Source organism: Halobellus litoreus, from assembly GCF_024464595.1.
GTDB lineage: Archaea > Halobacteriota > Halobacteria > Halobacteriales > Haloferacaceae > Haloquadratum > Haloquadratum litoreum.
In genome coordinates this window covers 1-115343 of the sequence record NZ_JANHAW010000001.1, presented here as the reverse complement: position 1 = coordinate 115343, position 115343 = coordinate 1, and the positions used below count along the sequence as shown (strand labels likewise).

Annotated in this window: 103 protein-coding genes, 1 tRNA gene and 2 pseudogenes (1 of these 106 running past the window's edge); 54 read left to right on the top strand and 52 right to left on the bottom strand. The window is 63.8% G+C overall.

Translation table 11 applies throughout. The features are described from left to right. Positions 1-274, bottom strand: the start of a protein-coding gene (locus tag NO360_RS00530) for a 2,5-diamino-6-(ribosylamino)-4(3H)-pyrimidinone 5'-phosphate reductase (RefSeq protein ID WP_256305428.1). Its footprint begins 407 nt before the window's first position; 274 of the gene's 681 nt are visible here — the first part of the coding sequence; it begins with the start codon at positions 272-274; its stop codon lies beyond the left edge, outside the window. A 137-nt stretch (positions 275-411) separates the two neighbouring features. On the opposite strand from NO360_RS00530, the gene NO360_RS00525 reads away from it, so the two are divergent. Next, complete coding sequence (locus NO360_RS00525; protein ID WP_256307060.1) at positions 412-1437, top strand: glycosyltransferase family 4 protein; 1026 nt, start codon at positions 412-414, stop codon at positions 1435-1437. A 138-nt stretch (positions 1438-1575) separates the two neighbouring features. Here the strand turns inward: NO360_RS00525 and NO360_RS00520 are convergent, their stop codons facing one another. Continuing rightward, on the bottom strand, positions 1576-1980 hold the full coding sequence (locus tag NO360_RS00520; protein WP_256305427.1) for a DUF7510 family protein: 405 nt from the start codon (positions 1978-1980) through the stop codon (positions 1576-1578). Positions 1981-2245: 265 nt separating this feature from the next. Here NO360_RS00520 and NO360_RS00515 point away from each other — a divergent pair, with 265 nt between their 5' ends. Together NO360_RS00515 and NO360_RS00510 are read left to right on the top strand one after the other, a co-directional pair. Further along, positions 2246-3004 (top strand): GNAT family N-acetyltransferase, encoded by a 759-nt coding sequence (locus NO360_RS00515; protein WP_256305426.1) that lies wholly within the window; start codon positions 2246-2248, stop codon positions 3002-3004. 239 nt (positions 3005-3243) lie between these two features. Then, positions 3244-3444, top strand: coding sequence for a hypothetical protein (locus NO360_RS00510; RefSeq protein WP_256305425.1), 201 nt, complete (start codon positions 3244-3246; stop codon positions 3442-3444). Positions 3445-3729: 285 nt separating this feature from the next. Here the strand turns inward: NO360_RS00510 and acs are convergent, their stop codons facing one another. Continuing rightward, positions 3730-5712, bottom strand: a complete 1983-nt coding sequence (gene acs / locus NO360_RS00505; protein ID WP_256305424.1) for an acetate--CoA ligase — start codon at positions 5710-5712, stop codon at positions 3730-3732. A 171-nt stretch (positions 5713-5883) separates the two neighbouring features. Here acs and NO360_RS00500 point away from each other — a divergent pair, with 171 nt between their 5' ends. From NO360_RS00500 to NO360_RS00485, 4 genes are read left to right on the top strand one after another with little or no spacing between them, the layout of a single operon-like run. Next, positions 5884-6510 (top strand): nitrous oxide reductase accessory protein NosL, encoded by a 627-nt coding sequence (locus NO360_RS00500; RefSeq protein WP_256305423.1) that lies wholly within the window; start codon positions 5884-5886, stop codon positions 6508-6510. Further along, a complete protein-coding gene (locus tag NO360_RS00495; protein ID WP_345780172.1) occupies positions 6510-8612 on the top strand; it encodes a NosD domain-containing protein in 2103 nt (700 codons plus the stop codon). Before NO360_RS00500 ends, NO360_RS00495 begins: the two co-directional genes overlap by 1 nt. Next, positions 8609-9499 carry an ABC transporter ATP-binding protein gene (locus NO360_RS00490; RefSeq protein ID WP_345780171.1) on the top strand — a complete coding sequence of 297 codons (891 nt, stop codon included), beginning with the start codon at positions 8609-8611 and terminating at the stop codon, positions 9497-9499. The genes NO360_RS00495 and NO360_RS00490 overlap by 4 nt, the downstream gene beginning before the upstream one ends. Next, complete coding sequence (locus NO360_RS00485; protein ID WP_256305422.1) at positions 9492-10412, top strand: ABC transporter permease; 921 nt, start codon at positions 9492-9494, stop codon at positions 10410-10412. Before NO360_RS00490 ends, NO360_RS00485 begins: the two co-directional genes overlap by 8 nt. A gap of 4 nt (positions 10413-10416) precedes the next feature. Here NO360_RS00485 and NO360_RS00480 read toward each other — a convergent pair whose 3' ends face one another. Then, positions 10417-11061 (bottom strand): FAD-dependent oxidoreductase, encoded by a 645-nt coding sequence (locus NO360_RS00480; protein ID WP_256305421.1) that lies wholly within the window; start codon positions 11059-11061, stop codon positions 10417-10419. A 297-nt stretch (positions 11062-11358) separates the two neighbouring features. On the opposite strand from NO360_RS00480, the gene NO360_RS00475 reads away from it, so the two are divergent. Then, positions 11359-13113: a 2-oxoacid:acceptor oxidoreductase subunit alpha gene (locus NO360_RS00475; RefSeq protein ID WP_256305420.1), complete on the top strand. Its 1755-nt coding sequence runs from the start codon at positions 11359-11361 to the stop codon at positions 13111-13113. Beyond that, complete coding sequence (locus NO360_RS00470) at positions 13110-13973, top strand: 2-oxoacid:ferredoxin oxidoreductase subunit beta (RefSeq protein ID WP_256305419.1); 864 nt, start codon at positions 13110-13112, stop codon at positions 13971-13973. Before NO360_RS00475 ends, NO360_RS00470 begins: the two co-directional genes overlap by 4 nt. Before the next feature lie 39 nt (positions 13974-14012). Here NO360_RS00470 and NO360_RS00465 read toward each other — a convergent pair whose 3' ends face one another. Then, positions 14013-16175: a methyl-accepting chemotaxis protein gene (locus tag NO360_RS00465; protein WP_256305418.1), complete on the bottom strand. Its 2163-nt coding sequence runs from the start codon at positions 16173-16175 to the stop codon at positions 14013-14015. Between the two features lie 450 nt (positions 16176-16625). Between NO360_RS00465 and NO360_RS00460 the strand changes: the two genes are divergently transcribed. From NO360_RS00460 to NO360_RS00450, 3 genes are all read left to right on the top strand, one after another. Continuing rightward, positions 16626-17861 carry a digeranylgeranylglycerophospholipid reductase gene (locus NO360_RS00460; RefSeq protein WP_256305417.1) on the top strand — a complete coding sequence of 412 codons (1236 nt, stop codon included), beginning with the start codon at positions 16626-16628 and terminating at the stop codon, positions 17859-17861. Positions 17862-17956: 95 nt separating this feature from the next. Further along, entirely contained in the window at positions 17957-18739 is a 783-nt protein-coding gene (locus NO360_RS00455; RefSeq protein ID WP_256307059.1) for an aldo/keto reductase, read from the top strand. An 88-nt stretch (positions 18740-18827) separates the two neighbouring features. Beyond that, positions 18828-19022: a DUF7333 family protein gene (locus NO360_RS00450; protein WP_256305416.1), complete on the top strand. Its 195-nt coding sequence runs from the start codon at positions 18828-18830 to the stop codon at positions 19020-19022. A gap of 17 nt (positions 19023-19039) precedes the next feature. On the opposite strand, the gene NO360_RS00445 is transcribed toward NO360_RS00450, so the two are convergent. After that, positions 19040-20146: a DUF373 family protein gene (locus NO360_RS00445; protein ID WP_256305415.1), complete on the bottom strand. Its 1107-nt coding sequence runs from the start codon at positions 20144-20146 to the stop codon at positions 19040-19042. 142 nt (positions 20147-20288) lie between these two features. Continuing rightward, positions 20289-21212 carry a coiled-coil protein gene (locus NO360_RS00440; protein ID WP_256305414.1) on the bottom strand — a complete coding sequence of 308 codons (924 nt, stop codon included), beginning with the start codon at positions 21210-21212 and terminating at the stop codon, positions 20289-20291. A 351-nt stretch (positions 21213-21563) separates the two neighbouring features. Between NO360_RS00440 and NO360_RS00435 the strand changes: the two genes are divergently transcribed. From NO360_RS00435 to NO360_RS00420, 4 genes and pseudogenes are all read left to right on the top strand, one after another. Then, complete coding sequence (locus tag NO360_RS00435; protein WP_256305413.1) at positions 21564-22013, top strand: DUF371 domain-containing protein; 450 nt, start codon at positions 21564-21566, stop codon at positions 22011-22013. 110 nt (positions 22014-22123) lie between these two features. After that, positions 22124-22717: pseudogene (locus NO360_RS00430) on the top strand (endonuclease III domain-containing protein); the annotation flags it as partial. Positions 22718-22782: 65 nt separating this feature from the next. Next, a complete protein-coding gene (locus NO360_RS00425) occupies positions 22783-23346 on the top strand; it encodes a hypothetical protein (RefSeq protein WP_256305412.1) in 564 nt (187 codons plus the stop codon). 43 nt (positions 23347-23389) lie between these two features. Then, complete coding sequence (locus NO360_RS00420; protein WP_256305411.1) at positions 23390-23545, top strand: hypothetical protein; 156 nt, start codon at positions 23390-23392, stop codon at positions 23543-23545. A 513-nt stretch (positions 23546-24058) separates the two neighbouring features. On the opposite strand, the gene NO360_RS00415 is transcribed toward NO360_RS00420, so the two are convergent. From NO360_RS00415 to NO360_RS00405, 3 genes are all read right to left on the bottom strand, one after another. Beyond that, positions 24059-25039 (bottom strand): hypothetical protein, encoded by a 981-nt coding sequence (locus tag NO360_RS00415; protein ID WP_256305410.1) that lies wholly within the window; start codon positions 25037-25039, stop codon positions 24059-24061. Positions 25040-25306: 267 nt separating this feature from the next. Beyond that, positions 25307-25483 (bottom strand): hypothetical protein, encoded by a 177-nt coding sequence (locus NO360_RS00410; protein ID WP_256305409.1) that lies wholly within the window; start codon positions 25481-25483, stop codon positions 25307-25309. Further along, the gene (locus NO360_RS00405) at positions 25480-25794 is read right to left on the bottom strand and encodes a hypothetical protein (protein WP_256305408.1); all 315 of its coding nucleotides are present in this window, start codon (positions 25792-25794) and stop codon (positions 25480-25482) included. Before NO360_RS00405 ends, NO360_RS00410 begins: the two co-directional genes overlap by 4 nt. 366 nt (positions 25795-26160) lie before the next feature. Here NO360_RS00405 and NO360_RS00400 point away from each other — a divergent pair, with 366 nt between their 5' ends. The 4 genes from NO360_RS00400 to NO360_RS00385 all read left to right on the top strand — a co-directional run bounded on the left by NO360_RS00400 (position 26161) and on the right by NO360_RS00385 (position 27957). Next, positions 26161-26334: a hypothetical protein gene (locus tag NO360_RS00400; protein ID WP_256305407.1), complete on the top strand. Its 174-nt coding sequence runs from the start codon at positions 26161-26163 to the stop codon at positions 26332-26334. Positions 26335-26503: 169 nt separating this feature from the next. Beyond that, positions 26504-26941 (top strand): hypothetical protein, encoded by a 438-nt coding sequence (locus NO360_RS00395; protein ID WP_256305406.1) that lies wholly within the window; start codon positions 26504-26506, stop codon positions 26939-26941. 78 nt (positions 26942-27019) lie between these two features. Next, complete coding sequence (locus NO360_RS00390; protein WP_256305405.1) at positions 27020-27352, top strand: hypothetical protein; 333 nt, start codon at positions 27020-27022, stop codon at positions 27350-27352. Next, positions 27349-27957, top strand: coding sequence for a hypothetical protein (locus NO360_RS00385; protein WP_256305404.1), 609 nt, complete (start codon positions 27349-27351; stop codon positions 27955-27957). Before NO360_RS00390 ends, NO360_RS00385 begins: the two co-directional genes overlap by 4 nt. A gap of 3 nt (positions 27958-27960) precedes the next feature. Here the strand turns inward: NO360_RS00385 and NO360_RS00380 are convergent, their stop codons facing one another. After that, a complete protein-coding gene (locus NO360_RS00380) occupies positions 27961-28560 on the bottom strand; it encodes a hypothetical protein (RefSeq protein ID WP_256305403.1) in 600 nt (199 codons plus the stop codon). Positions 28561-29211: 651 nt separating this feature from the next. Here NO360_RS00380 and NO360_RS00375 point away from each other — a divergent pair. The 6 genes from NO360_RS00375 (at position 29212) to NO360_RS00350 (ending at position 35437) form a co-directional block, all read left to right on the top strand. After that, on the top strand, positions 29212-29406 hold the full coding sequence (locus NO360_RS00375; RefSeq protein WP_256305402.1) for a hypothetical protein: 195 nt from the start codon (positions 29212-29214) through the stop codon (positions 29404-29406). A 20-nt stretch (positions 29407-29426) separates the two neighbouring features. Then, complete coding sequence (locus NO360_RS00370; RefSeq protein ID WP_256305401.1) at positions 29427-31409, top strand: Env/VP5 family phage fusion protein; 1983 nt, start codon at positions 29427-29429, stop codon at positions 31407-31409. Between the two features lie 57 nt (positions 31410-31466). Further along, on the top strand, positions 31467-32819 hold the full coding sequence (locus NO360_RS00365; protein ID WP_256305400.1) for a PKD domain-containing protein: 1353 nt from the start codon (positions 31467-31469) through the stop codon (positions 32817-32819). A 65-nt stretch (positions 32820-32884) separates the two neighbouring features. Next, a complete protein-coding gene (locus NO360_RS00360) occupies positions 32885-33421 on the top strand; it encodes a DUF8063 family protein (protein ID WP_256305399.1) in 537 nt (178 codons plus the stop codon). Between the two features lies 1 nt (position 33422). Further along, positions 33423-34295 carry a hypothetical protein gene (locus tag NO360_RS00355; protein ID WP_256305398.1) on the top strand — a complete coding sequence of 291 codons (873 nt, stop codon included), beginning with the start codon at positions 33423-33425 and terminating at the stop codon, positions 34293-34295. Beyond that, positions 34292-35437, top strand: coding sequence for a type IV secretory system conjugative DNA transfer family protein (locus NO360_RS00350; RefSeq protein WP_256305397.1), 1146 nt, complete (start codon positions 34292-34294; stop codon positions 35435-35437). The genes NO360_RS00355 and NO360_RS00350 overlap by 4 nt, the downstream gene beginning before the upstream one ends. A gap of 67 nt (positions 35438-35504) precedes the next feature. Here the strand turns inward: NO360_RS00350 and NO360_RS00345 are convergent, their stop codons facing one another. The 4 genes from NO360_RS00345 to NO360_RS00330 form a co-directional block, all read right to left on the bottom strand. Beyond that, positions 35505-35828, bottom strand: coding sequence for a hypothetical protein (locus NO360_RS00345; protein WP_256305396.1), 324 nt, complete (start codon positions 35826-35828; stop codon positions 35505-35507). 50 nt (positions 35829-35878) lie between these two features. Beyond that, positions 35879-36712 (bottom strand): DUF6414 family protein, encoded by an 834-nt coding sequence (locus NO360_RS00340; RefSeq protein ID WP_256305395.1) that lies wholly within the window; start codon positions 36710-36712, stop codon positions 35879-35881. A gap of 628 nt (positions 36713-37340) precedes the next feature. Next, positions 37341-38321: a hypothetical protein gene (locus tag NO360_RS00335; protein WP_256305394.1), complete on the bottom strand. Its 981-nt coding sequence runs from the start codon at positions 38319-38321 to the stop codon at positions 37341-37343. A 67-nt stretch (positions 38322-38388) separates the two neighbouring features. Continuing rightward, on the bottom strand, positions 38389-39117 hold the full coding sequence (locus NO360_RS00330) for a recombinase family protein (protein ID WP_256305393.1): 729 nt from the start codon (positions 39115-39117) through the stop codon (positions 38389-38391). Positions 39118-39404: 287 nt separating this feature from the next. Between NO360_RS00330 and NO360_RS00325 the strand changes: the two genes are divergently transcribed. After that, positions 39405-39881, top strand: coding sequence for a hypothetical protein (locus tag NO360_RS00325; RefSeq protein ID WP_256305392.1), 477 nt, complete (start codon positions 39405-39407; stop codon positions 39879-39881). Positions 39882-40102: 221 nt separating this feature from the next. Here NO360_RS00325 and NO360_RS00320 read toward each other — a convergent pair whose 3' ends face one another. The 6 genes from NO360_RS00320 to NO360_RS00295 all read right to left on the bottom strand — a co-directional run bounded on the left by NO360_RS00320 (position 40103) and on the right by NO360_RS00295 (position 43677). Further along, entirely contained in the window at positions 40103-40321 is a 219-nt protein-coding gene (locus NO360_RS00320; RefSeq protein WP_256305391.1) for a hypothetical protein, read from the bottom strand. Between the two features lie 57 nt (positions 40322-40378). Beyond that, positions 40379-40570: a hypothetical protein gene (locus NO360_RS00315; RefSeq protein ID WP_256305390.1), complete on the bottom strand. Its 192-nt coding sequence runs from the start codon at positions 40568-40570 to the stop codon at positions 40379-40381. 99 nt (positions 40571-40669) lie between these two features. Further along, positions 40670-41770, bottom strand: a complete 1101-nt coding sequence (locus tag NO360_RS00310; protein ID WP_256305389.1) for a DNA-methyltransferase — start codon at positions 41768-41770, stop codon at positions 40670-40672. Between the two features lie 48 nt (positions 41771-41818). Beyond that, positions 41819-42448 carry an MjaI family restriction endonuclease gene (locus tag NO360_RS00305; protein ID WP_256305388.1) on the bottom strand — a complete coding sequence of 210 codons (630 nt, stop codon included), beginning with the start codon at positions 42446-42448 and terminating at the stop codon, positions 41819-41821. Between the two features lie 101 nt (positions 42449-42549). After that, positions 42550-42954, bottom strand: coding sequence for a hypothetical protein (locus NO360_RS00300; RefSeq protein ID WP_256305387.1), 405 nt, complete (start codon positions 42952-42954; stop codon positions 42550-42552). Positions 42955-42966: 12 nt separating this feature from the next. Continuing rightward, a complete protein-coding gene (locus tag NO360_RS00295) occupies positions 42967-43677 on the bottom strand; it encodes a hypothetical protein (RefSeq protein ID WP_256305386.1) in 711 nt (236 codons plus the stop codon). 573 nt (positions 43678-44250) lie between these two features. Between NO360_RS00295 and NO360_RS00290 the strand changes: the two genes are divergently transcribed. Together NO360_RS00290 and NO360_RS00285 are read left to right on the top strand one after the other, a co-directional pair. Beyond that, positions 44251-44388, top strand: coding sequence for a hypothetical protein (locus tag NO360_RS00290; protein ID WP_256305385.1), 138 nt, complete (start codon positions 44251-44253; stop codon positions 44386-44388). Next, positions 44372-44569 carry a hypothetical protein gene (locus NO360_RS00285; protein WP_256305384.1) on the top strand — a complete coding sequence of 66 codons (198 nt, stop codon included), beginning with the start codon at positions 44372-44374 and terminating at the stop codon, positions 44567-44569. The genes NO360_RS00290 and NO360_RS00285 overlap by 17 nt, the downstream gene beginning before the upstream one ends. A 325-nt stretch (positions 44570-44894) precedes the next feature. Here the strand turns inward: NO360_RS00285 and NO360_RS00280 are convergent, their stop codons facing one another. Both NO360_RS00280 and NO360_RS00275 read right to left on the bottom strand, forming a co-directional pair. Further along, complete coding sequence (locus NO360_RS00280; RefSeq protein WP_256305383.1) at positions 44895-45263, bottom strand: hypothetical protein; 369 nt, start codon at positions 45261-45263, stop codon at positions 44895-44897. Positions 45264-45309: 46 nt separating this feature from the next. Beyond that, positions 45310-46335: a tyrosine-type recombinase/integrase gene (locus NO360_RS00275; RefSeq protein ID WP_256305382.1), complete on the bottom strand. Its 1026-nt coding sequence runs from the start codon at positions 46333-46335 to the stop codon at positions 45310-45312. Positions 46336-46374: 39 nt separating this feature from the next. On the opposite strand from NO360_RS00275, the pseudogene NO360_RS00270 reads away from it, so the two are divergent. Beyond that, a pseudogene (locus NO360_RS00270) lies at positions 46375-46671 on the top strand (endonuclease III domain-containing protein); the annotation flags it as partial. A 90-nt stretch (positions 46672-46761) separates the two neighbouring features. After that, positions 46762-47244 carry a preprotein translocase subunit SecD family protein gene (locus tag NO360_RS00265; RefSeq protein WP_256305381.1) on the top strand — a complete coding sequence of 161 codons (483 nt, stop codon included), beginning with the start codon at positions 46762-46764 and terminating at the stop codon, positions 47242-47244. A 51-nt stretch (positions 47245-47295) separates the two neighbouring features. Here NO360_RS00265 and NO360_RS00260 read toward each other — a convergent pair whose 3' ends face one another. Beyond that, positions 47296-47790, bottom strand: coding sequence for a VOC family protein (locus NO360_RS00260; RefSeq protein ID WP_256305380.1), 495 nt, complete (start codon positions 47788-47790; stop codon positions 47296-47298). 165 nt (positions 47791-47955) lie between these two features. Between NO360_RS00260 and NO360_RS00255 the strand changes: the two genes are divergently transcribed. Genes NO360_RS00255 through NO360_RS00245 form a run of 3 tightly spaced genes read left to right on the top strand, consistent with a single transcriptional unit; the run spans position 47956 to position 50950 of the window. Next, a complete protein-coding gene (locus NO360_RS00255; protein WP_256305379.1) occupies positions 47956-49146 on the top strand; it encodes a COG1361 family protein in 1191 nt (396 codons plus the stop codon). Beyond that, positions 49143-49808 (top strand): ABC transporter ATP-binding protein, encoded by a 666-nt coding sequence (locus NO360_RS00250; protein ID WP_256307058.1) that lies wholly within the window; start codon positions 49143-49145, stop codon positions 49806-49808. The genes NO360_RS00255 and NO360_RS00250 overlap by 4 nt, the downstream gene beginning before the upstream one ends. Then, on the top strand, positions 49805-50950 hold the full coding sequence (locus NO360_RS00245; RefSeq protein WP_256305378.1) for an ABC transporter permease: 1146 nt from the start codon (positions 49805-49807) through the stop codon (positions 50948-50950). The genes NO360_RS00250 and NO360_RS00245 overlap by 4 nt, the downstream gene beginning before the upstream one ends. A 22-nt stretch (positions 50951-50972) precedes the next feature. Here the strand turns inward: NO360_RS00245 and NO360_RS00240 are convergent, their stop codons facing one another. From NO360_RS00240 to NO360_RS00230, 3 genes are all read right to left on the bottom strand, one after another. Continuing rightward, positions 50973-51458 (bottom strand): DUF7332 family protein, encoded by a 486-nt coding sequence (locus tag NO360_RS00240; RefSeq protein ID WP_256305377.1) that lies wholly within the window; start codon positions 51456-51458, stop codon positions 50973-50975. Positions 51459-51616: 158 nt separating this feature from the next. Next, the gene (locus NO360_RS00235; RefSeq protein ID WP_256305376.1) at positions 51617-52015 is read right to left on the bottom strand and encodes a methylglyoxal synthase; all 399 of its coding nucleotides are present in this window, start codon (positions 52013-52015) and stop codon (positions 51617-51619) included. Between the two features lie 79 nt (positions 52016-52094). After that, the gene (locus NO360_RS00230; RefSeq protein ID WP_256305375.1) at positions 52095-54011 is read right to left on the bottom strand and encodes a beta-CASP ribonuclease aCPSF1; all 1917 of its coding nucleotides are present in this window, start codon (positions 54009-54011) and stop codon (positions 52095-52097) included. Between the two features lie 293 nt (positions 54012-54304). On the opposite strand from NO360_RS00230, the gene NO360_RS00225 reads away from it, so the two are divergent. After that, positions 54305-54787, top strand: a complete 483-nt coding sequence (locus tag NO360_RS00225; protein ID WP_256307057.1) for a DUF7984 family protein — start codon at positions 54305-54307, stop codon at positions 54785-54787. On the opposite strand, the gene NO360_RS00220 is transcribed toward NO360_RS00225, so the two are convergent. Then, positions 54774-55331 carry an HTH domain-containing protein gene (locus NO360_RS00220; protein WP_256305374.1) on the bottom strand — a complete coding sequence of 186 codons (558 nt, stop codon included), beginning with the start codon at positions 55329-55331 and terminating at the stop codon, positions 54774-54776. The genes NO360_RS00225 and NO360_RS00220 overlap by 14 nt on opposite strands. Before the next feature lie 145 nt (positions 55332-55476). On the opposite strand from NO360_RS00220, the gene proS reads away from it, so the two are divergent. The 4 genes from proS to NO360_RS00200 all read left to right on the top strand — a co-directional run bounded on the left by proS (position 55477) and on the right by NO360_RS00200 (position 59163). After that, on the top strand, positions 55477-56943 hold the full coding sequence (proS, locus tag NO360_RS00215; protein WP_256305373.1) for a proline--tRNA ligase: 1467 nt from the start codon (positions 55477-55479) through the stop codon (positions 56941-56943). A 158-nt stretch (positions 56944-57101) separates the two neighbouring features. After that, positions 57102-57917, top strand: a complete 816-nt coding sequence (gene dacZ, locus NO360_RS00210) for a diadenylate cyclase (protein WP_256305372.1) — start codon at positions 57102-57104, stop codon at positions 57915-57917. Continuing rightward, a complete protein-coding gene (locus tag NO360_RS00205; RefSeq protein WP_256305371.1) occupies positions 57917-58792 on the top strand; it encodes a mechanosensitive ion channel domain-containing protein in 876 nt (291 codons plus the stop codon). The genes dacZ and NO360_RS00205 overlap by 1 nt, the downstream gene beginning before the upstream one ends. A gap of 8 nt (positions 58793-58800) precedes the next feature. Continuing rightward, positions 58801-59163, top strand: coding sequence for a DUF7534 family protein (locus NO360_RS00200; protein ID WP_256305370.1), 363 nt, complete (start codon positions 58801-58803; stop codon positions 59161-59163). 27 nt (positions 59164-59190) lie between these two features. Here NO360_RS00200 and NO360_RS00195 read toward each other — a convergent pair whose 3' ends face one another. Both NO360_RS00195 and purD read right to left on the bottom strand, forming a co-directional pair. After that, entirely contained in the window at positions 59191-59661 is a 471-nt protein-coding gene (locus NO360_RS00195) for an acyltransferase (protein ID WP_256307056.1), read from the bottom strand. A 238-nt stretch (positions 59662-59899) separates the two neighbouring features. After that, positions 59900-61198: a phosphoribosylamine--glycine ligase gene (gene purD / locus NO360_RS00190; RefSeq protein ID WP_256305369.1), complete on the bottom strand. Its 1299-nt coding sequence runs from the start codon at positions 61196-61198 to the stop codon at positions 59900-59902. Between the two features lie 158 nt (positions 61199-61356). On the opposite strand from purD, the gene NO360_RS00185 reads away from it, so the two are divergent. Further along, the gene (locus NO360_RS00185; protein WP_256305368.1) at positions 61357-63627 is read left to right on the top strand and encodes a thioredoxin domain-containing protein; all 2271 of its coding nucleotides are present in this window, start codon (positions 61357-61359) and stop codon (positions 63625-63627) included. A 196-nt stretch (positions 63628-63823) separates the two neighbouring features. On the opposite strand, the gene NO360_RS00180 is transcribed toward NO360_RS00185, so the two are convergent. Next, positions 63824-64216: a thioredoxin family protein gene (locus NO360_RS00180; protein ID WP_256305367.1), complete on the bottom strand. Its 393-nt coding sequence runs from the start codon at positions 64214-64216 to the stop codon at positions 63824-63826. Positions 64217-64344: 128 nt separating this feature from the next. Between NO360_RS00180 and NO360_RS00175 the strand changes: the two genes are divergently transcribed. Further along, positions 64345-65358, top strand: coding sequence for a PLP-dependent cysteine synthase family protein (locus NO360_RS00175; protein ID WP_256305366.1), 1014 nt, complete (start codon positions 64345-64347; stop codon positions 65356-65358). 383 nt (positions 65359-65741) lie between these two features. Here the strand turns inward: NO360_RS00175 and NO360_RS00170 are convergent, their stop codons facing one another. Next, on the bottom strand, positions 65742-66365 hold the full coding sequence (locus tag NO360_RS00170; protein WP_256305365.1) for a GIY-YIG nuclease family protein: 624 nt from the start codon (positions 66363-66365) through the stop codon (positions 65742-65744). Further along, complete coding sequence (locus tag NO360_RS00165) at positions 66362-66790, bottom strand: DCC1-like thiol-disulfide oxidoreductase family protein (RefSeq protein ID WP_256305364.1); 429 nt, start codon at positions 66788-66790, stop codon at positions 66362-66364. The genes NO360_RS00170 and NO360_RS00165 overlap by 4 nt, the downstream gene beginning before the upstream one ends. Before the next feature lie 132 nt (positions 66791-66922). On the opposite strand from NO360_RS00165, the gene NO360_RS00160 reads away from it, so the two are divergent. Then, the gene (locus NO360_RS00160; protein WP_256307055.1) at positions 66923-69286 is read left to right on the top strand and encodes a DEAD/DEAH box helicase; all 2364 of its coding nucleotides are present in this window, start codon (positions 66923-66925) and stop codon (positions 69284-69286) included. A gap of 207 nt (positions 69287-69493) precedes the next feature. On the opposite strand, the gene NO360_RS00155 is transcribed toward NO360_RS00160, so the two are convergent. Beyond that, positions 69494-69976: an HPP family protein gene (locus tag NO360_RS00155; RefSeq protein WP_256305363.1), complete on the bottom strand. Its 483-nt coding sequence runs from the start codon at positions 69974-69976 to the stop codon at positions 69494-69496. 105 nt (positions 69977-70081) lie between these two features. On the opposite strand from NO360_RS00155, the gene NO360_RS00150 reads away from it, so the two are divergent. The 5 genes from NO360_RS00150 to NO360_RS00130 are packed head-to-tail and all read left to right on the top strand — an operon-like array spanning position 70082 to position 77537. Continuing rightward, positions 70082-71254, top strand: a complete 1173-nt coding sequence (locus tag NO360_RS00150) for an alpha-1 4-glucan-protein synthase (RefSeq protein WP_256305362.1) — start codon at positions 70082-70084, stop codon at positions 71252-71254. Positions 71255-71299: 45 nt separating this feature from the next. Further along, complete coding sequence (locus NO360_RS00145; protein WP_256305361.1) at positions 71300-72481, top strand: extracellular solute-binding protein; 1182 nt, start codon at positions 71300-71302, stop codon at positions 72479-72481. A 24-nt stretch (positions 72482-72505) separates the two neighbouring features. Next, a complete protein-coding gene (locus NO360_RS00140; protein WP_256305360.1) occupies positions 72506-74119 on the top strand; it encodes an ABC transporter permease in 1614 nt (537 codons plus the stop codon). Next, positions 74109-75329 (top strand): ABC transporter ATP-binding protein, encoded by a 1221-nt coding sequence (locus tag NO360_RS00135; RefSeq protein ID WP_256305359.1) that lies wholly within the window; start codon positions 74109-74111, stop codon positions 75327-75329. Before NO360_RS00140 ends, NO360_RS00135 begins: the two co-directional genes overlap by 11 nt. 3 nt (positions 75330-75332) lie before the next feature. Continuing rightward, positions 75333-77537, top strand: coding sequence for a DUF7846 domain-containing protein (locus tag NO360_RS00130; RefSeq protein ID WP_256305358.1), 2205 nt, complete (start codon positions 75333-75335; stop codon positions 77535-77537). Positions 77538-77591: 54 nt separating this feature from the next. On the opposite strand, the gene NO360_RS00125 is transcribed toward NO360_RS00130, so the two are convergent. The 3 genes from NO360_RS00125 to malA all read right to left on the bottom strand — a co-directional run bounded on the left by NO360_RS00125 (position 77592) and on the right by malA (position 82486). Continuing rightward, positions 77592-77843, bottom strand: coding sequence for a transposase (locus NO360_RS00125; RefSeq protein WP_256305357.1), 252 nt, complete (start codon positions 77841-77843; stop codon positions 77592-77594). Positions 77844-77937: 94 nt separating this feature from the next. Next, positions 77938-80391 (bottom strand): glucosylglycerol hydrolase, encoded by a 2454-nt coding sequence (gghA, locus tag NO360_RS00120; protein WP_256305356.1) that lies wholly within the window; start codon positions 80389-80391, stop codon positions 77938-77940. 61 nt (positions 80392-80452) lie between these two features. After that, a complete protein-coding gene (gene malA / locus NO360_RS00115) occupies positions 80453-82486 on the bottom strand; it encodes an alpha-amylase MalA (RefSeq protein WP_256305355.1) in 2034 nt (677 codons plus the stop codon). Between the two features lie 135 nt (positions 82487-82621). Between malA and NO360_RS00110 the strand changes: the two genes are divergently transcribed. The 3 genes from NO360_RS00110 (at position 82622) to NO360_RS00100 (ending at position 90813) form a co-directional block, all read left to right on the top strand. Beyond that, on the top strand, positions 82622-87172 hold the full coding sequence (locus tag NO360_RS00110; RefSeq protein ID WP_256305354.1) for a DUF7997 domain-containing protein: 4551 nt from the start codon (positions 82622-82624) through the stop codon (positions 87170-87172). Between the two features lie 417 nt (positions 87173-87589). After that, entirely contained in the window at positions 87590-88069 is a 480-nt protein-coding gene (locus NO360_RS00105; RefSeq protein ID WP_256305353.1) for an SRPBCC family protein, read from the top strand. A gap of 80 nt (positions 88070-88149) precedes the next feature. Continuing rightward, on the top strand, positions 88150-90813 hold the full coding sequence (locus NO360_RS00100) for an outer membrane protein assembly factor BamB family protein (protein ID WP_256305352.1): 2664 nt from the start codon (positions 88150-88152) through the stop codon (positions 90811-90813). Between the two features lie 147 nt (positions 90814-90960). On the opposite strand, the gene NO360_RS00095 is transcribed toward NO360_RS00100, so the two are convergent. Next, complete coding sequence (locus NO360_RS00095) at positions 90961-91548, bottom strand: FAD-dependent oxidoreductase (RefSeq protein ID WP_256305351.1); 588 nt, start codon at positions 91546-91548, stop codon at positions 90961-90963. A 126-nt stretch (positions 91549-91674) separates the two neighbouring features. Between NO360_RS00095 and NO360_RS00090 the strand changes: the two genes are divergently transcribed. After that, positions 91675-93345, top strand: coding sequence for an aldehyde dehydrogenase family protein (locus NO360_RS00090; RefSeq protein WP_256305350.1), 1671 nt, complete (start codon positions 91675-91677; stop codon positions 93343-93345). A gap of 48 nt (positions 93346-93393) precedes the next feature. On the opposite strand, the gene cutA is transcribed toward NO360_RS00090, so the two are convergent. Then, entirely contained in the window at positions 93394-93699 is a 306-nt protein-coding gene (gene cutA, locus NO360_RS00085) for a divalent-cation tolerance protein CutA (RefSeq protein WP_256305349.1), read from the bottom strand. A gap of 226 nt (positions 93700-93925) precedes the next feature. Between cutA and NO360_RS00080 the strand changes: the two genes are divergently transcribed. Continuing rightward, positions 93926-94645: an SDR family NAD(P)-dependent oxidoreductase gene (locus NO360_RS00080; protein ID WP_256305348.1), complete on the top strand. Its 720-nt coding sequence runs from the start codon at positions 93926-93928 to the stop codon at positions 94643-94645. A 526-nt stretch (positions 94646-95171) separates the two neighbouring features. Further along, a complete protein-coding gene (locus NO360_RS00075) occupies positions 95172-95549 on the top strand; it encodes a hypothetical protein (RefSeq protein ID WP_256305347.1) in 378 nt (125 codons plus the stop codon). A gap of 690 nt (positions 95550-96239) precedes the next feature. Here NO360_RS00075 and NO360_RS00070 read toward each other — a convergent pair. From NO360_RS00070 to NO360_RS00060, 3 genes are all read right to left on the bottom strand, one after another. Then, positions 96240-96313 (bottom strand) — tRNA-Tyr (locus tag NO360_RS00070). A gap of 82 nt (positions 96314-96395) precedes the next feature. Beyond that, positions 96396-98795 (bottom strand): type I restriction endonuclease subunit M, encoded by a 2400-nt coding sequence (locus NO360_RS00065; protein ID WP_256305346.1) that lies wholly within the window; start codon positions 98793-98795, stop codon positions 96396-96398. Positions 98796-98804: 9 nt separating this feature from the next. Further along, positions 98805-100901, bottom strand: a complete 2097-nt coding sequence (locus NO360_RS00060) for a DEAD/DEAH box helicase (protein ID WP_256305345.1) — start codon at positions 100899-100901, stop codon at positions 98805-98807. 1212 nt (positions 100902-102113) lie between these two features. Here NO360_RS00060 and NO360_RS00055 point away from each other — a divergent pair. After that, positions 102114-103316 carry a Cdc6/Cdc18 family protein gene (locus tag NO360_RS00055; RefSeq protein ID WP_256305344.1) on the top strand — a complete coding sequence of 401 codons (1203 nt, stop codon included), beginning with the start codon at positions 102114-102116 and terminating at the stop codon, positions 103314-103316. Positions 103317-103431: 115 nt separating this feature from the next. Here the strand turns inward: NO360_RS00055 and NO360_RS00050 are convergent, their stop codons facing one another. The 10 genes from NO360_RS00050 to NO360_RS00005 all read right to left on the bottom strand — a co-directional run bounded on the left by NO360_RS00050 (position 103432) and on the right by NO360_RS00005 (position 114649). Continuing rightward, entirely contained in the window at positions 103432-104241 is an 810-nt protein-coding gene (locus tag NO360_RS00050; RefSeq protein WP_256305343.1) for an HAD-IIA family hydrolase, read from the bottom strand. A gap of 187 nt (positions 104242-104428) precedes the next feature. Beyond that, positions 104429-105772 carry a hypothetical protein gene (locus NO360_RS00045; RefSeq protein WP_256305342.1) on the bottom strand — a complete coding sequence of 448 codons (1344 nt, stop codon included), beginning with the start codon at positions 105770-105772 and terminating at the stop codon, positions 104429-104431. Between the two features lie 281 nt (positions 105773-106053). Then, positions 106054-107085, bottom strand: coding sequence for an ABC transporter ATP-binding protein (locus NO360_RS00040; protein ID WP_256305341.1), 1032 nt, complete (start codon positions 107083-107085; stop codon positions 106054-106056). A gap of 3 nt (positions 107086-107088) precedes the next feature. Then, the gene (locus tag NO360_RS00035; protein WP_256305340.1) at positions 107089-107922 is read right to left on the bottom strand and encodes an ABC transporter permease; all 834 of its coding nucleotides are present in this window, start codon (positions 107920-107922) and stop codon (positions 107089-107091) included. Further along, a complete protein-coding gene (locus tag NO360_RS00030; protein ID WP_256305339.1) occupies positions 107922-108845 on the bottom strand; it encodes an ABC transporter permease in 924 nt (307 codons plus the stop codon). The genes NO360_RS00035 and NO360_RS00030 overlap by 1 nt, the downstream gene beginning before the upstream one ends. A gap of 3 nt (positions 108846-108848) precedes the next feature. Then, on the bottom strand, positions 108849-109997 hold the full coding sequence (locus tag NO360_RS00025) for an extracellular solute-binding protein (RefSeq protein WP_390282269.1): 1149 nt from the start codon (positions 109995-109997) through the stop codon (positions 108849-108851). Between the two features lie 399 nt (positions 109998-110396). Next, positions 110397-111962 (bottom strand): FGGY family carbohydrate kinase, encoded by a 1566-nt coding sequence (locus NO360_RS00020; protein ID WP_256305337.1) that lies wholly within the window; start codon positions 111960-111962, stop codon positions 110397-110399. Next, complete coding sequence (locus NO360_RS00015) at positions 111962-113110, bottom strand: Cdc6/Cdc18 family protein (protein WP_256305336.1); 1149 nt, start codon at positions 113108-113110, stop codon at positions 111962-111964. The genes NO360_RS00020 and NO360_RS00015 overlap by 1 nt, the downstream gene beginning before the upstream one ends. A gap of 135 nt (positions 113111-113245) precedes the next feature. Next, a complete protein-coding gene (locus NO360_RS00010; RefSeq protein WP_256305335.1) occupies positions 113246-114022 on the bottom strand; it encodes a helix-turn-helix transcriptional regulator in 777 nt (258 codons plus the stop codon). A gap of 66 nt (positions 114023-114088) precedes the next feature. After that, a complete protein-coding gene (locus NO360_RS00005; RefSeq protein ID WP_089769931.1) occupies positions 114089-114649 on the bottom strand; it encodes a TATA-box-binding protein in 561 nt (186 codons plus the stop codon). Positions 114650-115343: the final 694 nt, after the last annotated feature.

The window sequence follows — 115343 nt, the reverse complement described above, 5'->3', positions numbered from 1 at the left end:
CGAGCGGGGTGCGGCCGCTGGAATCGACGACGACGCGGGCGGGGTTCCTCGGGTCGCCGCGGGCCTCGCGCTCTTGGCGACGGCTCGGGTCGTCGAGCGTCAGGTGCGGGTCGTCGGCGAGCACCGTCCCGACGCCGACCAGCACGGCGTCGCTCGTCGCGCGGAGCCGGTCGACCCGCGCGAAATCGTCGGAGCCACTGATCTCGACCTGTTCGCGCCGACGCGTCGACAGCTTTCCGTCCGCGCTCGCGGCGGCGTTGACGACCACGTGCATAGTGCGGTGTTCGCGCGGAGGTGTCAAGCGGATTTCGGTGTGACACGCCCACGAAGAGAGGAACTATGACGGAAATACGGATAGAACTTATGTACACGAACCTGGTCTATCGAACCACGATGTCGCCGAAAGTCCTAATGCTCGGGTGGGGGTTTCCGCCGAACGTGAGCGGCGGGCTCGACACCCACGTCGGGGAACTGTTCGACGGAATGCGGGACCGGGGCCTCGACGTCGAGCTCGTGCTCCCGGCCGAGTACGCGCCCGCGGATCGAGACGGGATCATCGGCGTGCCGACGGGCGACGGTGACATCATCACCCGCGTCGGTCGGATGAGTTCGACGTTCGCCGAACGAGCCGAGGACGCCGACGTTATCCACACACACGACTGGTTCGGCTACGGTCCCGGGTCGCGCGCGAAGTCGAACACGGACGTCGAGTGGGTGACCACGTTCCACTCGCTGTCGGCGGATCGCAACATCGACCCGCCGAAGCGAGAGGTCGAAACCGAGCGGCGGCTCGCCGACCGCGCGGACCATCTCATCGCGGTCAGCGAACTCACCGCGGGCGACGTGAAAGAGCAGTACGGCGGCGACTGTGAGGTGATCTACAACGGCTTCTCGGAGTGTGAGACGACCGGACGGGACTACAAAGCGGAACTCGGCATCGACGGCGAGATGCTGTTCTTCGTCGGCCGTCACACCGACCAGAAGGGCATCGCACACCTCGTGTACGCGATGGAGAAACTCCGGCGCGACGACGTCACGCTCGTGATGGGCGGCTCGGGGCATCTGACCGACCAACTGAAGCGCTTCGCGGAACTGCTCGACGTCGACGACAGCATCGAATGGGTCGGGTACGTGCCCGAGGAGGAACTCGGCGACTACTACGCCTCGGCGGACCTGTTCGTCTCGCCCTCGCTGGCCGAGCCCTTCGGGATCACGATCACGGAGGCGCTCTCGGCGGGGACGCGGGTCGTCGCCACGAGGAGCGGCGTCAACGAGGTGCTCTCGGACGACTGCGTCGTCGAGGTGACGCCGGACTCGACGTCGATAGCCACGGGGATCGAGCGGGGACTCGCGCTCGACGGCGCCCCGGAGTACGACCCCATCACGTGGGACGAAGTCGTCGACGAGACGATCTCGTTCTACGAGCGGGTCGTCTGATACTGATTACGCTCGCTTTATCCCGCCGAGCGTCACCGCCGACGGCGCTCGGCGGTACGAGACGAGAGTAAGTATGATGAAGCGTCGACGCCGCACGGAGGGGAGGAACGCACCGGCGAATCCCACACCCCGTGAAATTCATCGCAAGACGCGAACGTCGGTCACCGGTTCGGGGTGTCGGATCCGGTAGCCGTCGGCCGTCGGGACCAGGCCCTCGCTCGGCAGACTCTGTCTGGCCGCTTGATACGGGCTGTCGCTCTCGGCGCCCTGGTACGGACTCTCCCGCTGTGTTCCGCGGTACGGGCTCTCGTCGTGGGCCGCCTGATACGGGCTGTCGGTCTTCGGTTCGGCCTCCCGCTGGAAGTCCTCCGGCGGGAGGTAGATCCGCTCGCCCGACGCCGAACGGACGATCACGGCGGTGTCGCGGTCGCCGCGCATCGTGATCACGGTCGCCCCGTCCTCGACGTTCACCGAGAAGTTCACCCGCTGGGCCGCCTCTTCGGGCTCCCGTTCGGCTGTCTCGGTGTTCTCGTTGGTCCCCATACGTCATCATTATTCGGAGTTCACTTATAGGGAGTGCAAGCCGACAGCCACAACCCCGTAGCAGACCCAATCGGAGGGAGTCTGCCACCGCCGTGGTCCCACGCCGTCGGCCTGCCAGTTGGATTGGGACCGACTCCACCGACGGCCGTCGATCGACAGCCGGTGTGACGGTCGGACACAAATACGCCGATTCGAAGCTAGTCCTTATTGGGAACCAGTATATACGGCCCCCGAACGTCAAGTAGTGGGACGACGAATTGGGGGTATGGACGTCCGAGACGCAACGACTGGAGACATCGCCGAGATTCGAAGAGTCGCGACCGAGTCGCTCAGCGCCTCGTACGGGCACGCCATCGACGAGGAGACGATCACGGCGGCCGTCGACAAATGGTACAGCACCGATCGATTGACCGAGGCGCTCGCCGACGAGCGGGAGGTCTTCGTCCTCGCCGTCGAAGACGGTTCCGTCGTGGGATTCGCCCAGAGCGAGATCGCGGACGGGAGAGAGCGGGTAGGCTATCTTGACTGGCTCCACGTCGTCCCCGAACACCGCGGCGGCGGTATCGGGTCGCAACTGCTCGCGCGGCTCAGACAGGAACTCGTCGCGTCCGGCGTCGACCGACTCGAAGGCCGCGTCCTCACCGAGAACGAAGAGGGCGTCGCATTCTACGACGAACAAGGGTTCAGCGAGGTCGGCGAACGGACCGTCGATATCCGAGGCGAAACGTTCTCCGAGCGGGTGTACACCACGTTCCTCGACGACGAAGAGGAGACCGAGACCGGACTCAGCCGCCGACAGACCGACGACGGGACGACCGTCTACGTCGCCTACGACGAGTCGATGCGGGGCTCGGACGCGCCGTTCTTCGCCGTCTACCTCGACGAGGAACGGACGGAGCGATACGGGTGGCTGTGCGGTGCCGACGAGAGCTTCGACATCGCGATCGACACGATGGAGCGACTGGAGTGCAACGACTGCGGGAACCGGCGGAAACCCGTCCGCTGGGACGCCGCGTATCTGTAAAACCCACCTTTTTGCGCGGTGGGTTTCCTCGCTCGCTGCGCTCGCTGTGGGAACCCACTCGCTATGTCGCCCGTCCTTACGCACCATTTAGTGTGGCTGAAAATCTCGCTCGGCTCACGGCCGTTCGGTACAGGTTGTGCGATAATGTGCCGTTATTATGGCTCCCCCGCCGAGCGCTGTTGTCGTAAAGAACACTCGAATGCGAAAGGACAAACGTCTCTCTCCCGTACCATCAGGTAATGAGCGAATCAAAAGACACCGATATGAAACCAAAAATATCAGTTGCGGTCGTAGACAAGACGCACGCGAACGAAATCCCCGACAACATCGACTCTGAACTATATACGACAACGAGACCAGAGTCGTCGCTGGTCGAGTTTACGGCTGACCCTGACGGCGAGTTGGCAGAGGCACTCAGACGGAACGGCTACGACGCGTGAACTAGTAGCGCTCCGCTCGATTATCACGCATAGTATACTGAGCGGCTGACTCACCGAAAATGGTCGTGCGGTCGACGGCCTCGAACAGTCGACCCATCTTAGTTTCCAAGAGATGTACCGCGAGCGAGGTCGGAGGCCGAGCGAGCGGCATTTTTTCCTCCGCCGTGAGACGCGAAGCGTCTCACGAGCCTTGCTTCGCTTCGCTCAGCAAGACAGGTTTTTCCGCGGTGAGTTCCCGCAGCGAGCGCAGCGAGCGAGGAAGCCCACCGCGGAAAAAGTGGGTGTCTAGTGTTGCACTTTCCCCTGAATCTCCGTCACGATGTCGGGATTCCGGAGCGTCGTCGTGTCGCCGAGTTCCTCGCCGTTGGCGATCTCTTCGAGCAGGCGACGCATAATCTTTCCAGACCGCGTCTTCGGCAGTTCGGGCGTGAAGATCACCTGTTCGGGACGGGCGATCGGGCCGATGGCGTCCTCGACGCCCGCGATGATCGCGTCACGCATCTCGTCGGTCCCGTCCTGACCCTCCTCGAGGATGACGTAGGCGTAGACTGCCTCGCCCTTCACTTCGTGCTCGCCGCCGACGACCGCCGCTTCGGCGACGCCCTCGACGCCGACGATGGCCGACTCGATCTCCATCGTGCCCAGGCGGTGCCCTGAGACGTTGAGCACGTCGTCGACGCGGCCCAGGATGGTGATGTAGCCGTCGTCGTCGATCTTCGCGCCGTCCTCCGGGAAGTACACCCACTCGTCGGCGTCGGGATCGGAGTACTCTCGCCAGTACTCGTCGACGAACCGCTCGTCGTTCTGATACAGCGTCCGCAACATCCCCGGCCACGGCTTCTCGACGGTGAGATAGCCCGCGCGGCCGGCCTCGACTTCCTCACCAGCGGTGTCGACGACCGTGGCGTCGATTCCCGGGAGCGGCGGCCCGGCGGACCCGGGCTTCATCGTGCCGACGCCGGGCAGCGTCGTCACCATCATTCCGCCAGTTTCGGTCTGCCACCAGGTGTCGACGATCGGGCACTGCTCGTCGCCGATGTGCTGGTAGTACCACTTCCACGCGCGGGGGTTGATCGGCTCGCCGACCGTCCCGAGGAGTCGGAGACTGGAGAGGTCGTGTCGCTCGGGGTACTTCGAGCCCCACTTCATGAAGGCGCGGATCGCCGTCGGCGCGGTGTAGAACACGTCGACGGCGTACTTCTCGACGATCTCCCAGAGGCGATCCCGCTCGGGGAAGTCGGGCGTCCCCTCGTACATCACCGTCGTGGTCCCGAGCGACAGCGGCCCGTAGACGATGTAGGAGTGCCCCGTGATCCAGCCGATGTCCGCCGAGCACCAGTAGGTGTCTTCGGGTTCCAGATCGAGGACGGCGTGGGAAGTCCACGTCGTATACGCGAGGTAGCCGCCCGTCGTGTGTTTCACGCCCTTCGGTTCGCCGGTCGTCCCCGATGTGTACATCAGGAAGAGCATGTCCTCCGCGTCGCGTTCGACGGGATCGACGCGGGCGCCCTGGTGCTCTGCCATCAGGTCGTCCCAGTCGTGCTGGTTGCCTTTCAGGTCGTGTCCGAAGCCGTCGTCGCCGAGGCGGTCGACGACGACCGTCGCGTCGACGCCGTGGTCGACGCCGTCGAGCCCTTCGTTCGCCTTCGCGAGATGGTCGAGAGCGTCGCCGCGGCGGTAGTAGCCGTCGCACGTTACCAGATACCGGGAGTCGGCGGAGTTCATCCGCGTCGCGAGCGCGTCGGCCGAGAACCCCGCGAAGACGACGGAGTGCGGTGCGCCGATGCGGGCGCAGGCGAGCATCGCGATCGGGAGCTCCGGGACCATCGGCATATAGAGCGTCACGACGTCGTCCTCCTCGACGCCGAGGTCACGCAGGCTCGCCGCGAACTCGTTGACTTCGCGATAAAGATCCTGATACGTGTAGGTCCGCGTCTCGCCGTGTTCGCCCTCCCACTTGATCGCGACGCGGTTCTTGTCGCCGCTCTCGACGTGTCGGTCCACGCAGTTGTACGAGGCGTTCAGCGTCCCGTCGGCGAACCACTCGTAGAACGGTCCGTTCGACTCGTCGAGCACCTGGCTGTACTCGGTCTCCCAGTCGAGCAGATCCGCCGCGCGCGTCCACGAGCGGGGCCAGTCCTCCTCGAACTCCTCGTAGATCGACTCGTCGGAGACGTTCGCCTGCTCGACGAACTCCTCGCTCGGCTCGAAGGTCTCCTGTTCCACCAGTCGCGCCTCGAGTTCTCCGTCTCCTTCTCCGTCAGTCATATTCGTCCTTATTATTCGAACACCGGATGATAAATCTGTGCGACTGCGTCCCGTTCGCCGGAAGTAATCGAACGACTGCAGCGGCCTCCCGCAGATACAAACGGTTGCGCTGGATCTCAGTCGGCAGGAACGGCCCGGGTCGTTTTTACCGGCAGTGCCCTAGTGTCGTGTATGGATAGCGAACGACCGGGGAACGCCGACGAGTCCACGGAAGCGCGACCGATCGGTCGTCGGCCCGTGTTGCTCGCGGGCACCGGAATGCTCGTGGGATCGCTGAGCGGCTGCCTGGGCGGCAATGGAGGGGGCGGAGACGGAAGCGACGACGCCCCCGCGGCGATTACGATCCCCGAAGACGCCACCTGCGACGTCTGCGGGATGACGATCCGACAGCATCCGGGTCCGAGCGCGGAGATCTTCTACGCCGACCAGGAACCCGAGGGCCACGAGAACCCGGCTCGCTTCGACAGCACTTGGGAGGCGTATCAGTACGAGTTCGAACGCGACGAGGAGGGCTGGGAAGACGTCGCCTTCTACGTCACCGACTACTCCGCAGTCGACTACGAGACGTTCGAAGACGGCGGCGACACGCTGATCACGAGACACTACGAGGCGTCGTCGTTCGCGCCCGTGACGGACGTGACGTTCGTCGTCGACTCCGACGTCAAGGGGACGATGGGACGTGATCTGATCGGGTTCGGGGACGAGGCCGACGCCGAGTCCTTCCAGTCGGAGTTCGGCGGCTCGCTCACCGGTCACGACGGCGTCACGCCCGAAGTGGTCGCCGGTCTCGGGATGTGATGGCGCTCCTCTCGCCGACCGGCACCCGTTGGCTGACCGTGTTCGTGAGCCTCGCGCTGGTCGCCGCGAGTCTCTCGTTCCTGCTGACGCCCGCCAGCGGCGAGTCGCTGCGCCCCGTCGATTTCGCGGACACGGTGAATATGGGCGGGACCGGCGTCGACGCCCGCCGCGCCGACGACGAGGGGTTCGTCCTCCCGCGGGTCGAGGTGTTCTACTCGGGCTATCGGTACGTCGTCGGCTACGTGGGCATCGAGACGGCCGTGAGCGAACTCGGCGATTCGGGCGCCCGGCGACAGTTCGGCGACCCGCTGGCGGTGTACGTCTCCGACTTCTCGACGATCGAACCGACCCTGACCGACGAGGGGTTCGTCGTCCCCGAACGCGGGCGGGCCGTCGGCTGGACGCCCGCCGACACCGCGTTCTACGTCGTCGGCAGCGACGCCGCGATTCCCTCGGGAACCGTGACGGTCGCCTTTTCCGACCGGGCTGACGCCGAGGACTTCGCCGCGGCGCACGGGGGCGAGGTCGTCGACTGGGAGTCGTTGCAATCCCGGGTCGGGGACCCGCTCCCGGAGAAACTGGCGGGGTTCGAGGCGAGCGTCGCTGACCGGCACGCCTGGGCGAACGACACCGTCGCGGACGTCGAAGCCCACCGGCAGCGACCCGTGAGCGTTGTCGTCGGTGCCGACGCCGCGTCCCTCGCCGAGCGAGCACCGACAGACGGGTCGGTCCCGCTCGACGTTCCACGAGACGCCGCGAGCGAACCGACGGTGTCGGCGGCGCTTGACGCCGCACCGTCGAACACGACCGTCTACGTTCCACCGGGCACCTACGATGTCGACCGCGTGGTGGTGAACCGCTCGGTCACGCTCGCCGGTGCCGGTGCCGAGACGGTGCTCCGCGGCGACGGCAACCGCAGCGTGCTCTACGTCCGAGCGGACGAGGCGGCCGTCTCCAACCTCCGGATCGAGGGCGTCGGCGACGTCGGGAGCCGCGGCCGCGACCTCCGGAACGACTCGGCGGATTGGGACACGACAGTCCAGTTGGCCTACGGCTACGGCGACGCGGGCGTCGTTCTCGACGGCGCGGCCGGCGCGTCGGTCTCGAACGTCGCGGTCGACACGCCCGCGAGCGGCGTCGTCGTCCGCGAGAGCCCCGACTCCGTGATCCGGAACGTGTCTGTCGAGGGGGCCGAGACGGCCCGCGAGGGATTTATGGGCGTCGTGCTCATCGGCGCGGCGAGCGTCGTGGAGGACTCGACGTTCCTGGGCGGTCGCGACGGCGTCTACACCCACCGCGCGGACGGCAGCGTCGTCCGCGACAACGAGGCGGAACCGGGCCGGTACGGGGTCCACGAGATGTACACTTCCGAGTCGCTCGTCGCGAACAACACCGTCAGGAACGGACAGGCGGGCGTCATCGTGATGACGCGCCCGACTGGCAACGCCGTCGTCGGCAACGACGTCCGCGGGAGTACGTACGGCGTCGTCCCCGCCGGCAGCGACTCCTACTACGCGCGGAACGTGGTCGTCGACAACGAGTACGGCCTCCAGGTCGCCGGGGACCGTAACGCGTTCGTCGACAACGTCGTCCTCGAAAACGAGGTCGGCGCGCGAGCGAACGACATCCTGCCGTCGAACTGGGTACTCAGAAACGACTTCCTGCGCAACGAGCGCGCGGTCGAGTCGCGGATCGGGCCGCTGCGGACGTGGTCCCACGGCGGCGTCGGCAACCACTGGGGTGCGCTCCCCATCGCCGACGGCGACGACGACGGCGTCTACGACCGGCCGTACCGACCGACGGGGTCGGTCGACTCGCGGCTCGGAACCGTCTCGGGCGCGACCGCGCTGGCGCAGTCGCCGGCCGTAGCGACGCTGCGCCGCGTGCAGGACGCCGTCTCCGGACTCCGGCAGTCGGGCGTCGTCGACACCGACGCGCGGACGCGGCCGTTCCACCCCGCGGTGATCGACGACGCGCTGTCCGACGGAGCGGCCGACCTATCGGAGCGCGACGTCGAGTCGATGGCCGCCGAGGCGGATCCGCCCGACAACGCGACCGCTCGCCGGACCGCGAGCGGGACCGCCGGAGGTGACGCGTCGTGAGCGAGGACGCGCCAGCGATAGCCCTGCGGGCGCGGTCGATCGAACAATCCTTCGGCGACGTCGAGGTGCTCTCGGGCGTGTCGCTGTCGGTCGAGCGCGGCGAGGTGGCGGCGATCGTCGGCCCCAACGGCTCCGGGAAGTCGACGCTGCTCAACGTCCTCGCCGGGATCGCCGCCTCGGACGACGGGTCGGTGTCGATACCGCGGGGGAGAGGCGGCGCTCGGAGCGTGGGATATCTGCCTCAGCGGCCGGCCTTCCGCGAGGGGTTCTCCGCGCGCGACACCCTCGGCTTCTACGCGCAGTTGCTCGACGGCGTCGACGACGACGACGTCGCCGCGACCCTCGACCGCGTCGGCCTCGGCGAGGTGGCGGACCGGTCTGTCGGGTCGCTCTCGGGGGGAATGACCCGACTGCTCGGGCTCGGCGAGGCGGTCCTCGGCGACCCCGCGGTCCTGATTCTCGACGAACCCGGCAGCGGTCTCGACCCGGCGATGGTCGAACGGCTGTTCGACGTCGTGGGCGACCTCGCGGCCGACGGCACGGCGGTCGTGGTGGCTTCCCACGAGCTCCCGGCGGTCGAGACGCACGCGGACACGGTCCACGTGCTGGACGGGGGGACCTTCGCCGCGAGCGGGTCGCCAGCGGAGTTGCTGGCGGAGACGGGCGCCAATTCGCTCTCGGCGGCGTTCCTCCGCATCGTACGAGCACGGGCCGGCGAACCGACCGTGCGTGCGGGCGTCGGGGGAGCGAGTGTCGTGTCCGAACCTGGCGTCGATGGGTCCGGTGCAGACGTCGAGGGGTCCGGGACGGAGGTCGACGAGTCCGGGACGGAGGTCGACGAGTCCGAGACGGACGCGGGCGAAGCGGAGGTGACCGTCGATGAGTGAGTCCGACGGGGTCGGCGAGGGGACTCGATCGGGGGGCCGCGCGCGAGTCGCAGCCGTCGTTGCGGACCTGTTCGTGATCGCCACGCGGGAGCTCCGAACGATCGTGAGAACGCCGGCGCTGCTGGCGCTGGCGGCCGCCTTCGCGGTGAGCGTCGTCGGGGTCGCGTGGGCCGGGACCGGCGGCGGCGGCGGGTTCGTCCCGCTGACGCTCGACCTGCTGACGTTCGTCGAGGTGCTCGTGCCGCTCCTGGCTATCGCGTTCGGTTACCGATCGATCCTCGGCGACAGACAGACGGGAGAGTTGGACGTGCTGCGCACCTACGACGTGGAGCGACTCTCGTACGTCTTCGGCGTCTACCTCGGTCGCGCGCTCGCACTCGTCGGCCTCGTGGTGGGGACGCTCCTGGTTGTGGGGCTGTTCGTCCCGCTTCTCACTGCCGACATCCCGACGTTTCTGGCGATCAACGCCGCGGCCGACTCGGGGGTTCGCTACCTCCGGTTCGTCGTGCTCTCGGCGGCCTTCACCCTCGTCGTCCTCGCGGCGGTCGTCGGCATCTCCGCGGCGACGCGCACCGTCCGAACGGCGCTGGCGCTGGCGGCCGCGCTGGCGCTCGCGCTCGTCGTCGGCATCGACACGGCGCTCGTCGCCGGCCTCGCGAGCGGGGTCGTCCCCGAAGACGGACTCGCGGTGCTGCTGGCGCTGAGCCCGAACAGCGCTTTTCGGGGACTGGTCCTCTCCAGTGCGGTCGGCGTCGTCGGCGGCGCGGACGTCGCTGCGGGCAACCCGTTGCTGAACGCGCTCGGACTCCTCGTCTGGTGGGCCGGGAGCCTCTCCGTCGCGGTCTGGCGCGTCTGGCCCGCGGTGGCCCCGATCGCGAGCGATCCGTCGGTTTCCGATGACGCCGGAGGCTGACCGGTCACCCGAAGTTCTCGACCTTCGCGTCGTCGGGACCGAGCCCCGCGGCGTCGAGGGCGCTCGTCGCGTCGTTGACGAAGTCGGCGAAACCGTAGACGAACACCTGCTCGTCGGCCGCGCGCGTGAGCGCGGCAGCGACGGCGTCGTCGAGGCTTTCGCCCTCGGCCACGACGTCGACCGCCGCGCCCGAATCACGGAGGGCAGCCAGTCGGTCCTCGTGAGCGGGAGCGTCCGTGCGGTAGACGATTGCGGCCTCGTTGCCGTCGGCGACGGCCGCCTCGGCGATGCCGACCGCGGGGCCGATCCCCGGGCCGCCGGCGAGGACGACGACGCGCGATTCACCCTCGTAGTAACTCTCCCCGAACGGCCCGGAAATATCGAGTTCGCCGCCCGCTTCGAGGTCGATCAGGAACCGGCTGAAGGGCCCCGCTTCCTCGGGGTCGACGCCCACGGTGACCTCGAAGGTGTCGTCGACGCCGGGCGACGAGAGCGTGTAGAACCGCGCGTACCCGTCGCCGTCGATCGTGGTAGAGAGCTTCACGAACTGTCCGGGTTCGGCGTCGAACCCCTCGGGCGACTCCAACTCGAGTGCGACCGTCTCCGGCCCGACGTCACGGACCGCGCTGACGGCGACTGTCGCGTCCATACCACGGGGTTGGGGACCCCCGGAGAAGGACTTTGCCTTCCGGAGACGCCCACCCCCGGGCGCTCGTGGCTCGTTCGACGATCGGGGAATTCGAGACTCCTGCCGCCGTGTCCGGCTCTCGAATCTGCGATGACTGTTTGGTCATTTATAAGTGCAATATTTGCTGTTCGTTAGCCAGTCGTGCCGATATTTCCGTGTTTTTATTCACATTCGTGGGTTTTTGAGAATACTGAACCGTTCCTTTTTTCAATGGCTTTCAGAAGGCTTTTCTTCGGTCCAGAGGTACCTCTTAGCCACATGCCTGCGGACTTCAATTGGGCCATCGGCGGCGAAGCCGGCGATGGCATCGACTCGACGGGGAAAATCTTCGCCCAGGCGCTCTCCCGAGCCGGGCGGCACGTGTTCACGTCGAAGGACTTCGCCTCGCGGATCCGCGGCGGATACACAGCGTACAAGGTCCGGACGGCGGTCGATCCGGTCCAGAGCGTCGTCGATCGCCTCGACGTGCTCATCGCGCTGACCCCGCGCACGATCGAGGAGAACCTCGACGAACTCCACGAGGGGTCGGTCATCATCTTCGACGGCGAGCGGACCACGATGGAGAACGTCGAGATACCCGAGGGAATGATCGGCCTGGACGTGCCGCTGAAGCGGCTCGCCGAGGAGGCCGGCGGCGCGATTATGCGCAACGTCGTCGCCCTGGGTGCGGCGTGTGAGGTGTCGGACTTCCCCATCGAGAACCTCGACAGCGCACTGGAGAAGCGCTTCGCCTCGAAGGGGCAGTCGCTCGTCGACAACAACAAGGAGGCCGCGCGGGCCGGCCGCGAGTACGTCGCCGAGGAGTACGACCACGAGTTCGACTACGAACTCGAAACGACTGACTCCGATTACGTGCTGCTCAACGGCGACGAGGCCATCGGGATGGGCGCCATCGCCGCCGGCTGTAAGTTCTACGCCGGCTACCCGATCACGCCCGCGACGGACGTGATGGAGTATCTCACGGGACGCATCGAGCAGTTCGGCGGCCACGTCGTCCAGGCCGAGGACGAGCTGTCGGCGATCAACATCGCGCTCGGCGCGGCCCGCGCGGGTGCGCGGTCGATGACCGCGACGTCGGGGCCGGGCATCGATCTGATGGCCGAGACCTTCGGCCTCGTCGCCACGAGCGAGACGCCGCTCGTCGTCGTCGACGTGATGCGTTCGGGTCCCTCGACGGGGATGCCGACCAAGCAGGAACAGGGCGACCTGAATATGATGCTGTACGGCGGCCACGGGGAAATTCCGCGGTTCGTGCTCGGGCCGACTTCCATCTCGGAGTGCTTCTGGAAGACCGTCGAAGCGTTCAATCTCGCCGAGAAGTACCAGACGCCGGTCTACATCGCCGCGGACCTCGCGATGGCGGTCACCGAACAGACGTTCCCCCCGGAGGCCTTCGATATGGACGCCGTCGAGATCGACCGCGGCAAGGTCGTCGACGAGGCGTCGATCGACGAGTGGCAGAACGAGAAGGGACAGTTCAAGCCCCACGCGCTCACGGAGGACGGCGTCTCGCCGCGGGCGTTCCCCGGCACGGACGGCGGCGTCCATATGTCCACGGGCCTCGAACACGACGAACTCGGGCGGCGGACCGAAGACACCGAGATGCGCGTCGAACAGGTCGACAAGCGCACCCGGAAGGTCGAGACGGCGCGGGAGACGGAGGACTTCTCGCCGCGGGAGTTCGGCGACGACGACTCGGAAAACCTCGTCATCTCGTGGGGGTCGAACGAGGGCGCGATGACGGAGGCGATCCAGTTCCTCGACGAGGAGGGAATCGACGTGCGATTCCTCTCGGTGCCGTATCTCTTCCCGCGGCCGGATCTCACCGAGGAGGTCGAGGCCGCCGAGAACGTCGTCGTCGTCGAGTGTAACGCCACCGGGCAGTTCGCCGACGTCGTCGAACACGACACGCTCTCGCGGGTCGACCGCGTCAACAAGTACGACGGCGTGCGGTTCAAGGCCGACGAACTCGCAGAAGAGATCAAGACCGCCCTCCAGGAGGCAGACCAATGAGCTCCGACGTTCGATTCACGGATTTCAAATCAGACAAGCAACCGACGTGGTGTCCCGGCTGCGGCGACTTCGGGACGATGAACGGGATGATGAAAGCGCTGGCGAACACGGGCAACGACCCCGACAACACGTTCGTCGTGGCCGGGATCGGCTGTTCCGGCAAGATCGGGACGTACATGCGCTCCTACGCCCTCCACGGCGTGCACGGTCGCGCGCTCCCCGTCGGGACGGGCGTCAAACTCGCGAACCCCGACCTGGAAGTGATGGTCGCCGGCGGCGACGGCGACGGCTACTCCATCGGTGCCGGTCACTTCGTCCACGCCGTCCGACGCAACGTCGATATGACGTACGTCGTGATGGACAACCGCATCTACGGGCTCACGAAGGGGCAGGCGTCTCCCACGTCGCGCTCGGACTTCGAGACGTCGACGACGCCCGAGGGGCCGCAGCAGCCCCCGGTCAACCCGCTCGCGCTGGCGCTCGCCTCGGGCGCGACGTTCATCGCGCAGTCGTTCTCGACGGACGCCCAGCGACACGCCGAAATCGTCCAGGAGGCCATCGAGCACGACGGCTTCGGGTTCGTGAACGTCTTCAGCCCCTGCGTCACGTTCAACGACGTCGACACCTACGACTACTTCCGCGACAACCTCGTCGACGTCGCAGAAGAGGGCCACGACCCGACGGACTACGACGCCGCGAAGGACAAGATCCTCGACGCCAGCAAGGAGTATCAGGGCGTCATCTGGCAGAGCGAGAAGTCGATCCCGTACGGCGAGAAACACGGCCTCGACACCGATATGTCCGAGGTCGACGAGGGGGCGCCCGAGGGCGCGATGGACCTCGTCCGCGAGTTCTACTAGGCCTGTTCGACCGAGAACGGCCACTGCGACGGACGATTGCTACTCCGTCGTCTCCCACGTGAACGACGAGGGGTCCGGGGAAGCTGTGTCCGACGCCGAGGAATCGGGACGGCCGCCGTCCGCCTGCACGGTCGAGGCCTCGCTACCCACTTCTGTCGACAGTTCGGAGGCGTTCGCACCTATCCCATCCGAAGAGTCGGTGTCGATGTCGAACGCCGAGACCTGATCGTGCAGCGATTCGGCCAACTGGGAGAGTTGTTGAATGTTCTCTGTGGCCTCCGACAGCGACGCGGCCTGCTCTTCCGTTGCGGCGGACACGTTGCTCGCCTCTGCAGCGGTCTCCTCACTCACGCCAGAGACCTCGTCAACCATCGCCACCACCTCCTCGGAGGAAGCGGCCTGATCGTCCGTGGCGTCGCTGATCTCCCTGATGCCGCTTTCAGCCTGTTCGACGGCGACCGCGATGTCGTCGAACGTCTCGATTGCGTCTTCGATGGTCCCCGCGCCACGCTCGACCCGTTCGCTCATCGTCTCCATCTCGTCGGCCGTCTCGGCAGTCATTTCCTGGACGTCGTTGATACTGCTCTCGATCTCGTTCGTCGCACGGGCCGCCTCCTCGGCGAGTCCTTTTATTTCGTTCGCGACGACCGCGAATCCCTCGCCCGCTTCCCCGGCGCGTGCGGCCTCGATCGAGGCGTTGAGCGCGAGCAGATTGGTCCGTTCCGCTATCTCGGTGATCATCTCCGTGACTTCCCCGATCTCCTCCATCTCGTCGTCGAGCGATTCGACGCGAGTGGCTGCCTCGGCCGCGCTCTCTTCGATCGACCGGATCTCCTGCGTCGCCTCCGCCGCGTGTTCCTGTCCCGTTTCGCTTCGCTCGACCGCCGTCGAGGCAGTCGAGGCGACTTCCTCCGCCGACGACGCGATCTCCTCGACGGTCGCGGACATATCGTTCATTTCGCCGGCGACCTCCTGGAGGTTCTCGCTCTGCGTCTCGGCGCCCTGTGAGATTTCCTCGACCGAGCCCGCCACTTCCTCGCTCGCCTGTTTGATCTCTTCGGCGCTGCTCGAGACCTCCCCGCTGGAGGTGGCAACCTGTTCCGCGATCCGCTGGATGTCGCCGATACTCCTGTGTAGCTGGTCGATACCTTCGTCGAGGTTCCGTAGGACGTCGCCGTAGTCACCAGGGCGGTCCGTGTCGATATCCTGGTCGAGTCGGCCGTCGCTGAGTTCGTCGCTGGCGTGTCGGATCTCAGCGAAACTCCCGGTGAGTTCGTCGGTTCCGCCGTCGATGCGGCGCATAATGGTTCCGTACGTGCCCGGGAAGTCGGTGTCGACGTCCTGCTGGAGCTCGCCGGATTCGAGGTTCTCGCTGACGGCATCGAGTTCGGCGAAGACCTCGCGGAGGTTCGTCTGGAGGTCCCTGAACGCGTCGACCATCCGGCCGATCTCGTCGTTTTCGGCGTAGTCATCGATCTCGGTGTCCAGACCGCCCTCGCTGGCGGCGATGGCGGCCTCCGAGAGTTCTGAGACGGGTTTCGTGATCCGTCTGGCGACGAAGAGACCGATCAGGATGGCGAGGACGAAAGCGCCGACCGTCAGGCCGATGATCTCTAACTGGCTCGTCTGCGTCGTGCTGTCCGCGATGGCGACCTGTTGGTCCATATCGGCCTGTGCCGACTCTTCGATCGAGTGGGTCTTCTCCTCCATCTCGACTCTCAGCGTCTCCATCTCGGCAGCTTTCTGCTCGGCGAGATCGAAGTTCGCGGCCGCTTGCGCGTCGAAGAATTCCTGGCCGAGTTGTCTGTACTCGTCGTGTTGGGATTGTAGCTCGGCGAATTGTTCTTCCTGCTCCGCGCTCAGGTGGGTCGACTCCAGTCGAGCGGCCTCCTCGTCGAAGCGTGTCGCGGCCTGCTCGAACTGCTCCCGCCCGTCGGGCTCGCCGAGCTGTGCCGCCTGAACCGCGGCTTGCTCTTGTTCGATGGCGACGGTCATACCGGCCGAGGCGGCCATCTTTTCCCCGTCCTGGGCGATGATGTGCGCTTCCTCGTCTACTGTCGACACGGCGTCGTATCCGATGAACCCCGTAACGGCGACGAGCGCCGCCACGAGGACGAACGCGACGACCAGTTTCGGACCGATGTCGAATCGATCGATCGTGATCCGATCAGCGATACTTGTTACCATTCCGACGAGACTCATATTGATTCCCCTGCAACCCCCGACGGAAAAATATACACTTGTGATTATCAGACTTGAAATGAAGACGACGCAATTTGATCAAGACGGACGAGGCTATCGGTCACATAGCAGTTAGTTTTGATCCGGTCCGGAAACATCGGGAGTACGTCAGTCCGAGCTGACGATATGGTCGGCGAAAGCGGGGATCGCAGGCGATCTCGATCGCGATAACGCCACGTTCATCGAGTTGTTGTCCACGACGGTATTCCGCCCTTTCGTGGGCGTCAGGAATGTTCCGGCGCGTTTTTTACCCGCGCCTTAGTTTACGAGTAATAACAATGACTGCGGACGCCGTGACGACCGGCAACAGACGCGTGCGGGCAGAACAGCGCTCGCCGCGCGGCGGCGTTCGCGCGACCACCGCACCGACACGCCGGTGCGCGCAGTCAGCGGACACCACGGGAGTACGTTATGTCTGAGAACTACGACGTCGTCATCGCCGGCGCAGGGCCGGCCGGAGCACAGTGCGCGCGGGACCTCGCGCAGCGCGAGTACGACGTGCTCGTGCTGGAAGCCGAACCCGAAGACGGGTTCCCGCGGCAATCGAACAAGTCCACAGCGGGGACGTTCGCGTCGATGACGGGCGCGTTCGGGATTCCAGACGATGTCGTGATGAACTACACCGACGAGGTCGTTCTGGAGTCTCCCAACGAGCACTTCGTCCAGCATCAGCCCGGCGCGGTCCTCGAGTTCGCAGATTTCAAGCGGTGGCTGGTCGCGGCGGGACGCGAGCACGGCGCGGAGTACCGCTTCGACGCGCGGGTGAACAACCCCATCACGGAAGACGGGGAGGTGGTCGGCGTCCAGTACGCCGGCGACGAGGAGGTGTACGCCGACATCGTCGTGGACGCCACGGGGCCGGCGGCACCGCTCGCGAAGAAACTCGATGTCTGCGGCCTCGAACGCAAGAACCAGGCGGTCGGCATCGAGTGGGAGATGGAGGGCGTCGCCGTCGACCACCCCGAGTTCGCGGACCTCACCGACGCGATGATGCTACGTCTCGACCACGAGTACGCGCCCGGCGGCTACTCGTGGATCTTCCACACGGGCGGCGACACCGCGAAGGTCGGCCTGTGTTACATTCAGAACGAGAGCTACCAGGAGTACGGGGACACCTCGAAGAGCATCGACGACCACCTCAACCACTGGCTTGAGACCGACCCGCGCTTCGCGGACGCCGAGCGCATCGCGGACAAACAGCAGCACCGGGGGAGCGCGCACATCCAGATGCCGGACGGCCTCAGCACGGACAGTTTCATGGCCATCGGCGACACCGTGCCGACCATCGACCCGCTGTGGGGCGAGGGCATCCACAAGTGTATGGAGTCCGCCCGCGCCGCCGCCATCACGGCGGACCGCTGCCTGATGGGGTCGCAGAGAGACACGTCCGCGGACGCGATGGCCATCTACGACGACCTGTGGCACGCCCGCGTCGCGCCGGATATGCGCACTCGGTTGACGATGACCCAGTTGCTGTACCTCGCACCGAACGACCGCTACGACCGCCTGATGAGCGATCTGAACGCGATGGGCGTGGAGACGCTCAGCGACGCCAACGACGGCAGCATCCGCGGCCTCTCGAAACTCGTCCATCTCGACGACGTGCCGTTGCTCGCGCGCTTCGCGAAACATCGGCTCGCCGACTGACGCGGTCGCCCGCCATCCGAACGCCTAACCGAGCGGCGGACCTTCACTCTCCTATGAGTCATCACGAACAGCGACGCGCACCGCTCGCGAACGGAATGCCGATGCTCGGCCTCGGCACGTGGCAGAATGACGCTCCCGACGCGTGCGCGGAGGCCGTCGAGACAGCGCTCGACGCTGGCTATCGCCACGTCGACACTGCACAGGCGTACGGCAACGAGGCGCACGTCGGCCGCGGAATCGCCGCCGCCGACGTCGACCGCGAGGAGGTGTTCGTCGCGACGAAGGTATGGATCGACAACCTCGCGTACGACGACGTGCTCGCGACGACCGAGGAGAGCCTCGAACGGCTCGGCGTCGACTACGTAGATCTGCTGTACGTCCACTGGCCGTCGCGGGCGTACGATCCCGAGGAGACCTTCCGCGCGTTCGACGAACTCGTCGACGAGGGGACAGTGAAACGGATCGGGATCAGCAACTTCCTCCCCGAGCAGGTCGACGAGGCGATCGACCGGGCGAACGCGCCGATCTTCGCGAATCAGGTGGAAATGCACCCGCTGCTCCAACAGGAGGAACTCCGCGAGCACTGCGCCGAGCGCGACGTCGAACTCGTGGCGTACTCGCCGCTGGCTCGCGGAAAGATCTTCGAGATCCCCGAGTTGACCGACGTCGCGGAGAAACACGACGTCAGCGCGGCGCAAGTGTCGCTGGCGTGGCTCCGCGAGAAGGGTGTGACCGCGATTCCGAAAGCAGCGACCGAGGCGCACATCCGCGACAACTGGGAGTCGTTGACGGTCGACCTCGACGACGAGGACGTCGCGGCGATCGACGCCATCGACCGGACCGACCGGCAGATCGACCCCGGATTCGCGCCCTGGTAACCGGGGCAATTCGGGGTCGGCCCGGCGGTTTCAACGGGGAAAGAATCGGGGGAACCGATTTGTCTCCGCGGCCCGAAGGCCGCAGTGTATGGAGTTCAATCTCCCGACGACGGCCGGTGCGCTCATCGCACTGGTGGTACTCGGAACGGGCGTCTTGATCGCCGCCGGCGTGATGGCGACGAGCACTGTGCTGATGATGGTGACGCCGGCGATGCTCGTCTTCGGAGTCATCTGTCTCGCACTGGGCGTGAAACACGGCGAGTACCGCGTCGGCAGGTCCTGAAGCCGGGCTTCTTCGAGCTACTGTGCCACGTCGTCGATCGACTCGCCGCTGACGCTCGCGGCGACCCGCACGCCGACGACGCTGACGACGATCCCGGCGACGATGAACCCCGCGAGCCGCTGCTGGGGCGTCACCACGTACCCCCATAGTTGCGGGTCGGTGAGGACGGCTTCCCGCTGGAGGAACCACCCGGCGAACCCGCGAACGACGAGTCCGAGCGCGACGACGCCGAAGGGGAGGTTCAGGTACGGCGTGCTGATCCCGTCGGTGCCGATGAGTTCGTCGAGCAACCGCCCCGCGCTCGCGGTGAGCGCGGCGAGTGCGAGCCACGGGACGGCGTTGTACGTGAACTGCATCGTCCGAACGACGACGGACTCCGGCCCCATCTGCGGCGAGAGCGAGAGCGCCCCGAGAAAGATGCCGACCAGTCCGAGGCCGAGGCTGACCGCGTACGTGACGACCGAGACCCGCCCGGAGTACAACGCCGCCCGGATCCGCTCGGGGGCCTCAGAGAGGTACTGGTCGATCGCGAGTCCCTTGTACAGGAGCACGGCACCCAGGAGCGCCGCTAGCCCCGCCAGCGCCACCGCCGGCGGGAACTGGGTGAGGAGGATCGGCAGGAGGAGCAGTGTCGCACCGAGGGGAACCAGGATCGTCGTCCGCAACTCCTCGTCGGCGAGGAACTGTTTGAGCAGGTAGTACGTCGACTCGATGTCGTGTGCCTGCCGGACGACTACCCGGTCCACCGAGTCGATCCGCACGCGGCTCTCGATGACGGGGACCACGCGCTCGTCGTTCGCGGAGTCGAGGACGAGCACGGCCGAGTCCGGGTCGTACGTCTCCACGAGCGAGTCCACCTGGGCCGACAGCGAGCGGTCCGCGCCGACGAGGGAGTCGCCGCCGCCCGAGACCACGGCCAAGACCGTCTCCTCGCGCTCGTCGCGCAGATCCCGGGCCACCCGTAGCGACTCCAACAGACAGTTGACGCTCGAATCCTCCGGATCGGCCAGCCCGACGTCGGTGACGAGCGACTGGACGGCCTCCCAGCCGACGACCGGCATCTCGATCCCCGCCGTGCGACCGACGTCGTTCGAACGGTCCACACAGAGGACGAGCGTGGTCACGGTCGTGAGAAAGGTTGACTCGGTTAAAGAACTCCCGGTCGATCGGCTCGGCGGCAGGTTCGGGGGACACGTAGCCGACGCTCGTCCGGTGAAAAATCCGAAAAGACAGCAATCGACCGCAGTCGCCGAGGGTCGGTCCGGCTTAGAGCAGCCCCGTCTTCTGGAGCTTCATCAGGTCCTCGGTGTCGAGGGTCTCGCCTTCCTTGAACTTCTGGTAGATCTCTTCGGCCTCCTCCTTGGCGGCCTCGCGCTCCTCTTCGCGCTCGTCCTCGCGCTCCTGCTCTTCCTGCTTGTCGAGCTCGCGGAGCCGCTTCTGGACGCGGACGAAGTCCTCGTGGTGCTGGTCGGCGGCCTCCTGGGCCTCGACGAAGAGCTCGTGCATCGCGTCGGCCTCGTCGCGGATGTCGTCGGCCTCGCGGTAGGCCTCGATCATCTGGTTGTGGTGTTCCTGGGCCTTGTCGGCGAGCTCCGTCACCTTCTGGTGGTGCTGGGACGCCTCCGATCGGACCTCTTCGGCCTCCTCGATGAGCTCCTCGAGTTCGCCGCTGTCCTCGACCTTGTCCTTCTTCTGACTGAGCTCTTCGCGCTTGTCCTCGATCTTCTCGATGAGTTCACGCTCGTCCTCCGTCGAGAGGACTTCGGTCTGCTGGCGGAACTCGAGCTGTTCGATCTCCTCTTCGAGCTCCTCGATGTTCTTGCCGTCGTCGAGCTCGAGGTCCTCTTTCATCTCCTCGACCTTGTCGAAGAGCTCGTTGGCCTTCGCGTTGAGCTCGTTCCGGCTCTCTTTGTGTTCCTGGACCTTCTCGTTGAGCTCGTCGCGCTTCTCGCGGTGCTCCTGGGCCTCGTCGACCTTCTCGCGTGTCTTGGCGTTCAGGTCGTCGCGCTTGGAGGCGCGCTCCGAGGCCATCTGGTTCAGTTCGTTTCGTCGGTCTCGAAGCTGGCCGGCAACTTTGATGAGTTGGCCCTTCGAGCCGTTTTCGAGCTTCTCGTCGGTAAGCTCGATGTTGTCTGCGTCTTTGAGTGCCTGTACGTCGTATTCGGTAAGAACGTCTTGCTGCGTCACCATACGTAATCAATCCTCGATACCATCACCGCTCCGGACCGTGGCGGCCGCTCGTCGATCGCTGTCAACCGTGGATAAGAATTCCCGATCATTCTGCGTGCTGTGCCGCCGGAACGCCGGAGGCGTTCTGGTACCTGTTAGTTGAGCGCTACTGTACATAAATCTACCGGAGCAGTGAGCGGCTGTAAATCACTCGCACACACCTCCTACGACCCGTGTGAGCGTTTCACAGCCTCCTGAGAATGTATATAAATATAGTGGTACAAGCTCACACGCTCGGCGGCTCCGGTTCACCGTGTGTGCCTCGGCGTCGAAACCGAGCGAGACTTACCGGGCCGCCGCGGACGACCGGGTATGCGAGAGTGCGAAGTCGTTCACGCGCGCGGGCACGAGAACGTGTCGGCCGAACACGTGAGCACGTTCGAGGTAACGACTGACGACTGGCTCACCCCCGCCGGCGACTGCATCCTCGCGGTCGACGCGGACCGGGCGCCAGCCGACTTCGACGCCTCGTTCGTCGATGCCTGCCGGAACCCCGACGCGACGATCACGGCGTCGGTCTCGGTGACGGAGGCGGACGGCGAGACGCACACGGCGACGATCACCGGTCGCGGTCATCCGGACCTCTCCTTCGAGAACGAGCGGAGCCACGTGGGCCGGACCAGCGAGTACGTCGACGACCGGACGGTGCTCGTCGGTGCCGACGCGGCCGCGGCGGACCTGGATCGCGACCTCGTCGAGGCGCTCGCCGACGGCGCGTCGGTGCGGTTCGAGTTGGTCGTCGAGACGGACTCGGCGGAGTGAGTCGACGCGCCGTCGGCGATGGTGATCGGCCTCGGGTAGGACGCCGAGGACCGGCCGGTGCGAGGCGCCTCGGCCGACGGGTTTTTTCGCTCACCGACGGAGAGTCGTGTATGGCCGAGGAACCGACGGAGAACATCAGCGGCGGCGACGACGGGAGCGTCGCCGCGGCCTTCGAGGCCGGCGAAGCGGGGACGCGCGCCGAGGCGGTCGTCGACGAACTCGGCGACCTGTACTGGCAGAAGACCTACGGCGGCAAGGACGCCTTCGAGTCGCTGGTGCGGACGATCCTCTCGCAGAACACGAGCGACGTCGCCAGCCAGCCCGCCCACGACTCGCTGATGGAACGGTACGGCTCGGAGGGGGCCGCCAGCGACGCCGCGGCCGAGGAAGGGGCGGGGAATGGCGCCCACGGCGCGGACGACCACGACCTCGCGGCCGCCCTGGCCGAGGCCGAGCAGGCCGAACTCGCCGAGACCATCTCCTCGGCGGGACTGTACAACCAGAAATCCGGGATGATCATCGGCGCGGCCGAGCGCGTCCGCGAGGAGTACGGCGGCCGGGAGGGCTTCGACGAGTTCGTCCGAACGGAGGACCCGAGTGCGGTCCGCGAGGCGCTCCTTGACATCCACGGCGTCGGGCCGAAGACCGCCGACTGCGTCCTCCTCTTCGCCGGCGGCCGCGACGGCGTCTTCCCATCAGACACCGAATAAGACGATAGCAATACGATAGCATAAGTTGATGTCCTCCCGCCGCGCACCGACACACACCCATGAGCGAACGCGTCCAAATCCCACTCCGCGTCTCTCCCTCGAAAAAAGAAGAATGGGCTCGCTATCAGGAAGAGCTCGGCTTCGGCTCACGAGAAGCCATGATACGACGCTCCGTCGAATACTTCCATGCGACACAGACGGGCTCTGGCGACGACGAACTCGCCGACGAAGTCAGCACCCAACTCGACAGCCTCAACCAGAAACTCGTCAACCTCCAAGCCGAAGTCAGCGAAATGCATGCCGACCAACTCGACCGCGAAGACATCCCCGACATCGCCGAAGAAATCGACTACGTCCTAAGCGAAAGCAAAGTCCTCGACACCTTCGCCGAGTTCAAAGAAGGACAAGAACTCGTAGACGGCCTCGACGACAGCCTCGCCGCCAAAGGAGCACTCCCCGACGACGAAGACCGACGACGACAAAACCGAGCCCTCGCCATCGAATACATCCTAACAGGCTTCTCACTCGCCACCAAAGCCATGCGCGACCCAGTAGAACGCGGCCGATTCGAAGACCTATACGAAGAACTCCACGAAGAATTAACCAGCCTCCCCGACCACTAAACAAACTCTCCACCTTATCAGCGCTCTAACCCCTCCAGTTCGCATGGAGCGCCAATGCCTACTCCAGAATGATGGAACCACCGTCCTCGTCAGCGGAAGCCCAGACGACGAACTCTCAGAAGTCGTCCAAGCCGCACACTGCGAGTGGCAATGGCTCCGCGACAAACAACGCGTCACCGCCTTCGCCGAACACCGATGACCGAAGACGAACAACCCCACGACCCCATCAACCGAGAAAACCAAACAAGCCCCGAATTAGGCTGCTGCGACAACTGCGGACGAGAGCTCAAAGACGAAGATACTGTAATCGAAGCCCACTGGCACCTATACGACGGAAGCGACCAAAGCGACGCCAACGGATGGACCCAATGGTGCGCCGATTGCATCCCACCGGGTATCCCCAAACCCCGATGAAAATGGCCTGCGCACTCTGCGACAAGACCATACACAGCGATATCGAATACGTAGACTTAGTCCTCACACACTACTTCGACAACAAACGCGTCAACCAAAAACGAACGTACCTCTGCCCCGAATGCGCCCGAGACGAATACGAGAGACTAGGACTCGGCTCATGAAGACCCGTACACCTTAGCAATCACCGCGACAATACGGACACAACTACGTTCCGCACCGTAGGTCGAGCAGGAGCGAGTCAGCTACGCTGACGAGCAGGACTCTAGAAAATCAACGAGAAAAACGCAGTACGGCTCTACTCTCCAACGACCGATAGTACCTCCTCAACACACCACTCCATCATATCCCCGTCGGCTCGGACAGTTTCCATGCTATCTACAAGAAACTGTACTGGGCTAACATCATCCTCAACCTCGTGTGACGACTCATAGTCCATGAGACGGACCCCCATCTCACAGAACGCATTTTTAGTCCGCTGCTGCTGAGTCTTATTGATACCCATCTCCACAGGGCTGAGGCCGTACGCAATTGCAGCATTCATGTCCTGCAACATAGAGGTCTCATCGATATAATACGCGTCTGTACGCGGCATCATCTCAACGTCTGCCTGAGTATACGCGGCTAGGCCACCACCGTACGTATCCTCATATTTCCAGTCAGAGAGGCCTTCACCCCTCTGACGAGAATTATTATACTCATCCTCGATATCCTGCTGTACCCGGTCGCGCACCCACGAGTCTATCCCCATCAACGGAGACTCTACGAGTTCGAACGTAGCCTCCTTAGCGACGTTTCGAGCTCCATTTCGACTGAGCTTCAAATGCTTCTGGACGAAGTCCGTAATCTCACCCTGCGTCCAACTCGCCTGCCCAGTACCCCGGAGCGCAGCGACCACAATCGCAGCCCGGTCAATCCCGCGAGCACCCTTGAGCACACTCAAGTCGTGCGCCTCCGGGTCAATAGCCTCGCCTTCGCGAGCGAGGTCTTCGAGTTCCGCGACTGGCCCGTCACTCGACTTTGTAGCCACAGGCTTGCTTGTGTGTGTGCTGGCAGAGCCACTACGAGACGATTTTTCTACCGTCGCCTCGTGGATTTCCTTGATAAGCTCTAACATACCTTCTCCCCGGTACATAGCAACGAGCTCGTCGACCACCTGACCCTGCTTACGACGGCTTCCATGGCGTTCTAACGCCATTTCTTCGAGGGCCTCAGCGGTCTCCTCAAGCACCGAGATGTTCTTCTGCTGTCTCCGTTCTTGGCTGTCTGTCTTAGACATATCACTCAGTTCACACACAGTGAGTAAAGGTTTTGCTACAGTGAGTGTAGTGGAGAGAATACTCCATAGTATAGTTTTTGTAGAAAATTTAAGTTGTTTGTGTGTCTGTAGACGCACCAACCAACACCGCCGATACCACCTAACTCGCTAAAGTCCAGAATTCGAGGGTTTCAGGGGAAATTTGTCTTCGAGCCACCTATCCTCTGAGCGCCCCTATACCACTCTCTCCGCACACACACAATTTAGCTGATTCAGAAAACAGTCCGCTTACTCGCTCCGGTAAATCTCGTGGAGGCCAACTCTACGCCCTTCGATTTCAGACAGTTCGTCGAGCAAGTGCTCGATTTGTACGTCGAGTTTGACTAAGTCCCAGTTACGGTAGTCGGGACGCTTGTCGAGCATGTACACGAGTTCGTTCCGGATAGTCCGGGCTCGGTCGCTCATTGCTCATCACCTGAGACTTCGAGGAGTGCTTCCTCATACTCGTCGTAGCTCATGTCCGGGTCAATCGGGTATACAGAGTGCTTCGGTTCAACTCCAATCGAGGAGAGGCGCTCGGTTAGTGTGTAGCCCATGTAGTAGGTGTGGGCGTTTGCTTGGACGCGAGTGACGAGCTCGTGGTCTTCCATTGCATGGAGGACGCTGCGAGCGCAGTCGTCGCTGTAGTCGCCGGTCAGGTTCGTTACGCGGGCGTACCCCTTGTCTAGGAGTTCCATCATGATGTCGATGGTTGCCCGACTTGATGCTGTATGCATACGCGTTCCTTCTCTGGTGACGTATAAAGGTATTGCCCTATTTGGGCTTGTAGACCCAAGTAAGGGATACACCAATATACCCCTGCCGAGTACAGGTAGGTGAACAAAGATGTTCAAAGCACAGACACCAAAGAAATTGGTAGTACAGGACAGCGGCTTACTCGTCGCTGGAGATGACTGCGTAATCTGGCAATCCGCCGGTGGCGAGCAATGAGTAAGCGATACTGCAAATACTGTGGCTCGGATAATGTCCAGTACGCTGCTGAAGAGAACTTTGCTGACGAAATTGGAGTAGTCGGCTGGTACTTTTGCGGGGCATCTGACTGCGGGAAAATCGAGGCTGTAGAAGGTGGTTGGTGATTCGCGATGAAAGACTTCGAGCAAATCTACGAAGAGATTGAGACTATCATCGACCGCTGGTCGGACGACCTGTGCGTAGAGTGCGGTTCAGAGGATGTCGAGTATTATGTACCGAACATCCATCCGAACTCGTTCTTCGCGTACTTCCTCTTCTGTGAGGAGTGTGGTGATGGGCTATGAGTTCCGAACTCTTGTGTAGTGAGTGTAACTCGCTCAAGTTCGAGAGTAAGATGGGTCTGGTTTGCATCTCCTGCTTCGAACCACCTGCAGACGGTAGTTGGTACCCGTTAGACGAAGAAATGAATTCTGAGGCGAATGAGGAGCCTCTCCGTTCAAAATGGTGGTGGTGATGAGTGAACCACTCATCTGCGGACACTGTGACGTACCTGTCCTGATGCAGGCTCACCCCGACCCATCGTATGATTGGCACTGTGAGTGCCCTGAGTGCGGTGAATGGGACGGAGATATGATGTACGAAGAGGGCGACCAAGCCGCGAAGCGGTACTTCGCAGAACTACGCGAGAAGGTGGCCGCCTACAAGCGCTTCTACCATGACGAACTCACTCGCTCAGAAGCCCTCGACATTATCGGCGAAGACAACTGGGAAGAAGTCTCCCGGGTAGCTGCTACAGAGCTGATTACTGAGTTCAATCAATCCGATTCGAATCGGCTCGTTTCCTGCTCCGTCTGTGACTCTACGCATTACTGGTCGGAAGACGAGTGCGTAGACCGCGAGGTAACGTCACTGTGGTCCGAGTGGTATTACTCGGCAGGTGGTCGCCGATGACTGGCGTTGAGGCCAGCGCGGCCTTAATCGCCGTCAACGTACTGATGGCGACGGTCTACGTATACTGGGTGATGACCGATGAACTGTGAAAAGTGCGGCCGGGGAGCAGTCGAAGTCATCCGGGAGCGTCGCTTCCTGCTCTTCAACGAGGAAGACCCCGTCTACGAGTACGGCTTTTGCAGCAAGCACTGGCCTGACAGCGACGAGGGCGTCCGCGAGTTGATGCGCGACATCTGCTCGGGCGAGTTCGACCACGAATGCAGATACGAGATGCTACGAGAATCTGTTGAGCAGCGTCCTGCGATTTACCTCGAAACCCCGGTCTCGCTCGATTACGAGTGGCTGTCGGACGATGAACGCGAGGACTTGCAGGAATTAGCGCGGGAGGTGCTAGCCGGTGATTCGGAATGACTTGGACACTCCAAGTTGAGACCGGCGAGAATCCGGTCTGGTTAGTCGGCATCACCGATGAGATGGTCAAAGCCGCAGCGAGCAATACAGAGCGCGACATGGTCATCGACGAGAGTCGGTCGCTCTCTCAGAAGGAACGCGAGGCTATCCGCGGAAACCTCGGCGAACTCGTCGTTCAAGAACTGCTCGTGCAGGGACGAGACGCTGACCGGTGGGAGTATGAAGATGGGTTCGAAACCGACCTCGTCCGCGATGGAGACCTCCGATTAGACGTTAAGACGCGCGACCTCGCATCGGGCTTCGGCGCTCTCCTATGCCGTCGACGCTTCCGTCATAAGGAGTGTGGCGGAGCGATTACGAGTGACGGGTTTAATCGCTGCGTTGAGTGCGGTGAGTACAGTCCCGAAGCTGAGCGCGAAGACCTGCACAGCCACATGTATCTCTTGGTCAACATCGACCCGGGACTCGAATTCGCGTATGTAATCGGAGTCGCTTCGAAGCCGAAGGTCGAGGAGGCTGTCTGGCTCGATTGGTTGCCGGACCCGGCGCACGAGGTCTCGCCTGACGAGCTCGACGACGCATCTCGGCTCCTCGGGTGGGCTTGAGACTCAGACGTTTTCTAAATCGAAGCCATAGACGACTTCCAGCAATCTAACCACACTTCGCTCGGAGCGAGAAACTTGCGCTCTGAGGTCCTGTGGCTCGAAATTCGCGAAGAACCACCGAGTGATGTCATGAACGGTTTCATTCCGCTCATCCCGCGTTTGATGGATTTCACCCTTGAACCCGTCGTCAATTACACCTCCCCTGTGGAGGTAGTCAATACACATTTTAGCTGACCAACCGATTTCACTCTCGTCCCCCACTATCTTCCGCTTCATTGTTTCAGTCGTGGCATCCTCACTGATGATGTGAGCCACAACAGCCTCCCTTAGAAGGTATTCCTGAGTCTGGCCCACGAAGGTGAAGAACAGATGAACGTCGTCTTTCTGGTCTCCATCCCACTCGGTAACAGGATGGCTTTCGACCTCGTCTATCTTCTCGCGGACCTGCTCAGATAGGTGATTCAGTTCAATGAGAATCTTGCTCGTCAACATTGCGCCACCTCTCTCCCTTGAACTTTTGAGCCCCCGTCCAGCTTCGATGATGTCCTCTACGACAGGGTCCTCCGGGAGGGCCTCTTTGAGCTCCGCATCGTCTGGTACCATATGGTCCACAGGGTCGAAACCCTCGATAATGGGTTGTAAATAGTCAGACACTCTATATCGGTCAGAGTCTGAACACTTAATGTTCGTGTTGGATTGCGCTGTTTCTGGCTTGATGCGCCACTCGGAACACCCCTCATTTTGAATGAGTATCCGTCGATATCCTGCGTTTCATCCCTTCTAAGAGACCCTTACAGCGGAAACCCGCGGTACGAGCAGTCAATATCTTGAACCCCGCGTTTCCGCTGTAAATCCTTGTTCATCTGGGAACTCAGTGGTTGTACTGCCCTCTTACAGAGGAAATGTACGGTTCGACACCCCTCGTTTTGAATGAGCTTCTCGGGTCAACCACACCCCTCGTTTGGAATGAGCTTTGGGCGAGACAATACCTTTGCAGTCGGTCTTCGATTGTCAGAGTGCGAGTCGCCCAACGCTTACGATTACGAGATTCATCGGGCTAAGCTCGCATGTATCGCCTCTCAATCAACCGCTTCGTCGGTGCTCTGTGTGTGCCCCGGTTTTCGTGAAAAGCTCCCGGGGCGCGTATCTACTGTGTGAGCGAGTAGCTCGCTTCGGGGCAACACCAATGCAATTCGTCCTCTTTTATACGACTACACTATCCTCCGCAACAAAAGGGGGTGGTAAAATAGAACAATGAATGCAATTGTCAAAATCCTTGGTAACGCTTCGGCAGTCGTCGGAGCTGGTATCTTCGGTGTGAACAACGTTCTTCGGCTCGACCTCCTCGCAGGAGTCGACGACACAGGTCTTGCTACGCTCGGTCTCGTGGGAATGGCTGGTACGGCTGCAGCCGCTTATGGCATCTACGAAGCAGCCAACGAACTCTAAACACCCGGGTGAATCGATTTATGAGTAACACTAAAACAATCGGACGGACTGCCCTCTCAGTTCTCATCGTAGTGATGGTCGTGAGTGCGATTTTCGCCCCGTACGGCGGATTCGTAACCTCTGCCACCGCACAAGAGGATTCAGACGGTAGCCTCGACGTTTGTGACCCGTCTAAGTTGTCCTCATGGGCAATCTTCGTCGGCACAGGCGGAGGTAGCGGGGTCTATTGTGTCGTATCCGGACTGCTCGACAGTCCAGATGAAGCGAGCAATAGCGTCGAACTCGAAGAGGCAGCATACGTCCAACATGGCTCACTTGCTGAGACGGTTAGCCAGATGCGCGGAGATGTTAACGCTCACTCTGACGAGTGGCAGATTATCGCTTTCAGCGATGGTGAGCAAGAGATTTTCGAGGCCCGGTACAACGACGAATCAAAGTCCGTTGCTCGGGGTTCGGCGCGTCTCGCAGGTAACGACGCGTACGCCTCCGAATACACTGTCCTCTACGAGGGACACAACGAAGTGTGGGAAGAGACGTACACTTGGGGTCGAGCAACGACGACTGATGCCGATGCGAACACTATCATCAGTGTTCGCCTCGCCGCAATCGGTCAGGCATCTGGGTCTACGCTCTCATCCGCTACAGTTGAGTTCGGCGAGAATTCGACGCTTGAGTACGGAAATGTCTCGCTCCCGAACGGGGAAGAGGTAGAGGTCGTCACTCGCATCAATGATGTGACGGTATCCGGGTACGACTCGGAACCATCTAACTACGAGTACGCTGACCTGCGTATCCTTGACCCGGACGGTGGCGAGAAGACCGTCGCGGTCGAGTTCTACAACGCATCTGACGAGGTCGTAGAGACATACGACGCTAACGACCAAATCGAGATTGTCGGCAACGACCCGAATGGTGGTACTGACACCATCAGTATCGTTGACGGGCAAGCAGACAATTACTGGCTCGCGCAGGCAATCACCGAGCTTGAATCGGACCGGACTGCGATGCTCTCGGACGTAGATACTCGTGTCGACGAAATCTACACCGAAGTAGCAGCAGGTGAGATTCCGCCATCGGAATACTACGGCCCCCGCGAATTCTACATGGACTACGGTAGTGCCATGGACTCCTCGGTGGCTGCACAGCTCTACTTCCACCAGACGGTGGGATACGATGCTGCACCTGATATGAGGATGTTCGTCAACGACTCTGGAACAGAGTATGAGGGAGGTGTCCTCGTCGACGACTCAGAGACGGCACCTCTCGTCTACGACGAGACGCCTAACCCCCTGAGTTCGAATGGAGACGTATCGCTGGATTCGCACTCGCACAAGGGCGTACTGACGTTCGACGAGGCCAATGAGACGAGCATTATGTTCGTCGACAACAGCGACTACGACACCAGCAACATCTCTATCGACCTAATCAACGTCGACAACGAGACCGTCAACAGAGACGGCTCTAACATCACTGCAACCTTCGCTGAGAAGGATATGCAGGACGAAGAGTTTGTCATCTTCAAGGCGGTCCACGACGACGGAACAACCGTTATTGATTCTGGTACGTACGTCTTGTTCCGCGACGAGACTACGACCGAGATTCGTGGCTTTGTCGTCGGTGAGACTTACTCCGGGTACTCGATGCTCTACCTGACTGGCTCGGGAGAAATCGAAGACCGACAGCTCTCGAACTCGTGGACGCTGGAACGGAACCTTGACGCGGACTTCAACGACAAGGCGGTAGCGGTCACTCACGAGGGCGTAGATACGTCCTTTACGGGTACTTCGGCGAAGGACCGCATCGAACAGCAGCAGACTATCCGAGATGCTATTGGCGAGCGAGAAGACATCACGACCACTCCTGCTGGAGGTGGCAATGGTGATGGTATCAGCTCGTGGATGGCTGGCCTCGGCGGTTTCGCGCTCGGCGTAGTCGCAGTGATGGGCGTCTTCTTCGTCCTCCTCGTCCTGTACCTCGTCGGCCGCATCACGAGCGTCGCATAGACTTCGAACAACCTCTCTCAGGAGGTGATAAACTGACAACTCAAACAACAATAAAAAATGAATACACGAATTAGAAACGCAATTGAAACAATCGGAACACCTCTAATGGTGCTCCTACTGGTGTTTAGCCTCGCTACGCCAGTAAGTGCTATTGGAGCAGTTAGTATCGTGGATAGCGGTATTGATGCTAACGGACAATACGTAATCCTCGAAAACGGCGATACTGCAAGCCATACTGTGGACTCTATTACAGTAGATGGTACGTCGACGACTGTAACGACTAGTATTGACATCGCAGCAGGCGACACTGCTAAAGTATACCTAGGGTCTGGTACTGACGACGCTACAGCAGGCGTTTACTACCTCGGATTGGCTGACTCTGCGTATGACCGCCACGAAGAGGATATGACCATTACTCTGGCTGACGGGTCGAGCTCTAGCAACACTGTCCTTTGGTGGGCTGACGCTGGAACTGACCAGACTGTAACCGCTGGTGATACGGTTAGTGTATCGGCTTACGATGCATATACTGGTGTTACTATTACGGGTTACAGTTGGGACTTCGACGGCGATGGAGTCGAGGACGCTACTGGGGCTACTGCGACGTACTCCTATGCTACTGCTGGGACGTACACAGTTGACCTTACTGTTACATCAGACCGCACAGGCTCACAAACGGACTCTATGACGGTGACGGTCGAGGAGGCTAACACTGCTCCTGTCGCTGACGCTGGTGCTGACCAGTCTGCGGTAGTTGGTGATACTGTATCGTTTGACGGCTCTGCCAGCTCAGACGCTGATGGAGACGCTCTTACGTACTCGTGGGACTTTGACGGTGATGGAGTCGAGGACGCTACTGGAGCGACGCCTACGTACTCCTACGCTGCTGCTGGCTCGTACACAGTCACCCTGACTGTTAGCGACGGGACGGCGACGGCGACGGACTCGATGACGGTGACTGTTGGCGAGGCCAACAATCCGCCTGTTATCGACTCTGGGCTGGACCCAGCTACCAACATTACTGCGACGGTCAACGAGTCGGTCTCGTTCGACGCCAGCAACTCTACGGATGCTGATGGAGACTCGCTGACGTACAGCTGGGACTTCGACGGCGACGGAACGACCGACTCGACGAACGCTACTGCAACGTACACCTACGACACAGCAGGGACGTACAACGCGTCACTGACCGTCTCTGACGGTACGGACTCGGTTAGCGAGACGTACACTGTCGTAGTTGAGGAATCGACTGACGACGGTACTACGACGACAACCGAGGAACCGACGACTGAAGAACCAGTCGGCGGTGGCTCCGGCTCTGACGGCCTAAGCACTGAGAGCATCCTCGCAATCATCGGCTCGTTCCTGTTCCTAGTTGCAGTCGGTGTCGCAGTGAAACGCATCGCGTAGACGCTCCGAACATCCTTTTTCGCGGTACAGCAAAGCACTCTGACTGAGTTGTATTCACATATAGCATGAGTAAATTAATTGCCAATCTCATCCTCTGCCTGCTGGTCGTCACAGCAGCTGTACCAACGGGGGTGATTGCACAGGAATCGACACCTGAAAACGAGGAACCAGAAGAAGAGCCGACCGAGTACGAGCTCGTCATCTCTGACTCTCTCAGAGTTATCGACGCCAAGTGGGTCGGTGAGAAGACATTCGTCGCCCGCGTCGAAGCTGACCGCGCTGGCGCGACCATTACCATCGTCGACGCTGGCCGGTCAAGCGACGGGACATTCGTAGACCTCCGACCACAGACCTACGATATCTCTCGTGACGGAGTAACTGAGATTCGCTATACCGTAGCCGAAGACCGCGCTGTAACGCTCAACGCGGATGGAGGAGTCTGGCTATTCGCTGATGACTCTGGAGGAGTAGACGTACTCCCGGAGGGTGACTGGACTCTCGTCGCACTGCTCGTGAGCTCGGTGATGGCGTTCTTCCTCATCCTCGTATTCGCACTCCTCATCGGAACGCTGCGCAAGAACAAGACTGAGACACTCGCATAACATGACAGACAACACATCGCGGACAAACACAGTTGTACAGACCGGCAAGAGCATCGTATCAGCAATCGGACGCGGTATCCGTTGGGTAGTTGTGCTTGCTCCGATAGTTGGGACAGCAATCCTCTGGGTCTACGGATTCCTCGTCATAATTGGAATCAACGTTTGGGCACTCTCTGAGCTCACAGTATTCGGGGTGGAACCGTTCTTTCTCCTGACCGAGGAGCACAAGCCGTACATCCAGATTGCATGGGTCTCGATTACCATTTCGACGCTCCCTGCCCTCGTCGTCGCCGCGAAGTTGCTCAGCAAGGATGTGCGCTACCTGCGCGCCGTCGACCCAAAGACGGGCCGAACAGGTGTATGGGCACTTCCTCCGCAGCGATTCAAGCAGCTGACTGTGGTTGACGACAACGATAACGAGGTTGGTGTTGACGGTCTCCACAAAATCGAGTTCTCGGACGGAAAAATCGGGTACGAAGCGGATGAGTACGACGACTCCACACTAACTGCGAAGTCCTCGTGGTACGTCGGTTTAGAACCGAGCGAAGTCCGAACCCAGAAGAGTGCTATCGACGATATTCGTGGAGAGTTCCTCCTGCTCGTGAATGCTGCACTCGACACAATCGCTGGGAAGTCACGAGCCGCTCGGGAGGCAGGCGCAGCCGAAATCAACGAGTCCATCCGTCGACGCGAGCTCGCGACTACTCAAACCGAAGGGACGCCAGCGACGCCCCTACAGGATTACCTCGAAGACGGATACGACCGTCTCCAGCGGGTTGAAGGACAGCGTACCCGGGACACTCCCCGCGACGCCGAACTCAGACAACGGTTCGAAGATGCAGACGAAGGAGGTGACTCCGGTGACGAACAATGAGCACCAGTGAACCAGATGTCGATTCTCGACCTGTTGAAGCCGAGTTCCGCGAGTACGCTCTGGGTAGGCTCCCGAAGCAACGACACCACGACGTATACGAATGGGCAGGTCTCGTCCGAGACCCTGTCGTAGCCGCTCATCTCGCCTTTGCTGAGGCGAACTACAGGCCATCCGGAGACATGCCTGATGAGTTCATCAAGACCGTCTACTGCCAAGAGATTCTCAAGCGATACGGGACAATCTCCGCAACGGTCGCGTTGGAGACGCGTAACACGAGCCATCTGAGTTTCTTCTCGGGTCTCGTGAGCTACCAGACCGACGTATCAGGCATCCAGACGCTGATGAGCATCCAGCAGATGATTCGCGACATCCCCGTCTTCATCGCCTACATCTATGGGCTTATGGGGAGCGGGAAGACGGACTTCGCGTTCTTGCTACTGGAGATATTCATCAGCATCTACGGAAGGGAGAACATTGTCCTCGCCGCCAACATCGAGAGCGACGAACTCGACCGCACCATCACTCACTACAGCGAGCTCATCGAGATTCTGAGCGACCGCCGAGCTCGGATGCGAGCCGGGGAGGAGGTTGAGCCGATAGTGATGATTATCGACGAGGCAGCCCAGATTTTCACCGGGTCTGGCTCTGACCAGCAGAAGGCTAAGCACCTCGCTAAGCTGCTCAAACTTGCTCGAAAGGCGAACGCGAATATGCTGCTCATCGGGCAGGACGGCAAAGACATCGGACCATCACTCCGGACCCTGTGCACAGCGTTCGTCCACAAAGAGTCGCAGAAAAAAGCGGTATTCTACCACGACGTAGTAGACCGGAAAGGCGTTGGTAAGATTATGGGGCTCTCAGGCGTCCCTGCTACGTCGTTCGAGGACTGGTCGACGTACGACGAGGGAGAGTTCGTCTTCGACCCAGACGCAGCCGGTGAGGACGGCGAGAACGTCACTCAGGCTGAACTGGACGAGCTGATGGAGGAACACAAGCGCGAGATGATTGCGTTGCTCGCTTGGTCGACTGACTTGACCAACAGCGAGATTGCTGACTTGTACGATGTCTCCAGCAAGACTGTGACTCGACACAAGCAGCGATACGAGGAGAAGTACGAGCCAATTTTCGGAGACGACGAGTGAGCCGGCCTCGCGCGCATACGCGAGCGCCCGCATTTGGCGGGGGTGGGTGTCTGTCTGTCCGTCTGTATTAGATAGGCGGGAAGAACCAGTTCATCACGAGATTCGTCGCAATCCACAGGAAGCCCGCGACAACAACGAACACCCGGATATCGAACTCGAATCCACTCGCGGCCATCGACCCACCCACTACAGAGACGACGGCATCCACCATCATCGCCAACTCATTTGATGGAGCGACCGAATACACAAGCGCGACGGCGAACCGCTCGAACGTATTAATCGCTGCAGTAAGGGACGAAGCATCGCGAATCGCTGGGAAGACAAGCAAGAAGAATAGTGCAATTGCTAGTGCTCCTCCTGCTTCGAAGCCGTCCTCCAGCGTACTACTCATCCTTTAGATATTGTTTTAAAGATTGAAAAGTCCTTGGCCAGACCAAGAGATTATGAGAAAATTGCGATAGGTGTTATCAAAATATCGGGTGACTCGATATAGAACATCGATTCATCCGCGTTCCCATCGTAGAACTGACTCATGTCGCTAGCCATCTTCTTCATTCGTCGCTTTCGGTCCCGGCGCTCACTTCGGTCACGAGTCCCCATCTCGTCAAATATCGACAGGTGATGCTCTTTCTCGCTGCCTTCAAAGAGATGCTCAATCCGTCCGAATACGGTATATTCCTTATACTTACTCGGGAACCCGCTTTCAATACCCGTCATATCTTCTGACAATAGACGGAAGACATATCGGCCATCAACCTCGCCCTCCATACTCATATCATAATAACCACGAGCATCGTCCAACTCAGCTTGGAACGCCTCGATACCAATGTCTTCCTCTGAGAAGTCTACCCAGTTCTCGATATCTATCTGGTACTTGTCGATAATGCGCATCATCTTAGCAATCGGTGACTCACGAATGGTCCCAGTCACCGTTACGAAATCGCCGTCGCTCAACTGAGCGCGTTCTTTCCGGGAGAGTTCTTTTAAATCAGTGACCCCTACGTCATCATCAAGCAATCCGAAGAAAACAGCGAGTTGGCCCACCGGTGTGCTTTGGATAGTACGCGCGACTTCATCAGATTCGCCAGAACTCTTCTCTCTGTTATACTTGAGGACTTTGTAGATATTTAGCCCGCCTCCACTTGTCTTAGACTCGTCCTCTGTATGCGTCTCAACGAGTTCAGCAATCTGTCCTTCATTTACAAACTGTAGTCGTTGTTCAACACGAGCTTCGTCGATATACACGAAGTCGGGTAAATCCCCAAATCCAATCATACGTCACTGGAAGGATATCTCACATATAGTTCCTAGCCTACCTGACTCCAGTTACCCCCCGTAAAATCAGTGTAGGTCAGCCTCATTCCATCATCTCCTCGTACGTCGCGCGACGGTTCTTGATGCGTCTTGGAAACCTGATTATCTAACTAATTACTTTGATAATTATCTGTGCCAATACTTCTCTAATTCATTCCCTCGCCTTTCGCGTAGGCGCGCATTGGCTGGATAGGGAGGAAGAGAGTTACGGTCGAATGAATGTTACCGCATTGCGGTTCAGGAATGCAGTCCATAGCACAGACATCATGAACGCATTCACCCCAATCGTCAAAAACGGCCCCGGAGCATGAACGAAAGAGAGTCCGAACTGAATTGTAGCGACGAGAGCAACCACAACGAGTGTTGAAGCAAGAGGCATCTCTGCACCTGCTGGCCGTTCCGTAACATTCGGACTCTTCCTTTCGGTATTGATATACAACCATAATCTGACTGCAACGAAACCCGCTACAACACCACCTACTGTAGCGAGTATTGTCTCAGTGTTGAACACCAACTCCCACGACATCAAGACTAACTCGTATCGGCTCAGGGATAAAACCAGACTCGTCAGCTCACTCCCAGCTCTCGTTCAGAACTGGTAGAAGATGAGTAAGTAGACTGATAGAGTATACACCGCTATCATCGCGAACCAACGCTTGTTTGTCGTCACAAACTGCTCATAGTCCATCGTACCGAACGCGATGTACGACAGCGCTACCATATGCTTACTTAGCCGCATGATGAGCATCACGAGGACGATAGTACCGAACGTCGCAAACACAAGTGAGATGAGCCCAGCCATGAGTGCGAGCAACGGGAGCACCACGACCGCCGACACTCCAAATGCAAACCAGAGACCTCTCGAATCAGTGAGACTGTTACCTTCCCGACTCATCTCGATATAGCTCCTCAACTCATCCATCGCCTCATCGTCTCTCTCAGGAATCGAGTCCTTCAGCAGGTGGAACGCCACCTGTCCGAACGTAATGCGAATCAAAGTTAGCCTTAACAGCCCGACTGCGGCTTTGAGTCGAGCCCACTGAGAAGGATGCTGGAATGTTGCTTCCGCCACCTCCTCAACGTCATCCATCTGAATGTCTATCTGCTGTTCGAGTGCCAACCGCTTGACGTAGTATAGCGTTCCCCAACTGAACCGGTACTTTTGGAATATCAGCTCGAACCCGAGGATGTAGACGAGCACCCCAAGTACAACGATAACAGCGGTAGCTCCAACCGCGCTGGAATCTGTGACGGGCTGGATGAACTCAATTCCTAGGAACTTGAACACCTGAACCACTCCGAGAATAGCGAAGAGTTCTACGGGACGCACCGTTAGGTCTAGGAGCCGGTCAAAGTGCTCGATGCGGTCAGTGAAGACAAGATATCTGAGAATAGGGATACCGATGAGTGCGGCCATGAGCCACATGAGAATCGCCCCCTGAATCCCAGTTGGAGAGGTCTGGTCGACGGCGAACGCGAGAGCAGGTCCAAAAGCAATCTCAGCGACTAACTGCTGGGTTCGAGTACGTTGAAAGACGATGTCTGCTATAGAATCCCCATCACCGCTCATCTATGAATCAACGAGTGTCTAATACCCTGATAAGTCCTCGGTCAGACCCCGAGTTTCCTCTGTAAAATCACTGTGCGTCTGCTTCTTCCATCATCTCCTCGTACATTTCCCGGCGGCCATTGATGCGGCTGATAGACCCGAGGGAGACACCGGTGTCCTCGTGAATATCGCGATAGCTCACCCCCTCATTCAGCAAGTTCAATACAGCGGCAACCACCTCGAACTTCTCTCCGGGAACGAGCCGAGTCTTATCCTCGCTAAACTTTGTGCCGAGGGGCGGGCGTCCCTGATAGTACCCGTTTTTAACCCGCTCAGTAACCTTCTCACGAGCTTTCTCAATTTCCTCTCGCTTCCCAGAGTCATCTGTAGCAGCGCGCATTGACTCCATCACGACTGCATACGGGTCTTCGAGGTTCACTTCACCCTCACGAGACGCATGAAGTGAGACGTTGGTGCGGCGAAGGTCGAGAACGAACTGCATTCGCTCGTCAAAGTCACGACCGAGCCGAGAGCGGTCTCGGACGACTACGGCACCTACCTTACCATCCCGCATAAGCTCGCGCACCTTTGCGTACTCCGGACGTTCGGTATCGAAGCCGGAGGAGCCCTCTCCGTCATCGTAGATTCGGAGAAGCTCAAGCCCCCGGTGTTCACAGTATTCCTCAATGGCCTCCTTCTGGTCCGCGATACTCGTGTCGCTGGACTGCGAGAGACGAGTGTAGCCGACTGCCTTACTCGTCATCATCACCACCGTCACGAGAGACGACGCGAGCGGAGAATCGGTCTCCAGATTCAACGTTCCACTCGACTTCAGCTCCGGCGAGATTCATGGCGTCGGCAAGACCGCGAGGGATGGTCACCTGATACTGCCCGTTCTTGTTTTGAGAGACCGTCGTGGTCGATTTTCGTGGCATGCTACTAACAACGTTAGAAGGCAGCTTAGCTTTAACGTTAATACGGGTTGTTCCAGAAATGCAGGTATCTGGAACACCTATCACAAATCTCATCAGGAATCAAATTCGGTCGGTTAAGGACAGAATCCAGAGATTCATCTAATAGGATGTGATGTGTTTTCGATAGAAAATGGCTCAGATTGATATTCCGACTGCAGTGCTTGCAGTTCTTGTCAGTGTAACTCTCAGTCCAGTCATCAATCTGCTGACAGACGGGCTCAAGGGATTTGTCAGGCGAACCCTCGAACAAAAAGACCGGATGGCTAACTGGAATCATGAGACCGTCGAACTCGCTAAAGAGGCTAAGATAATTTGGGCAACCCAGTACCAAGAACAAGACACAAGTTCCTTTGACCGACGACGCACTTGGTCAAGAAACGTCCAAAACCGAATTCGTCAAACGAAAAGCCGTCTCCTGAACCATGCCCAGAGTGCCCCACCCGGTGCTGATGAGGAAGTCGAGCAAAGTCTAATGGAACTAATTGCTGCTTGTGAAGGTCTCTCTGAATCGGACCATGGTAGAGGTAGTAAGGATGAATTCGAGAAGGCCGGTAAGCGGGTAAAGGAGAACGCTGAGGAGGTTATCAGAGTCACTCCTCACAACTAACGTACTTACCAGAGGAGTGGGCCGTCTGTGTCTGGCTTTGAGGCATAGTCCGATACCTCACTCCACTACCTCAACAACAATCCGAAGTTTAGCCCCACACCCCGTCCATTCATCATCTCGACACCAACCCTTGCAGATACCTTCACTCTGTTCGAATTCGTGGGAATCAGTGTGCTCACCGCAATCCGGGCAGTTCACACCCCACTCCCAACCCCCGACACTCATCGAATCACCCGGTAACCCCCGTAAAACACTAAGACGACGGCGAACCCAACACCAGTCCACAACATCATCGCTTCAGGGTTCGCCGAGGAGACCTCAAGCGCAGACGGAATCAACGACGGAACCGTCTCCTCAACAACGACAGACAACGTCGCACCAACAATCTGTACGGCGAAGCCAAACAATACTAGCAGGCCGATTGATTTCAACAACCCCATAAGAAAAATAACGCAGACAGATTGCAAAGGTGTACGCTCGACAAGGGATATCTGACGCTACAACTTCCTCCTCACCTTCTCCGGCAAATCACCTTCCGAGTTATACTTCTTCCCCGTATCATCAAACAGCGTCCCACACTCAGAACACCTCACGAAGTAGGTGAACGAAGCCGCATTCCCGATAACATTCTCTGCAAACGCATCTCCTTGTTCATGTTCAATACCACAGACCGGGCAGTCTAAGGCCATCCGAACCTGTTAGCGAGACTACTAGATAAACCCATATGAGGATTTCTCGACAAAACGAGTAGGATAGAACCAAGCCCTTCCAAGCTCTACATCTGAAATTCAGAAGTCAGACAGCGAAGCGACCTCGCCAGACTGCTTCTCCTCAATCTGAATGTCCGTCCCCTCCACAGGCTCGTGAGATACAACATATCCCTCATCCGTTTCCTCTACCTCAGAAGCAGAGAAGAACTGCATCGGCTTTTCCTGCTTCGTCGTCACCGGGAAATCATAATTATCAGCATTATACTTGAACTCCTTCCCATCCGCCAAACGCTCCTCAACGAACGACTTGTGCTCATCCAACCGCTGCTTAATCACCTCGCGCGAATACTTCGGCACCTCCTCAACCCGCTCCTCGAATAACTGAACGAACTCCTCATCCAGCTCGTACCCAATAGAATTCCGACCAGCAACCATCGCCGCGAACGAGGTCGTACCAGTCCCCCAGAATGGGTCCAGAACCGTATCCCCATACACAGAGTACATATTAATGAGACGGTACGGAATCTCGAACGGATAGGCCGCAGACCTCTCGCGCAACTCACTCTGACCGAGCGACTGGAACTCTCCCTTAATATCCATCCAAACGTCGGAGAACCACTGATTCCGCTCCTCCCAGAAATACGCCGAGTTATAACGGCGCTCTGAACCCGGCTCGAAACTCCGGCTATCCTTCCCATTACGGAATACGAGAATATACTCGTGTTCAAGCGTCACATACGCGTTTGGCGGGAGCATCCCCGACCCCATGAACTTCGCTCCGGAATTAACAGGTTTGCGCCACAGGAGCTCGGGTAATGGCTCGAAACCGAGGTCTTCGAACGCATTGATGATGCGCGAATGATTCTGGAAGACACGAAAACTCCCGTCTACTTTCCGAGTTGCGTCACCAATATTGATACAAGCAATTCCTCCGTCAACAAGCACTCGACTAACCTCTTCCCAGACCTTCTCCAACTCCTCGTGCATCCCCGCGAATGCAGCTTGCCCGTCACCGTTCTTGAGATGCTCTTCCACCTCCGAATTCAAATCCGAAAAGAGCTCGTCCCACATCTCAATCATCGGGTACGGCGGGGACGTAACCACCAACTCAACAGAATCGTCATCTACCTTAGACAGTGAGCGAGAATCCCCAGTCACGATACGATGAGTTGTTTCCATTAAGTACCGATAGCCCGCGATACCCCCTTAACTTTTCGTAACCCCTTCTCAACCCAGCACTTCGTCAAGCTCCTCCAAATCCAGCTTCAACGCATCAGTCGTTGAATAATCCTCATAATACACAATCGGAGCCTGAATATCCTCCTGCAACCGACTCTTCTGCTTATACGTAACCGGCTTCACCGACACCGGCTGGTCACCAAGATACCCGTCAATACCCTTCGACTCATCCTCAGCCGTACCAAGCTCATACGGTACACCATACTCCTCAGACAACTTCTTCAAAACCGCTTCCTCAGTACGTCCAAGCCCATTATACGTCTTATAGAGTACGAGGTCTTTCACCCACCGATTCACCATCTCCCGGTCAATCTCCTCCGCCGCCTCCCGCATCTTTACAACCATCTCAAACACCTTATCCGTCGCTTCCTCAATACTCTCTTCCCCATCATACTCATCAAAATAAAACCGCTTCCAATCCTCAAAATCACCATTCGGATACTCTTGCTTGTACTCCTCTATAATCTCATTCAACTGACCAACAGTAGCAGGTCGGGTCCCCTGTGAATTCTGGTTGGCCGTATTCATAATCTGCGTCGTGTACTTCGGGAACTCCGGGTCAATCTCCGCAACTAACTCCTCTCGCTCTTCCTCAGAAATACGAATCGTTCTTGGCATATTTGGTAACCGTTCACCTCAGGCAGATAATACTACTGATGGCTGACCAACGATGACTGGACTGGAAAAGAATCGCGCCTCGCACCACAACCGGCAAACCGCTACTCGTCTGCGGTTCCGTCTCGAAGTCGTCCCTTCACCACCTCAGACTCATCCTCTTCATAATCATAATGAGTCTCACACTCCGAACACTTCCAGAGCGTAACTCTATGATTTATTCCGAGTAGACTCTCCCGCGTCTGTTTCAGCTGAGCGTCGCACTTAGGGCAATACGGGCGGTCTTCAACCGATACCTCTTCGCTTGACCCCCGGTGTTTCTCGATACGATACCTCCAGTCCTTATCACCTTCTCCGATGACACCGCGCGTTACAGACTCGTTGAAGTCCTCGATTTTCTCGGATGCAAAGCTCTTGAGTGGGCTGTATTTGCTCCTGAGAAAGCGTCCGAGGACGATTGAGCCCGCAAGGATGCCGATGACGAGAGAAACTTGTTGCAGAGTCAGCATTGGCTGGTGGTCCTACTCTTCCGCGCGTTCCTTCAAGTCCAGAGCCCACTCGCGAAGCTTCACGAGCTGCTCCTTATTGAAGTACGACGGCGGACCACCACCCGGGTCGAACCCGGCCTCAGCACCGAACCACTCCACAATCTCCTCATTCGTCATCTCACTCGACTCCTTGACGTTGCACTCCGGACACACCGTCAAGAAGCCAGTCGGCTCCTCATCCTCGATACGGTACTCGCGGTCGTCTAACGGCTCACCACACTGAGTCTCCTCAGCGTCCTCGTCTTCGATGTAGTGGAACTCGCTCTCGCCGACGAACCACAGACACTTGTACTCCATCTCGTCACTTGTGTCCGTAGAGGTCGTCGACGTTGAAGAGGACGACGAACTACCACCGTCGTCCGGCTCGCGTTCCACGAGCTCAATCCACCACTCAATCTCATCACCCGGGGCGAGGTCGAGCTCTCGACGCTTCCCCAGAGGGAGCGTTACCGAGCGACCGTTCGAGTGTATCTTCCGCTCTGCAACGACGGACCGACCGTTTGACTCCGCGAGGATTCGAATCAGACTACCGGGCTTCCCGTTGATAGCGCTGACATCACCGTCCTTCAGCGTCAGCGTCCCGTTCAACCCGTCCGATACGTCTTTCTTGTCCTCCTCCCGAAGCGACGAAGTACCCGCGTAATGCATGTACTCCTTCCTCGGGCCGTCGTCTTCACCGCTCATTTTATTAGAGTAGGTTTCTAACGTACTCATGGCTCTAGCAGTGTAGGAGCCTGTGGGCGCATCCCGATTGGACCCGGAGCGCCCACAGCACTGTACTGAACTCCTACACCCATGTTTGTGTTGCGCGGGATGATAAAACCCCGGGGTTGATTGTATCCGAAGAAGTTTGACCCAAACTCTCCCGCAGAATTGGCCCGAATAGACCCCGAACACAAACCCCGAAAATCGCAATACAACGAGCGAATTTTTCTCCGCGTCACTCCCTCCGACGAAGCACCTTAGCACTCCGCCCGAGACTTAATATCATGGACAAATCCCATGATAAAATCTACACAGACGGAGCCCACATCTACGACGCAGACCCCGACGACGACCGCTTCGCATACTGCCGAGACTGCAGCGTAAAAGTCAGCACCCGCGAAATCGACGAGAACCTCCATCGACACCGCTGCAAAGGTGACCGCCGATGACTGAATTTGACGAGTTAACTGAGCGGATTTCAATCGCATTCGGGTTCAAACTCGAAGAAGTGCTGGAAGATGCAGCCATTGAAGACGACGAAGGTGACCGCCGATGAGAGACGAGAAAGCGTTTGAAGGTATTCTCGAAGGTATTGAGAATGCTCACGACGGCGACTTTGCGACCCGAGAAGAGGTGATGGAAGCATTCCTCGCACTCGAAGATAACGAAGGTGATGGAGGTGACACCTGAACGCGCCCGGAAAAGCCTCAAAGGCCAACTCCACGAATGCGAAGACCGAATCGCCATCTACCGCGACCTCCTCGCCGACGCACCCGACATCAAAACCAAATGGGCCATCAAAGACGCGATAGAAGCCATGCGCGAACACCGCGTCACAATCGAACAAGCCCTCGACGACCACTCCCACTAATTCTCACCGCTTCAAACCTGCACCAAAATAACCCCTTTATTACCAAATATGCACTATCTCAAACCGGAGTTGAAAACCATTGACGCTCAGAGACGAGTGCTGGACCACAGCCCTCGAACAAATCGTCCGCACCGGCAAATTCAAGATTGGAGACCTACCCTTCAAAGAGTCGGAACGCCACACAGTCCGCCGATGCCTCCGCGAAATGCAAGCGTACGACTGGCTCTCACGAGACAGCCCACACAGCTCGATATGGCGCGCTGGTCCGAAGGCAGAAATGCTCATGAACCTCAGCGAAGAAAAACTCGAACTCGCCCGCTCGTAACTACTCCTCGTGGAGCCCGAACTCGTTCAACGGCCCCACCTTCACTTCTGACGACTGGCTCGGATTGATATTCAGATACTTCTCCGACACCGTAGCCCGCACATCAGTCGCGTACACCCACCGCGTCCGCGAAGAACGCTCCTCGAACTCCCTGACTAAGCGTACGAGCTCATCCCAACACTCGTCGCTGCATGAGCCCTTGAACGCGCTGAAGTACCGTAGCTCGCCATCCCCGTCCTTGAACGAGACCTTAGCGAGCGTCCAATCATCCCCTTCATTGAGATACGCGTTCTCCGGGGCGAAGACGACCGTCGACGACCGACCCACGAGCGACCGCGCCGGGACATTATTGAGGTCCTCGTAATTCATGCTCTACAGGACGTAGAGCGACTGCATTGGTGCTCTCCTACATTAATCAATCAGGGAAACACGAATCAAACGTATTCCGCGTCGTCGTCTCCCGAAACTGCAGATACTGACGAACCGTCTCCAACGTCGAATGCCCCATAATCTGCCTAAGAGTCTCCAAATCCATCGCAGGCGACCCCGATAACTCCCGACCCCGGACACTGTGAACAGCGAACGAGTGACGAAGAGCCTTCGGCGTCACCCGATTCACCATCACCCCATCAGCCCGCTCCAACGAATCCTCCTGCACATCCGCCGCGTCCGCCGCCTGCCGAACAATACTGTTGACTTGGCGAGAGCTGATTTCTTTCGAGTTGTACCCCGGGAACAGTCGAATAGACTCCGAAGCCGTCACCAACGAATCTCGCCCCCCTCGATTCAACCACTCGCGCATCTTCTGTCGCGTCTTCCTCGTGAAGAACACCGTCTTCTCATAATTCGGCGCGTCCGTATCCTTCACCTTCGAATTCTGCACCGTAATCGAACGAGTCGACAAGTCAACCCGGCGCGTCTGCATCCGCGCCACCTCCGACGGCCGGCACCCTGTATTATACAAGATACGAACAATGAGCTCGTTACGCAGCGGAGTCATCGGGTGCTCAGCAGCCCCCTCAATCAATTTATGAATCATCGGGATAGGCAACCAGTGAATCTCCAAATCTCGCTGATGAGCCGTCTCCGTCCCCCCACGAGTCCAACTCAAAATCCAACCATCATCCTCCCACCCAAGGTCTTCGTCAACATGGTCGTTCAGGTAGTTTCTGACCATGTACCACCGCTGCCGAGTCGTCGAATGCGCATGATTTCCATAATCCTCATCTACGAGAAAATAGCTGAAGTCCTCAAGAGCGACGTTATCTATTTGCTCCACTCCCTCAAACCCGTAGACATACATGAACGCGTCAAACTCCTCCAACGCAATACGAGCCTGTTTAGCGTTATTCTCACTATTCCGCTGCTTCCGACGGCGCAACCAGAGCTCACCATCCGGAAACTCGTGGACCGTCTTCAACGTCGACCACCGGCCACTCATAAGGTATCCACACTCAATGATAGCATAATGGTATCGGATGGTGCCGTCTTTCCGGTGGACACACACGTCCACCGGATCGCCCGTCGGATGGGCCTCGCGCCCGCGGACGCCGACCACGAGACGGTCCGCGAGCACCTCGAAGCCGACGTGCCGGGCGAGAAGTGCGGCTTCGGTCACACGGCGATGATCCAGTTCGGTCGAGAGTACTGCACGGCGCGTAAACCGGCCTGTCTCGACGGGCCGGAAGCGTGCCCGCTGTACGATCTGTGCGACCGCGTCGGCGTCGACGAGGTCGGCGAGTCGGTCGTCGATCCCGCCGAGTCAGCGACCAACTGACCGCAGCTTCGCCGACGTCCGTCGCGACGACGCCGAAGCACGTCCCCGGAGCCGGCAGATTTACTACATTTCCCGGGCCGGATACGAAGTATGCAACGTCGCCACTGGCTGTTCTTTCTGCTTACGGGTGCTACGTCCGGGTGTCTGCGGCTCACGGACACGGGGTCCGAGCAAGGTGGGACGGCGTCCGGCGAGGACGGTGGCACGACGGCCGACGGGGGACTGGAGATCCGGTATGCCGACGACGACGGCACCCTCCAAACGGTCGTCGAGAGCGACGGAATCGCCAGCGCGGAGGACCCGCGCGAGCAGGGCGATATGTACGCCGTCCAGATTCGTCTCACCACCGAGGCGGCGGAACGACTGGTGGACGCGCTCCGGGAGGTCGGTGCGTTCGAGGCGCCGCGAGACCACCCGATCTTCGTCTACTTCAGCGGACGAGAGGTCCAGAGCTTCCAACTCTCCAGAGGGCTCATCGAAGCGATGCGCAACGGGAGCTTTCAGCAGGATCCCGGGTTCACGCTGCAGACCGACGACCGGAGCTTCGCCCGGGAGATAAGCAACAGTCAGTAGGATCGGCGTCAGCGCGGAGCGGAGGCCGCACGCCGCAGCGGGTGGCCGGTCTCACTCGTTCAGATAGATCGGTGCCGGCTCCTCGCCCGCCTCCGGCCACTCGATGTCGGTCCGTTTCACCAGGTTGCGCACGAGCGACTCGTCGAGGGCGTCGGCGTCGGGCGCGTTGATCTCGACCAAGTTCCCGGCCGGATCGCGAACGTACCACTGGACCGCCCCCGAGGGGAGGACGTAGACCGGCGGATCGGGGTCCGCGCTGGCCTCGATCTGCGGAAGTGCTTCCGCCTCCGCGCGGTCGTGGTCGCGGATCGACTGATAGACCGTCTCGAAGTCGTCGACGTGGAGCGCGTGGTGGTTGAACGCGGGCGGGTCGTCGTCGCGCTCGACGAGGTGCAACTGAAACTCGCCGCACTGCAGCCACTGGATCCGCTCGTCGAAGGCCGGCGTCGGAATCCGCTTCATCCCGAAGACCGACTCGTAGAAGTCGACCGACTCCTCGAGGTCGTCTGCGACGATACTGACGTGGGTGTAGCGGGGCTCGACCATACCGCGATCACCCACGGCGCCGGGCGACAAAGTCGTTCGCGTTCTTCTCCCAGTCACACGGCCGTCGGCGACGGTCCGAGACCTCTCGGTACTCGCGCCGTCGCAGTCGTCGGTATTATCGCTGTCGACGCTATCGTTTAGTGTCGCCGACGTATACGGGAGGCTGTGAACTGGTCCCCCACGACTCGAACGTTCGTCGCCCTCCTCGTCCTCCTGAGCGGTATGGGTGCGGTCGGAACGACCGCGACGGCGGCGAACCCGGCAGTACAGCTCTCCTCGGTGTCTATCTCACCGGAGGATCCGAACACCGACGAACGCGTCACCATCGACGCGACGATTTCGAACCTGGAGAACAGCGACACGACCGTCGAGGTCCGCGACATCTACGTCCGTCGGACCGGTACCACCGACGAGTACGCCCGCATCGAGGACGTCGGGTCGATCGCACCGGGTGGGTCGCTGTCGGTGCCGCTCTCGACGTCGTTCGATACCGCGGGCGAGAAACGGCTCACCGTCACCGTCGTCGTTCAGGACGACGACGACGAGTACCACCGCTACACGTATCCGGTGTACGTCGACGTGACCGACCCGAACGTGCGAGCGGAACTGTCCTCGCAGACGGACGCGAACGCGGAGACGACGTCGGTCACGCTGACGAACTTCGGCAACGCGGACCTCTCCGACGTCGAGATCACCGCCAGGGTCGGCGGCGAGGTCCTGGAGCGGAACTTCCTGTTCGACGTTCCGCCAGACGCGAACCGGACGACGACGTTCGACACCTCGGACGTCGGAGCGGAGACGGTCCGATTCACCGCCGCCTACAGCGCCGCCGGCGAGGATCACGAGAAGACCATCTCGGTGGACATAGACGATCAGAGCGAGATTCCCGGCGAGATCCGCCTCACAGCCATCGAAGCCACACGGACAGGATCCGGCGTGACGATAGAAGGCGACGCCGCGAACCTCGGCGGAACCGACGCGGACTCGGTGCTCGTGAGCGTCGGCGAGGGCGACGGCGTGCGTCCGACGCCGCCCTCCGCGGAGTACTTCATCGGCGCGATCGACGCCAGCGAGTTCGCGACGTTCGAGTTGACGGCCGAGGCCGAGCAGAACGCCTCGGCGGTCCCCGTCGAGATCACGTACATCGTCGACAACGAACGCGTTACGACGACACAGCGGGTTTCACTCGCCGACGCCGACTCGATGGCGGCCGGCGGCGACCGGGCAGCGAGCAGCAGTGGCCGACAGCCCGGTGGCGGTTCCGACGGCTCCGGGGGGCTCCCGCTGACGGCCATCGGCGTCGGCGCGGTCGTCGTCCTCGCGATCGGCGTCGGCGGCTACCTGTGGCGCAGATGACGGTCGTCGAACTCGAAGACGCGGTGAAGCGGTACCAGAGCGGCCGGGAGACCATCGAGGCGCTGAAGGGCGTCGACTTCCGGGCCGAGCGCGGCGAGATGGTCACGGTGATCGGCCCCTCCGGATCGGGGAAGAGCACGATGCTCAACCTCGTCGGCCTGCTCGACACTCCCACGGAGGGGACCGTCAGGGTCGACGGCCGCGACGTGACGGACTTCACCGAGGACGAACTCACCGAGGAGCGCCGCTCCGGGATCGGGTTCGTCTTCCAGGCGTTTCACCTGCTGCCGATGCTCACCGCGACCGAGAACGTCGAACTCCCGTCGATGTGGGACACCACCCGCGACCGCCGCGAGCGGGCGGTGGACCTCCTGCAGCGGGTCGGTCTCGGCGACAGGCTCGACCACACGCCGAATCAGCTCTCGGGTGGCCAGCAGCAGCGCGTCGCCATCGCGCGGGCGCTCATCAACGAACCGAAGGTCCTGCTGGCGGACGAACCGACGGGCAACCTCGATCAGGACACCGGCCGGACGATCCTCGACGAACTGACGCGGCTCAAAGAGGAGGAGCGGATCGCCATCGTGGCGGTGACGCACGACGAGCAACTCCTCGACTACGCCGACCGGGTCGTCCGCCTCGTCGACGGGGTGATCCAGGAGTGAGCGTCACCGATCTGCTGTGGCGGTTCCCCAGCGTGCAGATGGCCTGGCGGAACCTCGGCCGCAACCGGGTCCGGACGGCGCTCGCGGCGCTCGGCATCATCATCGGCGTGGTCGCCATCTCCTCGCTCGGGATCGCGGGCGTCGCGCTCCAGCAACAGGCGACGACGGACCTCGGCAGTCTCACGAACGAGGTGTCGATCTCCGCTGGCCCCGACAGTTCGGCCGACGGCGTGACCGACGAGCAGGTCGAGGAGATCCGAAGCCTCACGGGCGACGCGACCGTCGTCCCGCAGAAATCGAACCGAACGACGCTCTCGGCCCGTGACGGCGGGGAGGCGTTCGTGAGTGTGACCGCGCTGCGGCAGGCGAGCGCGTTGTACACCGTCTCGTCCGGGGACAGTCCCGACCGGCTGGAGTCCGGGGCGCTGCTCACCAACAGCACGGCCGCGCAGCTCGGAATCGAACTCGGCGACCCCGTCGAGTACGAGGGGCGGCTCTACCGCGTCCGCGGGCTCATCGAGTCCTCGGGCGGCTTCGGGGGCGGCGGGAGCGAACTCGTGGTGCCGCTGTCGGCGCTCTCAGAGCAGGAGCACTACGACACGGTCACGGTCGTCGCCGCCGACGGCGACGAGGCCCAGTCGATCGCCGACCGCCTCGAAGCCCGGTTCAACGAGGGCGACGAGGAGGTGTTGAGCGTCACCAGTTTCGCGGGCGTTCAGGAGAACATCGACTCGTTCCTGAACACGCTCAACCTCGCGCTGCTGGGCATCGGGTCCATCTCGCTCGTCGTCGCCAGCGTCGCGATCCTCAACGTGATGCTGATGAGCACGATCGAGCGCCGCGGCGAGATCGGCGTCCTCCGCGCCGTGGGAATCAGGCGCGGCGAAGTCCTCCGAATGATACTCGCCGAAGCCGCGTTCCTCGGCGTCGTCGGCGGCGTCGTCGGCGCGGTGGTTTCGCTCGGGGTCGGTCTCGTCGTGTTCCAGGTCCTGTCGGGAGACCCGCTGCTCGTCTTCGGGTGGCCGAGCGTCCGGTACCTCCTGATCGGGTTCGGGTTCGCCGTGGTGGCGAGCGTGTTGAGCGGCCTCTACCCCGCCTGGAAGGCAGCGAACGATCCGCCCGTCGAGGCGCTCAGGGGGTGAGGGCGGCGACGTCCGAGCCGGATCAGCAGCCCCGGGTTTCGACCCCGGAGACCGGGCCGCCGGTCGGTTCGTACGTCGAGTCGCCGATCGAGTCGGAGAACATCGGGAGCGACAGCCGGTAGTCGAAGAGGATCGCGAAGGAGTTCCAGACGGCGGCCGTCGAGTCGTCGTCCGGGACGCCCTCGAAGAGGACGCCCGTCCGGAGTTCGATCACGTCGCTGTCGACCGCGACGCCCTGGGCTTCCAACCCGATCGCGCTCGGCGGCGACGGGTTCGTGAACAGCGAGGTGTGGACGGTCACGTCGATGTGCGGGTTGCCGTCCCCGATCGTGAGGTCGTATCCGCCGTCGGGAAAGCAGCGCCGCTCCTGAGCAGCGCCGCCGGCGTCGCTGCCGCCGGTCTCGCCAGACTGCGCCGACGCCGGGGGAACGCCGGCGACGACGACAGCACAGACCAGCGCGACGGCGAGGAGGCGAGTGATGTCGGTCGACCCGGAGCGACGGTCCATAGTGACCCGTTGCGTGGTCACCGGATTAAGTCCCGCGACACAGTTTTCAGCGCTGATATTTCGCGAGTGACGCCGTCCTCGCGACTCAGCCGCGACTAGAGAGGGCCACGGTCGTCGAAGCCGTACCGAGACTGCGGCCGCTCCTCGCTGGCGCGGGCTTATCCGGACTCCGGCCGCTCCTCGCCGTCGAGAACGCGCACGAGTTCGTCGAGAACGGCGTCGGCGCTGGCGAGGTTCGTCGCCAGCGGGATCGAATGCACGTCGCAGAGGCGCAACAGCGCGCTGATGTCCGGTTCGTGCGGTTGCGCCGTCAGCGGATCGCGGAGGAAGACGACCCCGTCGCAGTTGCCGTCGGCGATCTCTGCGCCGATCTGCATGTCGCCGCCGATCGGTCCCGACTGTTTGCGCTCGATGTCGAGGCCCGTCGCCTCCTGCAGTCGCTTGCCGGTCGTCCCCGTCGCCATCAGCTCGAACCGTTCGAGGTCGTCGAGACGGCTCTCCGCGAACTCGATGATGTCGGGCTTCTTCTCGTCGTGCGCGATCAGCGCGAGGCGCATACGGGGACTGTCGTCGCACTCGGATAAGAAGGTTCGTCGGCATCCCGCTCGCGACCGAGGACGGCTGTGCCCCCGTCCGTCACCGGAACCGGAACGTTTCGAGGTTCTTCGGCGTGAACGTCCGCAGGTGGTAGTCGTGGTACAGGCCGGAGGAGAGGTCCTGAACGGCGCGTTCGTCGCCGTCGACGCAGAGAATCTTCTCGGGACGGGGGTTCATCGTCTTCACGAAGTTTTCGAGCCCCTGGCGGTCGGCGTGACCGGAGAAGCCGTCGAACGTGTCCACGTCCGCCTCCAGTTGGACCGTCTCCGAGCGCCCGACGCCGTCGTCGATCGGGACCTCAGTCAGCCCGTTCTGGAGCCGTCGACCGAGGGTGCCCTGCGCCTGGTAGTCGACGAAGACGAGCCGAGAGTCCGGGTCTGGACCGACGTGGCGGAGCCACGACAGGATCGGTCCGCCGGTAACCATTCCGGATGGCGAGAGGACGATGGCGGGGTCGCCATCGGCGACGTCCCGGCGTTCCTCGTCGCCGCCGTCGACGTGGTTGAACGCCCCGGCGAGGAACGGGTTGTCCTCCTCCCCGAAGATGCGGTCGTTGAGGTCGGACCGGAGGTACTCGGGGTAGGTCGTGTGGACCGCCGTCGCCTCCCAGATCATCCCGTCGAGGTGGACGGGCATACGGGGTATCTTCCCCGCTCGCATCGCCTCCTCGAGGACGAGCATCAACTCTTGGGCGCGGCCGACTGCCGCGGTCGGGACGAGGACGGTGCCGCCGCGGTCGTGCGTCTCGTTGATCGCCTCGATCAGTTTGCGCTCGGAGTCCTCCTGATCGGTCTGGTAGTCGTTCCGGCCGCCGTACGTCGACTCCAGGACGAGCGTCTCGACGCGGGGGAAGTCGTTGACCGCGCCGTCGAACAGCCTCGTCTCCCCGTAGTGGATGTCGCCGGAGAACGCCACGTTGTAGAGCCCGTCGCCGATGTGGAAGTGCGCGATGGCGCTGCCGAGGACGTGTCCGGCGTTGTGGAGCGTCAACTTGACGTCGGGTGCGATGTCGGTGACGTCGCCGTACTCGATGGGGATGGTGTGTTTGATCGCCTCGCGGACCATCTCCGGGTCGTACGGCGGGGTCCGACCCGCTTTGGTCTCCACGTCGAGGTGGTCGAGTTGGAGCAGCCCCATCAGGTCCCGCGTCGGTTCGGTCGTGTAGATCGGGCCGTCGTAGCCGTGTTTGTAGAGCAGCGGGACGAGCGCGGAGTGATCGAGGTGCGCGTGCGTGAGAACGATCGCATCGAACGAGTTCGCCCCGGCACCGAGCGCTTCGGGAATCTGCATATACGGTGATTCACCGGACCCCAGCTTCTCGCCGCAGTCGACCAGAATCCTGGTCTCGGCCGTCGAGAGGATGAACGACGAGCGGCCGACCTCGCGACAGGAGCCGAGCATCGTGATCCGGACCCACTGTTCGTTGGCGAGTTCCTCCCGGTGGATCTGTCGGCCGACGCGTTCGAGGATCTGTCGTCGGTCCTCGCGCTCCTGTCTGAGGAAGTTGCGGACGTTCGATACCGTCGAGGACTCGATCGGCGGCGTCCGGACGACCTGGGGCGTCCATCCGACTTCCCGGGTGATCTCTCGGAGCGTCGCCCCGTTTCGGCCGATGACCATTCCGGGCTTGTCGGCCTGGATGACGACCTCGCCGGTGTCCTCGTGGAAGTCGAGGTCGGTGACGCCGGCCTCCTCGGGGAGGACGTCGATGACTCGGTCTCTGGCCCGCTCCGGCGGCGACAGCGCGACGGGATCGGGTCGGACAGTGATCCGCTTGCGGAGTTTCCCCGCGAGGTCGCGGATCAGGTCGCCGTTTCGGGCGAACCGCTTCGGATCGCGCGTGTAGATGACCAGTTCCGGGCCTTCGTATGTGACGTCCGTCACCGAGATGTCGGCCGGCAACTCCGCCTTGATCTCTGCTTTCAACTCCTCGAGTTGCGTGTCTACTGAACTCATAACTGAGAGCGTTCCGTCGTGATCGCCGACGACAGCTGATTGGTCGGGGTACCCGACCTCCGCAGCGAACCCGGCAGGACGAACACTCCGTCGACGCGGGGAGACGGCGATGTCAGGTGAGAGCGCATAGGACGAACGTAGTGCGTAGTGTACGACTATGTCTGCGGTCCTGGCTGCTGAGAGGCAGGGAGAACCCGCTTGGAGCGAAGTAGTCCCGCCTCTGTATAAAAGCCTTCGCAAAACCGAAACCCCGGCGCGACCTGCGTTGCGATATGGGTATCACGAGCGACGGTATCGAGATCACGCCGAACCGCGTCGCGAGCGAGGCCGAGTGGGTGGCAGACCGGGCCGAGGAGATCGTTCCGGTCATCAACGAGACGCGAGCGCGCCTGGGCGAGTTGTTCGAGACCGACGTCGCCCGCGTGTCGGCCGCGGCGTACCGCGAGGAGGTCGCGACGGTCTTCGCCGACGGCGACGTCGCCGTCAACGCCGCCGCGTACGTCGCGCTGCTCCGGAGTCTCGACGTCGAAGGCGACTACCCGGGCTTCGTCGTCGACGAGGTGCTGGGCCGGGAGCTCGCCGCGACCGTCGCGGGCGGGACGCCGCTGTCACTGCTCGCGCAGGCGACGTTTCACGTCGCAGACGTGGCGACGCACAGCGAGGGCGGTGCCGGAATCGACGACCTCGACGCGGCGTTGGCGGCGGGGTTTCAGACCCGGCTCCCCGGGTGGGAGTGGCGCGAGACGGAGAGCCCGTTCGCGGTCACTCCGGAGTGAGGTCCGAGTCCGCTTGGGACCCTCCCCGCTCGGCGATCTGCTTCAGGCGCTCGGTGAGACAGCCCGTTCGCTCGTCCGCGAGCGTGACGTTGGTTATGCTCCCGTCTTCGAACTCCACGAGCGCGGCCCGCGGAATCCGCGCTGCATCGGTTCGAGGACCGAGTCGGCCTCGTCCCGCGATGCGCGGGTGGTACGCGGGCGATCCCTCCGATTCCAGTTTCGCATCCCGACCCGTGTATCGACGGAGCCGTTCGAGGGTCGCTCGCGGTCCCTCGTCGTCGCGGCTTCCCTCGGCGGTGTCGACGTATCGATCCCAAGTTTTCACGGCGACGGCGTCGATATGCTCACACTCGGCCAGCGTGCGAAGGCGTTCTTCGACTCGTGCGAACTCGTTCAGTCCACCGGTTTTAACGGGCTTGCGCCACAGTTCGATCCGGGTTTCGGACGGCGCGTCGTCTCCACTGTCGCGCGCACCCGCCGTTGTGCCGCCACCGCCGTCGGCCCGCTCCAGTTCGGCTCGGACGTTTGTGCGGCGTGTTAACATAGTACTCTCACCCAACGCTATCTACGTCGCCTACTGTCAACTAGCTTGCGCTAACTGGTCGGCTGACACCGATTACTCTCGTTACGGGACAGAACCGTCACCAGTTCAGGGAGATTTAAGACCGCCCTGGGGCTCGAAATACGTAATGAGCGACGAGCAGGAACTCGGCATCACCGAGTCGAAAGAGTACAACACCGGCGAGTGGTACGCCGAAGTGGTCCAGAAAGCCGACCTCGCGAACTACGCGCCCGAGGGGATGAGCGGCTTCATCGTCACCCGACCCCGGGCGTACGAGCTCTGGGAGCGAATCCAGGGCCATCTCGACGGCCTGTTCAAGGACACGGGCGTCCAGAACGCCTACTTCCCGATGTTCATCCCCGAGAGTTACCTCGAACAGGAGAAGGACATCGTCGAGGGATTCGACCCCGAGGTCGCGTGGGTCGACCGCGCCGGCCAAGAGGAGTTAGAAGAGCCGTTGGCGGTCCGACCGACCTCGGAGTCGATCATCACGCCCTACATCTCCCGGTGGGTGCGAAGCCACCGGGACCTCCCCCTGCGAGTGAATCAGTGGGTCTCGGTCGTCCGCTGGGAGGCGACGGAGACGAAGCCGTTCTTCCGGACGAAGGAGTTCCTCTGGCAGGAGGGCCACACCGCGCACGCGACGCGTGACGACGCGTGGGCGGAGACGATGCGCCGTCTCGACCAGTACGAGGACACCTACGAGGACCTGCTCGCGATGCCCGTCCTGCGCGGCGCGAAGCCCGAACACGACAAGTTCCCCGGCGCGGACACGACGACGACCGTCGAGGCGCTGATGCCCGACGGCAAGTCCGTTCAGGGGGCGACCTCACACTACCTCGGGACCTCCTTCGCGGAGGCGTTCGACATCACTTATACCGACGAGGACGAGGACGAACAGATCGCTCACACCACCTCCTGGGGCCTCTCTTGGCGGGCCATCGGCGCGCTCATTATGACGCACTCGGACGATCAGGGCCTCGTGTTGCCGCCGGCGATCGCCCCCGAGCAGATCGTCGTCGTCCCGATCTGGCAGGCCGACACGAAAGAAGACGTCCTGGAGTACGCCGAGGGAATCACCGAGGACCTCGAAGAGGCGGGGATCCGCGTCGAACTCGACGACCGCGACGAGCGCAACCCCGGCTTCAAGTTCAACGAGTGGGAGCTGAAGGGCGTCCCCGTTCGGATGGAGATCGGCCCCAACGAGGCCGACGACGGGACCGTCACGCTCGTGCACCGCCCCGACGGCGAGTCGACGGAGGTCGACCGCGAGGACATCGCCGAGACCGTCGAGTCGCACTTCGACGAGGTCTACGCGAAACTGTACGCCGCCGCCGAGGAAAACCTCGAATCGAACGTCCGCGAGGCCGACTCTCGCGCCGACATCCTGGGAACGATCGGTCAGCACGGTGGCTACGTGAAAGCGCCGTGGTGCGGCGACGAGGACTGCGAGACCGAGATCAAAGACCAGATCGCCGCCGAGATCGTGATGGTCCCGCTCGACGACGAGGAGGCGGAGATCCACCACGACGCCGACTGTGCGATCTGCGACGGCGACGCGGTCGAGACCGCGTACTTCGCGAAGTCGTACTGAGCGGCCGAAACGCCGGACGGCCGCCGTCGCGGGGGTGCAGGATCCGCCGCGATCACGTCGGACCGCAGCGTCAGACGGTTGTCAGCCGAGTGCAAGACTGATATCGCTGGCGAGAACGTCCCACAACGCTTTACAGCGCTGGAAGTGTAGACACGCTAATGTCGGCGCTATCGGACCTGCTGGGAGATGTCGTGTCGGACATCGAGAGCGTGTTTCTCTTCTCGCCGAGCAGTTCCCACTACGAGCGGTTCGCCGACGCCGATATCGACGAGCAGTTGGTCGTCGTCGCGCCCGCGAACGCCGTCGACGCCGAGACGTACGTGGAACTGCCGCTGGAGTTCGACAACGTCCGCGACCGGATCAGATTCGGGGTCGAAGGGGCGCTCGAACAGGACCTCGTCGAGGAGGGCGACGTGGTCGCCTGCAGCGTGCGGATCTTCGACGGCGACCCCGACGGCGTGGTCCGCGTGCGGGTCGAAGAGGCGATGCGATCCGGCATCTACGACCTGTTCGCGAACTCCCGGGCGGATCCGAGCGTCATTCGGGACGTCTTCGAGGTGGCGATCGAACTGGGAAAGAAGGGCCAGAAGGGCAAGCCCGTCGGCGCGCTGTTCGTCGTCGGCGACGCCGGAAAGGTGATGAACAAGTCTCGACCGCTGTCGTACAACCCCTTCGAGAAGTCCCACGTCCACGTCGGCGACCCCATCGTGAACGTGATGCTCAAGGAGTTCTCCCGGCTGGACGGCGCGTTCGTCATCAGCGACTCGGGGAAGATCGTCAGCGCCTACCGCTACCTCGAACCCGCCGCCGAGGGCGTCGACATCCCGAAAGGGCTCGGCGCGCGCCACATGGCGGGCGCGGCGATCACCCGTGATACGAACGCGACGGCCATCGTCCTCTCGGAGTCTGACGGCCTCGTCAGAGCCTTCAAGGGCGGACAGATCATTCTGGAGATCGATCCGGAGGAGTACTGATGCCGGGATCGCTGACGGGAACGGCGGTGACGAGCCGAGCGCACGGACCGGCGAGCGTCGGTCTCGGAGCGGAGAGCGCGGCGGCGTTGCAGATCGACCTGGACCGCTTCGCCGAACTCTTCGCCGCGGTGCCGCAGTGGGTCTGGGCCGCCCTGATCGTCGTCGTCGTGGGCGTCGTCGCCGCGATGGTCCTCGGAACGCTGACGAAGCGCCTCCTGGTCCGGGTCGGGGTCCCGGGCGCGATCGAGGGAACGGCCTTCGAGCGGACCGCACGGGAGTTCGAAACCTCGACGGTCGAGGTGCTCGGCACGCTAGTGCGGTTTTTCGTGCTCGGAGTCACCTTCCTCGCCGTGCTGTCGGTCGCCCACGTCACGGTCGCAGCGAGTTTCTGGGCCGGGACGGTCGGGTTCCTCCCGCAACTGTTCTTCGCGGTCGTCATCCTCATCGTCGGCGTCGTCGTCGGCGACAAGGTCCATATCGTCGTCAGTGAGCGACTCACCGGAATCAAGCTCCCGCAGATCGGGGTGTTCCCCCGACTCGCGAAGTTCACCGTCTTCTACGTGGCCGTCCTGATCGCGCTGTCGCAACTGGGGGTCGCCACGCTGGCGCTCGTCGTGCTGCTCGCCGTGTACCTCTTCGCGCTCGTGCTCCTCGCGGCAATCGCGCTCTCGGACCTGCTGAAATCCGGGGCCGCGGGGTCGTATCTCCTGTTGAATCAGCCCTACGCGATCGGCGACGAGATCGAGATCGGCGAGAAGCGCGGCATCGTCCAGGAGGTGAACCTCTTCGTGACGCACGTCGAGAACGACGGCGAGGAGTTCATCGTCCCGAACAGCACCGTCTTCGAGGAAGGCATCGTCCGCATCCGGGAGTGAACCGGGTGATGTCGCCCGTCTCGCTGCTCCCGTTTTCCCTTCCGCTGCAGGGGACACCCGTCTCGCAGTTCCCGCTCTACGTCCTGTTCGGCGTCGGCTTCCTCGTCACGAGCCTCGTCGTGTCGCTGGCACTGATTCGGTCGGCCCTCCGCCGCCGGGGCGACGAAGAGACGGCGCAGAGCAAGCGCGAGCGGGCGTTTCGTGCGGTCGCCGCGGCACACGCCCTGGCGGCCGCGGGGGCGGTGTTCGGACCGCCGGACCCGCTGACGCAACTCCGCTATCTCGCCGGCGGACTCGTCGTCGCCTACCCGTTGGCGTACGCGTTCGTCTACCGCGAAGGGGTCGAGCGCCTCAGAGAGCGTCTCTCCTGAGCCGCGTGATCGAGTGAGAAGGGCGGCTCACTCATCGGCGTCGCCCGCAGCGTCGTCGTCTCCCATCGGGCGCGCTGGCACGCCGGCGACGGTCGCGTTCGGAGGTACGTCGCGCGTGACGAGCGAGTTCGCCGCCACCTGCGCGCCCGCGCCGATGTGCACGCCGGGGAGGATCACCGCCTTCGCGCCGATCATCGCGCGCTCGCCGACGACGACCTCGCCCGTGCGGTACTCGTCCTGTAAGAACTCGTGACAGAGGATGACGGCGTCGTAGCCGACGACGGCGTGGTCGCCGAGCGTGATCAGTTCCGGCCAGAACACGTCCGGCGTGGCCTCCAGCCCCCAGGAGACGCCCTCGCCGACGGTCACGCCCAGTCGGCGCAGGGCCCAGTTCCGGACCCGCAGCGAGGGGGCGACGCGCGCGACCCACACGAGGAGGTAGTTGAGCGCGACCCGCCAGACCGGCTTCACGTCGGTCCAGCGCCGCAGGGAGTTCATCGGCCCCGGCGTCGGGTGACGTTCGACGCGGCCGTGTCTGCTCTCTGCGTCTGCTCCGCGGCCCGATCCGTCGGCGTCTCGGCCGTCAGGTGCGTTCGTCTCTCGATCGTCGCCCTCTTCGGCGTCTCGGGCGTCGTCCTCGCTCACGACTGCCCGTTAGGCGCGAAGTATCAAAAGGTTCGCTCGTTTCGCGCCGCGGCGGTCGCCCCGTCGGTGACGACAGCAGAGCGGCGCCCGCTCAGTTCCCGCGGAGTTCGTTCATATGGTCGATCCGACGCTGGACGAGGTCCGCCTTCCCGACGTCGTGGCGGACGCGGAGGCCGTCGCCCGCGGCGGCGAGGGCGTCCTCGGCCTGCCGTTCGGCCGCCTCGATGGAATCGTCAACGCCGACGACCGCGAACGATCGGGAGGTCGTCGTGTAGAGGCCGTCGGGGCGCTCGTCGACGCTGGCGTAGAACAGGAGCGCGTCGCCGACGCTGTCCTCGTCGACGGTGATCTTCGCCCCGCTCTTGGGGTTCGTGGGATAGCCGTCGGGGACGGCGTACTTGCAGACGGTGGCCTCGCCGTCGAATTCGAGTCGCGGCAGCGACTCGCCGTCGCGGGCGGCCGTGAGGACGTCGAGGAACGACGTGCGGAGGACGGGAAGCGTGTTCGTCGCCTCGGGGTCGCCGAAACGGGCGTTGAACTCGACGACCTTCGGCCCGTCGACGGTCAGCATAAACTGGCCGTAGAGGACGCCCTTGTACTCGGGGAGCGCGTCGACGGTCGCTTCGAGGATATCGACGGCCGCGGCGTACTCCTCGCTCGTCATAAACGGCAGTTCCGGCCCGGCGTCGCTGTAGCTTCCCATCCCGCCGGTGTTCGGCCCCTCGTCGCCCTCGTAGGCGCGCTTGTGGTCCTGGACGGCCGGCGTCGGCCGCACGTCGCCGTTCGCGACAAACGCCTGGACGGTGAACTCCTCGCCGACGAGGCGCTCTTCGAGGACGACCTCGTCGTAGTCGTTCTCGCGGAGGTACTCCTTTGCGCCCTCCCGGTCCACCTGATCGCCGATGACCTTCACGCCCTTGCCGCCGGTGAGGCCGGCGGGCTTGACCGCGAGGTCACCGTCGTACTCGTCGATGTACTCGCAGGCGGCTTCCATATCCTCGAAGACGGCGTAGTCGGGACAGCCCGGAATCGACTCCGATTCCATAAACTCCCGCTGGAAGGCCTTGTCCGTCTCGATGCGGGCGGCCTCGGCGTCGGGCCCGAAGGCGTAGACGCCGGCCTCGTCGAGCGCGTCGGCGACGCCGGCTTCCAGGGCGGACTCGGGGCCGATCACGGCGAGGTCGGCGTCGACCTCGGTCGCGTACGCGACGACCGCCTCGACGGCGGTCTCTTCGATCGTCTCGAACCCCGACGCGAGCGCCGTGATTCCGGGGTTTCGGTTGCTCGCACACGCGTAGAGGTCGCACGCCGGATCTGCGGCCAGCGCACGGGCGATCGCGTGCTCGCGGCCGCCGCCGCCGACGAGAAGCACTGTCTCCGAGTTGGGCATACCCGGAGCACATACACAGGAGAGTGTAAAGGTTGCTCTTTTTTGGTCCTTCGATATGCACGTACGTGCTCGTTCCGCCGGCACGGTCGACCGACGGGTAAGCCATTGACCGCGCGCCGGGTCACACGGCTTTTCCCGCCTACGGCCCAACGGGGCGTATGGACGATCCGCTTTCGCGAAACCGGCTCGACGAGGAGGAGAGCCCGTACCTCCGGCAACACGCCGACAACCCGGTCCACTGGCAGCCGTGGGACGACGCGGCGCTGACCGCCGCGCGGGCGACCGATCGACCCATCTTCCTCTCGATCGGCTACTCGGCGTGCCACTGGTGTCACGTGATGGCCGAGGAGAGCTTCGAGGACGAGGAAGTCGCGTCGGTCCTCAACGACTCCTTCGTCCCGATCAAGGTCGACCGCGAGGAGCGCCCGGACCTCGACCGGGTGTATCAGACGATCTGCCAGCTCGTCACCGGCGGCGGCGGGTGGCCGCTGTCTGTCTGGCTCACCCCCGAGGGCAAGCCGTTCTACGTCGGCACCTACTTCCCGAAGACCGAGAACCCCCGGCGTGGGAACGTGCCCGGATTTCTGGACGTCTGTCGCTCCTTCGCGGACTCCTGGCAGTCTGAAGCGAACCGCGAGGAGATGGAGAACCGCGCCGAGCAGTGGACCGACGCGCTCCGGGACAACCTGGAGACGACCGCCGCGGGCGGGTCGGAACCCGCCGGCGACGTCGACAACGACCGCGAAGGGGTCGACGACGACATACTCGGAGACGTCGCGAAGTCAGCCCTCCGTGCGACCGACCGAGAGTACGGCGGCTTCGGCTCCGGCGGGCCGAAGTTCCCCCAGCCGGGGCGGATCGAGGCGCTGCTCCGGTCGCATCTTCGATCCGGCTCCGAGGAAGCGCTCTCGGCGGCGACGACGACGCTCGACGCGATGGCGGCCGGCGGCATCTACGACCACGTCGGCGGCGGCTTCCACCGGTACGCCACCGACCGAGAGTGGACGGTCCCGCACTTCGAGAAGATGCTGTACGACAACGCCGAACTCCCGCGGGTCTACCTCGCGGCGTACCAGCTCACCGGCCGGGAGGCGTACGGCACTATCGCCCGCGAGACGTTCGACTTCCTCGACCGGGAGTTCAGACACGACGAGGGCGGCTTCTACAGCACCCTCGACGCCCGCAGCGAGGGCGAGGAGGGCAAGTACTACGTCTGGACGCCCGCGGCGGTCGAGGACGCCATCGACGACGAACGGACGGCCGAAATCGCCATCGAGCGGTTCGGCGTGACCGAAGCGGGCAATTTCGAGGGCGAGACGGTCCTCACGGTGAACGCGTCGATTCCGAACCTCGCCGACGCGTACGACTGCGAGGAGTCAGAGATCGTCGACCGCCTCGACGACGCCCGGGCCGCGATGTTCGAGGCGCGCGAGGAGCGCGTTCGCCCCGCCCGCGACGAGAAGATCCTGGCGTCGTGGAACGGCCTCGCGATTTCGAGTCTCGCCCGCGGGGGACTGATCCTCGGCGACGACGCCTACACCGAACTGGCGACAGACGCTCTCTCGTTCGTCCGCGAACACCTGTGGGATAGAGAGCAAGCGCGTCTCGCCCGCCGCTACAAGGACGGCGACGTGAAGGGCGAAGGGTACCTCGACGACTACGCGTTCCTCGCTCGCGGCGCGTTCGACCTCTATCAGACCACCGGAGCGGTCGATCACCTCGCGTTCGCGCTGGATCTGGCCCGCGTCGTCGTCGAGGAGTTCTACGACGCCGACGCCGGCACGCTGTATATGACGCCCGCGGAGGGCGAGTCGCTCGTCACCCGACCGCAGGAGTTACAGGATCAGTCGACGCCGTCCAGCACCGGTGTGGCGACCTCGCTGCTCCTGAGTCTCGACGCCTTCGCCCCCGGGGAAGGATTCAGCGAGATCGCCGGCGCGGTGCTCGACACCCACGCGAACCGGATCCGCGGCGGCCCCCTCGAACACGTCTCGCTGGCGCTCGCGGCCGATAGACGCGCTCGCGGCGGGACCGAGGTCGTGATCGCCGCGGAGTCGGTCGACGGGTCGGTTCCGCTCCCCGAACGCTCCCGGGACTCGCTGGCGACGACGTACCTGCCCGATTCGATCGTCTCGCCGCGGCCGCCGACCGACGACGAACTGGCTGACTGGATCGACCGCTTGGGGACCGGCGAGATTCCCGCGGTCTGGAAGGGGAGAGAGATGCGCGACGGCGAGCCGACCATCTACGTCTGCGAAGGTCGCACGTGTTCGCCGCCGACCCACTCGCTGTCGGCGGCGTTCGGGTGGTTCGGGGACGGGGAGGAATCGATCGGCGAATCGGTTGACGGCGACGTCTCGATCGACGGCAACGACGTCTCGATTCCGGATGTCGGCGACGAATCCGGTGACGGTGACGGCGAGTCGTAGCGAGTCGCCCGCGTAGAAAAAAACTACGACGCCGAACTGTCGTGTAGGTCGTCGAGCGCCTGTTCGCCGCGAATCAGTTTGTCGACCACTCGTCCCCGATTCGTTGATATTTCAGTCTCTGCTACGCCGACGAGACTCTTAGTTTCAACCGGGCCAGGAAACGCCAAAAAGTGGCGCTTTGGTGTGAACAGGGCGATTACAGCCGTTCCGCGAGATACACCGCGATCGGCATACGTTCGTCCTCGACGTAGCGGGCGACCTCCTCGCCGTCGCGCTCGACGACGACCGTCGGGATCAGTTCGATCCCGTACTCCTCGACGAGCGGCCCGATCTTGCTACCGTCGTCTTCTTTCTCGACGGGGTAGTGGTGGATTCGCTCCTCGGGGACGTCCGCCGCATCGAGAGCGGCCCCGAAGTCGGGAAGTTGCCCGCGACAGTCGCCGCACCAGTCGCCGCCCCAGACGCGAAAGACCAGCCCGTCCGCCGAGAGTGCTTCGACGGCGTCAGCGTAGGAGTCGGGATCCCACGCGGGGTTCGGCCGCATCGTTTCGAGCGTTCCGGCTTCGGTTTCGGCGTCGGCGTCTGACATATCGCCCCGTAGGACGGCCGAGGGCGTAAACCCCGCGGTGCCGTGTCGAAGCGCCACGCGTGGCCGATAGCGGCACCGTCTGGCCGGCGTCGTCACCGTCTTGTGCCCCAGTGACGAACGTACGCCCGATGAACGCGAACGTCCTAGAGACGATCGGGTCGCCGCTGGTCCGCGTCGATTCGCCCGCGGGCGCAGAAGTCGCCGCGAAGATCGAATCGAAGAACCCGGGCGGGTCGGCGAAGGACCGTCCCGCGCTCGCGATGGTCGAACGGGCCGAACGGGAGGGCAAGATCGAACCCGGCGACGCCTTAGTCGAACCCACGAGCGGGAACACCGGGATCGGTCTCGCGGTCGTCGCGGCCGCGAAGGGATACGATCTGACGGTCGTGATGCCCGGATCGAAGTCGCCGGAGCGACGGTCGATTATGAAGGCCTACGGCGCGGACATCGAACTCGTCGACGGCGACATCTCGAACGCAAAGGACCGCGCGGACGAACTGGAGGAAGACGAGGGGATGATTCAACTCCGGCAGTTCGAGAATCCGGCCAATCCCGAAGCCCACTACCTGACCACGGGCGAGGAGATACTCGAACAGATCGGCGACCGGACCGTCGACGCCCTCGTCGCGGGCGTCGGGACCGGCGGAACGATCACCGGAATCGGCCGTCGGCTCCGCGAGGCGTTCCCCGAGATGGAGATCGTCGCCGTCGAACCCGCTGACAACGCGGTCCTCTCCGGCGGCGAACCCGGAATCGACGACTTCCAGGGGATGGGCCCGGGCTTCGTCAGTCCGAACCTCGACACCGACCTCATCGACGACGTCGAGACCGTCACTATCGAGGACGCCGAGGCCGAGTGTCGGCGGCTGGCCCGAGAGGAGGGGATCCTCGTCGGGCAGTCCTCGGGCGCGTCGAATCTCGCCGCCAAGCGCGTTGCGGAACGGCTCGCCGATCCCGATGCGGACTGCCGCGTCCCCGACCCTGGGTACGTCATCGGGACGACGGAGTCCGCCGCGACCGCCGAAACGGACGCGGCCGAGACGGACGAGTCAGTCGACACTCCCTCCCGGGAGTGCCCCCTCGTGATCACCGTCTTTTGGGACAGCGGCGAGCGATATATGTCGACCGGAATGTTCGGTTGAGCGTCCGAATATATCACACGTATAGGGCTCTGCAACTGTTTTTCTTTTCGTATCTATAATCTATCGTTTAGTATATGAATTAAAGCTACGTATCTTAGGTTCGATAGGATATCTGCTGTTGTTCCGACGGCAGATTCTTCATATTCGTTCACATAAGTAGGAGGTTATAAATATCAGGGCGGCGAATTATTTCTTGCCGGGGTGCCTCTGACAACCGGCAATCTGTGCGTCTTACTACCGACCATCACGATACGCGTGTGGGTCGGATAGTGGCTGTATCGACAGCCACGGGCGCAGTTGCGGAGCCGTGCCAGCCTTGCCCGGACTGGTACGGACCGTAATTTTCCGGAGACTACTCTGCCCTATCGAGAGCCGTCCGATTTCTAGGAACGAATTACGCTCACCGCGACGTCGACAGCTGTAACTCCGAGCGTATCGGACTCTGAATTTGCGGGGGAATCCGCATCTCTGGCGGAATCGACGCCGCCGAGGAAATGTGTCGCACACGCGCAGTCAGAGGCCCCGAAGCCTTCGAGTGGTGCGGACACGGCCGGACTTCGACGGTCGGCGATCTCCGTCGCGAGGCGACATTCGACATCTTCACGTGGTACGGCGACGACGCTGTCGAGCGTCGCGTCCGGATTGCTTCCGAAATAATCGATATGCCAGTGTGTAACGTCGTGGTCGCCCGACGCAACGCGGCGGTGTCGGTCGACGCGGCCGAGCCCGTTCGATCCGAAGGCGCTCCCGACGTACGCGTACGTCCCGGGCGGGAACGTCGCGGCCCCGAGCGCGCCGACCGTCATCGTCGCCGCCGAACCGAGCGAATAGACGAGCACGTAGGACCCGACCGGGGCGGTTCCGTCGCCGATCCCGAGCGGGTCGGTCCCGGCTTCGATCTCGTCGGGATCGACGACGAAGACCCGATCGGAGTCGGCGGCGCGCCGGGCAGCCGCGGGCGCGTTCCGTCCTGCTGCGCGTTCGTCGGTGTCGGGATCGTCCGTCACGCCAGCGCCTCCGGCCGCTCGGCGGCCGCGGCGACGAGTTCCTCGAACAGCGCCGCCGCGTCCTCGGCGAGCGGGTAGACCTCGTGATAGTCGTCCGGATCCCGACCCCGACCGCTCGCGACGCCGACGACGCGCGCGATCCGGTCGTAGTTCTCCCGAACGAGCGACCCCACGATTCCGGGCGTTCCAGCGCGATCGGCCAGTTCCTCGGCGGCCGACCGGCCGGCGTAGACCCGGTCGCGTCGTCGATCGACGAGGAACATCGCGAACGGGGTCTCGCCGAACTGCGCGTCGAGGAACGCCTGCGCGGCCTCGTCGTACCACGAGATCGCGCCGACGTCGTCGAGGCGTTCGAGCGCGCGCGCCGCGATCGAACAGTACGGGCACTCGCCGTCGTAGACGAGTACCGCGTCGTACGTCTCCATATGTGAGGGGAGGGACCGAACGGGCAAAACCGTGCTGGCGGATCGTCGCTGCGCCGCCCCGGCGGAGAGCGACCACGGCCCCTGGCCGACCGTAACGGTGAGTATCACACCGACCCCAGGGGGAGTGTGACCGTGGACGAAGACCCGTCGGTCGACGAACTCATCGGCTGGATCGAGGACCGGTCGTACTACGCGGGGCAGATACGGGACCACCGTCGCGTCGCGGGGCGGGCAGGCGACCACGTGGACGTCGAGACGGAGTCGCGGCTCGCCGGGGCGCTCGCGGACCGCGGTATCGATCGCCTCTACCGGCATCAGGCGACCGCGATCGACGCCGTTCGCGACGGGGAGAACGTCGTGCTCGCCACGCCGACCGCGAGCGGCAAGAGCCTCGCCTACACGGTCCCGGCGTTCGAGCGCGCGATGGACCACGGCGGGCGGACGCTGTATCTCGGCCCGCAGAACGCGCTCGTCGCGGACCAGCGGGAGACGCTTTCGGACCTCGCTCGCGGCCTCGGGTTCGGAAGCCGGGTCTCCGTCGAGGGGTACACCGGACGGCTCTCCCAGTCGGAGAAGCGCGACGTCAGGGACCGCCGTCCCACCGTTCTGCTCTCGAACCCGGATATGCTGCACTACGCGCTGCTGCCGCACGCGCACCGCCTCTGGGAGTGGTTCTTCGGCTCGCTCGAAACCGTCGTGATCGACGAGATCCACGGGTATCGCGGCGTCTTCGGCAGCCACGTCGCGCTGACGCTGCGGCGGCTCAATCGCGTTTGCGAACGCTTCGACAGCGACCCGCAGTACGTCTGCTGCTCGGCGACGATCGGGAACCCAGTCGAGCACGCGGCGCGGGTGACCGGCAGGGAGGAGGAAACGTTCCGGCTGATCGACGACGACGCCAGCGCGACGGGAACGAAACACTGGCTGCTGTGGAACCCGCCGGAGTACGACGGCGGGAACGGGAACCCTGACGGTGACGACGTCGGCGGCAGCGGCCGCCGCCGGTCCAGTCACGTCGAGACGAAGCGGCTCTTCGTCGACTTCGTGGCCCGCGGCTTCCAGACGCTCGCGTTCACGCGGGCCAGACAGACGGCCGAACGCTACGCCACGGAGAGTGCCAAGGACCTCAGGGAGCGCGGCGAGCACGACGCCGCCGCGTCGGTGACGGCGTACCAGGCCGCGCTGAACCACGACCGCCGCCGCGAGATCGAGTCGGGGCTCCACGACGGTTCGGTCCGCGGCGTCTGGTCGACGAACGCCTTAGAACTCGGCGTCGACGTGGGCGAACTCGACGCCGTCCTGATGGACGGCTACCCCGGCACCCGGATGTCGGCGTTCCAGCAGGCCGGCCGGGCGGGCCGCGGCGACGACGAGGCGCTCGTGGTGTTGGTCGGCGGCGAGGACCAGTTGGATCAGTACCTGCTTCGACACCCCGAGGAGTTCTGGGACGGCGACCCCGAACGAGCGGTCTGTAACCCCGCCAACGACGAACTACTGCCGGATCACGTCGCCTCGGCGGCCAGAGAGAACTGGCTTCGGACCGACGACGAGCGCCACTTCGGCGAGTCGTTCCCGGACGTCGTCGCCTCGCTCTCCGAAGCGGGCCGTCTCGAACGCCGCGAGACGGACGAGGGGATTCGCTGGCTGCACAGCGGCGACGGCAGCCCGCAGCACGAGATGAGCCTGCGGACGATCGAGCGCCGGGAAGTCGACCTCCTCGACGCCCGCTCGAACGAGGTCATCTCTTCGCTGTCGTTCTCCGACGCCTTGCGCGACGCCCACGAGGGGGCGATCTACCACCACCAGGGGACCACGTACGAGGTGACCGATCTCGACCTCGATCGCGACACGGCGACGCTGCAGCCGACGTGGGCGGACTACTACACCCGCGTCCTTCACGACAAGACGATCACCGTCGAGACGGATCTGACGTCGAAGTCGCTGTCGGCCCGACCGGACACCGAGGTCCGCTTCGCCGAGGTGACGATGCGCAAGCGCATCACGGGGTTCGAGCGCCGCGACCCGCGCCGCGGCGAGGCGATCGGCCAGGAGGCCCTGGATCTGCCCGAGACGACGTTGCGGACGACCGCGCTGTATTTTACCGTCCCGGCAGACGTCGAGCGAGCGATGCGGGAGATGGGTGGCGAGTACGGCTTCAACGGCGGCATCCACGCGGCCGAACACGGGATGATCTCGCTGTTCCCGCTGTCGTTCCTCTGCGATAGGGGCGACATCGGCGGTCTCTCGACGCCGTACCATCCGCACACCGACCAGTCGACGATCTTCGTCTACGACGGCTACCCCGGCGGGGTGGGATTGACCGAGAGCGGCTACGACGAAGTCGAGACGTTGCTGCGTCGGACCCGACGGATGATCGACGACTGCGCGTGTGCGGACGGCTGTCCGGCCTGCGTCCAGTCGCCGCACTGCGGCAACGCGAACGACCCGCTCTCGAAAGCTGAGGCGGTGCTGTTGCTCGACGCGCTCTCGGAGTGAGGCGGCTCACTCCGAACTCGGACTCGCCGACGGCGTCGAGGCGGCCTGCGTCCCGTCGTCGGAACCGCCCCACCCGTGCGACTCGGTCCCGTGCCTGCGAGCGCACAGTCTCGGGATCAGCGCCCGCATTCGTCGCTTCGTAGGGAAACGGACCGGAGCAGCCACTGTCTTTCGGTCGGTGGCGGGTCCCACCGCGGTCGGGTCACTTCACCGACGAACACGGCCGTCGAGCACGCGGTCGACCGCCAGAAGCGACAGGACAGCGGGTAGTACGACCGCGAGCGCCTGAAGCGGTTTCAGAAGGCCGAGGGACACGATGAGGGTCGTCGCGCAGGCCGGTGGATGGACCAGCTCAGTCCGCCGCATTCCGGTCGTCGTGAGCGCAACCGAGGCGACGCCGCTCACCGCCAGCCAGGGCGGATCGAACGACAGCGGCGACGAGGGGACCGGAACGAGGCCGGCGACGGCGAGATACGCGAGAAGTCCGGCGGCGACGCCGATGGCGTGCCCGCCGACGACGACGCGCTCGGATGGGCCGGGGCGGTCCGCCGCGAGGGCGAACGCGGTGGGACCGAGACTCGGGAAGACGGCCGGCGCGCCCGAGAGCCAGGCGACTGCGGCCGCGACCGAGAGGAGGAGGCCAGCGCGGGCTCCGACGGCGGCGTCGACCCACCCTTCTGATTCCGACACGGGTTCGGGCAGCGGTCCCCGGGAAAAGAAGGGAGCGATTTCGCGTCCGCGCGGGGCGACCGCAGAGCGACAGAACTTTTAGGGCGGCCTAAAGAGTTGCAGTCGATGAAGCAGGACGTCTGTGTCGTGGTGCCGACCATCCGCGACTACGACTGTATGCGGGCGTACTTCGAGAACGCTCGCGAGCACGGGTTCGACCTCGACCGACTGTTCGTTCTCCTCGTCACGGAGGACTTCTGCGACGTCGAGGAGATGGAAGCGATGCTCGATGACGAGGGCGTCGACGGGGCCGTCTACGACGGTTCGCGTCGGGAGGCGTGGTTCGAGGAGCACGGACTCTCCTCGTTCTCGCACCTGATCCCGGCGGCGTCGCACGCCCAGACCAGTTTCGGGCTGCTGTATATGTGGGCGCACCCGCGGTTCGAGCGCGGCGTGTTCATCGACGACGACACGCTGCCGCACGCTGAGTGGGACTTCTTCGGCCGGCATATGGCGAACCTCGATCGGACCGACGAGGTCGAGTCCGTTCGCTCCGACGAGCGGTGGGTGAACGTCCTCTACCAGCACGCCGACGAGCACGGGCTCTACCCCCGCGGGTACCCCTACTCGGCGATGGACGAAGCAGTCGAGACCGACCGGCAGGAACTGACCGACGTCGTCGCCTCCCAGGGCCTCTGGACGAACGTCCCGGACCTCGACGCGGTCCGCATCCTGATGGACGGCGACCTGCAGGGACAGGCGCAGACGCGAACGGAGAAGGCGGACTTCGAGGGCGACTTCGTCGCCGATCCCGGGCAGTACCTCACCGTCTGCTCGATGAACCTCGCCTTCGAGCGGGAGGTCATTCCGGCGTTCTACCAGTTGCCGATGGACGACAACGAGTGGGAGGTCGGTCGCTTCGACGACATCTGGTCGGGCGTGTTCCTCAAGCGCGCCGCCGACGTCTTGGAGAAGGACGTCGTCAACGGCTACCCGCTCTGTGAGCACAACAAGGCCCCGCGGCCCACGTTCGACGACCTGAACAACGAAGTCCCCGGACTGGAACTCAACGAGCACGTCTGGGAGGTCGTCGACGACGTCGCCGACGACGCGGACTCCTGGGAGACGGCGGCCCGCGAGATGGCCCGAGCGTTCGCAGACGGCGACTTCTCGGAGTGGAACAACGGGGCGTTCCTGAACCACTGCGGCGAGTACTGGCTCGACTGGCTCGACTGCCTGGACGAACTGGCCGGTGCGGAGGGTGTACGGGCGGAGTCCGTCGTCGCCGCCGACGACTGAATAGTATCGGAAAGTATATACGTTTTAGGCAGGCCTAAACCAACTATGAAGGAACACAACGGAACCCCACGAACGCGCCGTCGATTCCTCCAGGCCGCGGCCGCGGCCGGAATCGTCGGCGTCGCAGGATGTAACACGCCGGGTGGAGACGGAACCGAGACGGAAACGGAGACGGAGACCGGCGGGGGAGGCGGAACGGGAGGGAGTTCCCCCGAGCAGATCGGCTCCGGACAGGCCCCCTTCGGCGAACGCGAACTCTCGGGCGTCTCGATGGCCGAGATGCCCGATCTCGAAGGCGAACTGACGCTGTACTCCGGGCGCGGCGAGGCGCTCGTCGGCGAACTCGTCGGGTTCATCGAGGACCGCTACGACGACTTCACCGTCCGGCCGCTCTACAACGCCGCGGCGGAACTGGTGAACCAGATCGAAACGGAGGGACAGAACAGTCCCGCGGACGTCTTCTACTCGGTGAACGCGGGGGCGCTCGGCGCACTGGCCCAACGCGACCGGACGCAGGAACTCCCGCAAGCGGTCCTGGACTTCGTCCCGGAGAACTTCCGGGCGCCCGACGGCCACTGGATCGGAACCTCCGGCCGCGCCCGCTCGATCCCGTACAACACGAACACGTTCTCCGAGTCGGACATCCCGGACAGCATCATGGCGTTCCCGGAGACGGCCGCCTTCGAGGACGAACTCGGCTGGGCACCGACCTACTCCTCGTTCCAGGCGTTCATCACCGCGATGCGGATCCTCGAGGGCGACGAGGCCACCCGCGAGTGGCTGACCGGAATGCAGGACCTGGGCGTGAGCCAGTACGGCGACGAGTTCCAGATCGCACGCGCCGTCGCCGACGGCGAGATCTCGGCCGGCCTCACGAACCACTACTACATCCAGCGCGTGCTGGCCCGTCGCGGCACCGCGACCCCGCTGAGAACCACGTTCACGCAGAACGACGCGGGTGCGGTGTTCAACGTCGCCGGGGCCTGCGTCCTCGACACCGCCGAGGACTCGACGCTGGCCGCCAACTTCGTCCGGCACCTCCTCTCGGCGGAGGCGCAGGACTACTTCGCACGGACCACCTTCGAGTACCCGCTGGTCCCCGAGGTCGAACCGATCGGCCGACTGCCGACGATCGACGAGTTGAACCCGCCCGAGGATATAGACCTCTCACAACTCGCGGACCTCGAGGGGACGATCGATCTCCTGCGGGACACTGGCGTCCTCTAGGGGTCCGGGGACACCAACCTGACGATGGCCACGGAGCACCGGACGACGGCGGACGACGACGCGGGCGAGGCCGACGAGCAGACGCGACTCCCGCTGGGCGTTTCAGTCGCCGCGGCCGCCGTCGCCGCCGCAGTGGTTCTTCCGGTGCTGTGGCTCGTCAAGACCGGCCTCGACGTCGGCTTCTCGGAGGCGATAGCCCTCCTTACGCGCCCGACGACGCTGGAAGTCTTTCTCAACAGCGCGGTTCTGGTCACGCTGACGACGGCCGCCTGCGTGGGCATCGGCGTCCCGCTCGCGTACCTGACGGTTCGGACCGACCTGCCCTTCCGACGCTTCTGGACGGTCGTCGTCTCGCTGCCGCTCGTGATCCCGAGCTACGTGGGCGCGTTCGCCTTCGTCTCGGCGTTCGGCCCGCAGGGGGGGTTCCAGCGCCTGCTCGCGCCGATCGGGATCGAACGGCTCCCGGAGATCTACGGTCTCGAAGGGACCGTCCTGATCCTCACGCTGTACACGTATCCGTACGTCTACATCACGGCGCGCGCGGCACTGAAGTCGATGGACACGACGCTGATCGACGCCGCGCGGACGCTCGAACACGACCGCTGGGAGACGTTCCGGCGGGTGACGGTCCCCCAGATCCGCCCGGCGGTCGCCGCCGGCGCGCTGCTCGCGGGGCTCTACGTCCTCGCGGACTTCGGGACGCCGTCGATTATGCGCTACGACGTGTTCACGCGCGTGATCTACGTCGAGTTCGGGACGTTCGGCCGCGACACCGCCACCCTGCTCTCCTTACAACTGGTCGCAGTGACGCTGTTCATCCTCTGGCTGGAGTCCCGCGTCCGGGGCGAGGAGCGGACCACCGCCGGCGGGCGCTCGCGGGCGGTCGTGTCGCTCGGCAGGTGGCGCTACCCCGCGATGGGCTTCGCGGCCACGATCGCGGGACTCGCGCTGGTCGTTCCGCTCGTGATCTTGCTCTCCTGGCTCGGCACCGCCTCGGCGTCGGTGAACCAGTCGCTGGCGTTCCAGTGGTCCTACGCGACCAACTCCGTCGTCGTCGCCACCGCGGCCGCCGCCGTCGCCGTCGTCGCCGGCCTCCCGGTCGCGTACCTCTCGGCTCGGTACGACGGCTTCCTCCCGACGGCCTTCGAGCGGATCAGCTACGTCGGCTACGCCGTCCCGGGCGTCGTCCTCGGCCTCGCGCTGGTGTTCTTCGGAAGCCAGTACGCGACGCCGATCTACCAGACGCTGTATCTCCTGGTGTTCGCGTACGTGATCCGCTTCCTGCCGCAGTCGGTCGGGTCGCTCCGGGCGTCGTTCCTCTCGGTCGACCCCGCGCTTCCGGAGGCCGCGCGGACGCTCGGACAGACCTCCGCGGGCGCGTTCCGGTACGTCACGCTCCCGTTGGTCGCCCCCGGACTGTTCGGCGGCGCGGCGCTCGTGTTCCTGACGACGATGAAGGAACTGCCCGCGACGCTGCTTCTGCGACCGTCGGGTTTTACCACGCTCGTCACGCATATCTGGACAGCGTATGAATCGGGGTACTTCGGACAGGCGGCGGTGCCGGCACTGGTCTTGCTGTTCGTCTCGGGGCTCTCGATGCTCGTGATTCTCAGACAGGAGGGATACGATGTCAAATAGCACGCAGACTGCGGTGGAGTCGGAGACGGAGCAGCGCTCGGAAACGGCGGCCGGCGACGGCCCGGCGGACGCGGAGTCGCCGACCGGCCCCCTGGCGGCGAACACCGCGGGCGACGTCGTCCTCGAACTGGACGGCCTCCGGAAGTCCTACGGGACCGAAACGGTCGTCGAGGGACTCTCCCTGTCGGTCCACGAGGGAGAGATCCTGACGCTGCTCGGCCCCTCGGGCTGTGGGAAGACGACGACGCTTCGGCTGGTCGCCGGCCTCGAGAAGCCCGACGGCGGCGCGGTGCGGCTGAACGGCCGATCGGTGTCGGGGTCGACGTTCGTCCCACCCGAGGAACGCGGCGTCGGCGTCGTCTTCCAGGAGTTCGCGCTCTTCCCGCACCTCACGGCGCGGGAGAACGTCGCGTTCGGGCTGAAGGACCGGCCCGACGACGAGGTTCGAGAGCGCGTGGACGAGCTGCTCGAACTCGTCGACCTGGCCGACCAGGGCGACAGCTACCCCGATCAGCTCTCCGGCGGGCAACAGCAGCGCGTCGCCCTCGCGCGCTCGCTGGCCCCGGAGCCGGAGATCCTGCTCCTCGACGAGCCGTTCTCGAACCTCGACGTCGACCTCCGCGTCGAGATGCGCGAGGAGGTTCGACAGATCATCAAAGAGACCGGCGTCACGGCGGTTTCCGTCACCCACGACCAGGAGGAGGCGCTCTCCATCTCCGACCGCGTGGCCGTGATGAACGACGGCCAGATCGAACAGATCGGCGATCCGGAGGGCGTCTTCCAGCACCCCGAGTCGCGCTTCGTCGCGGCCTTCCTGGGCTACGCGAGCTTCGTCCCGGGCTACGTCTCGGGCGACGTCGTCGAGACCGACCTCGGAACCGTCCCGCGCGAGCAGATCCACGGTCTCGCCGCCGAGTACGATCACACGCGGATCGACCTGCTCGTCCGCCCCGACGACGTGAGCGTCCGTCGCCTCGACTGCGACGGCGTGGAATCGAGTTGCGGGGCGGTCGTCGCCCGGCGGTACCTCGGCCCGACGTTCCTCTACGAGGTCGAACTCGACACCGGCGAGTCGATCCAGTGTATGCACAACCACGACGAGAACATCCCGAAAGAGGGACCGGTCGACCTCGAACTCGACGCCGACCACGAACTCGCGTGGTTCCCCCGCGAACAGCGTCCCGAGGACGACTCCCGATACGGCGAGTGAGCCGTGTCGCGGCGACAGCTCACCTCCCGACTCCGCGCCGCCGTCCGTTTTCCCCGCGCCGCCGCCCGCTCCGTCGTCACCGCCGCCCGTGAGCGCCCCGAGCGGGTCATCGCCACCGTCCTCGCCCTCGCGGTCGGCGGACTCGTCTACTTCCTCGCGGTCGACCTCTTCCCGTACCACTCGGTCAACGACGACGAGGGCGTCTACCTCTACCAGGCCGCGATGCTCCTGGAGGCAAAACTGTTCCTTCGGCCCGGGGACATCCCCTGGGACGCGGTGCGTCCGTGGTTCTTCGTCGTCGACGAGGTCGGGGGGGAGATCCGGATGTACAGCAAGTATTCGCCGGTCGCGCCGGCGATCTTCGCGATCGGACGGCTCCTCGGCGACTGGAACATCGCGCTGGGGCTCGTCGCCACGGCCACCGCGGCCGGGGTCTATCTCCTCGGCTCGGCCGCGTTCGACCGGCGCGTCGGCCTCCTCGCGATGCCGGTCCTCGCGGGATCGCCGCTGTTCCTGCTCACCTCCGCGACGTTCTTCTCCTACGCGCCGGCGACGATGCTGAACGTTGCGTTCGCGGTCGCCTACGTCCGCGCGGCGCGGACCGGGAGTCGGAAGTGGGGAGCGGCGGCGGGGACGGCGATCGGGCTGGCGTTCTTCTGCCGCCCCTACACGGCGGTGCTGTTCGCGCTCCCGTTCATCGCGCACACGCTCGTCTCGCTCGGCGTAGTCTGGCGACGCTCCGGGTGGACGCCGCGGTTCCACGGCGTGCTCGGCCGGTCGCTCGCGGTCGCGCTCCCCGGCGCGGCGTTCGTCGGGGTGACGCTCGCGTACAACGCGGTCGTGACCGGCGATCCCCTCGTCTTTCCGTACGCCGCGTTCGCGCCCGAGGACGGCATCGGGTTCGGCACGCGAGAGATACTCAACTACGAGCGGGAGTACACGCCGGCGCTCGCGGCCGACGTGACCGAACGGATCGTCGAGTACTTCTTCACCGAGTGGGTCGCTGCGGGTCTCCTGGGGACGGCGCTGGTCGGCGTCGGCGTCCTCGCCGCGCTGTGGCGCGAGCGGGGCCGGAACGGACTCGGCGCGGGCACCCGCTTCGACCCGTCTGCGGGGATGGGAAGCGGTGAGGTCGCGGCGGTCCTCTTCGCGGTCCTCCCGTCGGTCTTCCTCGGCGAGGCGTACTTCTGGGGGACGCACAACGGACTCCGGAACGGCCTCATCGACCTCCTCGGGCCGTTCTACCACTTCGACGCGCTCGTTCCGGTCGCGGTGTTCGGCGCGGCCGGCGTCGCGTTTCTCGTCCGCGGTGCGGGGTCGCTGCTCCGCGAGCGGACCACGCGACGCCGCGCCCGACTCGTGCTCCTCGTCGCCCTCGTCGTCTCCGCGCCGGTCGTCGCCTCCGCGGAGGCGGCGGTCGTCGATGAGCCGTTCGCGGCGAACGAGCGCCGGACCGACAGTCTGGAAGCGACCTACGAACCCGTCGAGGATCGCTCCTTCGACGACGCGCTCGTGTTCACGCCCGATCCGTACGGCGACTGGCAGGCGCACCCGTTCCAGTACCTCCGCTCCGGCGGCGGCTACGACGGCGACGTCGTCTACGCGACCGACGGGGGTCCCGAACGCGACCTGGCGGTCCTGGCGGCGACCAACCGGACACCGTATCGGTTCACCTACCGGGGGGACTGGACCGGCGCGTACTTCCCCGTGAACTCGGACCTCCAGCGGCTCCGCGTCCTCGAGGGCGAGTCGGTCCGGGCCACCACGACCGTCGGCGTCCCGGGCGAGGCGACGACCGCGAGCGTCCGCATCGAGACGCCCGAGGGGTACGCCCGCTACAGCGTCCCCGAGGGCGCGCGGGCGAACGACACCGTCACCGTCGAGTGGACCATCGGCCCCGACGCCGCGCGGGCGGAGAACCTGGAGTACGAGGGCGGGACGCGCTTCCGGGACGTGCCCCTCGCAGACGACGGGGCGGAGGTCGACCTCGTCGTGACGTTCGTCGGCGTCGGCGGATCGAGCGTCACCTACAGACAGGAGGTTACCGTCGACGGCGACGCCGAGGAAGGAGTGCGGGCCGTCTGGCCGCCCGAGACCCGAGTCTGCCGGCTGACGACCGAGTGCGGATACGAGGGGACGTGGGTCGGCCCGGACGGCGACTACGTCGACGGCGTCACGGTGGCGACGGACGCGCGCGTCGCGTCCTGAGCGGCGGGCCTTCGGTGGCGGTCGTGGCGGCCGGCGCGCTGCGCCGGCCGACCGTCAGATCGGTCCGGTGAAACTCATTTCGAGGAGCCCCTCGCGGATCGCGTACTGCAGTCGGTCGTCGAGCGGCATCTCCTCCCAGTTCTCGGGGCGCTGGGGTTCGGGGACCTCGTCTAGCCGGTCGACGAGGGACGCGTGAATAAACCGTCCGTTCTCCCCGCAGTCGGGACAGGTGAAGACGATGAGCCGGACCCGATAGGGGCGTTCTTCGATGTGCCCGCAGTGCGGGCAGACGTACGAGTCTGTCACTACGTGGCAATAGGAACGGGGGTAACTCGTATCTGTGGGTTTCCGACGACGCGTCGACGGTCTCCAGGGACCGAGTCGGTGGACGGTCTCTCGATCAGGGCTCCCGTCTCCAGACGACCGCCTCGGCGTTTCCGAGCGTCACTGCGGGTGGGGACGCTATCACTTCCTCGGCCCCCGCCGAGACCAGCGCGGGGTCCCACCCGTCTGTCGGAATCGACGGGGCGTTCGCGTCCGCCGCCGCGTCGGCCGCGAGCGAGTCCGGCGAGACTTCGACCGCGACCCCCTCCATATTCCCCGCGAACAGGAGTTCCTCGGCGTCGGGGGCCCCGGGTGGCGCGCGGCGGAGGCCATAGTAGAGCACGGTCCCCTCCGTCGGGTGTCGGTAGGTGAAGTACTCGTCGTCCCGGAGGTCCCCGCGGAGCCACTCCCGCTCCTGGCGGAACTCCCGGGTCCGCAGGCGGAACCGCGTTCGTCTCTCCACCTGCGCGTCCCGCCAGTGATCGAGGGTGGAAAACGCCTCGACGTCCCGGACCCACGCGTCGGCGTAGGCTTCGAGAGCCGCGGGCGTGAGGCCGTCGTCGCTCCCCTCGAACGGCGGATCGATCGCCGACAGCATCGCCGCCACCGCGTCCAAATCGTAGTCCGTGGCGTCGACCGCGGCCGCCAGCGCGTCCATAAACGTCTGGAGTTCGGCGAGCGACTCGAAGCCGAGCGACTTCACCCGCTCGAAGAACCGGTCGTCCGCGAAGTCGGACTCCCGTACCTGCCAGTGGAGGAAGTTCGCCTCCTCGGCGACGACTTTGACGTTCCACGTGTCGTCGGTGTCGCGGACGAACCCCCACGGCGCGCGCATATTCGCGTGGGCGAAGTCCATCGGCACGCCGGGGAGAAAGGCGTGAAACAGCATCGACGCGGCGGCGTTGTCGTAGGCCTCGTCGAGGGTCTCCGGGAACCCGTCGCCCAGATACGGGTTTATCGGTGACCGGGTGAACGCCGTCGTCGGGTCGATCTGCGTCCCGCGGCGGACGGTGTCGTGGTTCGCGACGCCCGTGATCCACCGGCTCCCGAACTCGCCGATTTCGCGGATACGCCACCACTTCGTCGCCCAGAACGTGAGAAGCGCGGGCGTGTTGTGTGCGAACGTGACCGGCGACCACTGGAACGCGTGCGGGTGCTGTTCGGTCAGCGCGCGGTACGAGGAGGCCAGTTCCCAGTCCTCGCGCGGCCACGGGCGGCCGTCCTCGTAGATCATCCACGGGCGGTACTCGGTGCCGGCGACCTCCTGGACGACCCGGTCCATCTCCGCGAGGAACTCGTCGTCGTGATACATTTCGCCGGCCTCGGGGTCGTAGGAGGTGAAATCCTGCGCCCCGTCGACGCGGATCCCGTCCGCCCCGAAGTCCATTTTCCGGCGCTGGAGCTCCAGGAAGACCGCCCGGGCCGTCGGCTCGGTGTAATCGAGGTGCTTGCCGTACATTCCCGGTCCGAGAACGAACCGGTCGGCGAGCAGTTCCGCCCCGCGGTCGTCGGCGTGGCCGAGCGCGACGTCGAACACCACCTTGATCGGCCGCGGAAGCCCGTGACAGGCGGCGATGAGGTCGACGAGTTCGTCCGGTCGTCCGGACTCCAGAATCGCCGGGTTCGGCGCGGAGAACGCCGAGACGACGATGTCGTACCCCCAGTTGATCGCCCCCGGGCGCGCGACGGTCGCCGTCAGCGACTCCTCTGTGGTCGAATCGACCGTCCAGAACGCCGGCGAGTCCTCGCTCTCGGTGAGGGGTTCGACGGGCATCAGTTGCACGGCGTCGTACCCGACGAAGTTCCGTTGCCAGGCGTCGAGGTCCTCGTCGCCCCGCTGCGCTTCGCCGATGGACTCGTATTCGTCGGCGAGACCGGCCAGCGACCCGCGATTCGTGGCGGTTCCGGGGTGGATTTCGAGCATACTCGTCGCCGGTTCGATCCGCGGGAGGCCGTCGTCGTCGGTAGTCGCGACGCGCTCGTCGTCGGTCCCCAGGGTCTCGAAGTAGCGTCGGTCCGAGCGCGTCTCGTCGAGTCGGTCGACGTCGTAGAACTCCGCGGGCGCGAACGGCCCGAACGGGACGGAGTACGCGAGCGGGTCCGCGATCGTCTCCCACGCCCCGTCCGCCGACCGGTACGTCAGCCGGTAGAGCGAGCCGACGCGTTCGCGCGTTCCGGGTCGCATCCCGGCGACGACGCCCCAGTGGTATTCGCCCTCGCGTTCCAGCGGAACGCGCGAGCGGTCGAACGTCACCTCGCGGGCGTCCGTCGCGCCGGGATCGAGGTCCGCAGGCGGCGTGAGCACCTCCAGATACACCGCCGATTCTGGCACGCCGGCGTCGACGAGGTCGGGCGTCCAGAAACCGACCTCGGCGTGTCCATCGGTCGTCAGATGCGCACCCAACCGGGTCGTCAGCTCGGTCGCGGCCGCGAAGTCGTCGTCGTGACTCGATTGCACCCCCCGGTGCCACGCGAGCAGTTCCGCGGTCGGTCCCTCGAGTAATCGGCAGGCGTCTGGGTCTGAGTTCATACGGACAGAGAGGGGCTGATCGAGACGGAGACGCGGAGCGGTACCCGGAGACGGGGCGGCATCACTGCGAGCGGAAGACTGCGACGTGGTCGACTTCCAGGCCGTCGGCGGTCGCCAGCGACTCGCCCGCGACGAGGTCGGTGGCGTCGACGCGCCGATCGTCGAGGGTCACCGTCGCCGGCGACTCGCCGAAGTTCAGCACGCAGACGTAGGACTCGCCGTCGCGCTCTCTCGCGAAGGCGACGGCGCGGTCGGTGTCGGCCCCGTAGTCGATCCGTTCGAGCGCGCCCTGGGGCCCGAGCGCGGGCACCTCCTCGCGGAGATCGAGCAATCGCGCGTAGTGCTCGCGGAACTCGGAGCGGGCGTCGTCCCACGCGATCGCGTCGCGTCGCCCCTGCTGGCCGAGTTCCTGACCGCCGTAGAGCATCGGGACTCCCGGCAGCGTGACGAGCGCGCCGGCGGCGGCCTTCGCGGCGTCGTCGCCGCACTCGACGAGATAGCGCGTCTCGTCGTGGTTTTCGATGTAGAGCATGAACGCGGCGTGCGGCGGGAAGCCGACCGTCGTACGCTGCTCGACGGCGTCGAGGATCGACTCCGCGCCGGCGTCGCCGCGACCGACCTGCCGCAGCGTGAAGTACAGCGTGGTGTCGAAGTGCATATCGAACATCCCGTCGTGGAAGTCCGCGATGTACGGGATGGTCTCGTCGAGGAGGAGGAACTCCGGGTCCCGGGCCTTCACGCGGTCGCGGAGTTCGCGCCAGAAGGTGTCGGGGACGGCCCACGCCATATCGCACCGGAACCCGTCGGCGACCTCGAACCACGTGTCCACGGCGTCGAGGAGGTGCCGGCGGACGGCGAGGTTCTCGAAGTTCCAGTTGGCGATGTACTCCCAGTCGAAGTACGTCTCCGGTTCGCCGCTGTCCTGCCAGTCGTACCAGTCGTAGTACGCCGATTCGGGGTTCTTGTAGGCGTCCCGAAAGAACGGGTGATCGCGAGCGGAGTGATTCAACACCAGGTCGAAGAGCACCTTCATTCCACGGTCGTGTGCGGCCTCGACGAACGCCTCGTAATCCTCGCGGTCGCCGAGGTCGTCGGCGATACTGAAGAAGTCCGTGATGTTGTAGCCGTGCGGCGCGTGGTCGTTCTCCAGCACCGGCGTCAGCCACAGGCAGTCGACGCCGAGGTCCGCCAGGTAGTCGAGTCGCCCCTCGATCCGCTCGAAGACGGATTCTGACCCGTCGCCGTCCCGTCGCTCGTTGCTCGTGAATCCGCGCACGTAGACCTCATAGAGCGTGACCTCGGTCGCCCACTGCGGCGGGTCGTTCGGACGGACGACCTCGAACCCAGTCTCCCTGACGACACCGTCGTCATCGGCGTGGGCTGTCTCGGAAGCCCCGATCGCATTTCCCGACCGACCCCCGTCGGGGAGGGCCTCGCGGACGAACTCGATCGAGTCCGGGACGCTGTAGGCGTCCGCGACCGCGACGCCGTGGATCCGCACGCGATCCCCCACGGCCGAGGTCGGGATCCGAAGCTCCCAGCCCTCGGCGTGGACGGTATCCTCGTCGACGTTGTCGCGGTCGTCGAGCAGGAACTCGACAACGACGTCGTCGCGGTCGGTGTCGCTGTCGGGATGGGGCTGCGGGTCGGCCCGGACGACGAGTTCGTCGCCCTCGATCGATCCGTGGAGTTGCACTCGCGGACGGCCGCTGCCGCCGCCCGCGGAATGCGTTCCCGATCCGGAGCCGGAGACGCCGCCGCTCTCACCCACCGGTCGTGCGGATCCGCTCTGCTGGCCGCTGTTCCCGCTTACGCCGCTTTCACCGGCGGGCCTCCCGGCCGGAGCGAGTTCGCCCGGGAACGCCCTGACGGTGAGTCGGTGGGTCTGATCCGGTGCGGTGAGTTCGAGTTCGTAGGTACCCGCGGCGTCCGGAACGAACTCCACGACCGGCTTCTCGTTCGGGAGTTCGACTGTGCTACTCGCCGGGGCGCTGCGCACCCGCCATTCGTACGTCGCGTCCGGTTCGGGGTCGCGTGGCGCGAGTTGGATGGATTCGCCGACCGCGACGAACCGAGGGGGGCCTGGATGGTCCATACTGGTTCGAACGGGACGTCGGGACTTTGTCTTTGCCCCGCTGTGGGTAGTTTCTGGCTATCTATCGTGTGATTTCCCGAATCGACGGGAGCGTTTCCGCCAATACTTATGTCGTGCGCGCTGTGGTCGGTGTGTATGAGACTACGGACCGTGCTGAACGAATATAAGCGCGACCGCGACGGGCGATTCCCTGGCGAGTTGCCCACCACCGAGGGCGCGCTCTCCGGGCACGGCGACCGGCTCGTTCACGTCGGAAGACACGGGGCACTGCGAGACTACTCGTCTGCGCTTTCCGGACTGTACGGGATCGACCGCTCCCGCTTCGCCATCGAAGCCGACGGTGAGATCCGCTGGTTCGACGACCTCGAACCGGTCCGACAGCACTACTACCGGGAAACGAGCCTCGTCGAGACCGAGTACAACGCCGGATCGTACACCGTCCACCAGTACGACCTCACGCTCGGGCGAGCCCACGTCACACACGTCGAACTCCGCGGGGCGATCCCGACCGACGCCCACCTGACCGCGTTCCTGACGCTCGCGCCGGAGGGCCGCGAGACGCAGGTCGGTCGGCTCATCCACGACGAGGGGGGTCCGCGCGACACGCAGGCCGTCGAGGTGTTCCACCGGAACGAACACGACTACGTCACCGCCTCGACCGGCCTCGACGACGTCCGCGGGCAGGTCCCCGAACGGTTCGAGGAGATGCTTTCGACGGACGCGTTCGACTTCCCGCGAGACGCCGTCCTCGAACGGTACGAGGACACCCACCTCAGCGGTGACATCGTCGTCTCCGCCCCGCTGGAACAGGAGGGTCGCGGCGTCCAGACCACGCTCGTCACACAGATCTCCGATCACGCCGAGGTCGACCGGGAGGCCGCGCTGGCGGACCTCCGGCACTGCGCGCTCTCGCACACGAGCGCGGACGACATCCGGGCGGCCGCCCGGGAACGGGCTGAGATCGTCGTCCCCGAGGGAACGCCCCGGCAGAAGACGGTTCGCTCGGACTTGCGGGCGCTGTCGCTCCTGACCGCGCCGTCGGGCGCACACATCGCCGGGCCCGAGTTCGATCCGTTCTACACGCACTCGGGCGGCTACGGGTACACGTGGTTCCGGGACGAGGCCGAGAGCGCGCGCCACCTCCTGCGGAGCGACGACGCGCTCGGCCTGGACGCGATCGACCGACTCACTGCGGTCGGATCGTTCTTCTGTACGACCCAACTGGACGACGGGTCGTGGCCGCACCGCGTGTGGGCGATCGACGGGTCGCTGGCGCCCGGCTGGGCGAACGCGCGAATCGAGGACTCCGACGGCCCCGAGTACCAGGCCGATCAGACCGCCAGCGTCGTCACCTACCTCGCGACGCTGCTGTCCGAACGGCGATCGGACCTCACCGCCGACCAGCGGAGTCGGTTCCGTCGCGCCGTCCGAGACGGGATCGACGCACTCGACGAAGAACTCGAGGCCGACGGGCTCCCGAGCGCGTGTCAGAACGCCTGGGAAAATATGGTCGGACGCTTCGTCCACACCGCTGCGGCGTTCCTGCAGGCGTACGCGACGGTCGCCGAGGCACCCGTCGACGGCGAGTTAGCGGACCACGCGGCCTCGCAAGCCGACGCGGTCTTCGAGGGCCTCGACAGGCTGTGGGACGACGAGTACGAGGTGTACGCGCTCCGCGTTCGGGACGGCGGCCTCGACTCGCGACTTGATTCGGGTTCCTTCGCCCTCGTCGAGGCGCTGGCCGCCTACGACGACGTCGGCGCGCTCGACGGACTCCCGCCGAAGGCGTTGTCGCGGCTCGAAACGCACATGGAGACCGCCCTGGAGGACCTCTACCGCGAATCCGACGACGGCGAGGTCGCGGGCTTGATCCGGTTCGAGGGCGACTACTGGCGCAGCGCCGACCAGGACGACGAGAAGGTGTGGTCGGTTTCGACCGCCTGGGGCGCGAACGCGGCCGCCGAGTTGGCGACGCTGCTCGACGCGCACGGCCGTTCGAACGCGGCGGAGTCGTTCCTCGAACGCGCGACGGAACTGTACGACCTCCTGGGCCGAGACGGCCCGTTCTGTTCGGGTGCGGGCTACCTCGCGGAGCAGACGTTCGACGACGGGACGCGCGACAGCGCGACGCCGCTCGGATGGTCGCACGCGATGCGACTGCGCGCGACCGGGACGCTCGCGGCGCAGGACGCGCTCCCGGCACCGAAACCGGCTCCGTCGGGACCGACGGGACGACCGCGGTGGACGACCGGCGAGAAGTACGGTGTCGGCACGGTGGCGGACCACACCGCCGAGGACCCCTCTCGGGTCTGGTTCACGCTCACCGAGGGCTCGTTGACCGAGGTCCGCTTCCCCAGGGTCGATCTGATGAACCTCCGGACGTTGGACTTTCTGGTGGTCGACGCGGGGGAGGAGGCGGCGTACACGGCGCGGACGCACAACGAGACGCGCCGCGACGACGAGGCCGACACGATCGAGCGCCGGGCCGAGATCGTCGACGACGACGCGCTGGTGTTCCGGCACGTGATCTCGGAGACCGGCGACGGCCGGGGCCACGAGTGGCGGCTGACGGCGGAGTACGTCACCGACCCCGAACACGACGCGCTGCTCGTCGACGTCGCCTTCGAGGCGACCGACGACAACGAGTACGAACTGTACGCCGTCGCGGACGCCTCGCTCACCAACACCGGCTCGACGGATCGTGGGCTCCGACTCGGCGGCTCAGGGGGGTACCAACTCGTCGCTCGCGACTCCAGTGCGTACGACCAGGGCGGCGACGTTGAACCGCTACTCATCGACGAAGACGGCACCGAGTACAGCGTCGCGGCCGCGATGGCTGCCGCGGGTCGCTTCGACTGGGCGACGGTCGGCGTCGCGGGCTCGGAGTACCTCTCGGAGTTGTTCACCGACGGGAAAGCACCCACGCCGGTCGACAGCGTCGACGACGAAAGCGTGGTCCTCGTCGGACGGATCGGCACCGGTGCGGACGTCGCCGATCGGTTGGCGCTCGGGTTCGCCGAGGACGCCGACACGGCGGCCGCGCTCGGGGAGGCGGCGGGTGCGCTCAGTCGCGGCTACGAGACGGTTCGACGCGGATACGTCGACAGCTGGGACGAGTTCCTCGCGGACAAGGAGCTTCCCGAATCGGTCCTCGACGACGAGGCCCTCGCCAACCAGTACAAGACGTGCCTGATGTCGCTGCGCGCGGTCGAGGACAAGACCTTCCTGGGTGCCGGCATCGCGTCGCCGTCGGTGCCGTGGGGCGAGGCCGTCACCGCCGAGGAGGCGAAGGGGTACGGCTACAACTTCGTCTGGTCGCGGGACCTCTATCAGGTGTTCACGGTCTTCGAGGCGGTCGACGACCTCGAAACGGCGCGCCTGGCGCTCGAATACATCTACCGCTACCAGCAGGACGACCGCGGGTTCATCCCGCAGAACACGTACCTGAACGGGCGGACCCGCTGGGGCGGCGAACAGATGGACAACATCTCGTTCCCGCAGGTGATGGCCTGGATGCTCAGAGAGCGGGGCGTCGACTTCGCGGACACCGAGTACGGTTACGTCAACATCAAGCGCTCGGCGGACTACGTCGCGCGCAACGGTCCGCCGACCGCCCAGGAGCGCTGGGAGGAGGAGGCCGGTTACTCGCCGTCGTCGATCGCCGCCGAGATTGCCGGACTCGCCTGCGCGGCGGACATTGCCATCGAAGAGGGCCACGAAGCCGACGCGCTCATCTGGCAGGCGCTGGCGGACGACTGGACCGACCGGGTCGAGGAGTGGACCGCGACCGAGACGGGGACCGAACGGCACACCAATACGCCGTACTACGTCCGGATCACTCGCGACGGCGACCCCGACGCCGGCCACCTGCGGACCCTCGCGAACAACGGGCCGACGCTCGACGAGCGGGAGATCATCGACGCCGGCTTCCTCGAACTCACCCGACTCGGTATCAAGCCGGCTCACGACGAGGTCGTCCGCAACTCCGTTGCCGAGGTCGACAGGACGCTCCGCGTGGACACGCCGCACGGGCCGGCGTTCTACCGCTACAACGGCGACGGCTACGGCGAGCGAGCCGTCGACAAAGAGGGCGCGCCGTGGTCGATCGAATCCAAGGGGAAGGGTCGCCTCTGGCCCATATTCACCGGCGAGCGCGGCGAGTACGAGCTCCTGCACGGTCCCGACGAAGCAGCGCTGGAGCCGCAGAATATGCTCGAAACGATGGCCGGTTTCGCCAACTCGGGGAGAATGCTCGCAGAGCAGGTCTGGGACCGCGAGCACAGCACGGAGTTCAACTGGGCGTTCGGCGAGGGTACCGGGGCGGCGACGCCGCTCGCGTGGTCGATGGCACAGTTCGTCAGACTGGCGCACAGCATCGACGCGGGGCGGCCGGTCGAGATGCCGTCGGCGCTGCGCGAGCGCTACGTCGAGCGCGACCGTCCGACGGGACCGCGACTGCAGGTCAGTACCCGGTTCAAGGGCGACGAGCTCGTGGTCTCCGGCCGGACCGACGCCGCGGTCGTCGCGGTCAAGACGCCCTCGGAGACGGCGCTCGTCGACCCCGTCGAGGGGTCCTTCGAGACCTCGCTCGACATCGAACACGGCGAGAACCAGGTCACCGTGGCGTCAGCCACCGACCGGGACCTGCGAGCGGCCGGGACGAGCGTGGCCAGGTTTACGCTCTGAGGTCGGCGCGCAGACCCGACGCGGCGAGATCCGCCGTCGGACCGCGGGCCGTCGCCGCGGTGGCAACCTCGATACGCGTCGCTGAGGGCGTCTCCGGCAGGCGTCGTTGATGTCGTTGTCGAGAGGGGTCGCCGAGGAGTTTCGGGGGGCGAACAGTCGGCACAGCCGTCGGCGACCCGGTCGGTTCCCGTGCCCCAACCGGAGGCGCTCGGACGGCTCGACGTAATCCCGCGCCGGGGTGCCGAACAACCGCAGAGCGGCGCGGGGTCGTGTTCAACTCACGGACCGACTGGCCGCTCCTTCCCATATAAACGTCCGTTCGGCAGGGGGTCGCCCCACGGCGAGGTGCCGACGTCTGAGAGCGAGCACCTCCGAGTGGCCACGTCGTTTTTGCGTGGTGGGCGCGTTCCTACGACTATGGCGACTTACTCACGGCTGACCCGCGTCGCGGCGCCGCTGTCGGCGGTCTGGGATTTCCACTCCCGTGTCTCCGGGCTCGAAGCGCTCACGCCCGACTGGATGAATCTCCGAGTGGAGTCGGTTACCGGTCCCGACGGCGACCCCGACCCCGAGGTCTTAGAGACCGGTTCAGAGATCAGACTCTCGATGCGGCCCTTCGGAGTCGGTCCGCGTCAGCGATGGACGTCGGCCATCGTCGACCGCGAGGAAGGCGACGGGCGGGCGGTCTTCCGCGACGAGATGCGCGGCGGCCCGTTCGCCGAGTGGGTGCACACCCATCGCTTCCTCGCCGACGGCGACGAGACCATTATCGAAGACGAAGTCGAGTACGAACTCCCCGGCGGTGCGGTCGGACGGAGCGTTTCGCCGATGGCGCTCGTCGGATTCGAACCGATGTTCCGCGCGCGCCACCGCAAGACGAAGGAACTCCTGGAGTAGCGGGCGAAGAACTGCTGGGGCGAGGGCAGGGGAGCGGTCTCCACCGAAGACACTTATCGCCGGCCGAGACAGAAGGCGGTATGAAACGCCCTCCACGCGCGAACGACGGATCTTCCACCGGCAGTCCGCCCGACGACGCCGAAATCTCTTCCCAACACCGCGAGGAAGCCCGTGATCACGGAGCGACAGCATCGACCCGACGGCAGTTTCTCGCGAGCCTCGGCGTCGCCCTCGGGGGCACTGTCGCCGGATGCGGCGGGACGGGGACCCCCGAAGGGAGCCCCGGGTCGGGGTCCGGCACGGACGGGACCGACGCATCGAACGGCCGACCTACTCCCGCGGCTCTCGGACCCACACCCGAAGCCGTCGGTCCGTGGCCACAGGCCCGCGCGGACGCGGGGAACACCGGTTTCGTCGAGACCTCGGGGCCGACCGCGGACCCGAGCCGCAGGTGGACGACGGACAGCGCCGGAACGGTCGGAGCCGCGGTCGGCGCGCCGCCGGGCGCGGGTGCAGAAAATGGCGACACCGCCGGCGACGAAAACGACGGAGTGGACGGCCCGTACGTCGTCAGCGAGGACGGCCGAATCGCAGCCCTCGACCCGGCGGGCGAAGTCCGCTGGCGGGCGACCCTCGCCGACGCCCGGTTCCCGCCGGCGGTCGGGGCCGGCTTCGCTGTCGTCCCACAGCGCGAGCGACTGACGGTGTTCGACGCCGCGAGCGGTGAACGGGTTCGCTCGATCGAACTCCCGGGCGGCGTCCTCTACGCGCCGACGCTCGTCGGGACGCGCGCGTACGTGGGGACGTTCTCGAACGGCGTCGTCGCTGTCGACGTCGCGAGCGGGGAGACGCTCTGGGAAGCGGTCGCGCCCAGCCGCGCGTACCCGCCACTCGTCGTCGACGGCGTCGCCTTCGCCACCGCGAGACGCTGGGAGACGGACGAGGACGACGGCGAACCGGGCGTGCTCGTCGCACTCGACAGCGAGTCCGGGGAGCGACTGTGGGACCGCCCGCTCGACGGGCCGCCGACCGCCCCACCCGGTCACCACGAGGGCGTCGTCTACGCCGGTACGAATCGGGGCTCCGTGTACGCCGTCGGCGCGGGGTCGGGCGACCGTCGCTGGCGGAGGACGGTCGGCGACTGGGTGACGCGGGGGCCGACCGCCGCCGCGGACGGGATCTACGTCGTTGTTCTAGGGGAGGGCCCCGTGAAATTGGACCGCGAAGGGGGCGTCCTATGGCAGTCCGAAGCCGGTGGGAGCACGAATCCCGTTCTGACCGATGACGATGTCGTCCTCGGAACCGACGACGGCGTCGTCGCCGTCGACCGGGAGGACGGAAGCGTGAGCTGGCGTCGCGAGACCGACGCCGCGGTCCAGTTCGACGCCCGCCTCCGGGACGGAGTCGTCTACGCCGGCGATCAGTACGGGACCGTCGTCGCCCTCGACGCATCCTCGGGGGACCGGCGCTGGGAGTTCCCGTTCCGCCCGACGACGATGTCCGGACCGGTCGTCGGGCCGCGTACCGTCGCCGGCGGGAGCAGGGACGGCGGGACGTACGACGTCCTCGCGACCGAGGGGCAGGAGCTGTCGCTCGCCGGCGGCGCGGCCACTCCGGCGATCACGCCGGTCTTCCTCGAGGACATGAGGGGCGATTCGGAGACGGACGCCGAAGGGAGCGCCGGTTCGCCGACGAGGACGGGAACTGCGCCGGATTCGACGGCGGCCGAGACGCTTCTCGGCGGCGGCACGGACGGCTCGCTGTTCCGCGTCAGAACGGTCGACTACGGGGAATCACCGCGGGGGAAACTCCGACCGACGCCGACGCCGACCGCGACGCCGGGGCCGGCAGAGCCGACCGCAACGCCGACTCCGCACATCGACTTCCCGAAACCCGAACCGCTCTGGGAGCGCGGCCTCGACGTCCGACTGCGCTCGCCGGTCACCTACGCCGACGGCCGGGCATACGTCGGGACCGAAGCGGGATTCGTCGTTGTCGATCCTCGCAACGGGCAGTTGCTGTGGCAGCTCTCGCTGGAGTCGGACGATGGCGATGGCGACGACGGCGGGCCGGTGAGCGGTGCGCCGGCGGTGTCGACCGGTCGCGTGTTCGTCGCGACGGCCGCCGGTCGACTCGTCGCGGTCGATCCGGGGGACGATTCGACCGCCCCCGGCGACGGTGAGAACACGCCGACCACCGGGGAGGACGGAGGAGAACCGTCGACCACCGGGGAAGGCGATCCCGACGACGGGAGCGGAGTGGCCCGCCCCGTGGTCGACTGGGAGGAGTCGGTGGGCGCGGGGGTCCACGCCGGTCCCGCCGCAGTCGACGGATCGGTCTTCGTCGCCGACGAGGCGGGTCGCGTGAGCGCATACGACGTCGAGGGCGAACGCCGCTGGCGTCGGGAAGTCGGCGGCGCGGTCTTCGGCGGGCCATCGGTGACGGACCGGCGCGTGTTCGTCGGCACGGACGCGGGCGAGGTCGTCGCGCTGCACCGCGACGACGGGTCGGTCGCGTGGCGACAGTCGACCGACGGGTCGGTTCGGGCGACGCCCGCGGTCGGGGACGAGACGGTGTACGCTGGGGATCACACGGGGACGCTCTGGGCGTTCGACGCGACCAGCGGGGACGTCCGCTGGCAGTTGGCGCTCGGCCGGTGGGTCGACGCCCCGCCGGCGCTCGGTCACGGGGCGGTGTTCGTTGCCGATCAGACCGGGCGCGTGTACGCGGTCGTCGGCGAGTGAGGGGGTTTCGGAACGCGGCGACCGGGGAGTTCGGAAAGTGAGCGATTCCCGGGGCCGGAGCGCTTCATAATGATTACTCTCGTCTCTTCCCGCCGAGCGCCGGCAACGGGGACAGTGCTCGGCAGTAAAAAGTGAGAGTGATCATTATCAGGCTTCGTCGCGCATACCGCCGAAGACCTCCTCGGCGGTGGCCGGCGTGTCGAAGTCGTGGTAGTGCTCGCCCTTCTCCTTCGAGAGGATGTTCAGCGCCGCCGCGGCGCCGTCGCCGGCGGAGATGACCGCCTGCCACTCCTCGGCGCGGACCATTCCGCCCGTGGCGTAGGCGTCTGCGACGCTCGTCTCCATCGAGACGTCGACCTCGACGGTGTCGTCGTCGGAGAACGCACAGCCGAGCGACTCCGCGAGATCGCGACTCGCACCGGTCGCGAGGACCAGGTAGTCGGCGTCGTGGGTCTCTCCGTCGGCGGTGAGGGTGAACCCGTCCCCGCTGGCGTCGACGTCAGTGACTTCCACGTCTTGATGGCGCTCCGCGCCGAAATCGTCCGCCTGTTGGCGTGCGGTCTGCAGAAACGCCGAGCCGTCGAGCGAGCCGACGCCCGGGTAATTGAACAGGTGCGCCTTGTGCATCCACGTGTCGTCCGTATCGAAAACGACCGCTTCGAGGCCGTTCTTCGCCGCGAACAGGGCAGCCGAGAGGCCGGCGGGACCGCCGCCGACGATTGCTACTCGTGACATCCCGTACACATAAGCACTCTTCTGAATTCAGTGTTGGGTGGTCGGGCGGGCGAACCGGAACGGCGGGCGGTCGAAGATACGTGACGCAGCTTTATTAGAAATTCAACCCAATTATTATGCATAAATATGGACCCGAAACCCTTCGAGAACGAACGCACGTTCGCCGCATACCGATCGGAGGGAACGCTCGACGAGTTCCACCGATCGTTCGAGGAGGCAGTCACGGAGGTCGAATCCGAACTGGGGCGATCCCACGCGCTTTTGATCGACGGCCGGCGGGTCGACGCCGAGGAGACGTACACCGTCACCAGTCCAGCCGATCAGACGCTCGAAATCGGGCAGTTCGCAGCGGCCGGAGCGGACGACGTCGACCGAGCGGTCGCGGCCGCACGTGACGCCTTCGACGAGTGGCGGGCGACCCACTGGAGCGAGCGGATCGAGATATTTCGACGTGCGGCAGCGCTGATGCGGAATCGGAAGTTCGAACTCGCGGCGACGTTGACCCTCGAGAACGGCAAGAACCGGACCGAGGCGATGGCGGATATAGACGAAGGCATCGACTTCCTCCGGTTCTACAGCCGCGAACTCGAACGCAACGACGGGTACGAGTACGACACGGGCGAACCGACGCCCGGAGAGCACTGCACGAACGCCCTGGAGCCGTTCGGCGTCTTCGGCGTGATCGGCCCGTTCAACTTCCCGTTCGCCATCTTCTGCGGGATGCTCTCCGGCGCGTTGCTCACGGGGAACACGGCCGTCGCGAAGCCCGCGAGCGCGACGTCGCTGATCGCCCACAAGGCAGTCGATATCCTCGTCGAGGCCGGCCTTCCCGACGGCGTCGTCAACCTGGTCACCGGAAGTGGGGGCGCAGTCGGCCGACCGCTCGTCGAACACGAGGACGTCGCCGGCGTCGTCTTCACCGGGTCCAGGACCGTGGGCCGAAACATCCGTCGGACCTTCTTCGACCTCGAGAAACCAGGCCCGGTGATCGCCGAACTCGGCGGAAAGAACCCGGTGATCGTCACCGCAAACGCCGATCTCGAAAAGGCGGTCTCGGGCGTCACAAACGGCGCGTTCGGGTACAGCGGACAGAAGTGCTCGGCGACCAGCCGCGTATACGTCGACGAGCGCGTGATCGAGGAGTTCACCGACCGACTGGTCGCGGCGACCGAGGAGTTGGTGATCGACAGACCGCGGACCGCCGAGGCGTTCGTCTCGCCGCTGATCGACGACGACGCTCTCGACCGGTACGTAGACATCTGTGATCGGGCGCGGCAGGTGGGCACGGTCCGGACTGGCGGGGCTGTCGTCGCCGACGACGGGCGCTCCGGCGACACGGGCTCGGACGGAGATCGCTCTGGCAGAGAGAAGACCGGGCGGGAGCGCTCGGGGGACCTCCCCAACGGACGGTTCGTCGAGCCGACGGTGGTGACCGGCGTCCCGCACGACCACGAACTCGCACGGGAGGAACACTTCGTCCCGTTCGTGACGATCCACCCCGTCTCGGGGCTCGACGAGGCGATCGCCAACGCCAACGACAGCACATACGGGCTCTGTGCCGGACTCTTTTCAGAGGACGAAAACGAGGTCGAGACCTGGTTCGAGCGGATCGAATCGGGGATGTGCTACGTGAACCGCGAGCAGAGCGCGACGACCGGCGCACTCGTCCAAGCGCAGCCGTTCGGGGGCTGGAAGGCGTCCGGGACGACCAGCAAGTTCGCCGGCGGCTACTGGTACCTCCCGCAGTTCCTGCGGGAGCAGAGTCGGACCGTCGTCGGCGACGTCGGGAGAGAGTAGGCGAGCGAGGTCGGTTCCCGTCGCCTTTCGATCATCGCTACGCGTTCGCTACCGCACCTCCCTGTCGACCCATTCCGCGTACGAATCGAGCACGTCGGCTTCGTCGAAGCGCTCGATACACGGGACCTCGGCCGGATGTTCGGCTTCGAGTTGTCGTCTGAGTTCGGGGTATCGATCCGCGGTCGTCTTCGCGAGGAGGATCGCTTCCTCGTCGCCCTCGTAGACGTCTCCGTCCCAGCGGTAGTACGACTCGCAGTCGACGACGTTGACGCAGGCGGCCAGCTTCTCGTCGATCAGGAACGTGGCGAGATCCGCGGCCGCGTCTCGGGGAGCAGTTACGTATACAGTCGGCATCGTTTCACAGTGTGCCGGGGAGCCTGTTTAGTCGTGCTGGGGGAAGCGAATCGGTCGTCCCTCCGTCGGAAAACAGCGGGGGGGCTTCGGCACAGGGTTCCCACCTGAAGGGCGCAGAACCCGATTATCACGTCGAAAGCGACTGCCGAGCGCCGACCGGAAGACGATCGGTGTTCCGCACGGGAACCACCACCACGGTTTTGGAGCGGAGGAGCGACGTATTTCTATGGCACGCACCGCAGTCATCGCGGGTGTCGGTCCCGGACTGGGTGAATCGCTCGCCCGAACGTTCGCTGCCGAAGGCTGTCGAGTAGCGCTGTTCGCTCGCACAGCGGATTTCATCGAAGACTTAGCCGCCGACCTCCCCGATCCGGGAGAGGGACTCGCAGTTCGGACCGACCTCAGCGACGTTTCGGAGATCAGAGAGGGTTTCGCGACGGTCAGAGCGGAGTTCGGCTCCGTCGACGTGCTCGTCAATCACGCGAGCGCGGCCGCCTGGAAGGGGCTGATGGATCTGAGCGTGGAGGAGTTCGAGGACGCGTGGGCGGTCGGTGGCCGCGGCGCGTTCGTCTGCTCGAAGGAGGCTGTCGGCGATATGCTCGACACGGGGGGCGGGACAGTCATTTTCACGGGCGCTACCTCCGCGGTGCGGAGCCTCGGCGGCACGATCGGCTTCACGGCCGCGAAGTTCGCGGCGCGCGGGATGGCGATGGACATCGCTCAGGAGTTCGGACCCGACGGCGTCCACGTCGCCCACGTCGTCATCGACGGCCAGATCGACGGTCCGGAGGCCCGCGAGCGGAACCCCGAGCGGGGCGCGGAGACGTTCCTCGATCCCGACGAGATGGCAGAGACCTACTGGCATCTCGTCGAACAGGACGACATCGGCACCCAACCCTTCGAGGTGCACATCACCAACGGCCCGCAGAATACGGAGTTCCTGTGAGATCGAGACGGCCAGTATGGAAGTAGTGTCGGAGATTGATTATTTCTGACGCAACGCGCCGATACACAGCGATACGGTCGTTCTGACGGCTACCTACATTTGAATTTGCACCTGGCCGGTGATTCACTCGATTTATTACACTGAGGATCTGGGTGAAAATGCTGATTGATGAGTGGTCAGAACGACTGCGTATGTGGGAGTGTGCCACGGACACAAACGACTGCGGCGGGAAATTCTTCCCACACCTCCCTCTGATAACACGACCACTCGGTGCTACCTACACACTGAGCGGTAGCTCGGCCCGGATCTTGCATCTCTGTTATCTGACACGGCCTTCACCTCCACAGTGCGGGCACTGTCCACGCGGGTGCGAAGAGAAGTATCAAGAAGGAGAAGCGGCACTTCGATGGCACCAAAGAGAGAGTATTCGCGAAGCTGTCGTTGTACCCCTCAGACGCCTCGATACATGGCTGATCTATAATAGCGCTGATTAAGAACCACAGAGTCGTAAGGTTGGCCAGCAGCAATGAGTGATGACGTGATTGAGGAGTACACGAACGATTGCCGGATTGTTCACGAGGAGCGGATGCTGCCCGATCTGTATCACTTCGAGCGCTCGGGCTACCGGATCAAATCCTTCGAAAACCCCGACAAAGCCCGTCTATACGCAGACATCTACGAGTTGGTGGGCGGATTCGACGAGGGCAACAGTGGCAAGCGAGGCGTCCCGCCAACCGTCGCACGCGCCGATGAGGATATACGAATGGCGTATTTTACAGCGTCGGTGTCGGTGACGTATGCCGCCCGGGCGTTCGAGATCGACATCGAGAGGGTCCTCGAGAAGATCCAGCGGCTCCGTGAGCGTGCCGAAGAACAGCGCTCCCAGCAAACGGGCGATGAGTAGTCACGACAGGGGTCTCCAAGTACTGTGATGATCCGACTACCTTGGAGGAGACTGGCTGAACTTCGTACGCACGCTCCGAAGATGCGGACTCCGAGACCACACCATACCGAGACTGTTACTTGGTCAGCAGACGACTCAAAGATGTCGGTGGACGGTTCTCACGCCTTCACTTCCGGCCGGCTCTGTTGAAATCGTTAGAAAGGAATATATTCTGTTCAGGGTGTGGCCAGTAGAGATGACCGACATACCGCGAGCGAGCGCAGTGAGCGCGCCACCTCGAAACGCGGCAACGCCGCCCTGAGGGGGTGGCGCAGTGCTTTTGGTCCATATTTTGCCAGCGCGAGACGGCAAAGCCGTCTCGCTGGCCGTACGGCGGGCGCTGGGGCGCGCCGTAGACGAGGGCTCCCTACGGCAGCCCGCAGCGCAAAAGGTGGGTGTGCAACCGGGCGATATCATCCCGCAACTCGTCGGGAGTATAGACAGACTCCTTCGACAGATTCCTTCGTTGAGCTCACGCGAATCCCCCCGTTTCGACTATACTAATCGGCAGACTGCAGGGGGGCGCGGCTTGACACGAATTCAACTCCGAATATTTACCCCGATTTCGAGAATCGGATACAACCGAATCAGGACCTGAGAAACCCGAATACCCGGTTCTCGGGGTATGCCACAATCCGGCCGAAAATTGAGTCCGCCCTCCCCGAATTGAACGGGGGACAAGCCGATCTACAGTCGGCTGCTCTACCAGGCTGAGCTAAGGGCGGGCAACTCAACGTAGCGCCGCTGGCGGACTTAAGGGTTACTCATCGGAGCCGTCAGCCGGTTCGCCGGAACCGCTCACAGTCGTCAGACTCCTCCGTCGGCGTCAGCAACTAGGAACCGTTCGGCGGTTCGGTCGATTTCGTGCTGGACGGAAGCCAGCTCGGGAATCGTCTTGGTATTGTAGGCCCGTTTCGAGCAGTCGGTGTGTTCGGGAACGATCGAGTGGGCTCGTTGTGACAGCGCTGCGAGTCGTCGCTGTCGGTGGCTGTCGTCCCATTTCGGGAGTGCGAGTCGCTCGACCGTCGACTTCGAGAGGCTGGCTTTCCCCCCGGAGGAGATGTCGCGGAGGCACCGCTGATAGGGCGCGGAATTGAGAAGCGCACAGAGGTAGTGGGCTTCGCGCTCGTCGTCGGTAGCGACGAACATACAGTGGTCTCCCGGGACGACTGGCTTGTCGCCGACGAGAGAGTCGGAGACCGTCGAGACGACGGCGAAGTGCGGCTTGAATCCGAGGCGGCACCAGACGACCTTGTACTCCGCCCACGTGTACGGACCGATCCCGAAAAGCGAGTAGAACGGCTCGCCGTCGAACCAGGAAGAGCCGCGGTCGAGCAGTCGATCGCGGTGTGCATCCAGATAGGCGTACGTCGCCGGGGTCTCCCGCCGGATCTCGTCCTCGTTGTTCTCGTCGACGCGTCGTTGGGGAACGAGTTGGAGGTCGTGACCGAAGAGGCCGTACTTCACGATGTGTTTCGATTTCAAATACGGGTAGACGTGATCGGATTCCAGACCGTGGCGCTCGATCGTCTCCTCGTCGACTGCGTAGACCGCTTTCGCGTCGTCTTTGACGCCGTGTCGAATTCGATAGGTGCACGTTCCGAGCGCCGCTCTCTCGGCGTCAGCACTGAGCCAAGGCGACGACGGGGTACCCGGTTCGGCCGGGACGAGGTGCGTCCGCGTGCGATCGAACGACGATCGCATCCTCGACAACGACTCGAAGGAATCGACGCCGTTCCGTGACGGCGTTGGCGCGTTCGTTTCGGAAACAGTACACCATCGGGTCAGCGGGATCCCGTCTTCCGTCGGTTCCGTTCCAGAAACGTCGCTATGGTCTCCGCTTCCGCCCATCCGGAGCGCGAACAGCGCGGTCCCCGCGTCGACCTCCGCGAACGGGGCCAACGAGCCGAAGTCGTGGACGCGATCGTAGACGATCGAGCGCCCGCCGATGTCCGATCGCCGGAGCCGTTCCCCGGCGGGACCGATGAGGAGGTCTCGCTTCAGAATCAGCGACGCGCGGCCCCCGTCGCGGAGCAATCGGTGGACACAGCGAAGCGCGTACGGTACTGAGAGATCGTCGTTCGCGTAACCGAGTCGGGCGTCGAGACCACGGTGGCCGAACAAGGCCGGTTCGGAGCCGTCTCCCGAGTCCGTTCGCCAGCGGTCTTTCACCGTCTCCGACAGCGAATCCCAGGTCAGCCACGGCGGGTTCATCAACAGCGCGTCGGCGCGTTCCCCGTCGAGCGGAGGACTGTCGGGAGTCGCTTCGGCGGCGTCGCCGAGAACGACGCGAGGAGTGAACGTCGGGCGCCCCTCGGTCGCCCGCTCTGAATCGTTCATCGCTTCGAGGAGCGGCCGGACGGCGAGGATAAGCGCGAGCCGGGAAGCCCGAACGGCACTCGGGGCGATGTCGAATCCGCGGACGGAATCGAGTATGGTTCGGATTCGCTCGGTGGCTGGAACGTCCCGTGGCTCCGCTACAAGCCGAGCCGCCGCCGCACCGAGGAAAGCCCCGGCACCACAGCCGGGGTCCACCACGAGCGAGATGTCCGCTGAACGGGCCGAGTCGGCTTCTTCAGCGGAGCGTAATTCTGATTCGGATCCGGCCGCTTCGGACGCCCTTCCACCCTCTGCGGAGCGCTCAAAAACCTCTTGGACCGCGAGTTCAGCGAGTCCGCGAGGCGTGTCGTACCGACCGAATGCCCGCCGGGTGCGGAGTGAAACGGACTCTCGATAGAGGCCCGCGACGTCGTACGGCGACGCCGACTCGACGCACTCGACGGCCTGCCGACGGAACGCAGACGCCTCCGCCGGAACGGACATCTCGGCAGCAACCACCTCGTGGACGGATGCGAAGTCCGCGTCGAACGGGACCGAGGCGTCGGCCGCGAGTGGGCGGGCAACGGTACAGTCGAATCGATCTTCGACCGCGTCGAGCAGTCGGGTGAGCAGGAAGTCGAAGGTCAGGGTGTCGACGAAAAGCGTCTGAGCGGCCGCCGATACCGACGAGTCGTCGGCGAGGTGGGCAAAGACGTCTCCGTGCCGTCCGGCAACGTACGCTCGCCACGCGTCGAACTCGGACTCGATCGTCGGGTGGCCGAGTGACGCTTCCAGCGACGACCGATACTGTCCGAGCAGATCAGTATCCAAGAGACGTGGCAGCGGGGAGGTGCCGTCATTGTCGCCGACAGAGTCTCCGTCTGGCATCCTGGGAGCTCACTCCTCCTGGTCGTCGGCGTCGCCTCGGACAAACCGGTTCGTGCCTGAATCGGCACCTTCGGGTCTGTCGTCTGTTCGCTGTTCGATCTGATCGTCCTCGTCCGCTTCGGCTCGGTCGTCTCTCGACGAGTCAGTTCCGTCCTCCGCCACCGCTTCGGTCACGCCCGCCTCCGCCTCCGTCTCCGTCTCTCGGGGACGGTCCGACTCCTTCACCCGAACGCCTTTCTCAGCCAGGTGGCGCATCCGTCGCTGTGCGAAGTCCTCCTCGGAAGTCCCGCGGGTGGCGAGTACGTACACCTGTGACCCGCCGGCGGGTCGCATCGTCCGTCCGGCGCGCTGTGCGCCCTGCCGTCGCGACCCGCCGAGGCCGGACGCGACGATCGCGAGCTCCGCGTTCGGCAGGTCGATGCCCTCGTCGCCGACGCGCGAGATAACGAGCGTGCGGAGGTCGCCGTCCCGAAACGAATCGAACACGCGCTCGCGACGGTGATGCGGCATCTCGCCGCTGACGAACGGAACGTCGAGCGACTCCGCGAGCGCTTTCCCCTGTTCGAGCCAGTCGACGAAGACGAGCGCTTTCGCGTCCGGGTGGGCGCCGAGCAGCCGGCGAGTCTCTTCGATCTTCTGCGGGTTCTCCGCCGCGATTCGGTGCCTGTCTCGTCCCTCGGCGCTCGCCCACTCGTTACGCGCGAGGTCGTCGGCCCACGGCAGATACCGGATCTGGACCTCCGGCTCTTGGACGTACCCGGCGTCGAACAGTTTCGACCAGTCGGTTCCGATCGGAGGGCCGATTAGCGTGAATATCTCCTTCTCCTTGTCGTCCTCTCGAACGGGAGTCGCCGAGAGTCCAAGCCGGTGTTTCGTCTGGAGGTCCGCGCTCCGTCGGTATATCTTCGAAGGGATGTGGTGAACCTCGTCGTAGACGACCAGTCCCCACCCGCGGGAGTCGAACAGGGAGCGGTGGCGGTCCATTCCCGCGGTCTGGTAGGTCGCGATCGTCACCGGACGGATCTCCTTCTGCCCGCCGTGGTACTCGCCGATCTGTTCCGCGTCGAGGGTGGTGTGCCTGAGGAGTTCCTGACGCCACTGCGAGGCGAGTTCACGCGACGGGACTAACACGAGCGTCTCGCCGCCGACCGCGGCCAGGACCCCGATCGCCGTCACTGTCTTTCCCGCGCCCGACGGGCCGACGAGGACGCCCGACCGCTGATCGAGGAATCGATCGACCCAGTCCCGTTGGTAATCGCGCAGATCGACCGTCAGGTCCAGATCGAGCGGGTCTCCGGTATCGAGGTCGCGGTCGTCGACGACCGGATACCCCGCCTCGTAGAGGATCCGCTTGATCGCTGCTTCCGCCCCGTCTCGGACCCAGCTCTGCGTGTCGGAGATCGGCGCAACCAACTGCTCCTCGTCGAGTTTCTGGCGCGCGACGTTGCCCATCAGACTCTCCGAAGCGGCCTCGATGACGACGTAGCCGTCCTCGTGGGTGAACAGGCGGAATCGGTTTGCGCGTTTCCACTGCGATTCGACCCACGATTCCAAGTGGGGCGATCGACGCGGGAGAACCGAACGCATCATCGAAAGCAGGTCGGATACGTCGTCGAACGGGGCCTGCCAGACGTCTTCCTGTCTGATCTCGTAAATGTACCCACGCGTGTTCGTCTCCCGATCCGCAGTCGTTCGTTCCCGTTCGCCGGTGGAGTCGACGAGGTGAGCGAACTGGGAGAGTTGCGCGCGCGTGTACTGTGTGGGGCGGTCGACGACGATCTCTCGGCGCTCCGGGAACAGCACGATTCGCTCGCGATCGGCGAGCTTGCGCCACTCTCTCGGGAAATAGACGACGGGATCCGATTCGACGTTGACGCGCTCTATCGCGCCCGACTCGGAGAGGCGGTCGAGTTCCTCCGAAGCGACTGCCTGCGTCGTACTCAGCCGTCGGGCGACTTCCGAGGCAGTTACCAGCGGGCGTCCCTCGGCCTCCAAGACGTCACGGAAGCGTTCCACGTCGACGGGTACAGCCGACCCGTGCGGGCCCTCGTCCGCATCAGATCGTTCTTCGCCCCCCAATTCCTCGCCGCCCTCGTCGTCTGTCATCGTTTCTCGGAAGGTCCCCGACCGGGAAACGGTTTGCGACTGTCGCGGGCGCACTGGGATGACGTGGGATACGGGACTTTTGGCGGGGGTATGGGACTGTAGCAGAGGTACGGGACTGTGGCAGAGGTACGGATCCGTCGCAGGGATTCGGGACTTTCGGTAGCTGGCCCGGTACAGGTGCTATCGGTAGCTACTCCGGCGTGCTTGCGTTCCGGCATCGTCCGTGATGGTGTTACCCGTGACGATGTCAAGACCGACTCTGACACACGTCTCGTTTCTTTCATCGCACGCACACCGTGTTTCCGGTGAAAAACCGGGAAGATGGAGGAGCGAGGACACAAATTTCGGTTATTTCGAGAGGGGAGTTCGGACTTCTGAGAGACACACCACGTTTCCGGTGAAAGCGATGAAGCGGCGTATCGGCGTCGACGACGCGGGAGAGGCACACCGGGTTTCCGGTGAAATCCGCCTGAACCGTCCGTCAGTCATCCGCCAGCGGGCACGTTTCTGCGCTGCTGATCGATCACTCTTCGGTCTCCGAGCAGCACCCCGTGCAGCGCAATCGGCTGAAAAGGCGTTTCGTAGGGAGTACTGAGGCTTCTTTAGCCAGGGAACACTGCCCCTTCCTTCGTGACATCAATCGTTGGGATGCCGGCGCAGACGTACCCCCCTCGGCTTCGAATTCTGACCTTCAGAAGGCAACAATTATATACCTCGTTTTCGTTACCGACCAGTGACTCCGTCGCACGCTAGTGAAGTTAGCTCGTCGGGGTACCAGAAACGAAGATACCGTCGGCTCCGACCGCGTGGATTCCTGAAGTACACCGTCTATGCACGCGAATCACCGCAGCGATATCCCCGTTTTCGACCTCGCATCCCCGATGTTTCGGAGTTCCGCGAGCCAGTCTCTCGGGACCCCCACACCACGTTTCCGGTGAAATTGACCTCCACTTCAGATCCACTTCCTCCCCCTTTTCCTTGTTTCACCGGAAACGTGGTGTGTGTGTCGACCCGGAACGGACTGCTCAATCCAGCAACGTACCTGCCGTCTGCAGGGAATCACATACTTCGCCGATCCAGAACGCGTATCCCGTCTTCGCGGAACGAACGCCCCGGTTTCATCGGGTAGCGACGGTGTGCGAGCGGGTCCCGTCCAACCGCGAGCGGCGGGGAATAACAACGTATTTCACCGGAAACCCGGTGTCCTGTAGTATGCCGGACACCAGCGACGACCTCTTCACCCGAGAGGATCCCATCTTTTCTAACAAAGAACTGCTCGAGATCAATCACCTCCCCGGAGAAGGACGCATCGTCGGCCGGGACGACGAAATATCTGACCTCGCGGCCGCGGTCAACCCCGCGATATTCGGTCAGAGTCCGAGTAACGTCCTCATCTACGGGAAAACCGGGACCGGAAAATCACTCTGTGCGAAGTACGTCTCACAGCGGCTGGTCGACACGGCGGGCGAAGAGGACGTGAAGGCGACGTTCGCGTACGTCGACTGCGCGCAGGACACCACCGAGACGCAGGCCGTCCAGACGATCGCCGACGGCGTCAACGAATCGGACGTAACCGGGATCAAAGTCCCCGACAAGGGGCTCAGCACCTCGACGTACTACAAGCGACTCTGGCGGATCCTCGACGCGCAGTACGACGTCGTCCTCATTCTCCTCGACGAGATCGACAAACTCTCCGACGACGACATCCTGATGCAGCTGTCCCGGGCCGGCGAAGCGGGCAAGATCGAGCAGTGCAAACTCGGCGTTATCGGGATCAGCAACAAGATCCAGTACAAGGATCGGATGGACGAGCGGGTCAAATCCAGCCTCTGCGAGCGGGAGTTCGTCTTTCCGCCGTACGACGCGAATCAACTCCGTGAGATCATGGAGGCACGCTCGGACGCGTTTCGCGACGATGTCCTCGACGCCTCGACGATCCCGCGAGCGGCCGCGCTCGCCGCCAGGGAGCACGGCGACGCCCGAAAGGCGATCGACATCCTCCGGTACGCGGGCGAAATCGCCCAGTCGACGGGTGCACAGACCGTCCGCGAGGAGTTCGTCACACAGGCTCGCGAGCGCGCGGAGACCGACCGGTTCCGCGAACTCATCCGCGGATCGACGCCGCACTCCCGGTACGTGTTGCAGGCGCTCGCGATCCTCTCGCTGTCGAGCGACCACCAGGAGGGATTCCGCACGAGTCGCGTCTACGACGTGTACGAGAACATCTGCGACGGCCAGGGGTCCGACACGCTCTCGCTTCGGCGCGTTCGCGACCTCCTCAAAGAACACGCGTTCCTGGACATCATCGAACAGTCGAAACACAGCGGCGGCAGCGCGGAGGGGAGTTACACCAAACACCAGTTGCTCGAAGACCCGCAGGTCGTCAAGGACGTGTTGACTGAGGAGGTCGACTGAGGTAGTTGACGAGTCGATTGAGGCAGTCGGTCGAGACGGGAAGAAGCGCCGCGGAACGTGACCAGGACCTCGGTGTCCGAGGTATCAGCCCCGAGGATAATAGCCCCAGAGAGAGTCAGGTCCCAAGCACGTCGTTGACGTCGGCCAGCGACTCCAACACGAAGTCGGGATCGACATCGACGGCGTCGATGGTCTCACGATCAGTGACGCCGGAGAGGACCAGCACGGTCGTCATTCCGGCGCGTTCACCCATCCGGATGTCCGTCTCGATGCGGTCGCCGACCATCAGACAGCGCTCGGGATCGACGCCGACCCGATCGAGCGCCGTCTCGATCATCCGCGGCGAGGGCTTTCCGAGGATTTCGTCCACAGTCTCTCCGGTCACGCCCTCTATCGCGCCGATCATCCCGGCGGCGTCCGGAATCGCCCCCTCCTGCGTCGGGCAGGTCCGGTCGGGATTCGTCGCCAGAAACGGCGCGCCACCGTCGAGCGTCCGAAGCGCGATGTCCAGGGTTTCGTAGTCGAACTCCCGATCCATCGACGCCACGACGAGATCTCCCGGATGCTCTGTCGTCGTCTCGACGTCCGCGTCGCGGAATTCGTCGAGCAGTGGCGTTTCGCCCACGACGAAGGCCTCGCTGTCGGGGTACGTCTCGCGAACGTACTGGGCCGTCACCCATCCCGAGTTGACGACGTCGTCGACGGTCGCCTCGACGCCCAGACGCTGGAGTTTCTCGCTGTAGTCCTGTCGACGGGCGATCGCCTTGTTCGTGAGAAACAGCACCCGTCCGACGACTTCGCGCAGGGTGGCGATGCTTTCGTCGACACCGGCGATGAGGCGGTCTCCGAGGTAGACGGTCCCGTCTAAGTCGAGGATCGCCGCTTCGTATGACGACTCTAAAGACCGTGGAGAGGCCCTACTCATCGGTTCCTCCGCAGTCTTCCATCCGGTGGTGACTTCGCTCTCCCGTCGCCGAGAACTGACTGATATTCCGAGCGTAAGAGGTCCCCGATCAAGATTACGTGCGCTATCCGGTCCATCAATAAACAATTCCAGCACATTCCACAATAAATCTTGTTGTCAGATCACCGTGACGAGCCTTCCCGCCCCGCTACCGCTCCGCGTCGACGTACGGGTTCGGCGCGACGGTCGCGGTGATTTCCGTCTGCGTGTGCGACTCGACTTTCGGATTCGCCGATTCGCCGTCGGGTTCGCCCCACACGAGTGTTACCTCCGTGCCCGGTTCTGCGTACTCCTCGTCGACGAGCGCAAGCGAAAGCACTTCCCGCTCGTTGTAGGTGTACCCGAAGTACTTCGCCAGGCCGACCGAGTCGCCGTCTTTCAGCACCTCGTCGTAGTGGAAGACCGCCCAGTAGGGCATCGAGAGGTCGAAGTACTTGTACGTCTCTCCCTCCCCCAGCAGCGACGCGAACAGTTCGAGGACGTCCTCGTGGTCCCAGACGAGCGTCACCTTCTCCCGCTGCGGTTCCTCGGTCATCTCCCGCACCGCCTCTCGACCGACGAAGTCGTGATCGAAGTCGACGAAGCGCTCGTAGCCCAGTTCGATCGGGTTGAGGTAATACGCCGAGATGTCGTCGGCGTCGAAGCTTCCACCCAGGGTGCTGATCGCCTCGTAGCTATCGTCGTCGAGCCAGTCTCGGTACTCCGCCATCTCGTCGCCGTAGATGGCCGGGACCGGGCGGGCGATCCATCCCTTCTCCTGTCCCTGCGCCTTGTAACTCTTCTCGCCCAGTTGTCGCAGACCGTATTCCTCACCGGCCTCGACGAGGGCGTCGCGGACGGCGTCCCCGGCCTCCCAGGGACCCCAGATCTCGAAGCCGACGTTCGAGGCCATCGAATGCTTCAGGGCGTGCACGTCGACGTCGGCGATGGTCACCTCGTCGAAGTTGAAGAACGGGATGTCGGGGATCTCCCCCTCGACGGCGTCCCGCATCACGTCGAGCGCCTTCGGTCCCTGGAGCTGGTACCTGAACGTCTTGTGCGGTTCGTCCTTGTCGTGATAGCGCTCGTCCGCCTCCGAGGTCGCATCGTACTCGCCCGTTTCGAGGTTGTACTCGACCCAGTTGGGCGCGATCGGTGTCCCCGTGAGCTTCAGCTCCTCGTCGTCGAGGTAAAACAGGATGGCGTCGCCGATGAGGTACCCCTCGGTGTTACAGGCGACGAACTGCTTCGCCTGTCCGGGCTCGAAGCCCTCGAAGTCGTTGACGCCGAGGTCGGCGAACACGTCGAGCGCGTCCGGACCCCTGACGTAGAGGTCTTTCTGGTGATGTGAGAGGTCCGACAGGCTGCAGGTCTCCCGCCAGCTTTTCACCTCCTCGATCCAGTTCGTGTGCTCCGACGGCACTGGATAGGGGTGTCGTCCGCGATTTCGGCGGAGGAGTTCGAGAGGGCTACCGGCTGATTCGAGCGCGTCTTCGAGGCTTCGCTCGGGCATACGTCTACATCCAGTGTGACCGACTTAAAAATTACTTCCAATACGGGAAGTGATCGTAAATACAGGCGGATTCCGGTCTCGAAAATAACTGGACTACGTCGGTTGGCTCCGACGACACCGAAGTGGGCCCCGTGGATCCGATGATATTTGTCGAGTCAGTTCGAGGGCGACTACCGGGTCCCAGCGACCGTCACGTGGTGATCCGGCACTCGTCACCGAACCAGTCCAGCGCTCGTCATCGAACCGGTCCGGCGCTCGTCATCGAACCGGTCCGGCGCTCGTCATCGAGTCGATTCGATGATGTGGAGCGACTCCGGTTCGAAGTCGATCGACACCGTGTCGCCGACGCCGATTGCCGTCTCGGACCGGTTCAACCGGAGCGTCAACTCCCGACCATCGGGGAGTTCTCCAGTCGCCTGGATGTGTTCGCCCTGGTAGAAGAGGTTCGTCACCTCGACCTCGACCGGTCCCGATCCGACAGGGATGTCGTCCGGCCGAACGAGCACGGTCACGTCCCCGTCCGTCGTGACTCTGTCGGGTGTCCTGACGTCCTCGAATCCGAGCGAGAGCGTCCCGTCGCGTACCGTTCCGTCGAGCAGGTTCGCCGTCCCGATGAACCCGGCGACGAACTCGTTGGCCGGTTCCTCGTAGATCTCGGCCGGCGTTCCGATCTGTTCGAGGTGACCCTCGTTCATCACCGCGATTCGGTCACACATCGACATCGCCTGCTCTTGATCGTGTGTGACGTACAGCGTCGTCACACCGAGATCGTCGAGTAGCTGCCCGAGTTCCTGGCGGAGCGTCTGCTTCAACTTGGCGTCCAGTCCGGTCATCGGCTCGTCGAGCAGCAGGATGTGTGGCTCGATCGCGAGCGCCCGAGCCAGACCGACGCGCTGTTGTTGGCCGCCCGAGAGCGTCTTCGGGTTCCGATCGGCCAGTTCCTCGATGTCGAGTAGTTCGAGCAACTCGTGGGCGCGCTCCCGACGTTCGTCCTTGCCGACGCCGTGCATCTTCGGCCCGAACGTGACGTTCTTCAGCACGCTCATATTGTTGAACAGAGCGTAGGACTGGAACACCAGACCGACGTTCCGGTTCTCCGGTGGCACGTGAGTGACGTCATCGCTGTCGTACCGGATCGTCCCCTCGGTGGGCGTCTCGAACCCGGCGACGAGCCGCAGCGCGGTCGTCTTCCCGCATCCCGACGGGCCGACGATACCCATCACTTCACCGTCGTCGATGTCGATGGAGACGTCGTTGACGGCGACTGTCGAGTCGAATCGTTTCGTGACGTGTTCGAGTGAAACTTCGGACATAGGTTAGATCCTCCGTACCGCTCCGCGGTTACCGATGATCTGCAGCGTGATCGTGACCAGCGCGATCAGTAGGAAGAACACCGACACCGCGGCTGCGGCGTTCAGGAACGACGCGTTGGTGATGTTGTTGAACAGGAAGATCGCCAGCGGTGGCGTCCCCCGCGAGTACACGATGTACGAGAAGTTGAACTCCGCGGCGGCGAGCGTCCAGGAGATGATCGACCCCGCGATGATTCCCGTGCGGGCGTTCGGAACGATCACCGTGAGGAACGTCCGCGGCCACGACGCGCCCAACGAGCGCGCGCTCTCCTCGATCTGCTGGAGATCCATCGACTGGAAGCTCGATTGGACGGCCATCACCATATACGGCGCTTTCAGCAGCGAATAGCCGATGATCAGGGCGATACCCGACGTCGAGAGGTCGGGGTACGTCCGGAGGAACGCGACCCCCAGGATGATCCCCGGTGCCAGCGGCAGGATCGCGAAGACGTTGACCCAGTCGCGCCCCCAGAACTCGTAGCGCGCGACTGCGTACGCGATCGGCACGCCGACGATGAGGTTGATTATCACGCCGCCCAGCGCGAGGCCAGTACTGTACGCCAGCGAGGATCCGACGGCGACGTCGGCCCCGACGCCGGTTCCGACGATGACGTCTTCCCAGTTCGCGAGGGTGACGAACCCGGTCGGGAAGACCCCGAACCAGTCGGACGCGAAGGAACTGACGAACGTCATCACGACGGGGAACGCGAGGAACAACAGCGTCAGTACCAACACGAGTGTGACGAACTGGCGGCCGAACCGGGCCGAGAGGCTCCCTCGGCTGAACCGTTCGCTCATCAGATGCTCACCTCCGCGGACGTGTAGCGGAGCATCAGAACGGTGAATCCGAAGACGAAGACGAACCAGACGGTCGCCATCGCCGACGCCTGCGCGATGTTGAACCCTTGGGCCAGTTCCCGATCGATCTGGAGGGTCCAGACGAGGAGGCCCTTCAGGATCAGAACCGTGCCGAAGATGGCCAGTCCGGTCCTGAACACGAGGATTGACGCCCCGATCAGCCCCGGCTTGATCTGCGGCAGCGTGACGTAGCGGAACGTCTGGAGCGGCGTCGCGCCCAGCACTCGCGCCGCTTCTTCTGCATCGGTGTTGACTTCGGCGTACGTCCCGCGCAGCAGCAGTAGCGCTCGCGGAATCATCGAGTAGATGTACGCGAAGAACAGCCCTCCGACGCTCGTCGCGATCGCGACGTTGATCCTCGACTGCCCGGAGAGGAACGCGAACACGTTGCTGAGGATGCCGGTGTTACCGAACAGGATGATGATCATAAACGCCGCCACGATTCCCGGGAGGCTGTTCGGGAACGAGAGGACCGTGAGGATCACCGACTTCGCGGGCAGGGCGTACTTTTCGAGGGCGTGCGCTACTGGGACGGCGACGGCGATCGACGTGACTGTCGTCGCCGCGGCGAACCAGAGCGTGTTGAACGCGATGTTCCGGTAGTACGGGTCCGTGACCATCGTCCGGTAGTACTCGACTGTGAACCCTTCGGTCACCAGTCGACTCTCGGAGAAACTGATCCGGAACATCTCCGTCAGCGGGAACACGCCGGAGAACAGCAGGAGCACCGAGAACGGGAGACAAAGAGCGACGATTCGCCTGATCTCCCGCTGTCGCTCGGACGCGGGCGACACCAACGATCCGACGGTGATCCGAACGGATTCGACCGCCCGCGTTCCTGTCGATACTTGATCGGCCGCCATCGTTCAGATGCTGGCTCCGCGCGTGATGTCCTGGATGATGGACTCCTGATTCTCGACGAGCGCCGCCTGGTCGACGGTGAACTGCGTCTCGTCGTAGCGGCTCTGCGCCGGGAACTCGTCGGGCATATCCATCTCGGGGGCGCGGATCGGACGCGCGTAGGCGTCGAGGAAGTGCTGTTGGCCTTCCAGCGAGAGGACGTAGTCCATAAATTTCTTCACCGCTTCCGGGTTCGGCGCGTTCGCGAGCATCGCGTAGCCGTACAGCGCGTTGAACGCGCCCGCGTTGCCGTCGGGCCCCTCCAGGAGGGCGACGCCGACCTGTTCCTCGCTGAGATCTTCGACGTTGTACTTCAGGTCCAGCCCGGAGTAGTCGTACCGGATGAACGAGGAGTACTCCCCGCTCGTGAACTGCGCCAGGAAGTTGTCGGTGAACTCCGCACCGCCCTCCTGGATGGTGTTGTAGTAGTCGATCACCGGCTGGACGTCGTCGAGGCTTCCCCCGTAGGCGTTGTTGATCGACAGGGCCGCCGCCAGACCGACTGCGGCCTGCGGCGTCTGGAGCGCGAGGTCCTGCATAATGTCCGGATGCTTGAGATCCTCCCAGGTCTCCGGCTCGTCGAGGCCGCGCTCCTCGAAGATGTCCTTCCGGTAGGTAAGCGCCGTCGTCACCTTCCGGGTGCCGGTACAGTGTCCGTTATCGGTCTTCGCGTTGTCCGGCACCTTGTCCCAATTCGCCGGCTTGTACGCCTGCGTCAACCCGTCGTTCATCGCCTGGATCGCGAAGGTGTACCCGCCGTTGAACGCGGAGTGCGTCGGGTTCTGTGCGTGCGACCGTGCGTCCTGCAGTGCTTCTCCCGAGGACCGGTCGTCGTCGTTGAGCTGGACGCCGTACTGTTCGTTGAACGCCTCCATCACCGACGGCCAGTTCATCCAGCCGGACTGCACGGCGTACACGTAGAGCTTCTCGTCGGTCGGGAAGTTGTCCGAACAGACCGTCGTCTGGGAGTCGCCGTAGCCGACCTCGTAGGTCTCGCCGGAACAGCTACCGCCGCCTCCGTCTCCACTTCCGTCGCCGCCGCTTCCGTCGCCCGAGTCACCACCGCCTCCGTCGCCGCCTCCGTCTCCACTTCCGTCGCCGCTACCGCCGCCCATACAGCCTGCTAGGCTTCCGCCGATGATTGCACCACTCGATGCGAGGACCTTTCGACGCGTTGTTGGATCGTTCATTGGCACCATAGCGAGCGTCAGTAAACCGGTTTGTGAGAAATTGTGATAAATTTATTGGTGACTGGTGTCGGTATATATCCGCATTCGGTGTGGTCTGACCTCACTGTGGCCTGTTAGGAGTATATCGGCAACTATGACTATGTTTGTCTATATTCTACCCGTCGACACGTCTCTAGTCGAATACCGGTGTTCCCCGATAAATCCGCGACATTCGGCGGATATGCCCGCGATATGTAGATTATGCATACATCCGGGACCGTAAATAAAAGTTTCTGCCCCCCCGAAGCTTCTCAGCCGACGCTAACTATCGCGACAGGTCGCCACTCATTCGATCCGTCCCATTCGGGCGACCGTCTCGACGACGTCGCGCCAGCGCCGATACGCATCGGCGACGGCATCGGCGTCACCGGAGGGAGTGAACGTCCGGCCGGTGGGCCGACAGCGTTCGAGATCATCGAGCGAGTCCCAGACGCCAACCGCCAGTCCGGCGGCGAACCCGGCGCCGAGCGCCGTCGTCTGCGTGACGTCCGATCTGACCAGCGTGCGGTCGATCAGGTCCGCCTGGCACTGCGCGAACTCGTCGTCCTGGATCGCGCCGCCGTCGACGAGGAGTCGCTCGTGAGTGACGCCCGTGGCGTTCTCGGCGGCTTCGACCACCGCCCGCGTTCCGAATCCGATCGCCTCGACCGCCGCGCGCAACAGGTCCTCCCGGTCGGTGTCTCTATGCAGGCCGAACACGCCACCCTGCGCGTCGGTCGCCCAGTCCGGCGCACCGAGGCCGCCGAACGCCGGCACGAAGTAGACACTCCCGTCGCCCTCCGTGCACTCCGGCTGGTCGAGTCCGGCGGCGTCTTCGAGCAGTCCGACCGTCCGGAGCCACTCTAGGACTGCGCCCGTCGCGAACACCGGTCCCTCGAGTCCGTAGTACGGCTCTTCTCCGGCGCGTTGAAACCAGATGGTCGTCAGCAACTCCCCGCCGGCGTCGACCGGTTCGGTACCGGTGTTCTGCAGGAAGAAGTTCCCCGTCCCGTAGGTTACCTTTGCGTCGCCCTCCGCGCAGCCGACACGGCCGAGCAGCGCGGCTTGCTGGTCGCCCATAACGCCCGTTACCGGGACTTCGGCGTTGAGAACGCCGTCGGGATCGGTCGCGCCGAACCCCTCCGGATCGCTGGAGGGCCGAACGACCGGCAGGGCCGCCCGGGGAACGTCGAACAGGGCCAGGAGTTCGTCGTCCCACTCGCGCTCGTGGATGTCGAACAGCATCGTCTGGGCGGCGTTGGTGACGTCCGTGACGTGTCTCCCGGTGAGGTTGTAACACAGCCACGAGTCGACGGTCCCGAGCAGGACTTCGCCACGCTCGGCCCGCGCTCGCAAGTCGGTCTCGGGGCGATCGCTGTCGCGCCCGGCTGCTCCCCCGACTCGCCCGGATCTTCGGTCGGACTTCCCGCCCTCGTCGAGCAACCACTTGGCGCTCGGCGCGGCGAAGTACGCGTCGGGTTCCAACCCGGTGCGGTCTCGGATAAGCCGCCGTTCCGCTTCGTCGAGTGCCTCGATTTGCGCCACGGTCCGGCGGTCTCGCCAGCTCAGTGCGCTGGTACACGGTCGTCCGGACTCGGCGTCCCACAGGAGGACCGTCTGCCGTTGGCTCGAGATGCCGAGCGCGCGCAACTCCGCCGCGTCGAGATCGGCCTGGGCGAGGCCGCGTCGGATCGCGTCCGTCGCACACCCCCACAGCTTCAGCGGGTCGTACTCGATCCTGTCGGCGCCGCTCGTTTGCGGCTGATGACCCGTGAACGCCTCCGCAATCGGCGTCCCGTCGCCATCGAAGATCACGAATCGAGTGCCACTGGTTCCCTGGTCCAGCGCGCCGAGGTGAGCCATCCCGGTCATCAGTCTCTGAGCGCCGTGAACAGCCGTTCCGAGAAGTTCAGCGCGACCCCGCTCGGTCGACGCCCGGTCATCCGCGTGCCGACAGTCACTTCGTGCCGCTCCAGGACGCCACGCTGTGCGAGTTCGTACAGGAGTCGTTTGACCGTCCCCCCGGTCAGATCCGTTTGCGCCGCAATCCGTTCGGCGGCGGTTTCGATCCTGACCTCGCCGTGGAGCGACCGTTCGACCAACTGCTCCAACACGAGCTGTTCGTTGTCGGAGAGCGCGAGCACCGTCCCGATCGGAACGCCGTCGAGCGGCACGGCTGCGGTCCCGACGTCGATGTCCTCGTCGCGCAGCCGGGTCGCACCGTCGGCCTCCGCGTTGGCTGCGGCCACGAAGAGGGCCGCCAGGGCGTTGTGCGCGTCGCCGTCGGCCCACTCTGCGAGCCGCTGGGCGTGCACGTGGTCGAGCGTCTGCGAGAGGCCGCGAGAACCCCGGACGGTGAGGACGTCGACGAGTTCGTAGGTGTAGGCCGGGACGCGGATCTGCTGCTCCGGGATCGGGAGCGACAGCTCTTCGGGCGACGTTCGGCCCACGCCGATCCAGGCGAGGTCCTCGAACGGTTCGAAAGTGGCGTACAGATCCGCGAGATCCGGCGTTCCGGTCTCGCCGAGGTGGTCGACGGCGACGAGGACTGTCTCGCTCGTCTCGGTGACGTCGCCGATCCGTTCCCGGAGGGCGTCGGTGCTGATGCCGCGCTCGGGGACGCTCTCGACGAGGAGGCTGTCGAGTAGTTCCCGATAGAGCCGGAACCGACTCGTCGCTCGTCGCGCGTCCAGGTAGACGAAGAGCACGTCCGGACGGTCGCTCCCGCCGCGTGTCGCCGTGTAAAACGGTTCCTTGCCGGTAACTTCCGTGTCGAGCGCTGAAACGAGTGCCGTCACGATGGCCGACTTCCCCGACCCTCGCGGCCCCCAGACGTAGGTATTGGGCGGGACGGCCCGGTCGAACAGCGGATCGACCGCGTTCAACAACGCCTCGAAGAGCGTCTCCCGTCCGACCGGTTCCGAGAGGTGCACTGCGGGATTCAGCGCGTCGCGGTCGACGACGAGTTCGTTCTTGCTCCGCCGCGTTCGCCGCCGTTCGATCCGCTCTGTGAGGTCCATAGGTAACGGTGAATTATACAGTACACGGACCACTGGCCGTAAAACTCTTTTTGCTGTGACACCGGCTCACACGAGCTTTTCAGGAATCGATCTCGCCCCTAACGCGCGCGGCAGGTCCGCTCGGACACCCCGACCTCAGGACCACTCTGCGGTCCGCTCGCGGATCTCCTCGAACGTCTCCTCTGCCCACGAAACGAATGCCGGTTCTGCCCCGTCGGCGCTCGCGACCAGATTTCCGTCGTCGTCGTAGGCACCCAGGTAGGCGTGGTCGTCGACGACCATCAGCCCCGACTCCAGTGGTTCCTCGGAGATGTACATCGTGAATCCGTCCAGTTCGTCGGCGCGTTCGAGGGCTTCCGGATACTCGGTGGCGGACGTCGTGAGGACGTCCCTGTCGACGATCAGTTGCACGTCTGTCTCCGGACGAATGACTCGGCCGGCCGCCCGGTTGAACACGCGACTCACGATCGGCGTAATCCCGTGAAACCGCTCGACCGGGTCGTCGCCGACGACTCCGAGAAAGCGGTCGATCGGCGCGTGCGGGTTCTCGGCAGTCGCCTGCGCGTACGTTACCTCCGAAAGTATGTCACAGTCGATCCGCTCCGAAATCGTGCCGAGATTCGCCAGAAGGTCGCGGAACTGATTCGAGGCGACGACGCACTGCTCGAACTCGTCGTAGCCGCCCGCCACCAACTCTCCCGCGCGCGTGAGACGGTATCCTTCTTCTGTCGAGACTTTTTCGGCCCATCCCCGGTCCACGAACGCACTGACGGCACGTTGGGCGGTCTCGCGGGCACACGAACACTCCGCCGCCAGCTCGCTCGGACGCGCGGTCTCCGAACGCAACGCTCGAAGGATGTCGACTCGGATTTCCGATCCGGCCAGAAACGCGATATCGTCGCGTGCGTTCATTGCTTTACACCGTTCTGCTCGGCCGCTATCACGCTATCGACTCGCCGTCGAGACCGCTCCCCGCCGCTAGCCTAGCAGGCCGAGGTCGTCGATCCGCTTGACGATCTCCTCGACTGCGGTCTTCGCGTCGTCGGTGCGTTTGCCGCCAGTGATGACGATCTTTCCGGAGCCGAAAAGCAGGATGACTACTTCCGGCTCGTCCATCCGGTAGACGAGGCCCGGGAACTGCTCGGGTTCGTACTCGACGTCTTCCAGCCCGAGCCCGATCGCGAGCGCGTTCAGGTTCAGGTTGTGTCCCAGATCAGCGCTCGAAACGATGTTCTGAACCGTGATCTCCGGGTCCTCGTCGACGGGAATGCTCAGTCCGCGAAGCTTCTCGAAGATGATGCCGAGGGCCTCGTGGACGTCGTCGATGCTCTTTGCGCCCGTACAGACGATCTTCCCTGAACGGAAGATGAGCGCCGCCGCCTTCGGTTCCTGGGTTCGATAGACGAGGCCGGGGAAGTTGTCCGGATTGAAATCCGCTCCGGGCAGGTCTTCGGCGAGGGCCTCTAGATCGAGTTCCTGGCCGATACCGGTCGATGCGACAACGTTCTGAATCTCGATTGAATCTGCCGGCGCACTCATACTCTGTCGGATTATCTCTGCCCTCCCTTATAAAGGCCCCCGTTATAAATAGGGCGACCCGGACCGCGAACGCGCTGGCTACCGGATGCGCACTCAGTTGCGACGGCAGCTCCCTGTAGACTCTCGGTGTCTGCGGAGCGAATCCCTTCACGGGCCGGTTCGAGTCGTCGACGCCCCGTCACAAGCGGGACGGGGACCAATTCAGAGCGGATCAGTTCAGTTGCTTCTTTCGCGCGCCCGCGAGTGCTCGAACATCATTCCGCCTTCAGGTGTGGCTTCGACGCCGATCAAATATCCAATTGGTCGAACGTTCAGACAGATCCGCTTCTCGCTGGCGTTGTTAGACGATCACACATATCTTCCACAATTTTTCGAAATTCGTTCGAGATCAACGAGGTTAAGTACAACCCACGCATCAGACAGTAATGCGAAGAACACTCCGCGACTGCGGGCGGTTGAACCCCGTCCGCGCTCGCTCTCCGGCTCCCGCGGCGATCGACGCCGCACGGTCGGATCGGATTCAACGGGTTTATACCCGTACGCCGATTCGACTGAGTCGGACACGATATGAGGATTCCACCCCTGCGGTCCGCCGTACAGATGGGATCTGATGTTAGCCTTGGTGGTTCGGTGACACCTGTCTGGTGTCCACTGAACCACTGAACGGACCACGCAATGATTGGTGATTCTCTCC

Bases quoted from the DNA above. Each gene is read 5' to 3' on its own strand.
- NO360_RS00525 (WP_256307060.1), top strand. From the start codon at position 412: ATGCTCGGGTGGGGGTTTCCGCCGAACGTGAGCGGCGGGCTCGACACC.
- NO360_RS00520 (WP_256305427.1), bottom strand. From the start codon at position 1,980: ATGGGGACCAACGAGAACACCGAGACAGCCGAACGGGAGCCCGAAGAG.
- NO360_RS00515 (WP_256305426.1), top strand. From the start codon at position 2,246: ATGGACGTCCGAGACGCAACGACTGGAGACATCGCCGAGATTCGAAGA.
- NO360_RS00510 (WP_256305425.1), top strand. From the start codon at position 3,244: ATGAGCGAATCAAAAGACACCGATATGAAACCAAAAATATCAGTTGCG.
- acs (WP_256305424.1), bottom strand. From the start codon at position 5,712: ATGACTGACGGAGAAGGAGACGGAGAACTCGAGGCGCGACTGGTGGAA.
- NO360_RS00500 (WP_256305423.1), top strand. From the start codon at position 5,884: ATGGATAGCGAACGACCGGGGAACGCCGACGAGTCCACGGAAGCGCGA.
- NO360_RS00495 (WP_345780172.1), top strand. From the start codon at position 6,510: ATGGCGCTCCTCTCGCCGACCGGCACCCGTTGGCTGACCGTGTTCGTG.
- NO360_RS00485 (WP_256305422.1), top strand. From the start codon at position 9,492: ATGAGTGAGTCCGACGGGGTCGGCGAGGGGACTCGATCGGGGGGCCGC.
- NO360_RS00480 (WP_256305421.1), bottom strand. From the start codon at position 11,061: ATGGACGCGACAGTCGCCGTCAGCGCGGTCCGTGACGTCGGGCCGGAG.
- NO360_RS00475 (WP_256305420.1), top strand. From the start codon at position 11,359: ATGCCTGCGGACTTCAATTGGGCCATCGGCGGCGAAGCCGGCGATGGC.
- NO360_RS00470 (WP_256305419.1), top strand. From the start codon at position 13,110: ATGAGCTCCGACGTTCGATTCACGGATTTCAAATCAGACAAGCAACCG.
- NO360_RS00465 (WP_256305418.1), bottom strand. From the start codon at position 16,175: ATGAGTCTCGTCGGAATGGTAACAAGTATCGCTGATCGGATCACGATC.
- NO360_RS00460 (WP_256305417.1), top strand. From the start codon at position 16,626: ATGTCTGAGAACTACGACGTCGTCATCGCCGGCGCAGGGCCGGCCGGA.
- NO360_RS00455 (WP_256307059.1), top strand. From the start codon at position 17,957: ATGCCGATGCTCGGCCTCGGCACGTGGCAGAATGACGCTCCCGACGCG.
- NO360_RS00450 (WP_256305416.1), top strand. From the start codon at position 18,828: ATGGAGTTCAATCTCCCGACGACGGCCGGTGCGCTCATCGCACTGGTG.
- NO360_RS00440 (WP_256305414.1), bottom strand. From the start codon at position 21,212: ATGGTGACGCAGCAAGACGTTCTTACCGAATACGACGTACAGGCACTC.
- NO360_RS00435 (WP_256305413.1), top strand. From the start codon at position 21,564: ATGCGAGAGTGCGAAGTCGTTCACGCGCGCGGGCACGAGAACGTGTCG.
- NO360_RS00425 (WP_256305412.1), top strand. From the start codon at position 22,783: ATGAGCGAACGCGTCCAAATCCCACTCCGCGTCTCTCCCTCGAAAAAA.
- NO360_RS00420 (WP_256305411.1), top strand. From the start codon at position 23,390: ATGGAGCGCCAATGCCTACTCCAGAATGATGGAACCACCGTCCTCGTC.
- NO360_RS00415 (WP_256305410.1), bottom strand. From the start codon at position 25,039: ATGTCTAAGACAGACAGCCAAGAACGGAGACAGCAGAAGAACATCTCG.
- NO360_RS00410 (WP_256305409.1), bottom strand. From the start codon at position 25,483: ATGAGCGACCGAGCCCGGACTATCCGGAACGAACTCGTGTACATGCTC.
- NO360_RS00405 (WP_256305408.1), bottom strand. From the start codon at position 25,794: ATGCATACAGCATCAAGTCGGGCAACCATCGACATCATGATGGAACTC.
- NO360_RS00400 (WP_256305407.1), top strand. From the start codon at position 26,161: ATGAAAGACTTCGAGCAAATCTACGAAGAGATTGAGACTATCATCGAC.
- NO360_RS00395 (WP_256305406.1), top strand. From the start codon at position 26,504: ATGAGTGAACCACTCATCTGCGGACACTGTGACGTACCTGTCCTGATG.
- NO360_RS00390 (WP_256305405.1), top strand. From the start codon at position 27,020: ATGAACTGTGAAAAGTGCGGCCGGGGAGCAGTCGAAGTCATCCGGGAG.
- NO360_RS00385 (WP_256305404.1), top strand. From the start codon at position 27,349: ATGACTTGGACACTCCAAGTTGAGACCGGCGAGAATCCGGTCTGGTTA.
- NO360_RS00380 (WP_256305403.1), bottom strand. From the start codon at position 28,560: ATGGTACCAGACGATGCGGAGCTCAAAGAGGCCCTCCCGGAGGACCCT.
- NO360_RS00375 (WP_256305402.1), top strand. From the start codon at position 29,212: ATGAATGCAATTGTCAAAATCCTTGGTAACGCTTCGGCAGTCGTCGGA.
- NO360_RS00370 (WP_256305401.1), top strand. From the start codon at position 29,427: ATGAGTAACACTAAAACAATCGGACGGACTGCCCTCTCAGTTCTCATC.
- NO360_RS00365 (WP_256305400.1), top strand. From the start codon at position 31,467: ATGAATACACGAATTAGAAACGCAATTGAAACAATCGGAACACCTCTA.
- NO360_RS00360 (WP_256305399.1), top strand. From the start codon at position 32,885: ATGAGTAAATTAATTGCCAATCTCATCCTCTGCCTGCTGGTCGTCACA.
- NO360_RS00355 (WP_256305398.1), top strand. From the start codon at position 33,423: ATGACAGACAACACATCGCGGACAAACACAGTTGTACAGACCGGCAAG.
- NO360_RS00350 (WP_256305397.1), top strand. From the start codon at position 34,292: ATGAGCACCAGTGAACCAGATGTCGATTCTCGACCTGTTGAAGCCGAG.
- NO360_RS00345 (WP_256305396.1), bottom strand. From the start codon at position 35,828: ATGAGTAGTACGCTGGAGGACGGCTTCGAAGCAGGAGGAGCACTAGCA.
- NO360_RS00340 (WP_256305395.1), bottom strand. From the start codon at position 36,712: ATGATTGGATTTGGGGATTTACCCGACTTCGTGTATATCGACGAAGCT.
- NO360_RS00335 (WP_256305394.1), bottom strand. From the start codon at position 38,321: ATGAGCGGTGATGGGGATTCTATAGCAGACATCGTCTTTCAACGTACT.
- NO360_RS00325 (WP_256305392.1), top strand. From the start codon at position 39,405: ATGGCTCAGATTGATATTCCGACTGCAGTGCTTGCAGTTCTTGTCAGT.
- NO360_RS00320 (WP_256305391.1), bottom strand. From the start codon at position 40,321: ATGGGGTTGTTGAAATCAATCGGCCTGCTAGTATTGTTTGGCTTCGCC.
- NO360_RS00315 (WP_256305390.1), bottom strand. From the start codon at position 40,570: ATGGCCTTAGACTGCCCGGTCTGTGGTATTGAACATGAACAAGGAGAT.
- NO360_RS00310 (WP_256305389.1), bottom strand. From the start codon at position 41,770: ATGGAAACAACTCATCGTATCGTGACTGGGGATTCTCGCTCACTGTCT.
- NO360_RS00305 (WP_256305388.1), bottom strand. From the start codon at position 42,448: ATGCCAAGAACGATTCGTATTTCTGAGGAAGAGCGAGAGGAGTTAGTT.
- NO360_RS00300 (WP_256305387.1), bottom strand. From the start codon at position 42,954: ATGCTGACTCTGCAACAAGTTTCTCTCGTCATCGGCATCCTTGCGGGC.
- NO360_RS00295 (WP_256305386.1), bottom strand. From the start codon at position 43,677: ATGAGCGGTGAAGACGACGGCCCGAGGAAGGAGTACATGCATTACGCG.
- NO360_RS00290 (WP_256305385.1), top strand. From the start codon at position 44,251: ATGAGAGACGAGAAAGCGTTTGAAGGTATTCTCGAAGGTATTGAGAAT.
- NO360_RS00285 (WP_256305384.1), top strand. From the start codon at position 44,372: ATGGAGGTGACACCTGAACGCGCCCGGAAAAGCCTCAAAGGCCAACTC.
- NO360_RS00280 (WP_256305383.1), bottom strand. From the start codon at position 45,263: ATGAATTACGAGGACCTCAATAATGTCCCGGCGCGGTCGCTCGTGGGT.
- NO360_RS00275 (WP_256305382.1), bottom strand. From the start codon at position 46,335: ATGAGTGGCCGGTGGTCGACGTTGAAGACGGTCCACGAGTTTCCGGAT.
- NO360_RS00265 (WP_256305381.1), top strand. From the start codon at position 46,762: ATGCAACGTCGCCACTGGCTGTTCTTTCTGCTTACGGGTGCTACGTCC.
- NO360_RS00260 (WP_256305380.1), bottom strand. From the start codon at position 47,790: ATGGTCGAGCCCCGCTACACCCACGTCAGTATCGTCGCAGACGACCTC.
- NO360_RS00250 (WP_256307058.1), top strand. From the start codon at position 49,143: ATGACGGTCGTCGAACTCGAAGACGCGGTGAAGCGGTACCAGAGCGGC.
- NO360_RS00240 (WP_256305377.1), bottom strand. From the start codon at position 51,458: ATGGACCGTCGCTCCGGGTCGACCGACATCACTCGCCTCCTCGCCGTC.
- NO360_RS00235 (WP_256305376.1), bottom strand. From the start codon at position 52,015: ATGCGCCTCGCGCTGATCGCGCACGACGAGAAGAAGCCCGACATCATC.
- NO360_RS00230 (WP_256305375.1), bottom strand. From the start codon at position 54,011: ATGAGTTCAGTAGACACGCAACTCGAGGAGTTGAAAGCAGAGATCAAG.
- NO360_RS00220 (WP_256305374.1), bottom strand. From the start codon at position 55,331: ATGTTAACACGCCGCACAAACGTCCGAGCCGAACTGGAGCGGGCCGAC.
- proS (WP_256305373.1), top strand. From the start codon at position 55,477: ATGAGCGACGAGCAGGAACTCGGCATCACCGAGTCGAAAGAGTACAAC.
- dacZ (WP_256305372.1), top strand. From the start codon at position 57,102: ATGTCGGCGCTATCGGACCTGCTGGGAGATGTCGTGTCGGACATCGAG.
- NO360_RS00205 (WP_256305371.1), top strand. From the start codon at position 57,917: ATGCCGGGATCGCTGACGGGAACGGCGGTGACGAGCCGAGCGCACGGA.
- NO360_RS00200 (WP_256305370.1), top strand. From the start codon at position 58,801: ATGTCGCCCGTCTCGCTGCTCCCGTTTTCCCTTCCGCTGCAGGGGACA.
- NO360_RS00195 (WP_256307056.1), bottom strand. From the start codon at position 59,661: ATGAACTCCCTGCGGCGCTGGACCGACGTGAAGCCGGTCTGGCGGGTC.
- purD (WP_256305369.1), bottom strand. From the start codon at position 61,198: ATGCCCAACTCGGAGACAGTGCTTCTCGTCGGCGGCGGCGGCCGCGAG.
- NO360_RS00185 (WP_256305368.1), top strand. From the start codon at position 61,357: ATGGACGATCCGCTTTCGCGAAACCGGCTCGACGAGGAGGAGAGCCCG.
- NO360_RS00180 (WP_256305367.1), bottom strand. From the start codon at position 64,216: ATGTCAGACGCCGACGCCGAAACCGAAGCCGGAACGCTCGAAACGATG.
- NO360_RS00175 (WP_256305366.1), top strand. From the start codon at position 64,345: ATGAACGCGAACGTCCTAGAGACGATCGGGTCGCCGCTGGTCCGCGTC.
- NO360_RS00165 (WP_256305364.1), bottom strand. From the start codon at position 66,790: ATGGAGACGTACGACGCGGTACTCGTCTACGACGGCGAGTGCCCGTAC.
- NO360_RS00150 (WP_256305362.1), top strand. From the start codon at position 70,082: ATGAAGCAGGACGTCTGTGTCGTGGTGCCGACCATCCGCGACTACGAC.
- NO360_RS00145 (WP_256305361.1), top strand. From the start codon at position 71,300: ATGAAGGAACACAACGGAACCCCACGAACGCGCCGTCGATTCCTCCAG.
- NO360_RS00140 (WP_256305360.1), top strand. From the start codon at position 72,506: ATGGCCACGGAGCACCGGACGACGGCGGACGACGACGCGGGCGAGGCC.
- NO360_RS00135 (WP_256305359.1), top strand. From the start codon at position 74,109: ATGTCAAATAGCACGCAGACTGCGGTGGAGTCGGAGACGGAGCAGCGC.
- gghA (WP_256305356.1), bottom strand. From the start codon at position 80,391: ATGAACTCAGACCCAGACGCCTGCCGATTACTCGAGGGACCGACCGCG.
- malA (WP_256305355.1), bottom strand. From the start codon at position 82,486: ATGGACCATCCAGGCCCCCCTCGGTTCGTCGCGGTCGGCGAATCCATC.
- NO360_RS00110 (WP_256305354.1), top strand. From the start codon at position 82,622: ATGAGACTACGGACCGTGCTGAACGAATATAAGCGCGACCGCGACGGG.
- NO360_RS00105 (WP_256305353.1), top strand. From the start codon at position 87,590: ATGGCGACTTACTCACGGCTGACCCGCGTCGCGGCGCCGCTGTCGGCG.
- NO360_RS00100 (WP_256305352.1), top strand. From the start codon at position 88,150: ATGAAACGCCCTCCACGCGCGAACGACGGATCTTCCACCGGCAGTCCG.
- NO360_RS00095 (WP_256305351.1), bottom strand. From the start codon at position 91,548: ATGTCACGAGTAGCAATCGTCGGCGGCGGTCCCGCCGGCCTCTCGGCT.
- NO360_RS00090 (WP_256305350.1), top strand. From the start codon at position 91,675: ATGGACCCGAAACCCTTCGAGAACGAACGCACGTTCGCCGCATACCGA.
- cutA (WP_256305349.1), bottom strand. From the start codon at position 93,699: ATGCCGACTGTATACGTAACTGCTCCCCGAGACGCGGCCGCGGATCTC.
- NO360_RS00080 (WP_256305348.1), top strand. From the start codon at position 93,926: ATGGCACGCACCGCAGTCATCGCGGGTGTCGGTCCCGGACTGGGTGAA.
- NO360_RS00075 (WP_256305347.1), top strand. From the start codon at position 95,172: ATGAGTGATGACGTGATTGAGGAGTACACGAACGATTGCCGGATTGTT.
- NO360_RS00065 (WP_256305346.1), bottom strand. From the start codon at position 98,795: ATGCCAGACGGAGACTCTGTCGGCGACAATGACGGCACCTCCCCGCTG.
- NO360_RS00060 (WP_256305345.1), bottom strand. From the start codon at position 100,901: ATGACAGACGACGAGGGCGGCGAGGAATTGGGGGGCGAAGAACGATCT.
- NO360_RS00055 (WP_256305344.1), top strand. From the start codon at position 102,114: ATGCCGGACACCAGCGACGACCTCTTCACCCGAGAGGATCCCATCTTT.
- NO360_RS00050 (WP_256305343.1), bottom strand. From the start codon at position 104,241: ATGAGTAGGGCCTCTCCACGGTCTTTAGAGTCGTCATACGAAGCGGCG.
- NO360_RS00045 (WP_256305342.1), bottom strand. From the start codon at position 105,772: ATGCCCGAGCGAAGCCTCGAAGACGCGCTCGAATCAGCCGGTAGCCCT.
- NO360_RS00040 (WP_256305341.1), bottom strand. From the start codon at position 107,085: ATGTCCGAAGTTTCACTCGAACACGTCACGAAACGATTCGACTCGACA.
- NO360_RS00035 (WP_256305340.1), bottom strand. From the start codon at position 107,922: ATGAGCGAACGGTTCAGCCGAGGGAGCCTCTCGGCCCGGTTCGGCCGC.
- NO360_RS00030 (WP_256305339.1), bottom strand. From the start codon at position 108,845: ATGGCGGCCGATCAAGTATCGACAGGAACGCGGGCGGTCGAATCCGTT.
- NO360_RS00025 (WP_390282269.1), bottom strand. From the start codon at position 109,997: ATGGGCGGCGGTAGCGGCGACGGAAGTGGAGACGGAGGCGGCGACGGA.
- NO360_RS00020 (WP_256305337.1), bottom strand. From the start codon at position 111,962: ATGACCGGGATGGCTCACCTCGGCGCGCTGGACCAGGGAACCAGTGGC.
- NO360_RS00015 (WP_256305336.1), bottom strand. From the start codon at position 113,110: ATGGACCTCACAGAGCGGATCGAACGGCGGCGAACGCGGCGGAGCAAG.
- NO360_RS00010 (WP_256305335.1), bottom strand. From the start codon at position 114,022: ATGAACGCACGCGACGATATCGCGTTTCTGGCCGGATCGGAAATCCGA.
- NO360_RS00005 (WP_089769931.1), bottom strand. From the start codon at position 114,649: ATGAGTGCGCCGGCAGATTCAATCGAGATTCAGAACGTTGTCGCATCG.